At 70.6% G+C, this 92,425-nt stretch carries 85 protein-coding genes and 1 pseudogene; 42 read left to right on the top strand and 44 right to left on the bottom strand.

The genetic code is table 11. The features are described from left to right. The coding region (locus BAW75_RS22135; protein ID WP_208635289.1) for an L-serine ammonia-lyase, iron-sulfur-dependent, subunit alpha at window positions 1–257 on the top strand (257 nt) is incomplete at its 5' end. 39 nt (window positions 258–296) lie between these two features. Here BAW75_RS22135 and BAW75_RS22130 read toward each other — a convergent pair. The 8 genes from BAW75_RS22130 to BAW75_RS22095 form a co-directional block, all read right to left on the bottom strand. Next, on the bottom strand, window positions 297–1,682 hold the full coding sequence (locus BAW75_RS22130) for an FAD/NAD(P)-dependent oxidoreductase (RefSeq protein ID WP_104114769.1): 1,386 nt from the start codon (window positions 1,680–1,682) through the stop codon (window positions 297–299). Further along, window positions 1,679–1,933: a (2Fe-2S)-binding protein gene (locus BAW75_RS22125; protein WP_104114768.1), complete on the bottom strand. Its 255-nt coding sequence runs from the start codon at window positions 1,931–1,933 to the stop codon at window positions 1,679–1,681. The genes BAW75_RS22130 and BAW75_RS22125 overlap by 4 nt, the downstream gene beginning before the upstream one ends. Continuing rightward, entirely contained in the window at window positions 1,920–3,089 is a 1,170-nt protein-coding gene (locus BAW75_RS22120; protein ID WP_104114767.1) for an NAD(P)/FAD-dependent oxidoreductase, read from the bottom strand. Before BAW75_RS22120 ends, BAW75_RS22125 begins: the two co-directional genes overlap by 14 nt. After that, window positions 3,065–4,480 (bottom strand): aminopeptidase P family protein, encoded by a 1,416-nt coding sequence (locus tag BAW75_RS22115; protein ID WP_104114766.1) that lies wholly within the window; start codon window positions 4,478–4,480, stop codon window positions 3,065–3,067. Before BAW75_RS22115 ends, BAW75_RS22120 begins: the two co-directional genes overlap by 25 nt. After that, window positions 4,477–5,883, bottom strand: coding sequence for an aldehyde dehydrogenase family protein (locus BAW75_RS22110; protein WP_104114765.1), 1,407 nt, complete (start codon window positions 5,881–5,883; stop codon window positions 4,477–4,479). Before BAW75_RS22110 ends, BAW75_RS22115 begins: the two co-directional genes overlap by 4 nt. Continuing rightward, window positions 5,880–6,881, bottom strand: coding sequence for a proline racemase family protein (locus tag BAW75_RS22105; RefSeq protein WP_104114764.1), 1,002 nt, complete (start codon window positions 6,879–6,881; stop codon window positions 5,880–5,882). The genes BAW75_RS22110 and BAW75_RS22105 overlap by 4 nt, the downstream gene beginning before the upstream one ends. After that, complete coding sequence (locus BAW75_RS22100; RefSeq protein ID WP_104114763.1) at window positions 6,881–7,771, bottom strand: dihydrodipicolinate synthase family protein; 891 nt, start codon at window positions 7,769–7,771, stop codon at window positions 6,881–6,883. Before BAW75_RS22100 ends, BAW75_RS22105 begins: the two co-directional genes overlap by 1 nt. A 239-nt stretch (window positions 7,772–8,010) precedes the next feature. Next, window positions 8,011–8,718: a GntR family transcriptional regulator gene (locus tag BAW75_RS22095; RefSeq protein ID WP_083664649.1), complete on the bottom strand. Its 708-nt coding sequence runs from the start codon at window positions 8,716–8,718 to the stop codon at window positions 8,011–8,013. A gap of 578 nt (window positions 8,719–9,296) precedes the next feature. Between BAW75_RS22095 and BAW75_RS22090 the strand changes: the two genes are divergently transcribed. From BAW75_RS22090 to BAW75_RS22060, 7 genes are all read left to right on the top strand, one after another. Further along, entirely contained in the window at window positions 9,297–10,505 is a 1,209-nt protein-coding gene (locus BAW75_RS22090; RefSeq protein WP_104114762.1) for a helix-turn-helix domain-containing protein, read from the top strand. A 177-nt stretch (window positions 10,506–10,682) separates the two neighbouring features. Next, on the top strand, window positions 10,683–11,021 hold the full coding sequence (locus tag BAW75_RS33345) for a hypothetical protein (protein WP_104114761.1): 339 nt from the start codon (window positions 10,683–10,685) through the stop codon (window positions 11,019–11,021). After that, on the top strand, window positions 11,018–11,344 hold the full coding sequence (locus tag BAW75_RS33340; protein WP_104114760.1) for a hypothetical protein: 327 nt from the start codon (window positions 11,018–11,020) through the stop codon (window positions 11,342–11,344). The genes BAW75_RS33345 and BAW75_RS33340 overlap by 4 nt, the downstream gene beginning before the upstream one ends. Window positions 11,345–11,761: 417 nt before the next feature. Next, on the top strand, window positions 11,762–12,379 hold the full coding sequence (locus BAW75_RS22075) for a SipW-dependent-type signal peptide-containing protein (protein ID WP_043325414.1): 618 nt from the start codon (window positions 11,762–11,764) through the stop codon (window positions 12,377–12,379). Further along, the gene (locus BAW75_RS22070; protein WP_104114759.1) at window positions 12,380–13,021 is read left to right on the top strand and encodes a SipW-dependent-type signal peptide-containing protein; all 642 of its coding nucleotides are present in this window, start codon (window positions 12,380–12,382) and stop codon (window positions 13,019–13,021) included. It begins immediately after the preceding gene. 11 nt (window positions 13,022–13,032) lie between these two features. Beyond that, window positions 13,033–14,325 carry a signal peptidase I gene (locus BAW75_RS32640; RefSeq protein WP_104114758.1) on the top strand — a complete coding sequence of 431 codons (1,293 nt, stop codon included), beginning with the start codon at window positions 13,033–13,035 and terminating at the stop codon, window positions 14,323–14,325. 101 nt (window positions 14,326–14,426) lie between these two features. Continuing rightward, the gene (locus BAW75_RS22060) at window positions 14,427–14,810 is read left to right on the top strand and encodes a hypothetical protein (protein WP_043325412.1); all 384 of its coding nucleotides are present in this window, start codon (window positions 14,427–14,429) and stop codon (window positions 14,808–14,810) included. 40 nt (window positions 14,811–14,850) lie between these two features. Here the strand turns inward: BAW75_RS22060 and BAW75_RS22055 are convergent, their stop codons facing one another. Then, window positions 14,851–15,309: a dimethylsulfonioproprionate lyase family protein gene (locus BAW75_RS22055; RefSeq protein ID WP_146074885.1), complete on the bottom strand. Its 459-nt coding sequence runs from the start codon at window positions 15,307–15,309 to the stop codon at window positions 14,851–14,853. After that, window positions 15,306–16,094: a cupin domain-containing protein gene (locus tag BAW75_RS22050; RefSeq protein WP_043325411.1), complete on the bottom strand. Its 789-nt coding sequence runs from the start codon at window positions 16,092–16,094 to the stop codon at window positions 15,306–15,308. Before BAW75_RS22050 ends, BAW75_RS22055 begins: the two co-directional genes overlap by 4 nt. 292 nt (window positions 16,095–16,386) lie before the next feature. On the opposite strand from BAW75_RS22050, the gene hydA reads away from it, so the two are divergent. The 18 genes from hydA to BAW75_RS21960 all read left to right on the top strand — a co-directional run bounded on the left by hydA (window position 16,387) and on the right by BAW75_RS21960 (window position 35,648). After that, on the top strand, window positions 16,387–17,766 hold the full coding sequence (gene hydA / locus BAW75_RS22045) for a dihydropyrimidinase (RefSeq protein WP_104114756.1): 1,380 nt from the start codon (window positions 16,387–16,389) through the stop codon (window positions 17,764–17,766). A 145-nt stretch (window positions 17,767–17,911) separates the two neighbouring features. Next, the gene (locus BAW75_RS22040) at window positions 17,912–19,525 is read left to right on the top strand and encodes an ABC transporter substrate-binding protein (protein ID WP_083664652.1); all 1,614 of its coding nucleotides are present in this window, start codon (window positions 17,912–17,914) and stop codon (window positions 19,523–19,525) included. 134 nt (window positions 19,526–19,659) lie between these two features. Beyond that, window positions 19,660–21,720, top strand: a complete 2,061-nt coding sequence (locus BAW75_RS22035) for a hydantoinase/oxoprolinase family protein (RefSeq protein ID WP_208635288.1) — start codon at window positions 19,660–19,662, stop codon at window positions 21,718–21,720. Then, window positions 21,717–23,738 (top strand): hydantoinase B/oxoprolinase family protein, encoded by a 2,022-nt coding sequence (locus tag BAW75_RS22030; protein ID WP_104114754.1) that lies wholly within the window; start codon window positions 21,717–21,719, stop codon window positions 23,736–23,738. The genes BAW75_RS22035 and BAW75_RS22030 overlap by 4 nt, the downstream gene beginning before the upstream one ends. 90 nt (window positions 23,739–23,828) lie before the next feature. Then, window positions 23,829–24,128 carry an ethanolamine utilization microcompartment protein EutM gene (eutM, locus tag BAW75_RS22025; RefSeq protein WP_104114777.1) on the top strand — a complete coding sequence of 100 codons (300 nt, stop codon included), beginning with the start codon at window positions 23,829–23,831 and terminating at the stop codon, window positions 24,126–24,128. Between the two features lie 34 nt (window positions 24,129–24,162). After that, a complete protein-coding gene (locus BAW75_RS22020) occupies window positions 24,163–24,930 on the top strand; it encodes a hypothetical protein (protein WP_051611138.1) in 768 nt (255 codons plus the stop codon). Beyond that, entirely contained in the window at window positions 24,927–26,087 is a 1,161-nt protein-coding gene (locus BAW75_RS22015; RefSeq protein WP_051611136.1) for a class I SAM-dependent methyltransferase, read from the top strand. Before BAW75_RS22020 ends, BAW75_RS22015 begins: the two co-directional genes overlap by 4 nt. A gap of 1 nt (window position 26,088) precedes the next feature. Then, window positions 26,089–26,721: a hypothetical protein gene (locus BAW75_RS22010; protein WP_043325405.1), complete on the top strand. Its 633-nt coding sequence runs from the start codon at window positions 26,089–26,091 to the stop codon at window positions 26,719–26,721. A gap of 20 nt (window positions 26,722–26,741) precedes the next feature. After that, entirely contained in the window at window positions 26,742–27,029 is a 288-nt protein-coding gene (locus tag BAW75_RS22005; protein ID WP_043325403.1) for a EutN/CcmL family microcompartment protein, read from the top strand. Window position 27,030: 1 nt separating this feature from the next. After that, entirely contained in the window at window positions 27,031–27,552 is a 522-nt protein-coding gene (locus BAW75_RS33035) for a BMC domain-containing protein (RefSeq protein WP_244206217.1), read from the top strand. A gap of 1 nt (window position 27,553) precedes the next feature. Then, window positions 27,554–28,360, top strand: a complete 807-nt coding sequence (locus BAW75_RS21995; protein WP_051611133.1) for an alpha/beta fold hydrolase — start codon at window positions 27,554–27,556, stop codon at window positions 28,358–28,360. Continuing rightward, entirely contained in the window at window positions 28,357–29,778 is a 1,422-nt protein-coding gene (locus BAW75_RS21990) for an FAD-dependent oxidoreductase (protein WP_043325401.1), read from the top strand. Before BAW75_RS21995 ends, BAW75_RS21990 begins: the two co-directional genes overlap by 4 nt. A 155-nt stretch (window positions 29,779–29,933) precedes the next feature. After that, the gene (locus tag BAW75_RS21985) at window positions 29,934–31,145 is read left to right on the top strand and encodes a CaiB/BaiF CoA transferase family protein (protein WP_043330443.1); all 1,212 of its coding nucleotides are present in this window, start codon (window positions 29,934–29,936) and stop codon (window positions 31,143–31,145) included. Window positions 31,146–31,156: 11 nt separating this feature from the next. Then, window positions 31,157–31,792, top strand: a complete 636-nt coding sequence (locus BAW75_RS21980; RefSeq protein ID WP_043330441.1) for an isochorismatase family protein — start codon at window positions 31,157–31,159, stop codon at window positions 31,790–31,792. Then, complete coding sequence (locus tag BAW75_RS21975) at window positions 31,792–32,805, top strand: ABC transporter permease (RefSeq protein WP_043325400.1); 1,014 nt, start codon at window positions 31,792–31,794, stop codon at window positions 32,803–32,805. The genes BAW75_RS21980 and BAW75_RS21975 overlap by 1 nt, the downstream gene beginning before the upstream one ends. After that, the gene (locus tag BAW75_RS21970; protein ID WP_073827217.1) at window positions 32,798–33,664 is read left to right on the top strand and encodes an ABC transporter permease; all 867 of its coding nucleotides are present in this window, start codon (window positions 32,798–32,800) and stop codon (window positions 33,662–33,664) included. Before BAW75_RS21975 ends, BAW75_RS21970 begins: the two co-directional genes overlap by 8 nt. After that, the gene (locus BAW75_RS21965; protein ID WP_104114752.1) at window positions 33,661–34,692 is read left to right on the top strand and encodes an ABC transporter ATP-binding protein; all 1,032 of its coding nucleotides are present in this window, start codon (window positions 33,661–33,663) and stop codon (window positions 34,690–34,692) included. The genes BAW75_RS21970 and BAW75_RS21965 overlap by 4 nt, the downstream gene beginning before the upstream one ends. Then, on the top strand, window positions 34,689–35,648 hold the full coding sequence (locus tag BAW75_RS21960; RefSeq protein WP_043325397.1) for an ABC transporter ATP-binding protein: 960 nt from the start codon (window positions 34,689–34,691) through the stop codon (window positions 35,646–35,648). The genes BAW75_RS21965 and BAW75_RS21960 overlap by 4 nt, the downstream gene beginning before the upstream one ends. A gap of 80 nt (window positions 35,649–35,728) precedes the next feature. Here BAW75_RS21960 and BAW75_RS21955 read toward each other — a convergent pair whose 3' ends face one another. Then, the gene (locus tag BAW75_RS21955) at window positions 35,729–36,385 is read right to left on the bottom strand and encodes a GntR family transcriptional regulator (protein WP_043325395.1); all 657 of its coding nucleotides are present in this window, start codon (window positions 36,383–36,385) and stop codon (window positions 35,729–35,731) included. Between the two features lie 75 nt (window positions 36,386–36,460). On the opposite strand from BAW75_RS21955, the gene BAW75_RS21950 reads away from it, so the two are divergent. Next, complete coding sequence (locus BAW75_RS21950) at window positions 36,461–37,363, top strand: hydroxymethylglutaryl-CoA lyase (protein WP_043325392.1); 903 nt, start codon at window positions 36,461–36,463, stop codon at window positions 37,361–37,363. Between the two features lie 386 nt (window positions 37,364–37,749). Then, window positions 37,750–38,553, top strand: a pseudogene (locus tag BAW75_RS21945) (helix-turn-helix domain-containing protein). Here BAW75_RS21945 and BAW75_RS21940 read toward each other — a convergent pair. After that, entirely contained in the window at window positions 38,489–39,145 is a 657-nt protein-coding gene (locus BAW75_RS21940) for a response regulator (RefSeq protein WP_043325390.1), read from the bottom strand. The pseudogene BAW75_RS21945 and the gene BAW75_RS21940 overlap by 65 nt on opposite strands. Then, window positions 39,142–40,230, bottom strand: a complete 1,089-nt coding sequence (locus BAW75_RS21935; RefSeq protein WP_244206215.1) for a sensor histidine kinase — start codon at window positions 40,228–40,230, stop codon at window positions 39,142–39,144. The genes BAW75_RS21940 and BAW75_RS21935 overlap by 4 nt, the downstream gene beginning before the upstream one ends. 232 nt (window positions 40,231–40,462) lie before the next feature. On the opposite strand from BAW75_RS21935, the gene BAW75_RS21930 reads away from it, so the two are divergent. The 3 genes from BAW75_RS21930 (at window position 40,463) to BAW75_RS33245 (ending at window position 43,418) form a co-directional block, all read left to right on the top strand. Further along, window positions 40,463–40,939, top strand: a complete 477-nt coding sequence (locus BAW75_RS21930) for a DUF6326 family protein (protein WP_104114750.1) — start codon at window positions 40,463–40,465, stop codon at window positions 40,937–40,939. Between the two features lie 367 nt (window positions 40,940–41,306). Next, the gene (locus BAW75_RS21925; protein ID WP_146074883.1) at window positions 41,307–43,040 is read left to right on the top strand and encodes a hypothetical protein; all 1,734 of its coding nucleotides are present in this window, start codon (window positions 41,307–41,309) and stop codon (window positions 43,038–43,040) included. Window positions 43,041–43,286: 246 nt separating this feature from the next. Beyond that, on the top strand, window positions 43,287–43,418 hold the full coding sequence (locus BAW75_RS33245) for a hypothetical protein (protein WP_274477849.1): 132 nt from the start codon (window positions 43,287–43,289) through the stop codon (window positions 43,416–43,418). Between the two features lie 121 nt (window positions 43,419–43,539). Here the strand turns inward: BAW75_RS33245 and BAW75_RS21915 are convergent, their stop codons facing one another. The 4 genes from BAW75_RS21915 to BAW75_RS21900 form a co-directional block, all read right to left on the bottom strand. Next, the gene (locus BAW75_RS21915) at window positions 43,540–45,279 is read right to left on the bottom strand and encodes a PQQ-dependent sugar dehydrogenase (RefSeq protein ID WP_104114747.1); all 1,740 of its coding nucleotides are present in this window, start codon (window positions 45,277–45,279) and stop codon (window positions 43,540–43,542) included. A 27-nt stretch (window positions 45,280–45,306) separates the two neighbouring features. After that, window positions 45,307–46,368 (bottom strand): SMP-30/gluconolactonase/LRE family protein, encoded by a 1,062-nt coding sequence (locus tag BAW75_RS21910; RefSeq protein WP_104114776.1) that lies wholly within the window; start codon window positions 46,366–46,368, stop codon window positions 45,307–45,309. A 290-nt stretch (window positions 46,369–46,658) separates the two neighbouring features. Further along, window positions 46,659–47,300 carry an NAD(P)H:quinone oxidoreductase gene (gene wrbA, locus BAW75_RS21905; protein ID WP_104114746.1) on the bottom strand — a complete coding sequence of 214 codons (642 nt, stop codon included), beginning with the start codon at window positions 47,298–47,300 and terminating at the stop codon, window positions 46,659–46,661. 48 nt (window positions 47,301–47,348) lie between these two features. After that, a complete protein-coding gene (locus BAW75_RS21900; protein ID WP_244206214.1) occupies window positions 47,349–50,624 on the bottom strand; it encodes an AfsR/SARP family transcriptional regulator in 3,276 nt (1,091 codons plus the stop codon). A gap of 165 nt (window positions 50,625–50,789) precedes the next feature. On the opposite strand from BAW75_RS21900, the gene BAW75_RS21895 reads away from it, so the two are divergent. The 3 genes from BAW75_RS21895 (at window position 50,790) to BAW75_RS21885 (ending at window position 53,822) form a co-directional block, all read left to right on the top strand. Beyond that, window positions 50,790–52,013, top strand: coding sequence for an MFS transporter (locus BAW75_RS21895; protein WP_104114744.1), 1,224 nt, complete (start codon window positions 50,790–50,792; stop codon window positions 52,011–52,013). 129 nt (window positions 52,014–52,142) lie between these two features. Further along, window positions 52,143–52,988 carry a 4,5-DOPA-extradiol-dioxygenase gene (ygiD, locus tag BAW75_RS21890; protein WP_104114743.1) on the top strand — a complete coding sequence of 282 codons (846 nt, stop codon included), beginning with the start codon at window positions 52,143–52,145 and terminating at the stop codon, window positions 52,986–52,988. A 27-nt stretch (window positions 52,989–53,015) separates the two neighbouring features. Further along, window positions 53,016–53,822, top strand: coding sequence for an ABC transporter permease (locus tag BAW75_RS21885; protein ID WP_104114742.1), 807 nt, complete (start codon window positions 53,016–53,018; stop codon window positions 53,820–53,822). Between the two features lie 58 nt (window positions 53,823–53,880). Here BAW75_RS21885 and BAW75_RS21880 read toward each other — a convergent pair whose 3' ends face one another. Then, window positions 53,881–54,624, bottom strand: coding sequence for an alpha/beta fold hydrolase (locus BAW75_RS21880; RefSeq protein WP_104114741.1), 744 nt, complete (start codon window positions 54,622–54,624; stop codon window positions 53,881–53,883). Between the two features lie 58 nt (window positions 54,625–54,682). Here BAW75_RS21880 and BAW75_RS21875 point away from each other — a divergent pair, with 58 nt between their 5' ends. Further along, on the top strand, window positions 54,683–55,639 hold the full coding sequence (locus BAW75_RS21875; RefSeq protein WP_104114740.1) for a helix-turn-helix transcriptional regulator: 957 nt from the start codon (window positions 54,683–54,685) through the stop codon (window positions 55,637–55,639). Window positions 55,640–55,780: 141 nt separating this feature from the next. After that, the gene (locus BAW75_RS21870) at window positions 55,781–56,737 is read left to right on the top strand and encodes a LysR family transcriptional regulator (RefSeq protein WP_064447319.1); all 957 of its coding nucleotides are present in this window, start codon (window positions 55,781–55,783) and stop codon (window positions 56,735–56,737) included. Here the strand turns inward: BAW75_RS21870 and BAW75_RS21865 are convergent. The 8 genes from BAW75_RS21865 to BAW75_RS21830 are packed head-to-tail and all read right to left on the bottom strand — an operon-like array spanning window position 56,662 to window position 64,822. Continuing rightward, window positions 56,662–57,912: a vWA domain-containing protein gene (locus BAW75_RS21865; protein ID WP_244206213.1), complete on the bottom strand. Its 1,251-nt coding sequence runs from the start codon at window positions 57,910–57,912 to the stop codon at window positions 56,662–56,664. The genes BAW75_RS21870 and BAW75_RS21865 overlap by 76 nt on opposite strands. Window positions 57,913–57,919: 7 nt before the next feature. After that, complete coding sequence (locus BAW75_RS21860; RefSeq protein ID WP_244206212.1) at window positions 57,920–58,690, bottom strand: SRPBCC family protein; 771 nt, start codon at window positions 58,688–58,690, stop codon at window positions 57,920–57,922. Further along, complete coding sequence (locus BAW75_RS21855) at window positions 58,687–59,556, bottom strand: AAA family ATPase (RefSeq protein ID WP_104114739.1); 870 nt, start codon at window positions 59,554–59,556, stop codon at window positions 58,687–58,689. The genes BAW75_RS21860 and BAW75_RS21855 overlap by 4 nt, the downstream gene beginning before the upstream one ends. Continuing rightward, complete coding sequence (locus BAW75_RS21850; protein ID WP_244206211.1) at window positions 59,553–60,125, bottom strand: nucleotidyltransferase family protein; 573 nt, start codon at window positions 60,123–60,125, stop codon at window positions 59,553–59,555. Before BAW75_RS21850 ends, BAW75_RS21855 begins: the two co-directional genes overlap by 4 nt. A gap of 8 nt (window positions 60,126–60,133) precedes the next feature. Further along, on the bottom strand, window positions 60,134–61,000 hold the full coding sequence (locus BAW75_RS21845) for an XdhC family protein (protein WP_104114737.1): 867 nt from the start codon (window positions 60,998–61,000) through the stop codon (window positions 60,134–60,136). An 11-nt stretch (window positions 61,001–61,011) separates the two neighbouring features. After that, complete coding sequence (locus BAW75_RS21840) at window positions 61,012–63,402, bottom strand: aerobic carbon-monoxide dehydrogenase large subunit (protein ID WP_104114736.1); 2,391 nt, start codon at window positions 63,400–63,402, stop codon at window positions 61,012–61,014. Next, complete coding sequence (locus BAW75_RS21835; protein WP_043325358.1) at window positions 63,399–63,947, bottom strand: (2Fe-2S)-binding protein; 549 nt, start codon at window positions 63,945–63,947, stop codon at window positions 63,399–63,401. The genes BAW75_RS21840 and BAW75_RS21835 overlap by 4 nt, the downstream gene beginning before the upstream one ends. A 2-nt stretch (window positions 63,948–63,949) precedes the next feature. Then, window positions 63,950–64,822 (bottom strand): FAD binding domain-containing protein, encoded by an 873-nt coding sequence (locus BAW75_RS21830; RefSeq protein WP_069087908.1) that lies wholly within the window; start codon window positions 64,820–64,822, stop codon window positions 63,950–63,952. Between the two features lie 116 nt (window positions 64,823–64,938). Here BAW75_RS21830 and BAW75_RS21825 point away from each other — a divergent pair, with 116 nt between their 5' ends. Next, window positions 64,939–66,012: an XdhC family protein gene (locus tag BAW75_RS21825; RefSeq protein WP_104114735.1), complete on the top strand. Its 1,074-nt coding sequence runs from the start codon at window positions 64,939–64,941 to the stop codon at window positions 66,010–66,012. Here BAW75_RS21825 and BAW75_RS21820 read toward each other — a convergent pair. The 3 genes from BAW75_RS21820 to BAW75_RS21810 all read right to left on the bottom strand — a co-directional run bounded on the left by BAW75_RS21820 (window position 66,003) and on the right by BAW75_RS21810 (window position 69,132). Continuing rightward, window positions 66,003–67,136 (bottom strand): FUSC family protein, encoded by a 1,134-nt coding sequence (locus BAW75_RS21820; RefSeq protein ID WP_104114734.1) that lies wholly within the window; start codon window positions 67,134–67,136, stop codon window positions 66,003–66,005. The two genes, BAW75_RS21825 and BAW75_RS21820, sit on opposite strands and share 10 nt — an antisense overlap. Window positions 67,137–67,276: 140 nt before the next feature. After that, window positions 67,277–67,915: a response regulator gene (locus tag BAW75_RS21815; protein ID WP_104114733.1), complete on the bottom strand. Its 639-nt coding sequence runs from the start codon at window positions 67,913–67,915 to the stop codon at window positions 67,277–67,279. Then, on the bottom strand, window positions 67,912–69,132 hold the full coding sequence (locus tag BAW75_RS21810; RefSeq protein WP_104114732.1) for a sensor histidine kinase: 1,221 nt from the start codon (window positions 69,130–69,132) through the stop codon (window positions 67,912–67,914). Before BAW75_RS21810 ends, BAW75_RS21815 begins: the two co-directional genes overlap by 4 nt. Window positions 69,133–69,303: 171 nt before the next feature. Here BAW75_RS21810 and BAW75_RS21805 point away from each other — a divergent pair, with 171 nt between their 5' ends. From BAW75_RS21805 to BAW75_RS21790, 4 genes are all read left to right on the top strand, one after another. Next, on the top strand, window positions 69,304–70,395 hold the full coding sequence (locus BAW75_RS21805; protein WP_104114731.1) for an ABC transporter permease: 1,092 nt from the start codon (window positions 69,304–69,306) through the stop codon (window positions 70,393–70,395). Continuing rightward, window positions 70,392–71,075, top strand: a complete 684-nt coding sequence (locus BAW75_RS21800; RefSeq protein WP_104114730.1) for an ABC transporter ATP-binding protein — start codon at window positions 70,392–70,394, stop codon at window positions 71,073–71,075. Before BAW75_RS21805 ends, BAW75_RS21800 begins: the two co-directional genes overlap by 4 nt. Before the next feature lie 129 nt (window positions 71,076–71,204). After that, complete coding sequence (locus BAW75_RS21795) at window positions 71,205–71,954, top strand: ABC transporter ATP-binding protein (protein WP_104114729.1); 750 nt, start codon at window positions 71,205–71,207, stop codon at window positions 71,952–71,954. Beyond that, window positions 71,951–74,422, top strand: coding sequence for an ABC transporter permease (locus BAW75_RS21790; RefSeq protein ID WP_104114728.1), 2,472 nt, complete (start codon window positions 71,951–71,953; stop codon window positions 74,420–74,422). The genes BAW75_RS21795 and BAW75_RS21790 overlap by 4 nt, the downstream gene beginning before the upstream one ends. Before the next feature lie 42 nt (window positions 74,423–74,464). Here BAW75_RS21790 and BAW75_RS21785 read toward each other — a convergent pair whose 3' ends face one another. From BAW75_RS21785 to BAW75_RS32385, 5 genes are all read right to left on the bottom strand, one after another. Continuing rightward, a complete protein-coding gene (locus BAW75_RS21785) occupies window positions 74,465–75,247 on the bottom strand; it encodes an aminoglycoside adenylyltransferase domain-containing protein (RefSeq protein WP_104114774.1) in 783 nt (260 codons plus the stop codon). Window positions 75,248–75,313: 66 nt separating this feature from the next. After that, window positions 75,314–75,523, bottom strand: coding sequence for a hypothetical protein (locus BAW75_RS21780; protein ID WP_043325343.1), 210 nt, complete (start codon window positions 75,521–75,523; stop codon window positions 75,314–75,316). A 180-nt stretch (window positions 75,524–75,703) separates the two neighbouring features. Continuing rightward, window positions 75,704–77,014, bottom strand: a complete 1,311-nt coding sequence (locus BAW75_RS21775) for a nitroreductase family protein (RefSeq protein ID WP_104114727.1) — start codon at window positions 77,012–77,014, stop codon at window positions 75,704–75,706. Further along, a complete protein-coding gene (locus BAW75_RS21770; RefSeq protein ID WP_167435600.1) occupies window positions 77,011–78,261 on the bottom strand; it encodes an amidohydrolase family protein in 1,251 nt (416 codons plus the stop codon). Before BAW75_RS21770 ends, BAW75_RS21775 begins: the two co-directional genes overlap by 4 nt. Further along, complete coding sequence (locus tag BAW75_RS32385) at window positions 78,258–79,238, bottom strand: hypothetical protein (RefSeq protein WP_147265147.1); 981 nt, start codon at window positions 79,236–79,238, stop codon at window positions 78,258–78,260. Before BAW75_RS32385 ends, BAW75_RS21770 begins: the two co-directional genes overlap by 4 nt. Window positions 79,239–79,683: 445 nt before the next feature. Here BAW75_RS32385 and ileS point away from each other — a divergent pair, with 445 nt between their 5' ends. Then, the gene (gene ileS / locus BAW75_RS21765; protein WP_104114725.1) at window positions 79,684–82,803 is read left to right on the top strand and encodes an isoleucine--tRNA ligase; all 3,120 of its coding nucleotides are present in this window, start codon (window positions 79,684–79,686) and stop codon (window positions 82,801–82,803) included. Window positions 82,804–82,893: 90 nt separating this feature from the next. Here the strand turns inward: ileS and BAW75_RS21760 are convergent, their stop codons facing one another. The 10 genes from BAW75_RS21760 to BAW75_RS21720 all read right to left on the bottom strand — a co-directional run bounded on the left by BAW75_RS21760 (window position 82,894) and on the right by BAW75_RS21720 (window position 91,919). Then, window positions 82,894–83,379 (bottom strand): flavin reductase family protein, encoded by a 486-nt coding sequence (locus BAW75_RS21760; RefSeq protein WP_104114773.1) that lies wholly within the window; start codon window positions 83,377–83,379, stop codon window positions 82,894–82,896. 173 nt (window positions 83,380–83,552) lie between these two features. Next, on the bottom strand, window positions 83,553–83,822 hold the full coding sequence (locus BAW75_RS21755; RefSeq protein ID WP_069087898.1) for a phosphopantetheine-binding protein: 270 nt from the start codon (window positions 83,820–83,822) through the stop codon (window positions 83,553–83,555). 10 nt (window positions 83,823–83,832) lie between these two features. Then, window positions 83,833–85,404 (bottom strand): class I adenylate-forming enzyme family protein, encoded by a 1,572-nt coding sequence (locus BAW75_RS21750; protein WP_104114723.1) that lies wholly within the window; start codon window positions 85,402–85,404, stop codon window positions 83,833–83,835. Next, window positions 85,401–86,285 (bottom strand): hypothetical protein, encoded by an 885-nt coding sequence (locus BAW75_RS21745; protein ID WP_146074882.1) that lies wholly within the window; start codon window positions 86,283–86,285, stop codon window positions 85,401–85,403. The genes BAW75_RS21750 and BAW75_RS21745 overlap by 4 nt, the downstream gene beginning before the upstream one ends. Before the next feature lie 37 nt (window positions 86,286–86,322). Further along, the gene (locus BAW75_RS21740) at window positions 86,323–87,153 is read right to left on the bottom strand and encodes a hypothetical protein (RefSeq protein WP_146074881.1); all 831 of its coding nucleotides are present in this window, start codon (window positions 87,151–87,153) and stop codon (window positions 86,323–86,325) included. Next, window positions 87,134–88,312 (bottom strand): YcaO-like family protein, encoded by a 1,179-nt coding sequence (locus tag BAW75_RS21735; RefSeq protein WP_167435599.1) that lies wholly within the window; start codon window positions 88,310–88,312, stop codon window positions 87,134–87,136. The genes BAW75_RS21740 and BAW75_RS21735 overlap by 20 nt, the downstream gene beginning before the upstream one ends. Window positions 88,313–88,322: 10 nt before the next feature. Further along, a complete protein-coding gene (locus tag BAW75_RS21730) occupies window positions 88,323–89,252 on the bottom strand; it encodes a nitroreductase family protein (protein ID WP_064447342.1) in 930 nt (309 codons plus the stop codon). After that, window positions 89,252–90,406 carry a nitroreductase family protein gene (locus BAW75_RS21725; RefSeq protein ID WP_146074880.1) on the bottom strand — a complete coding sequence of 385 codons (1,155 nt, stop codon included), beginning with the start codon at window positions 90,404–90,406 and terminating at the stop codon, window positions 89,252–89,254. The genes BAW75_RS21730 and BAW75_RS21725 overlap by 1 nt, the downstream gene beginning before the upstream one ends. A gap of 155 nt (window positions 90,407–90,561) precedes the next feature. Continuing rightward, entirely contained in the window at window positions 90,562–90,732 is a 171-nt protein-coding gene (locus BAW75_RS32380) for a hypothetical protein (RefSeq protein ID WP_157539106.1), read from the bottom strand. A gap of 215 nt (window positions 90,733–90,947) precedes the next feature. Next, on the bottom strand, window positions 90,948–91,919 hold the full coding sequence (locus BAW75_RS21720) for a ParB/RepB/Spo0J family partition protein (RefSeq protein ID WP_104114718.1): 972 nt from the start codon (window positions 91,917–91,919) through the stop codon (window positions 90,948–90,950). Between the last annotated feature and the right edge of the window lie 506 nt (window positions 91,920–92,425).

The following is a 92,425-nucleotide window of genomic DNA, read 5'->3' as shown; positions in this document are numbered from 1 at the left end:
AGATCGGCATGGAGCACAACCTGGGGCTGACCTGCGATCCGGTGGGTGGCCTGGTGCAGATTCCGTGCATCGAGCGCAACGCGGTGGCGAGCATCAAGGCGATCACCGCGGCCCGGCTGGCGTTGCGGGGCGACGGGGTGCACCACGTGTCGCTGGACAAGGTCATCAAGACCATGCGGGAGACCGGCGCGGACATGAAGGTCAAGTACAAGGAGACCGCGCGGGGCGGCCTCGCCGTCAACGTCATCGAATGCTGAGGGCACCTCCGCGCCGGCCGTGATTCGCCGTGCGCGAGATCAGTCGTCGCCGGCGAGGTCGGCAAGCGTGATCGGCTGCATCAGCGTACGAGACGCATGTCCCTGAAGATCCACCGAACTCACCGGCCGTCCCGCTTCTCGGGCGGTGAGGCATGCTGTGGCGTAACCACATGTTCGCCCCTGGCACCAGCCCATGCCAGCGCGGGTCAACAGCTTCGTGCCCCGGGCATCGCCCGCGGACAGTTCACGCACCGCCTGCCGAACAGCGCCTGCCGACACCTCCTCGCACCGACAGACGAGCGTCTGGTCGTCACACAGGTCGGGCCAGAACGCCGGCACGGGATGAACCGCGTGCAGAGCCGCCGCGAAACGACGCAGTCGACGCCGGATCCGTAGCAGCCGGCTGCGCTCACCCGCACGCAGCGGCTCCGCACGACCGAGAGACCGGGCGATCGCGTCCCCGGCGAGGTGCCCTTCCACGAGCGCCAGCTTCGCCCCGCCGACGCCGGTCACCTCGCCCGCTGCATACACGCCCGGTACCGAGGTCGCTTGATCCGGCCCGATCCTCACCACGAGACTGCCGTCGCGGTCCATGAATGTCTCGCATCCCAGGGCGACAGCCACCTCCACCTGCGGGGTGAAACCGAAGCCGACGGCGAGACCGTCGCAGCCGACGTGTCTCTCGCTGCCGGGCACCACCGAGCCCAGCGGGCTGATCGCCGCCACCGTCACCCCGGTCAGCTGCTCGTCGCCGTGCGCGGCCACCACAGCCGTACGCCGCCGATACGGCACCCGACGGCGCAGCATGCGCCAGCCGTACCGGCCTGCCTCGGTCGACTTGCTCGCTGCGCCGAGAACCGCACCGACATGCCGTGCGTACCGGACAGGGTCGTTCGCCTCGTACACGCCGACCACCGTGGCGCCGGCGTCGGCCAAGCCGGTCGCGACCGGCAACAGAAACGGTCCGGTACCCCCGACGACGACGCGTCGCGCGAACACCACCCCTTGACCCTTCAGCAGGGCCTGAGCTCCACCTGCGGTGACCACTCCCGGCAGATCCCAACCTGGAAAAGGGACAACCCGGTCATGAGCTCCGGTGGCGATGACGAGTCGCCGGCCGTACACGACGGTGGAGTGCGTGTGGACGGCGAACTGCGGACCGACGTCGTCCGGGCGAGACTCGACGAACCACAGTGCCGCGTCGGGGTGGTGATGGAGCTGGTCGAACCGTGCGCGCAGACCGGCGAAGACCGCCCAGTCCGTGTGGCTGTGGGCATCCGCTCCGGATCGGTGCCGCCAGTACTGTCCGCCGGGACGCGGCCCGGCATCCAGGACGGCCACCCGGCAGCCGGCGTCGGCCGCCGTGACCGCCGCGGCCAGACCGGCCGGTCCTGCACCGATCACCACCAGGTCGTACGTGCTCATGTCCTCTCCCGCCGCTCGTCCTGAGGTTCGATCACGTCACCGCTGCGGGCGACCACCAGACAGGCCCGCTGCGACGGCACACCGTTGACCGTGACGAGACAGTCGAAGCACACGCCGATGCCGCAGAAGACCCCCCGGGGTCGCCCTTCGACGCGTGTGCTCCGCCAGGATCGGATCCCGGCGGCCAGAAGAGCCGCGGCTACGCTCTGCCGCCCGTCGTGAGGGATCGAGCGGCCGTCAAAGATGAACATGGTGACGCTCCGGTGCGAACGGTCGTAGATCTACATGCGGGCGGCGGTCGGTCAGCAGTGCCGCGATGGCGTGCCCGGTCGCCGGGGCGAGGCCGATACCGGCGCCCTCGTGGCCGGTGGCATGGTAGAGCCCCGGCACGTTCTTGTCCGCGCCGATGATCGGCAGGTGGTCCGGACTGTACGGCCGGAAACCCCGGTAGGCGCGGATCGCGGAGACGCCGGCCAGGATCGGGAACAGGCGTATCGCAGCCGCTGCGAGCCCTCTGAGCGCCGGCAGAGACATGGCCGGGTCGAAGCCGACATGCTCCCGGCTGGACCCGATCAGGATCGTGCCGGCGCGAGTCCCCTCCACCACCGGGGAGATCTCCAGCCCAGCGGTGCTGCGCTCGACGTTCGCAACGTAGCCGGCGGCGTAGACCTTGTGCCGCACGAGCTCTGGCAGCGGCTGGGTGACCAGGACGAAGCCACGTCGAGGCAGGATCGGCAGTTCGACGCCCGCCAACGCGGCGACTCTGCCAGCCCATACGCCGGCGGCGTTCACCACCCTGCTCGTTGGCAGCAGGCCATGATCAGTCCGCACAGCTCGAATCCCCCCGGTGCCGTCCCGGAGCAGGCCGACGACGCAGGTGCCGGTCAGTACCGTTGCCCGGGCCGCACGGAGCAGGTGTGCGGCGGCGAGCATGGGCTGGACCTGCATGTCCTGGGGATAGTGCACCGCACCGACGAGATGGGGGGACAGGTGCGGCTCGTAGCCGGGCAACTCATGCGAGGCGACGGCGTGCGCCTCGACGCCCGCAGCACGCTGGCGGTCCGCGAACGCCGCCAGCGTGTCGTGCTCTGTCGCCGAGGCCGCCACCACCAGTCCGCCCTTACGCTCCAGTTCGATCTGCGCATCGCCCACCGTCTCGCCCAGTTCGCGCCACAGCGCGACGGAATGAAGCGCCAGGCTGAGTTCCGGTCCGGGTGATTTGTCGGACAGGAGGATGTTGCCTTCGCCGGCCCCGGTGGTGCCGGACGCGACGCCCGCCCGGTCCACCACTGTCACCGTCAGGCCGGCCCGGGCGGCGTAGTAGGCGCAGGCGGCACCGGTCATCCCGGCGCCTATCACCACCACGTCGGCGCCGGCGTCGATCACGACGACACCCGGTGCATCCATGCCTCGATCTCGTCGGGACGTCGAGGTAGCCCGGAGGAGAGGACTCGACAGCCGTTGTCGGTGACGAGAACGTCCTCCTCGATCCGAATCCCGATTCCGCGCAGCTCAGCCGGAACCAACTCGTCGTCAGGCTGGAAGTAGAGGCCGGGCTCGACAGTGAGAACCTGGCCGGCAGCCAGCCGTCCGTGCAGGTAGCTGTCAGCGCGGGCAGCCGCGCAGTCGTGGACGTCCAGACCGAGCATGTGGCCTGATCCACACAGCGTCCACCGCCGGTAGAGCCCGGACTCCTCGGTCAAGGCGCGTTCCGGCGACACAGGCAGCACGCCCAGGTCGGCGAGGCCGTACGCCAGCACGGTCATCGCCGCCTGATGGAACGCACGCCAGTCGGCGCCCGGCTTGAGGCAGTCCAGAGCTGCGTCGTTCGCCTTCAGGCACAACTCGTAAAGATCGCGTTGCAGCGGACTGAACCGGCCGGACACCGGTAGAACACGAGTGATGTCTGCCGTGTAGAGCGACCTCGTCTCGGCACCGGCGTCGAGCAGCAGCAGGTCCCCGTCGCGGACCGCGCCGTCGTTGTCGATCCAGTGCAAGGTGGCGGCGTGCGCACCGGCGGCCACGATCGAGTGGTATCCGACGTCGTTGCCCTCCAGGCGGGCTCGCTGCCAGAACACCCCCTCCAGGTAACGCTCGGACGTACGCTTCGCCATCGGCAAGGCACGCACCATGTCCTCGAAACCGCGGGTGGTGATGGCTACCGCCTCTTCCAGCTGGCCGATCTCCCAGTCGTCCTTGACCAGCCGCATCTCATCCAGTACCGCGGCGAACTCCAGGTCGCCCGGCCCCGCGGCGTCGGCCGTCAGCCCATCCACGTGTACGTCGACTCCACGCAGCACGCGGGTCGGAACGCTCCGCCCGGACAGAACCGATTCCAGCTCGGCCAGATGACGGGTCGTCACAGCCAGCCGCCGACGGCTCTCTCCCAAGGTGGGCCGGCGTCCGGCCCACAGTTCCCCGTACATCCGGTCACGGAAGAACTCGGGCGTGCTCCGGTCGGATCGGGGGCGAAGATAGAGCATCTCCTCGCCGTCCGGCTCGATGACCAGGACCCCGTCTGAGGACTGGTCGCCGGTCAGCCAGACATAGGCAGAATGCGGGCGGAACCGATAGTGCTGGTCGTTGGAACGCCTCTTGAAGCTTCCGGCCGGGACGACGAGCCGTTCCCCGGAGAAACGGCCGTGCAGCTGTCTCCGGCGTGCCGCGGCCCAGCCGGCGACCTCGTCGACCTGTGTGACGTACTGCTCGCTGTCCGCCCACCCGGAGAGCATGAACTTCTCCAGCGCTGGGCTGACCGGCAGATCATGACTACCGGTGTGCAGGTCGACCCGTTTCATGCAGCCTCCTCGGCGGGGTTGGGTGGGGGAGTGCAGAGGGTGATGGTGCGCAACGAGGTGTAGAAGTCCAGTGCGGCTGTGCCCTGTTCTCGAGGGCCCTGGCTGGACGCCTTCTCACCGCCGAACGGCGCATGGAAATCGACTCCGGTAGTGGGCGTGTTAACCCGGATGAGACCGGTGTCGACGGCCCGGACCACCTCGAACAACCGGCCGATGTCGCGGCCGTGGACGGACGTCACCAGCCCGTACCGAACATGGTTGACCAGAGCGGCCGCGGCGGGCAGGTCCGGCACGGTGAAGATGCTGGCCAGCGGGCCGAACGTCTCCTCGCACGCGACCGGATGGCCGGGGTCGACCGAATCGAGCAGCACCGGCGCCACATAGAGGCCGTCACCCGGGGACGTGAGACGGGTGAGAACCCGGCCTCCTGCCGCGCGGGCTGCCGCGACGCCGTCGAGAACTCGACGGCGCGCGGCGTCGGTGATGACGGGACCGACTGCGACGCCGGCATCGGCCGGGTCGCCGACGCGTAGCCCCGCCACCGCGGCCACCAGGGCTTCGGTGAGCGCGGTGGCATCGCCCACCACGATGATCCGCCGGGTCGCGGTGCACTTCTGGCCCGCATATCCCATGGTGGCACCTGCCAGCATCGTGGCAGTGGTGGCCGGGTCGGCGTCCGGCAGCACGACCGCGGCGTTCTGTCCGCCCATCTCCGCCTGCACCGGCAGCCCGGCGCGAACGGCGGCGGCGGCGACACCCCTGCCGACCGTCGCGGAGCCGGTGAAGGACACTACGTCAGCCGCTTCGACGACGGCCTGTCCGGTGTCCGCACCTCCCGGCACGACATGGAGCAGATCGTCGGGCAGCAGCCCGTCGAACAGGCCCGCCACCAACTCGCCGCAAGCCAGCGCCTCGGGTGACGGCTTGAGCAGCACTCCGTTACCGGTGGCGAGGGCCGGTGCGGCCTTCCACAGGGGGATGGCCAGTGGAAAGTTCCACGGCGTGATCAGACCAGCCACGCCCCGCGGCCGACGTTCGGTGAACAGCAGTCCCGGCTGATTCGCCGGCAGCGTCGGCGCCAGCAGGTCGCCGATCGCCGCGAAGCAGGACTGTGCGTAGTAGTCGAGGATCGCAGCGGCCCGGCTGACCTCGGCGTTCGCCTCCACGACCGGCTTGCCCACCTCACGGACGATCAGGGCAGCCGCTTCACCGGCCCGGGCCCGCAGCCGGTCCGCCGCCCCGCTCAGGGCGGCGGCGCGGCCGGAGGGATCCCGACGGCGCCAGGCGTCCTGCGCGACACGGACCGAATCGGCGAGCTTCCGCACACGATCAGGAGTGACCGGGGCACGCTCCGCGACGACATCGTCCGGCTTCTGAGGAGAACGGCTCTGAATGAGACTCACAACATGAATCCCGCCGGGAAAGGGTCCTCGGGGTCGAGGAAGAACTGGGCGGTACCGGTAAGCCACGCCCGCCCGGTAACTGTCGGCACCACCGCGGGCCGACCGGCGACGGTGGTCGTATCGACCAGCCGACCGGAGAACCGGCTGCCGATGATGGACTCGTTGACGAATTCCTGTCCGAGGGGGAGCAACCCGCGGGCGTGCAGCTGCGCCATCCTCGCCGACGTGCCGGTGCCGCAAGGGGATCGGTCGAACCAGCCGGGATGGATGGCCATGGCGTGGCGTGACAACCGGGCGGTCGCCCCTTCCGCGGCCAGGTAGACATGGTGGCATCCGGAGATGTGCGGCTGTTCGGGGTGCACGGGCCGGGCGGTGTCGTTCACGCCTCTCATGACACTGAGGCCCACCTCCAGCAGCCGTTGTTTGTCCGTGCGATCCAGTCGCAGGCCCAGCTCCGGCAGGTCGACGATCGCATAGAAGTTGCCGCCGAACGCGAGGTCGTAACGGACGTGGCCGTAGCCGGGGACGTCGACCAGCGCGTCCTGTTCCACCAGGAAGGAAGGAACGTTCTGGATGGTGACAGCGGTGGCGCGGCCCTGCTCGACCTTGACAGACGCCACCACCAGTCCGGCCGGCGTATCGAGGCGGATCGTGGTCACCGGCTCGGTGACCGGCACCATCCCGGTCTCCGCCAGTACGGTAGCCACACCGATCGCACCGTGTCCGCACATCGGCAGGCACCCCGACACCTCGATGAAGACCACACCGACATCGGCGTCCGGGCGGGTGGGCGGCTGGAGGATCGCACCCGACATGGCGGAGTGCCCGCGCGGCTCGTACATCAGAAACGTGCGCAGGTCATCGCGGTGGTTCGTCAGGTACTCCCGACGTTGCGCCATGGTGTCGCCCGGCAGGAGCGGCGCGCCTCCGGTCACCACCCGGGTGGGCATTCCCTCCGTGTGGGAGTCGACGACGTGAATGAGGCGGCTACTGCGCATCAGCGGTGCCCTGCCGCGAGCAGCCGTTCGGTCGTGGTTCGGATGACCGCGGCGTCGGTGGAGGCCAGTGGCTGGCGCGGCTGGCGCGTGAAGCCGCCGGGACGACCGACTACATCCATGGAAAGCTTGATCGCCTGAACGAACTCAGTGCGCGAATCCCAACGGAGCAGCGGATGCAGTGCCCGGTAGAGGAGGACTGCCGTCCTGAGATCACCCGCCGTCGCGGCCTCGTAAAGGCGAACGCAGCTTGCCGGAATGGCGTTCTGGTAACCGCCAATCCATCCCACTGCGCCCGCGATCAGGAATTCGAGCGCGACGTCGTCCGCGCCGGCGAGGATGTCGAGACCAGGCGCCGTCTCGGCGATCTGGTACGCCCGGCGGGCGTCGCCGCTGAACTCCTTGACCGCGACGATCAAATTTTCGTCGTGTAGACGCCGCAGCAGGTCGGGTGTCAGGTCCACCCTCGTGTCCATCGGATTGTTGTAGGCGACGATCGGTAGACCTGCCTTCGCCACCTCGCGGTAGTGGGCCAGCACTGCTGCCTCGTCAGCGCGGTACGCCGTCGGTGGCAGCAACATGACGGCCGGGCAGCCTTCCTCCGCAGCCTGCTCGGCCCAGCGCCGTGCCTCGTCGGCACCGTAGGCCGAGACGCCTGGTATGACGGCGAACCCATCAGGGGCGGCTTGCACCGCCGTTCGCACCACCGAAGCCCGTTCCTCGCTGCTGAGCGCCTGGTATTCACCGAGGGAACCGTTGGGGACAACGCCATGACAGCCGTTGTCAGCGAGCCACCCGACATGTGCAGCGTAAGCACCGAAATCGATGCCCTGGTCGGCGTGGAACGGTAGAGCGGTCGCTACGAGAACCCCACGCCACGGCGCCATTTCCATGCGGCCTCCATCAGTAATATGTTACATAGCACCATAGTGGCTGCGCCCGCCCCGTCAAGAGGTGAATCGGCCCGGCCCTGGCGCGTTCGAGGTCAGTCGATGACGTGCTGAGGGCGTGACCGCATGCGATGACGGGCCGGCCGCTGCCGGCGAGCACAGTAGGTGTGGCCCCGAGGCGCCATGCTGGCGGCCGGGGGCGGCAGCCAGCATGGCGGACGTGCTAACAGAGCACGGTGGCCCTAGTCTTCACGACGGGCCGCCCAGATGCCCCGGACGTGCCGCAAGTGGTGTCGCATCAGGCCGACCACGGCCTCACGGTCACCCCCGGCGATGAGCTCGATCAACTCGAGATGCTCGTTCGCGGAGTCGACCAGACCTCCACTCTCCACCAGTGCGTCGAGACCGTACAAACGGGTGTGATTGCGCAGGTCGGCAACCGTCTCGACCAGCCGTTGATTCCCGGCGGCACGCAACAGTGTCAGGTGGAAGGCGTTGTCCGATTCGATGTACGCCACCAGGTCCCCACGTCCGGCAGCAGAAACGATGTTGTCCGCCAACCTCCGCAGTTCCCGCACCTGCGGTTCCGACAGTCTGCCCGTCTGGTCGGCCACCACCGGAATCTCGAGAAGCTCCCGAATCTGAGTGATCTCGTCCAGATCCCGCTCGCTGAGGGCCTTGACGCGGAATCCCTTGTTCTTGACGATCGAGACCAAGCCCTCCTTGGCCAGGTCGAGGATCGCTTCGCGAACCGGCGTGGGCGAGACGCCGAAGCGTCCGGCCAGCATCGGGACGGAGTACGTCGAATCCGGCCTCAAGCTGCCAGCCACGATAGCCGCGCGCAGGGCGTGCGCTACGTCCTCGCGTAGGCTCTGCCGACTCTGAAGCGGGTTCAGGTCCAGCGTCGATGCGGCAGCGCTCGCATCGCCAGCCCGCTGGTTGCCTTTCACAGTTGCATCCGCTCCGGTCCCGTCGAGCCAACCCTGAGAACAAGCCGCCCGGGGCCCGCCCTTCATCCCTGCTGACGGCGCCCCTGTCTCTGAGCGCCACCGTCAACTACCGCGCCGATCTCGGAGCCTACCCAGTGGGTATCGCCTCGACATCTACCGGGCGACAGCCGGTGGGTCGCAGCCTGTTATACGCGACGGCGTAGCCGGATCGATCAGCTCGCCGGAGGACCTTTGTCGTAGTCGAGGCGTTGTTGGGGCGATTGGCGGCGGGATGACGCGGGCGGGTTTCGGCGCTGGAGGAAGTACCGTTCGCCGGGCCCGGGGCACACCCGGGGCACAAGACGGCGTGAAGCCTCGCCGACCAGCGACCAACGATGTGAGGCCGCGACGTGGCGCGGCCAGCGCGTCGAGCAGACCAGCGCAGGTGAAGTGGACGTACGTCTAGGTGGAGCCATCACGAGGGCTCCGGGCAGCGTGCCGGTGTGTTCGGGGTTATGCGGCCGCACGCAGCTCGGTAGCGTTGGTGCCACGGCGGCTAAGCGGCCGGTGGCGCATCCCGCGCTATGAGGAGGTTCGGGATGGATTCCTTGCCGGAGTTGACCGGGCAGCGGTTGAAGGTCTACCGGGAGCGGTCCGGGAAGACTCGCGCGGTGCTGGGTGGGCTGGTGGGTCGCAGTGCCGAGTGGGTCAAGGCGGTGGAGACCGATCGGATTCTGCCGCCGCGCATTCACATGCTGGATCGCATCGCGCGTGCGCTCAAGGTCGACGTGTCTGCCCTGGCCGGCGAGTTGAGCGACCGGTCGGCTGTGGTGAACGGTCCGGAGCATCCGGCGCTGGCGTCGGTGCGGGACGCCGTGAACCGTGTCGTGCTCGCCGACGATGCTGAGCCGGAGTCGTTGGCCGGTTTGCGTGAGCGGCTTGCGGTGGCGTGGCGGGCGCGTCATCAGGCGTCGGATCACCGGACGGTGCTCGGTGGGCTGCTGCCGAGACTTCTGTACGACGTGCAGCGGGCCGCGTTGGTGTACGAGGGCGTTGAGCGTCGGCAGGCGCAGTCGCTGTTGGCGGAGACGTTCGGTTTGACGCAGATGTTCCTCGCGTACCAGCCGGCTGCCGAGTTGTTGTGGCGGGTCGCGGACCGGGCGATGGTGGCGGCGCAGGACTCCGGTGACCCGGAGGCGGTGGCCCTCGCGGCATGGTTCCTGTGTCAGGTGCATCGGGACGCCGGGGACTGGGACACGGCCATGGCGGTAACGCACGATGTCCTGTCGGCTCTGGAGCCGAGGGCGGCCGACGCGGGCACGAATCTGCTGGCGTTGTGGGGTGCGCTCAACTTCGAGGCCGCGTACACCGCCGCGCGTGCCGGCGAGGAGGGCCGGGCCTGGCGGTACTGGGATCGTGCAAACCTGGTGGCGCAGCGTCTGCCGGAAGTTTTCTATCAGCCGCAGACGTCGTTCTCCCGGGTCGTCATGGGCGCCCACGCGGTGACAGTGGCCGTGGAGTTGCAGAAGTCCGGTGAGGCGGTGCGGCAGGCGCGCCGCCACGACTCGGCGGCCATCCCGTCGAGACCGCGCCGGGCACGCCATCTCATCGAGGTGGCGCGGGCGCACTACGGCAAGGACGACAAGGAAGCGGCCGTGACGACGCTGCGGCAGGCGTACGAGTCGGCCCCGGAGACGATCCGCTTCAACGGGTACGCCCGCCAGATCACGTTGGACCTGCTCGACGGCCCACGCTCCACCCGTGATGACGCCCGTGACCTCGCGGTCAAGGTCGGGTTGCTCTCGTGATCCAGGGGTAGGAACCCTACCCATTTCGCTCCGCGACCGACCGTAGCGTCCTGCTCACGGGATGCGGCGGGCGGTGCGGGTATCGCCTGGTCGCCGCGTCCCCCTCAGATTCGGGGGCAGGAGACCGCCCTCGTTCGTGAGCGAGGGAGGGTCCGTGCGGCGCGTCTCGTATGACGAATACCTTTCTGCCACCGCGCTGACTCTTGCTCGCAGGCACCGGCCGGTGTGGTCGTGGCGGCTCTGGCGGCGCATCTGCCGCTGTGGGTCCGACCTGCCCTGCCGCGCCCGGCACCGGATACCGATCAATCGGGGCCACTGGCCACAGGAGGGCGAGCAGTGACCGGCGGGCAGGAACAGGCGATCCTCGCGGTACACATTCCAGGGCTCGACGGCATGTGTGCCGGGTGCCGGGCGTGGTGGGCGCGGCTGACTCCGTACCCCTGTTGGCAGGTGGAATGGGCGACCAGCCGGCAGGCGCGGGCGATCACGGCGCGCTTCCTGGAGGGTGTGCGGTGACGACCCACGGACCGGTCATGCCGGTCTGGAGCTGCGGCGGCTGCGACCTGCCCTGGCCCTGCCCAACCCGGAAGCGGGAGTTGTGCGCGGAGTATTCGGGCGCTCCGGTGTCGCTGGCACTCTACCTTGGTGCCTACCTCGTCCAGGCCACCGAGGACATGCCCTGGACGCCGGCCGGCGTGCTGCACCGTCGCTTCCTCGGCTGGACCAGGGAAAGCGGCCACCTCACGCCGGTAGTGCAGCAGGGAGGTGCAGCAACCGTGCCAGCCGAACCCGGTCGAGACGAGCCCTCACCAGGCCCCCTGACCTCGCGTCGAGCCTGATCCGGCCGGCCTTTCGCCCGCCGCCGACAGTTCACACCGAAGAGGGCACCGCGCCCGCCCGGAACTCCGAATCGAACTAGCGTCTCGGCTCAGCCATGAACCTCTATCCCTCAAGCTCTGGCCTCCACGCTACGAGGGGAACCGCAATGAGGTTCCGCCCGGAAGGCGGGGGCCAGGTGCGGCGCCGCGCACCGGGCCAACATGGCCCGGTTCGCCAGGTGATTTGGGCGCTTTCGCCCGCCTTGTCTGGTTTGAGATCTATCGTGTCCCTTGCGTGACAGCCCAGCCGGGTCATCCCGTTCGCACGGCGGTTCCACGACGGCACCAGCCGGCCGGACCGCCACCGCACGGCTGTCACCGGCCCCAGGCCAGCCCACAGCGTCGCACGAGGAGGACACGTTGTTTGGATCGACAAGATTGACATCGGGCGGATCGAGCAGCCCGGGAAGGCGTCGCAAGCTCAAGGCCGTCCTGGCCGGAGGGCTCGCCCTCGGCGTCGGCGCGACGATCTCCCTCGCCGCCTGGAACGACTCGGAGTACGCCACGGGGACGTTCACCGCCGGCTCCTTCAGCATCGAGGGCAGCACGGACGACACCACCTACGCGGAGCACTCCACGTCCGGCACGGCGGCGGCGCTGGCCTTCAGCACCGGCTTCGACAACATCAGCCCCGGCGACGTGGTCGCGGCACCGTTCGCCGTCCGCCTGACCGCAGCCACCACGTATGACGCGACCGTCACGGTGGCCTCGGCCACTCCCGACCTGCCCGCCTTCACCGGGCTCACCTACGGGATCGCGACCGTGCCGACCTTCGCGGACTGCAGCGCGACCCCCACGAGCCCGACCTGGATCGTGGCGCAGGGCACGGCGCTCGACTCGGTGGCCGGCGCGGTGCCGTTCAACCTGACGCAGGGCACTCCTCCCACGACGCCTGGCGCTCCGGCGTACCTGTGCTTCGTCGTGACGGCGGACGCCGCTCTGGTGCAGGGCTCGTCGGTCACGGAGACCTGGCAGCTCCTCGCCGAGTCCGTGTAGGTGGCAGCCGTGGTCAACCGCCGGGTGCCGGCCGGATCACCACGGCTCCTCCGGACCCGTGCCGTACTCGCTGCCGCCCTCGTCCTCGGCGTGGGCACGACGTCCACGCTCGCGGCGTGGACCGACAGCGGGTACGGCACCGGGTCGTTCACCGCAAGCGTCTTCGGTACCGAGTCGCAGACCGCGTCCAGTGCCTGGGCAAGCCACACTCCGGTGGGAAACGCCGCGACACTGGCGTTCAACGCGACCGCGATGTCCCCCACGGACTCGTCGTACGCCTGGATCGACATCCGCACGACCACGATGACGAATGTCGACGGTACGGTCGCGCTGACGAGCTCCTCGGACAGCTCCGGGGCCCTGCTTCCGGTGCTCGAATACCGCGCGGTACGCACCCCGGACACCGGTAGCGCCTGTTCCGCCACCGCCTTCACCGGTTCGCCGACGTGGATCGCCGGCCCCGGCTACCTGGACGTCACCTCGGTTCCCGGCTCACCGGTGTCGTCCGTCCTCACCACTCCCGACGGCGCGACGCCAGAGGTGCGGTTCTGCTTCGAGGTGCGGATCGAGGCCGGCGCAGACAACTCGTACCAGGGCACGAGCGCCACCGTCACCTGGGAATTCACCGCCACATCTACGTAAGGGTCCTGCACATGATGAGACGAGCACGTCGAGGGCGAGGCGTCATCGCCCGCGTCGGAGACCTGGCGCTGACCCTGCTCGCCGTCGGCGGGACGGTGTGCGTCGTCCTCGTTGCGCTGGCGTTCTTCTTCGACATCTCACTCATCCTGTTCAAGACCGGATCGATGAGCCCGACCATTCCCGCCGGGTCGCTGGCGGTGGTGCGTGAGATCCCCGCGTCCGAGGTCGAGGTGGGCGACGTGGTCACCGTCGACCGCACGCCGCTTCCACCGATCACCCACCGGGTCGTTCAGATCGCCGACGGTGGCGGGCCCACCCGCCTGCTCACCCTGCGCGGGGACGCGAACGACTCCAACGACTCCGCGCCGTACGCGGTGACCCGCGTACGGCTCGTCACCTGGTCGGTGCCCGGGCTCGGGTACACGGTGCGGGCCGTGTCGAACCCGTACGCGACCAGTGCGATCACGGTCGGGACCGCCGTGATCGTCACCTGGGCGTTCTGGCCGCGCGCCACGGAACCGCCGACCCGGCGGCGTACGGCGTGGCGCCGACGGCGAACAGGCCCTCCGACGCCTGACGAGGCGGGAACAGGTCCCGAGGCCGGCGCCCCGCCGGGCCGGACAGCGGCGCACGTCGAATCGACCGCCCGGCGGTTGTTCGTCATGGTGGCCGTGCTGCCGGGCGTCGCCGCCGCGGTCCTGGCCACGCCCGGTCAGGCACGGGCAGAACCGACTGAGGACGTCATCCGGGGCAGGTACCTCACCCTGATATCGATCCGCGACGAGGCCCGCATGACATCGATGACACCGAAGGAGCCGGTGCCGTGGCAGGTGGGCGTCACCGCGCACGCCCCGCACCCGGGCACGGTGACAATCACGCTGTCGGCGCTGGGCCCGCTCGTGGTCTCGCCGAACGGACTCCAGGTCATGGCCGCCGTCTGCGCCATCCGCTGGGTGAACGGCGCCTGTCCCGGCGGGCGGGGAGAGCAGGTTCTCGCCGAGGGCCCCGCCACCAGACTGGCCGAACGCCCGGTCCCCATCAGCACGATGCGCTCCGACGAACAGCGTTGGGTACTCGTCACCGCGAGCCTGCTCCCGAACTCCACGGCCGCGGGCTCGGCCGACCTGATCCTCACGGCGACCGGGCTCGGCGACAAGGCGGCGACAGGCGGCAAGGTCGACACGCTGCCACGCACCGGCACCGACCTGCGGACGCCGATGCTCGCCGGTGCGGGCGCCCTGCTCGTCGGCCTGCTGCTCGTGCGCACCACGCGCAGGAACCGGATCAGGCAGGAACAGCCGTGAGGCGCGTAGGGATCCCCGCTACGCCGAGCTGGCGACATAAGAGCCGCGCCCGGCGACGCCGGCTCGCGGGTGTCCTCGCCCTCTCGCTCTGGATTCATGTCATGGCGCTCGCACCTGCCCAGTCGACGCTGGCCGCCTGGAACGACACCGAGTACGGCAGCACTGCCCTCGCCGCCGGCACGGTCGACCCACCGACCGACCTGGCGTGCACGGCGGGCCAGCTCACCCCGCCCACCTTCACCTGGAACCTGCCCGCCGGTGGCCTGGCCCGCAGTGGCTTCACCTGGTCCCTGAGCGACGGCTTCTCCGGAGGCGGCACTCTCGGCCCCAACGACACCTCGATCGTCGTTCCCGGCGCGCTGCTGGCTGTCGGCACCGGCACCTTCACCCTGTACGCGAACGGCCCTGGCGGCTGGACGTCGGCGCCGGTCACCGGTTCGCTCGGCATGCTGACGGATGAGCTCTACTTCTGCAGCGTCCCTTAGTGGTGGACGTAGGCAGGGGGAGCCGATCCGCAGTCGGCGGCTACAGCCACCTGGTGCCGATCTCGTTGAGGTCCGGGGTGCTGAAGGAGTAGAGCAGCTCCATGGCGTGCCCGCCGCCGGTGGTGATGGCGTGGGCGACACCGGCGGGGATGTACATCGCGGTGCCCGGGCCCGCCTCGAATTCCTCGTCGGCCACTCGGAACAGCGCGGTGCCGGACAGCACGTAGTAGAACTCGGCCGAGTCGGCGTGCAGGTGCAGCGGGTGGGTCATCCCGGGCTCCATGCGGTAGACCCCATTGAGGAACTCGCAGTCCGGGTCGCCGGTGAGCTGCCGGTCGACGAGGCGATGCACCAGCCCTTCGTCGTCGGTGTTGTGGTTGAGGCTGGAGATCAGCTCGTAGGCGAGTTCGTCGCGGTGCACGACGAACGCCGGGCGTACGGCGCCCGCCCCGGCGTCCCCGGCGGCGATCCGGCGTCCACGGCCGGGCAATGCCGTCACCGCTCGGCGTCCACGCTTGTCGCCCCGAGGGGGATCTGTGGGCTGGTCAGCGGTCCGTGATGCTTGGACAGGCAAATGGCCTCCCAGCCGGTCACGACGCCGTGGATGACGCCCGGCTCCCAGCACAGGTACTCACCGGCACGGTAGACGTGCTCCGGGTCGGTGGCGCACCAGCCGCCGAGGAAGAAGATCTCCTCGGTGCTGTGGTGGAACTCCAACGCGGTCTTGGCGAAGTTGCGTGGCAGGACGAACAGGATGGTGTCCTTGCCGGTCTCCTCCACCTTGCGCAACCGGATGCACTGCGTGGGCACATCGAGGTCGCCGTGACTGCTGGTGTCGGTCACTCCCGCGAAAGCCTCCTGGACGGGTCGCCAGTTGGCCGGGTCGAACAGGTCGACGGTCTCTCCGAGCGGTTTCGACGGCGGGGGTCGTTCGTCAGTGCGGACCTCGAACGGCGAGTCCGTCCAGAAGATCAACGTGGCGCCTTCGGTCGAGGAGACCGGGCCGATCTCGGTGCCGGAGGGCAGGAAGAGGTAGTGCCCGCGCCGGCACTGGCGTCCGGCGATGCTCAGGTCGCCGTCGCGGACCAGGAGTTCGATGTCGGCGCTGTTCCAGTGCTCGGGCATCTGCCAGCCGGGTGGAACGTCGACGACGAGCGTCTGCGCGCCGGTCTCCGGGTCGGCGTTGATCTGCCGCACGAGTAGGCCGAAGGGCAGGCCCGATGCCCGCCACACCCGCTGGGGTACCTGTTCGATGGTGACCCGTCGCTTGCCGGAATGAGCCATGGCGACCTCCTTCAGGTTGCGCCAGACTGTATGTAATCTTGCCCAGCTCGTCTAGGGCGTCGTCGTGAATACTTGGGTCTGAGCAGCAAAGTCGGCCACCGCCGCTGACCTCATCGAGGCGTAATGTATGCAAAATGCCTAAGGCTGGCTTGCGGGCAGGAGTTGCCTCCCGGTGGTCGGCGTCGGGTCGGGGTTGAGTCGACTCCTTGTGCCGTCCCGTCGAGTTGTATACGGTCCACTGCCTAGCCCGCCTGTCACTCGCGTTTCCTCATCTGCAGCGAACGGGGAAGAGATGCCCCGAAGGTTTGGTCTTGTCGGAGGCACGGTGGTCGCCGAGGACGGTGTCCACCGCGCTGACGTGCTCGTTGACTCCGGCCGCATCGAAAGTGTCGGCCGGATTCCGCCATCGGCTGATGTCGAGAAGGTCGAGGCCCGAGGAAAGATCATCATTCCGGGTGGCGTCGATGTGCATACACATATGGATACGCCCTTCATGGGGACGGTCACCTCCGACGACCACGCCTCGGCCAGCCGGGCCGCTGCCGTCGGCGGCACCACGACGTATGTCGACTACGCCTTTCAGCGCGCCGGTGAGCGTCTGCCGGAGGTGCTGGCCCGGTGGGCCGGGCGGGCGAACGGTCGTTCCGCCATCGACTTCAGCTTCCACCTGGCTGTCACTTCGCCCTACCCGGGCATGGTGGCTGACATGGCGCTTGTGGTGGCCGACGGCGTGACCAGCTTCAAGGTGTTCATGGCCTACAAGGGGCTGGCCATGCTCGACGACGGAGAGCTCTTCTCCATCCTCACCGAGTCGTCCCGCCTGGGCGCCACACTCTGCGTGCACGCCGAGAACGGTCACGTCATCGACGTCCTCGCCGAGCGGCTGGTTCGGGCCGGCCGCACCGGACCGCTGGCGCACCTGCTGTCGCGGCCACCCGAGACCGAGGTGGAGGCGGTACGCCGCGCGATCGCGCTCGCCGACCTGGCCGACGCCCCGCTGTACTTCGTGCACCTGTCCACCGCCGGCGCGGTCGCCGCCGTGGCCGAGGCCCAGCGGGCCGGCCGCCCGGTCGCGGGCGAGACGTGCACCCACTACCTCCTGCTCGACGCCGACCTCTACCACCAGCCCGGGTTCGAGGCGGCCAAGTACGTCGTCAGCCCGCCGCTGCGCACCGCCGAGCACCGGGAGGCGCTCTGGCAAGGGCTGCGGGAAGGCATCCTCGGTGTCGTCAGCTCGGATCACTGCCCGTTCTGCATGTCCGGGCAGAAGAGCCTGGGAGCCGAGGACTTTCGCCGGATCCCGAACGGAGCGCCGGGCATCGAACACCGGGTTCCCCTGCTCTACGGCCACGGTGTACGCCCCGGGCGGCTGAGTCTGTCGCGCTTCGTCGAGGTGGCCTGCACCGAGCCGGCCCGCCGGTTCGGGCTGTACCCGACAAAAGGGGTCATCAGGCGGGGCGCCGACGCCGACCTGGTCGTGCTCGACCCTGAGGCGGCCTCCGTGGTGCTCGCCCGGACGATGACGCAGAACTGTGACTACACGCCGTTCGAGCGGTGGCACGTGCCCGGCCGGGTCGAAGCGGTTTATCTGCGCGGGGAGCTGATCGCCCAGCGTGGACGATTTGTCGGCCGGCAGGACGCCGGTCGGTTCCTGGCCCGTCGCCGGGCGTGAGTGTCGACGCGGCTGGCTGCGGGATCTGACTGCTCGGAGCCTTGACAGGGTCAAGTTTGTATACAAGCATCGCTCGTGTTAGTCGCCCTACCTGGGTTGTTGCGCTAGACCTATTCAAGCTTGCACACAATTTGGAGGTGTCGGCATGGGAATACGTTCCGTGCGGGTGCGAGCCGTGGCAGTGCTCGCCGTGGCGAGCGTGTCGCTCGCGGCCTGCGGCGCCGACGATGCGGGGAAGTCTGACGCCGGCACCGGCCAGGCGCTGACCATCGCCGCGCCCGGGGTGCTGTCGAGTCTCGACTCCGAGCGCTACCAGGGCTTCATCTCGATCGACCTGCTTCCCAACACCGCCGGGACCCTGGTGCGCTTCAAGAAGCCCGAGGCCGGCGCTACCAAACTTCAGACGCCGGACCAGATCGAGCCCGAGCTGGCCGAGTCCTGGACGCTTGACGACGGCGGCAGGAAGATGTCGTTCACGCTGCGCGAGGCCAAGAGCCAGTTCGGCAACCCGATCACCTCGCAAGACGTGAAGTGGTCGGTGGACCGGATGGTGAACAGCACCGGCGTGCCGATCGCCAAGATCCTGATGGGCGTCGGCGGCTGGGACACCGCCAACCCGATCACCGTCACGGACGACAAGAAGTTCACGATCAACGTCGCCAAGCCCAACGCGGTGAGCGTGTCGATCCTGAGCACCTTCTTCATGACCATCTACGACTCGGTGGAGGCCAAGAAGCACGCCACCGCCGACGATCCGTACGCCTACAAGTGGCTCGGGGAGAACACCGCCACCTTCGGCGCGTACCAGGTGCGCTCGTTCGACCCCGGCAAGGAGGTCCGGCTCACCGCCAACGAGAACTACTTCCGCGGGAAGCCCAAGGTCACCGACGTGGTGGTCCGCGCCGTCCCCGACACCTCCAACCGGCTCCAGCTGGCCCAGAGCGGGCAGGTCGACGTCGCCACCGCGATGACGTTCGACCAGCTCTCCTCGCTGGAGGAGAGCGACCAGGCCCGGCTGGAGCGTGTGCTCTACCCGAACATCGACGTGCTGGTGCCCAACCTCAAGGCCAAGCCCTTCGACGACAAGCGGGTCCGCGAGGCCATCTCCTACGCCGTCGACCGCAAGGCGATCGTCGACTCCGCGTACCAGGGCTACTCGGCGCCCTCGAACGACTTCATCCACGACGACTTCGGTGCCCCGGCGGCCAGCCAGCCCTTCGCCCAGAACCTCGACCGGGCCAAGCAACTGCTGGCCGAGGCCGGCCTGCCAAACGGCTTCCCGATGGAGTTGGCCTACAACGCGGCCAACGTCGGAGCGCACAGCGAGCAGGTCGCCGTCCTGCTGCGCTCGCAACTGGCCAAGGTGGGCATCCAGGTCAAGCTCAACAACGTCGCCTCCGGCGCGGACTTCGACACCGCCAAGCGTGAAGGCAAGCTGCAGAGCTGGCTGGCCACCAGCACCCCGCTGGTGCCCGACCCCGCCTACTACCTGCAGGTCTTCTACTCCACGGGTGGGCTGACCAACCTGCAGAACTACAGCTCGCCGACCCTCGACGACCTCTCCCGGAAGATCCTGGAAACCCAGCCGGGTCCCGACCGCGACGCGTTGATCAAGCAGGTCAACGACTTCCTGGTGGGTGACATGCCGGCCATCCCGCTGGTCGATTCCCAGAAGTACTACGTCTTCAAGAAGGGCGTGACCGGGTTCGTCAGCTATTCCCAGGGCCACGTCAACTATTACGACATCAGCGGCTCCTGACCTCGCCGGCGTCCCACCGGCGCGGTGATCCCCGGCCCCGGTGGGCAGCACCCCAGGGGCCGGGGACCACGCAGCGACGACGCAGAACGGCAACCCGAGAAGAGCCGGCACTCGAGAAAGCAGGATGTGCACTGATGTACCGCCTAGGAGTCGATGTCGGTGGCACGTTCACGGACGTTCTTCTGATCGAGGAGGCGACCGGGAAGACCCGACGGACCAAGGTGCCCTCGACGCCTCAGGACCAGTCCGTCGGCGTCATCGAGGGCGTAACCCGGGTGCTGACCGACGCCCGGGCCCGCGCCGCGGACGTCCGCCAGTTCCTGCACGGCACGACGGTGGCCACCAACGCCGTCCTGGAACGCCGGGGCGCCCGGGTGGGCCTGGTGGTGACCGTCGGCTACCGGCAGATCCTGCACATCGCCCGCTCGTTCGTTCCCGGCGGCCTGGGCGGCTGGATCGTCTGGGACCGGCCGGCCGAGATGGTCGCGCTCGAAGACGTCCGCGAGGTCCGGGGCCGCATGGACGCCCGAGGCGAGCAGGTCGAGCCCCTCGACGAGGCGGCCGTGCGGGCCGCGGTCCGCCAGCTGGTCGACCAGGGCGTGGACGCCCTCGCCATCGGCTTCGTCAACTCCTACGCCAACCCCGCCCACGAACAGCGGGCCGCCGAGATCGCCGCCGCCGAGGCCCCTGGTGTGCCGGTCTCCACCTCCGCCGGGGTCCTGCCCGAGCTCGGGGAGTACGAGCGGACCCTGACCACCGTCGCCAACGCCTACGTCCGCCCCGGCGTCAGCTCCTACCTGAGCAACCTCAGCGCGAAACTGGTCGCCGAGGGACTCCTGGGCGAGCGTCGCGTGCTGCGCTCCGACGGCGGACTGATGACCTTCGAGCGGGCCGAGGACATCCCGGTCAGTCTGCTGATGAGCGGACCCGCCGGCGGGGTCGCCGCCGCCGTGGCGCTGGGCCCGGCCGCCGGCCACCCGGACCTGCTCACCCTGGACATGGGGGGTACCTCCACCGACGTAGCGCTGATCGAGAACGGCACCCCGGCCATCCGGCGCGAGACGACCGTGGCCGACCTCGCCGTCCGCGCCCCGTCGATCGACGTACAGACCGTGGGCGCCGGCGGCGGCTCCATCGCCCACGTCCCCGAGCTGACCGGTGCGTTGCGGGTGGGCCCGGCCAGCGCGGGTGCCCTGCCCGGTCCGGCGACCTACGGACGCGGCGGCGAACTGCCCACCGTCACCGACGCCAACGTCGTGCTCGGCTACCTGCCGCACGCCCTGCTCGGCGGCGCCATGCCGCTGGACGTGGAGAAGGCCCGCACGGCGGTCGGCACCGTTGCGAGCAGGCTGGGGGTGTCGGTGGAGGCCGCCGCCGCCGCGATCATCGACATCGTCAACGAGAACATGCTCGGCGCGCTGCGGCTGGTCTCGGTGCAGCGCGGCTACGACCCCCGGCGCTTCGCGCTGTTCGGCTTCGGCGGCGCCGGCCCGTTGCACGTCAACGCGCTCGCCAAGCTTCTCGGCTCCTGGCCGGTGGTGATCCCGCAGTCGCCCGGGGTGCTCTGCGCCTACGGTGACGCTTCGACAGGTGTGCGGGCCGAGGCCAACCGGTCCCTGGTGCGCCCTCTCGACGACGTCGACGAGGAACTGCTGCGGCACGAGTTCACCGACCTCGCCGCCCAGATCGACACCGAGTTCGACCGGGCCGGGGTGCCAGGCGACGCCCGATCGGTGCGATACGAGGCCGATGTCCGCTACCACGGCCAGGGCTTCGAGGTCTCCGTCGAGGTCGACGCGGGCCGAGGCATGGCTGTGATCCCCGGCCTGCGCAGCGGCTTCGACGAGGCCCACCAGCGCCTGTTCGGCTTCGCACTGGATGAGCGGCACGAGATCGTCAACATCCGGGCGGTCGGGGTCTCCCACGCCGAACGGATCACCCCGGTCGAGATCGAATCCGGTGACCGCGACGCCGCGCAGGCGATCGTCGGCCGTCAGCAGGTCTACGTCGACGGCGGCTGGCAGGAGGCCACCCTCTACGACCGCACCGCACTGCGGGCCGGCAACGAGCTTTCCGGGCCGGCGATCGTGGTCGAGATGGATTCCACCAGCCTGGTCCTGCCGGGCTGTGTCGCGCGCGTCGACAGGCTGGGCAACCTGCTCATCCTGCCCGCCGAGCAGGGAGGGAAACGATGAGTGCGGTCATCGTCGAGACAGTACGCCCGGAGCGTGGCGTCGAGGTCGAGACCGCGGTGCTCGACATCGTCGAGAACGCGTTGCGTAACGCCCGTTTCGAGATGGACGCGGTGGTGATGCGTACCGCGATGTCACCGGGCATCCGCGAGCAGCACGACGCCTTCCCGTTGATCGCCGACCGGCGCGGACGCATGGTCGCCGGACAGTTCGGCTCCTTCATCGACGGCTTCCTCTCCGCATACGACGGCACGGTCGAGGAGGGCGACGTCTTCTTCACCTCCGACCCGTACGCCTGTGACGGCGCCATCAGCCACGCCAACGACTGGCTGGTGCTGCTGCCGATCTACTTCGAGAAGGCGCTGGTCGGCTGGGCGGCGATGTTCGGTCACATGAGCGACGTCGGCGGGAAGGTGCCCGGCAGCCTGCCCACCGACGCGGTGTCCATCCACGAGGAGGGCGTCATCGTCCCGCCGGTGAAGTTGTTCCGCGGCGGCACCCTCGACCAACAGCTCCTGGACACCGTGCTCAACCAGGTGCGCCTGCCGAGCTGGAACCGCGCCGACCTGAACGCGGTCCTGGCCTCCTGCCGCACCGCCGAGACCCGGGTCCGTGAGCTCTGCGAGCGCTTCGGCGCTGACACCTACCTGTCCACCCTGGAGCTGCTGCTGGAGCGCAACCGGCAGGCGATGGCGAAGCTGTTCCGCCAGGTCGTGCCCGAGCAGCCGGTCACCTTCGAGGACTTCGTCGACGACGACGGACGCGGCGAGGGACCGTTCCGCATCCGCTGCTCGCTGTGGCGCGAGGGCGACCGGGTGGTGCTGGACTTCACCGGTACCAGCGAGCAGGCCGAGGGGTCGATCAACTTCCTGCTCAACGAGAACGTCCTACGGATGTTCTTCGGGGTCTACACCATCATGGCCGTGGACCCGATGATCCTCTTCAACGACGGGTTCTACCCCCTGGTCGACGTCCGCATCCCCGAGGGCAGCCTGCTCAAGCCCCGGCGCCCGGCGGCCGTCTCCTGTCGTACCCACGCCCTGGGTCGGCTCTTCGACGTGCTCGCCGGACTGCTGGGGCAGTGCCAGCCGGACTTCCTCGCCGCCGCCGGGTTCTCCTCCAGCCCGCACCTGATGTACTCCGGCCTGGATCGGCACGGCAAGTGGTTCCAGCTCTACCAGATCGGTTTCGGCGGTGTGCCCGCCCGACCGGTCGGTGACGGGTTCGACGGGCACTCCATGTGGCCCTCGTTCACCAACGTGCCCAACGAGTACCTGGAGGCCTACTACCCGCTGCGTATCGAGTCCTACGAGACGGTCCCCGACTCCGGGGGCATCGGTAGGCACCGGGGCGGCAACGGCATCCGGGTCGGCTACCGGTTCCTGGAACCGGGTGAGGTCTCGATCCACGACGACAGATGGTTCACCAAACCCTGGGGCGTGCTCGGCGGCGAGCCCGGCGAACGCGGCACGAAGATCCTGGAACGCGCCGACGGCTCCCGGCAGGTGGTCCCGGCCAAGTGTGACCACGTCGCGGTCCGCCCCGGCGACCTGCTGCACTTCGTCACCTGGGGCGGCGGCGGTTGGGGCGACCCGCTCGAGCGCGACCCGGAGCAGGTCCGCCACGACGTCGAGCGGGGCCTGGTCACCGTCGACGGCGCCCGGCGCTACGGAGTGGTCCTGGTCGACGGCCGGGTCGATGCCGAGCGCACCCGGACCCGGCGCGCGGAACTCGCCGCCGGCCGAGGCGACCTGCCCCGCTTCAACCGGGGCGGCACGGTGGAGGAACTCCGGGCGCGCTGCCTCGCCGAGACCGGACTGACCCCACCCCGGGAACCGGCGGGCGCCGGGGCGCGGCCGGAGCCGGCGCCTCCCGGCCCACGGCCCGGTGCGACGCCGGCCCGCCATCGCGACGCCGGGCTCGCAGGCGGCAGCGACCGGCCCGCCCGCGCCCAGCGACCGGCACAGTCCCCGCTGGAGGCGCTCGTGCACCACATCGCTCGGCAGGTGACCGTGCGATGAGACCACCCCACTTCCAGACCACCACGGTCCTGGGCAACGGCGGGCACCCGCACGCCAACCAACTCGCAAAGGAGAACTGTCATGGCTGACCTGCAGATGTCCGCGCTGGGCATGATCGAGACCCGGGGCCTGGTCGCGGCGGTCGAGGCCGCCGACGCCATGGTCAAGGCCGCCACGGTCGTCCTGGTGGGCACCGAGTACATCGGCGGTGGCCTGGTCACCGTCGTCGTCCGTGGCGACGTCGGCGCGGTCAAGGCCGCCACCGACGCCGGTGCGGCCAGCGCCTCCCGGCTCGGTGAGGTCGTCTCGGTGCACGTCATCCCGCGCCCGCACAACGAGGTCGAGGCGATCCTGCCGACCGGTTCGAGTCGAGGCGGAACGAAGTCCTGACCGGAGCCCGCGTGCTCATCGAAGGAGCTGAGACATGAGTCGGGTGTGGACTGCAGTCGATATCGAAGACATCGCCCGGTCGGACGGACCGCGCGAAGTCCTGCTGGGCCCGGGCGACCTGATCTCCCCGCACGCCCAGGACATCGCCCAAGGGCTGGGCATCGACGTCCGGCGCGGGTCGGCGGCACCGGCGCCGGCCGCCCCCGCCGGGGCCGGCCCCGGCGGGGGCGAGCCCCAGGGCGGCTGCGACGACGCCGACGGCTGCTCGTGTGGCTGCGAGGCCGCGGAGGAGGCGGAGCGGACCATCCGTACCATCGCCGCCGCGGTCGTGTCGGCCAACCCCGACGCGGACGCCTCCACTGTCGCCACCGAGACGCTGCGGGCGCTCGGCGCCTACGGCGGGCCCGGGGTGGGCAGCCCCGAGCAGGCCCAACCGCTGCCCGGACAGTTGCTGCCCAAGAAGGCCAAGGGCGCCCGCCCTCAGTTCTTCGCTGAGCCGGGTATGGAGGCCCTGGTCTCGACGATGGTGACCCTCACCTCGGAGGTGTGGGTGCTGCGTGAGCGGGTGATGACCCTGGAACAACTGCTGGCCGACCGGCGGGTTGTGGAGGGGGGCGCGGTGGACGGCTTCACGCTCTCCGCCGAGGACGCCGAGACCAGGGACGCCGAGGCGGCGGCGTTCGTCGCCCGGGTGCTGCGGGTCTTCTACGAGTGGCGTGAGGAGATCGTGCGGGAGGAGACCCCGGAGTCCTACCGGGAGGTCATCCGGCGGGCCTTCGCACAGGTGGGGGAGGACAAGTGAAACAGCAGCAGCGACACGGCCTGTTGCCGACGGAGAACCACGACGAACTGGCCCGGGAGACGTTCGTCCGGGCCCTGAAGTCGCACATCTCCACCGAGGTGACCCCGGGGGTACGGGAGCTGTACGCGCACCGCGTCCTGCCCAGGTACCAGCAGGAGATGGGCGTCCCGCCCCGGGACCGGGAGACGGTCCGCCGGGCGATGGAGCCCGAGCCGTACTACCAGCTCTGGAGTTCGGTGCGGCGGGCGAGCCAGGACCTGCTCTGGAACGTGGTGGCCGACAGCATCGGCCGGCAACTGGACGACCTGCGGGCCAGGGCGGAACGGACCGGCCGTACCCTCGGCTCGCTGGAGCTGGATCCCGACTTCGTCCTGCCCTGGTATTTCTGGGGCATCGACATCCACGCCATGCCCGGCGGCTACCGGGGCGAGTACGTCCCCGGCGACGTCACCGCCGGGGCGCTCTACGACCGCGGCGTCTACGTCTACGCCATGGGCCAGATGGGCGAGCTCAACGACGACTACGGCCAGTCGGTGGTGAACAACTACCTCAAGACCGTGCACAAGGACTTCCGCCCCAGGCGGATCCTGGAGATCGGCTGCGGAGTCGGCAACTCCACGCTGCCCTACGTCGACGCCTATCCCGAGGCGGAGGTGCACGGCATCGACGTCGGTGCCGCTCTGTTGCGCTACGCCCACGGCCGGGCGGAGTCCCTGGGCCGCAAGGTGCACTTCGCGCAGCGCAACGGCGAGGACACGGGCTTCCCGTCGGGGCACTTCGACCTGGTCGTCTCGCACATCCTGCTGCACGAGATGCCGCCGGAGGCGGTCCGCGCCGTCCTGCGGGAATGCCACCGGCTGCTCGCCCCGGGCGGGATGATGATCCACGCGGATTTCCCGGGCTACGCCGGGTTGGACCCGCTGGTGCAGTTCCTCATCGACTGGGACACCTGGAACAACAACGAGCCGTTCTGGGGCCCGATGCGGGACATGGACCTGGTCCAGGCCGCCCGGGACGCCGGGTTCACCGGCGACTGCACCGAACTGTCCTGCAAGCGGGAGTGCGTCGAGGAGGTCTCCACCCCCACCGGCCGGGTGCTGCAGAGCGGTGAGCGGCGCAGCAGCGGCACCCTCGCGCTGCTCGTGGGCCGGCGCTGACATGGCCCACAACGATGTCGAGTTGCGTACCTTCGCGTTCGTCGACCGACTCCAACCGCAGATGGCCGCCCTGCTCGGCAGTGTGATGTCGGGTGACCCGGTGGTCGAGGGGATGTCCGAGCTCTACCTGGAGATCTCCCCGGGCAGCGACGTGTACGCCCTGGTCGACGCCGCCGTCAAGGCCACCGGGGTGCGCCCCGGCTCTCAGGTCGTCGAGCGGCAGTACGGCATGACCGAGTTGCACTCGATGTCGCAGGACGCGGTGCGCCAAGCCGGTCAGACCATCCTGGACCTGCTCGGGATCACCGAGGCCGACGCGCAGCCGGCGGAGCTGGTTTCGGCGAAGGTCGTCTCCAACATCGACGCCTACCAGGCGCAGCTGGTCAACCGTTCCCGCAAGGGCTCCCTGCTGGTGGCCGGCGAGTCGATGCTGGTGGTCGAGTGTCAGCCCGCCGCCTACATCTCCGCTGTCGGCAACGAGGTGGAGAAGTCCGCCAGTGTGAAGATCATCGACGTCCGGGGCGTGGGCCAGTTCGGCAGGTTGTGGATCTCCGGACTGCACTCGGAGGTGGAGGCGGCGCGCGACGCGGTCCGTCGAGCGTTCGAGACGAAGCCCTGGTCGCACCGACGCTAGAGAAACGAGGTGGTGTCGGCATGCGTGTCGCCCGCGTGATCGGCTCGGTGGTCAGCACCGTCAAGTCGGAGGCGCTGACCGGGGCCAAGCTGCTCGTCGTCGCGCCGCTGGGCGATGCGCCCGCCGGAGAGCCCTACGTCGCCGTCGACACCGTCGGCGCCGGCAGGGGAGAGGTCGTCCTGGTCGCCACGGGTGGCGCCGCGCGGCTGGCGCTGCGGCAACCCGGTCAGGCGCCCGTGGACTCCAGCATCGTCGCGATCGTCGACCGGCTGGAGACCGAGGCGTGGCTCAACTACGTGAAGGACTGACGTGGATCTGTGGGATGCGGGTGCGCTCGGCATGGTCGAGACACAAGGGCTGACCGCCTCGATCGTCGCCGTCGACGTGATGGGCAAGGCGGCCGAGGTACGGCTGATCGGCGTGCAACGCATCGGCGATGGAATTGTCACGGTCTCCCTCGTCGGCGACATGGCCTCGGTCACGTCTGCGGTGGAGAGCGCCCGGCAGGCCGTGGCTGCGATCGGCGGGACTGTCGTGACGACCGTGATCGGTCGACCGGCCGTGCCGACGGACCTGCTGCGTGAGCCCCGGACAGGCGGGGCGCCGAAGCCACCGGCCACCGCTCCACCGTCCGCCGCGGGCGGGGCCGAGTTGGAGCCCGGACCCGCCGCGGCGCCGCCCGCCGTGCCCGCCCGCCGATCGGCCGAAAAGGCCGGCGGGAGCCCCACCCGGCGCGCCGCGCGCTCGACCGCCCCGAAACGGCGTCCGCCCGCCGCCGGGCCGTACGAGCCACCACCCGAACCCACCGCCCCCCGAGCCCGAGGAAAGTGACATGCGCGGATACGTCGGCCCGCCCGGCGGGCAGATCCACTACCGCACCGCCGGCACCGGCGGGCCTGCCCTGGTGCTGTTCCACGAGTCGCCGCAGGCATCGAACGTCTTCGCCCCGGCCCTGCCCGCCCTCGGCCGCACACTGCGCGCCTTCGCCTTCGACACCCCCGGGTACGGGCTGTCCGACCCGCCCCGCGACCCACTGGAGATCCCCGGCTACGCCCGCCTGCTGCTCGACGCCGTCGACGCCCTCGGTATCACCGAGTTCGCCGTCGCCGGACAGCACACCGGAGCCTCGCTGGCCCTGGCGGTCGCCCAACTCGCCGGGCCGGACCGGGTCACTCACGCCATCCTGTCGGGGCTGGTGCTGGACCAGGCCGAGCGGGAGCGCCTCGGCGCCTCCTGGGCGCCGGACAAGCCGATCGACCCGGCCGGCCGGCACCTGCAGGATCTCTGGGCCCGCTACCTCGACATCTGGGAGGGGCCTCCGGAGTTGGTGAACCTCGCGGTGGCCAACATCGCCTCGGTCTTCGAACGGTACAACTGGGCGTACCGGGCCGCGTTCGCCTACGACCCGACCGAGCCGCTGCGCGCCCTGCCCTGCCCGGTGCTGCTGCTGACCGCCGCCCGGGACATGTTGGCCGACGGCGACGCGTTGGCGCAGGCAATCCGTCCGGACGCCGTCGCCGTGCGGCTGACCGACACCACCGGCCAGTTGCCCTGGCGGGTGCCCGAGGAGTTCGCCGCGGTGCTGTCGTCCTTCGTCACCACGGGCCGGCTGGTATCCGACCGGGCAAGCGCGCGATGAGCGGCGAGGTCGACCTGCTGGTGATCGGGGCCGGCACCGCCGGCCTGCCCTGCGCGATCGAGGCGGCGCGGGCCGGGCTCCGCGTCGAGCTGGTCGACGGGGGCACCGACATCGGTGGCACGCTGAGCGTCTCGGCCGGGCACATGAGCGCCGCGGGCACCCGTCGGCAGCGCCAGGCGGGTATCGACGACGACCCGGACCGGCACTACGCCGACGTACTGCGCATCGGTCATCACCGCGGCGACCCGGCGCTGATCCGGCTGGCGGTCGACGAGGCGGCCGGCGTCGTGGACTGGCTCGACGAGCATGGTTTCCCGTTCGCCCCGGGCACACCTGTGGTCTACCACGGGCACTCCCCGTACTCCCGGCCGCGGACCTACTGGGGGATCGGGCATGGTCGGTCGATCCGAGAGACGCTGCGTCCACTGCTGGACAAGCAGGTGGCCGCGGGCCGGGTCGCCCTGCGGCTGCGCTCGCGGGCCACCCGGCTGACCAGCGCCGCAGGCACGGTCACCGGCGCGCTCCTGGACACCCCCGAGGGCCCCCGCGAGGTCCGCGCCGGGGTCACGGTGCTGGCCTGCGGCGGGTACGGCGCCAACCCGGAGCTGTTCCGCGCGCTGACCCCGGGCGGCCCTCGGCTGGTGACCAACGCGGTGCCGACCTCCACCGGCGCCGCGATCGAGATGGCCAGGCCCCTGGGGGCCGAGGTCCGCTTCGCTGATCTGCACACGCCCCGGCTCGGCCTGCTCGAACGCCGCTCCCAGCCGGGGCGGGTGGACTTCTGGTCGGAGTTGGCGCACCTCGCACCGGTCGAGCGCCCGCCCCGGGAGATCTGGGTCAACGCGGCCGGGCAACGGTTCGTCGCCGAGGACCTCGACGACGTCACCGGACACGAGCGGGCCGTGCAGGAGCAGCCGGGGGGCGAGTTCTGGATCGTCTGCGACTCCGAAGCCCTGGCGGCGGGGCCGCCTCTGGTACCGGCCTGGGGGCACGAGCGGTTCCGGGTCGAGGCGCAGCGGGGGGACGTGGCCTGGGTCGCCGACGACCTTCCTGGCCTGGCCCGCCGGGCGGGCATCGACGCGCAAGGGCTGGTCGACACCGTGCGGTCCTACAACCTCGCGGTGCGGCAAGGGGTGGACCCGCTGGGCCGCCGGGCTCCCGCGCATCCCCTGGTCCGGCCGCCCTACTACGCGCTTCGCTCGGTGGCCGCGCTGCTGTGCAGCTTCGGCGGACTGGACGTGGACACCGAATTGCGGGTCCGGCGGCCCGGTGGCGCAATAGTGCCCGGGCTGCACGCCGTCGGTGAGGCCATCGGCATGGGGGCCACCAGTGGCGCGGCGTTCTGCGGGGGGATGGCGGTGACGCCGGCGCTGGCGTTCGGGCGGCTGCTCGGCCGTCGGCTGGGCGCACGGGCGTGACAGGCGTCGGGGCCGTCCGGGCCGCTTCTGTATGCAGGAACGTGGGAATGTGAGCGCGGTGGCGCGCGGCTGATCGGCCCAAACTGCTGTTGACAGCGAGTCCCGACTCCCTGTTGTATACAACGACCACTGAGTGGCTGCTATGAGAGGTGTTCATGTCTAGCGATCTGCACCATGAGGGACCGCTGCACGGCGTACGCGTGGTCGAGTTCGGCTCCCTGCTCGCGGGGCCGTTCTGCAGCCAACTCCTGGCCGACTTCGGCGCCGAGGTCATCAAGTGCGAACCCCCGCGCCAGGGCGACCCGATGCGCGAGTGGGGCCGGGAGAAGCCGTACGGCAAGTCGCTGTGGTGGCCGATCGTGGCGCGCAACAAGAAGTCCATCACCGTGGACCTGCGCACCCCCGAGGGCCAATCGGTGGCCCAGCGGCTGATCGCCCAGTGCGACGTGGTGGTGGAGAACTTCCGGCCCGGCACCATGCAGCGCTGGGGCCTGGGCTACGAGCAGATGTCCGAAACCAATCCCGGGCTGGTCATGGTCCAGGTCTCCGGCTTCGGTCAGAACGGTCCCTACTCCGCCCGCCCCGGCTACGGCTCCGTCGGCGAGGCCATGGGTGGCCTGCGCTACGTCGTCGGCGACCCGCAGACGCCGCCCAGCCGGGTCGGCATCAGCCTCGGCGACTCCCTGGCCGGCACCTTCGCCGCCCTGGGGGCCCTGCTCGCGCTGCGGGTCCGCGACCGCACCGGCCGGGGCCAGATGGTCGACTCGGCGATCTACGAGGCGGTGCTGGCGATGATGGAGTCGCTGCTGCCGGAGTACGCCCTGGCCGGTCACGTGCGCGAACGCACCGGTGCCATCCTGCCCAACATCGCCCCCTCCAACGTCTATCCCACACGCGACGACGGGCTGGTGCTCATCGCGGCCAACCAGGACACCGTCTTCCGGCGGCTGGCCGCAGCCATGGACATGGCCGAACTCGGCACCGACGAGCGCTTCGCCACGCACTCCGCCCGGGGCCGCCACCAGGTCGAACTGGACGCCATCATCGCGACCTGGTCGGCGCAGCACGACACCGAGCACCTGATGGCCACGATGGTCAAGCACGACGTCCCGGTCGGCCGGGTCTACCGCGCCCCGGAGATGCTGGAGGACGAGCACTTCGCCGCCCGGGAAGCCATCGTCCGGGTCGCCCACCCCGAGTTCGGCGAGTTCCCCATGCAGAACGTCGTACCGAGACTGTCGGCGACCCCGGGGCGGATCAAGTGGGCCGGGCCGCGGCTCGGGGAACACACCGACGAGGTGCTCACCGACATCGTCGGGTTGGAGTCCGCCGAGATCGACGCGCTGCGAACCAGCGGCGTCATCTAGGGGTGGACACGGTGGATGACCTCCAGGGCGACTACCGCAGGGCCGGCTTCGGCGGGGACCTGGGTCGCGGATCACGTCGAGCACTGCTCCTGGTCGACCTCGTCCGGGCCTACCTCGACCCGGCCTCACCGCTCTACGCCGGCGACACCGACCCACCGGCCCTGCGGGCCTGCGCCGCACTGCTCGACACCGCGCGCCGCCACGGCGTGCCGGTGATCCACACCCGGGTGGAACTGAGCCCGGGCGGGGCAGACGGTGGCCTCTTCGCCCGCAAGGTGCCCGCCCTGCGGGTCTTCGAACACGGCAGCGCGTTCGCCGACGCCCCGCCGAGCCTGGCCCCGGCGCCCGGCGAGACGGTGGTGACCAAGCAGTACGCCAGCGCCTTCTTCGGCACCAGCCTGGCCAGCACCCTGCGTGTCCTGGGGGTGGACGCCCTCGTCATCGGCGGCGCGTCGACCAGCGGCTGTGTCCGGGCCAGTGCGGTGGACGCCCTGCAGCACGGCTTCGTCCCCCTCGTCGTCGCCGAGGCATGCCTGGACCGCGACCCGCGACCGCACCAGGCCGCCCTGTTCGACCTCGGTGCCAAGTACGCCGAAGTGCTGGCTCTGGACGAAGCCACGGCGCTGCTCGGACCGGGAGGTTTGTGATGCGGGTCCTCGGCTACGCCCGACGGCGGGTGCTCTTCCTGCCCGTGGGGCTGCTCTCGGTCGTCGTGCTGGCCTTCCTCCTGGTCAACGCGTTGCCGGGCAACCCGGTCGGGGTCATCGCCGGGCCGGCCGCCGGCCCGGAGGAACTGGCCGAGATCGAGCGACGTCTCGGTCTGGACCGGCCACTGTGGGAGCGGTTCGTCGACTACCTCGGCGGCCTGGTCCGCGGCGACCTCGGATCGTCGTACTACACCGACCGGCCGATCCTGTCGGAGATCCTGCGCTTCGCCCCGGCCACCCTGGAGTTGGTGATCCTCTCGCTCATCGTGGCCGCGGTGCTCGGTGTGGGCCTGGGCACCCTGGGCGCGTACCACAAGGGCAGGCTGGCCGACCGGGGCTCCCGATTTGTGGTCACCACCTTCCAGTCGATCCCCGACTTCTTCCTCGCCCTCCTGTTGATCTACCTCTGCTTCTATCTCGCCGGGTGGGCTCCCGCCCCGGTCGGCCGGCTCGGTCTGATGGACGAGCCGCCGCCGGCGGTGACCGGGGCACTGCTGGTCGACTCGCTGATCGCCGGTGACATGACGGTGTTCCGTTCGGCGGTGGCGCACTCGATGCTGCCGGTGCTGACCCTGGGCATCTACTACTCGGCGTACTTCGCCCGCAGCACCTACGCCTCGCTGGTGCCCGCCCTGGAGTCCAAGCAGGTCGAATTCGCCCGGGCCTGCGGTCTGCCCGAGCGGACCGTGCTGGCCTACGCCTTCCGTCAGGCCCGCACCCCGATCCTCACCTACGGCGGCATCCTGCTGGCCGCTCTGCTCGGCGGTGCGGCGATCATCGAGACGATCTTCTCGTGGGGTGGCTTCGGGGAGTGGGCGATCGACTCCATCCTCCAGCTCGACATGCCGGCCGTGCAGGGCTTCATCCTCGCCGCCGGTCTGGGAACCCTGTTGGCCTTCACCGCACTGGACATCCTGGTCGCGGTGCTCGATCCGAGGGTGCGCTATGACTGAAACCTTGGCCGCCGATCCCACCACGGTCACCGCGCCGAAGGGTCGCAAGCCCCGCCGTGGTCGTCGCCGCCTGCGCCTGTGGGTGCCCAGCGGCATCCTCGCCGGCATGCTGGCGGCGGCCTACCTCGCGCCGCTGCCCTACGACCCGGCCGAGCCGCTGCCCGACACCCTTGCCGCACCCGACGGCGAGCACTGGATGGGCACCGACAAGTTCGGCATCGACGTCTTCAGCCGCCTGGTGGCCTCGGCCGGAGTGGACATCCCGCTGGCCCTCGCCGGCATGCTGATCTCGCTGGTGGTCGGCGTACTGCTCGGGCTGGCCGCCCTGCACCGAGGGCCGTGGGGAGAGCGCGTGGTCCGCGCGCTGGACGTCTTCCAGGCCTTCCCCCTGCTGGTCCTGGCCATCGCACTGGTCGCCCTGATGGGCAACAACATCGAGAACGTCGTGGTGGCCATCGCCATCATCAACGTCCCCCGGTTCGTCCGTCTGGTCCGCAGCGAAGGGCTGACCATCCGGGAGAGCCGCTACGTCGAGGCCGCCCACGCCATCGGCGCGACCGGGCCGCGGGTCATGTTCCGTCACGTGCTGCCGAACATGACCGGCATCATCCTGGCCCAGGCGTCGCTGGCGGTGGCCCACTCGATCGTGGTGATCGCCTCGCTGTCCTTCCTCGGCATCGGCATCAACGCCGCCGACGCCAGCTGGGGAGCGATGATCCAGACAGGAGCGCAGAACATGACGACCGGCCAGTGGTGGGTATCGGTCTTCCCCGGACTCGCCATCTTCCTGACCGTGCTCTGTTTCAACGCCATCAGCGACGAGCTGCAGGACTCCTTCGGACGGGCGAGGCAGCGATGAGCGCCCCCCGCCAGGCGCTGAGCCGCCCCACCAACACCGGCCAGGGCGCGGACCGGGAGCCCCGCCTGCTGGAGGTCAGCGGCCTCACCACACGCTTCGACACCCCCGACGGGCTGGTACACGCGGTCAACGGCGTCGACTTCCACGTCGACCGGGCCGAGATCGTCGGTGTGGTCGGCGAAAGCGGATGCGGCAAGTCGGTGACGATCCGGTCGATTCTCGGCCTGGTCCGTCCCCCGGGGCGGGTGGTCGAGGGCACCGCCCGATTCAACGGGGTCGACCTGCTCGGCCTGCGTGCGGCCGAACTGCGCCGGCTGCGCGGCGCCGAGATCGGCTTCATCGCGCAGAACCCGTTCAGCGCGCTGAATCCGGTGATGCGCATCCACCGGCAGTTCGCCAACATCCTCGCTGCGCACGGCATCCGCTCCGACGCCATCGCCCGGGACCGGGCCCGCGACGCGCTGGCCGACGTCGGCATCGCGGGCCCGGACCGGGTCCTCGACGGTTACGCCCACCAGCTCAGCGGCGGGATGGCCCAGCGCGTCGTCATCGCCATGGCCATGCTGCTCAACCCGGCCTTCGTCATCGCCGACGAGCCGACCACGGGCCTCGACCTGACCGTGCAACGGCAGATCCTCGACCTCATCCGGGGCCTGGTCCAGCAGCACGGCCGTTCGATGCTGCTGGTCACCCACGACCTCGGCGTGGTGGCCCAGTACTGCGACCGGGTGGTCGTGATGTATGCCGGCAAGGTGATCGAGCACGGCTCGGTCCGTGACGTGCTCACCAGCCCGCAGCACCCGTACACGCAGGCGCTGGTCCGGGCCGTTCCCCGGCCGGGCCATCCGTTGGTGCACCTCACCGGGAGGCTGCCGGATCTCGTCGACTATCCGGCCGGCTGCCCCTTCCAGGCCCGCTGCCCGCACGCCTTCGAGCCCTGCGGGCAGGTGTTCCCGGAGCCGACGACCTCTGCGTCGGGCCGGACGTACTGGTGTCACCTGTCGCAGGAGAGGGAGGCCGCTCGGTGAGCCTGCTGGAGCTGACCAACGTCAGCAAGGAGTTCTCCGTCGGCGGGACCACCACGGTCTACGCCCTCGACGACGTGTCGCTGACCGTGAACGCCGGCGAGACACTGGCCGTCATCGGCGAGAGCGGGTCGGGCAAGTCGACGTTGGGCCGGCTGGCCCTACGCCTGATCGAGCCGACCCGGGGTTCGGTGCACTTCCAGGGCACCGACATGCTCGCGCTGCCCGCAGCCGGACTGCGCCAGCTGCGCGCCAAGGCGCAGATCATCTTCCAGGAACCGTTCGAGTCGCTGAACCCGCGTATGCGGGTGGCCGACATCGTCGGCGAGCCACTCGCCATCCACCAGCCGAAGACCCCGGCGGCCGACCGCCGGAGCCGGGTCGCCAGGGTCATCGACCAGGTGGGGCTGGCACCCGAGATGGCCCGCCGATTTCCCGGTGAACTCAGCGGGGGACAGCAGCAACGGGTCGGCATCGCGCGGGCCATCGTCACCGAGCCCTCCCTGATCGTCCTCGACGAACCCACCTCCTCACTCGACCTGTCGGTCCGCGCCCAGATCCTGCAACTCCTGGCCGACCTGCAGACCGAACTCGGCATGGGGTATCTGTTCATCTCCCATGACATCCACACCGTTCGCTACGTCAGTGACCGGATCGCGGTCATGTACCGGGGGCGGGTGGTGGAGACCGGCCCGTCGGAGCGGGTGTTCGCCGACCCGCAGCACCCCTACACGCGCGCTCTGCTGGCCGCAGCGCTGCCCGTCGACCCCGACCAGGAGCTGCCGCCGGCCCGCCTGGTCGGCGACCCGGTGAGCCCGACGGAGAAGGTGAGCGGCTGCGTCCTCTACGGTCGGTGCCCGGTCGGCGAGGACCGGTGTGTACAAAACGAGGTGCGCCTGACCCCCTTCGACGCCGACCGCGCGGTGGCCTGCATCAAGCCGGGCGCACCCGGGAGCTGACCGGGCCCGGAGGCCCGTCCAGCCTCCGGGCCACCGGGCCCGGAGGCTGGATCGCGGTCGGAACGGCGCGCCCCGAGCGCTCAGAGATCCGGGTTGTCGGACATGGCGTCCAGCAGCACTCGCCGGGCGGCCAGCACGTGCGCGCGCATCGTGCTCGACGCCCATTCGGCGTCGCGGGCGCGGAGGGCTGCCACCAGGTCACGGTGGTGGGCCATGCTGCGGGCCAGCGCTTCCGGGGTGTAGAGGCGGAACGCCCGAACCACGAGCGGGACCTCCACCACCGCCGAGAGCAGGGAGGTCAGTCGAGGGCTGTCGGCAGCGCCGATGACCAGACCGTGCAGTTCGGCGTTGAGGTCGGCGATGTCGTCCAGATCCTGCGGGGTCATCCGCTGCGCCCGCTGATCCATCTCGTCGCAGAGCAGGCTCAGCCTCGGCAGGCAGTCGGCGTCGATGCGCTGGGCGGCCAGGGCCGCGCCGTAGCTCTCCAGCCGGGCCCGGATCTCGTAGGTGTCCTCCAGATCGCTGAGCGACCACTCGGCCACCCGGGCCCCCCGGTTGGGCTGGAAGACGACCAGGCCCTCGGCGGTGAGCCGGCGCAGGGCCTCCCGGATCGGGGTCCGACTCACCCCGAACTGCGAGGACAACTCCACCTCGCCCAGCCGCTCCCCCGGGCGGATGGATCCGTTCAGGATCGCGCTCCGCAACGCCTCGTAGGCGTCCTGCCCGGCATTGGTCACCCGTGCCTCCGTGGTCTGAAGCGATGTCGCGACCGGTACCTTGCCGACCGCCTGCCGCTCTGAGATTGTATACAGATGATGGTGCGTGTGGTGGAAGTGTCCCCCCGGGACGGGTTGCAGAACGAGTCCGAGGTCCTCCCGACAGCGAGCAAGATCGAGCTGATCCGGCGCTGCGTCGAGGCCGGAGCGCGGCGGGTCGAGGCGGTGTCGTTCGTCCGCGCCGACCGGGTGCCCCAGATGGCCGACGCGGAAGCCGTCATGGCCGAGGTGCCGCGCCGCAGCGACGTATCGTACATCGGTCTGGTGCTCAACCGACGCGGGCTCGACCGTGCCCTCGCCGCCGGGGTGGACGAGGTGAACTGCGTCGTGGTCGCCACCGAGACGTTCAGCCGGCGAAACCAGGGCGCCTCGGTCGACACCATGGTCCAGGCCTGGTCCGACATTGCCGCAGCCGCCCACGCCGCCGGCCGTCGGGCCAGCGTCACCGTCGCTGCGGCGTTCGGCTGCCCTTTCGAGGGCGACGTCGCCCCGTCGACGGTCGGTGAGCTCGTCGCCCGGCTCGCTGAGGGCGAGCCGGACGAGATCGCTCTGGCCGACACCATCGGTGTGGGAGTGCCCGCCCAGGTGCGGCACCTGGTGGCCGCAGCCGGCGCGGCCGCGCCGGGCGTACCGCTGCGCCTGCACCTGCATGACACCCGCAACACCGCAATCGCCAACGCTCTGGCTGCTGTCGAGGCCGGCGTGAGCGTGCTCGACGCGAGCGTCGGCGGCATCGGTGGCTGCCCCTTCGCCCCGGCGGCCACCGGCAACGTCGCCACGGAGGACCTGGTCTACGCCCTGCACCGCTCCGGCCACCAGACCGGCCTCGACCCGCGTGCGGTGATCGAGACGGCGGCCTGGATCGGTGACCGGCTCGGCAAGGCCAGCCTGCCGGGTGCCCTCGGCCGGGCCGGCTGGTTCCCGGACGAGCCGGCCTGAGGTCATCGGGACCGGCTGTGGGCCGGCCCGCCCTTCACTACTCGACGCGGTCGCCGGGCGAGCGCTGTTCCGCTGGAAGTTCGACCAGGTGGACGAGGTCTTCATCCCGGCGCAGGTGCCGCCCGCACCTGTCGCCGTCGATGCGATTACGGATGAAGCGACCACCCCGGCTGCCCACGGCGCCGGGGCGGAAAGTCAGCCGGGCCGAACCCCACGCCCCGCCCCGCGCGTCACACTGCGTCAGTGGGGTGAACCGGTGACGAGTCCGAGGTCGACCGGGGTAGGTCCAAGGCCACTTCACCGAGAAGTGAGGAGCATGGGAGATCCACGTGTGAAGAGTCTAGGTACCGTCGACGGGGTGGCGGCCGGCTGATTCGCCAGGCCCCTTGAGCCGGGAGCGGCGTGGCCTGTCGCTTCGGTCTCTCGGGCAACTCGCTCACCGGAGCAAGAGCCATATCCACAAGTTGGAGGCAGGGCTCGAAGCTCCGACGGTCGACACAGCCCGCCACCTGGACCGGATCCCTGACGCCGGGGGAGTGCTCGCTCGGCTGGTCGATGCGCCGATCGACCATGCGGTCGAGGCAGGCGAGTTGCGGGCGAGAGTCGCCGCCACTGATGTCAGCAACGCCCTGCTCGAACGGATCGAGCAGGGCGTCGACGACCTCGCCAGCTCCTATCCGACGATGGCCCCGGCGGATCTGTTGCCGTTGGCGCGACGACACCTCTCCTATGTGGTGCGGTTGCTGCACTGACGGGTAACAGTTGCTCAACAGCGTCGGCTGTTGGTTGCCGGCGGTTGGTTGGCGGTGCTGCGGGCCACGGTTCACATCGACCTGCGGCAGCGAAATGCTGCGGCTGCTCAGCTGCGAGCTGCTCGTGACCTTGATTGGCGGCGAACTTGCCGCAGGTGGCGCGGGCGGTACTGGCCGATCTGGATCCGCGCGGTGACGGGGGAGCGCGGCCTCGACCTCGGACTTGCTCTCGTCGCCGCCGGTCAGCCGGACGAAGCGGTTGCGCTCGGGGCGCAGGCCGTGGCATCCGGGCGAGTGGTGCCGTCGAACTGGTGCCGACAGCTCACACCGAAGCGGTCGGCGTTGGTTCCGCGACCCGGCCTGCGGGCGTCGGTCAGGTGCCGACGCGGCGTGTCTCGTAGGCCCACATCACGATCTCGACGCGGTTGCGGGCGTTGAGCTTGCGCATCAGGGCGGCGATGTGGGTCTTGACGGTGCTGAGGCTGATGGACAGCTCATCGCCGATCTCGCTGTTGGTCCGCCCGCGAGCGGCAGCAAGCAGGACCTGTTCCTCGCGAGCGGTCAGCGGCTCGACAGGCTCAGGTGGCACCGAGCGCGGGCGGCTGTTCGCGAAGGAGGACAGGAGCCTCGCGGTGATGTTCGGTGCGATCAGGGCGTCGCCCCGGGCCGCGGCATGGACGGCCTGGGTGAGCATCTCGGCGCCGGCGTCCTTGAGGAGGAAGCCGCGGGCGCCTGCCTTGAGCGCGCCGTAGACGTACTCGTCGAGGTCGAAGGTGGTGATGACGACGACGGCCAGAGGATCGGCGACGTCGGCCCCGGCGAGCCGGCGGGTGGCTTCGATCCCGTCGACCTCGGGCATGCGGATGTCCAGCAGGCACACATCGGGACGCAGCGAACGGGCCATGGAGATCGCCCGGCGGCCGTCGGCGGCGTCGCCGACGACGGCGATGCCCGGTTGGGCGTTCAGGATCATGCAGAGCCCTGCCCTGACGATGTCCTGGTCGTCAGCGACCAGCACGCGGATGGTCATGACGTGCGCGCTGTCCGAGGCAGCGAGGCGTCGACGCTCCAGCCGCCGTCCGCGGCAGGTCCCGCCCGGAGGGTGCCGCCGAGCAGGCTCGCCCGCTCGGCCATGCCGCGCAGCCCGTAGCCGGCGTGCGAAGAGCTGGTCGTGGTCGCCTCGCCGTCATCGCGTACCCGCAGGTGCACCTGGTCGCGGGATGCGGTGACGTCGACGGTGACTCCGGTGGCGCCGCGGGCGTGGCGGGTCGCGTTGGTGACCGCCTCGGCGGCGATCAGGTAGAGGGCGGTGCCGACTGCCGGCTCAACGGCCTCGGCGTCACCGGAGACCTGCACGCGGACGCCCAGCACCTCGCCGCCGGGACGAGTGAGTCGCTCGATGTCCGCCACGCCTCGCCGAGGGGTGAGATCGGCGTCCGTACCGTCGCGCAGCACGCCCACGAGGGCTCGCATCTCCCTGAGCGTCCGGGACGCCTCTTCCTCGATGGTGACCAGGGTGGCCAGCGCGCGCTCCGGATCTGCGGCGGCCAGCGCGCGACCTGCCTGCGCCTGGACGGCGATGGCCGAGACGTGATGGCCGACCGTGTCGTGCAGCTCGCGGGCGAGTTCGTTGCGCTGGTGGAGACGGACCTGCTCGACGTCGCGCTCGTGGCTTCTGGTGCGGTAGCGCACTGCCGCTCCGAGCGCGGCAGAGCACAGGAAGAAGCCGTAACCGGCGACCTTCTCCGCGGGTGAGGTCGACTCCGCGACGAGGGTGACGGGTAGCCAGATGAGGATGATGCCGAGTCCGAGGGCAGCCTCGCGACCTGCTCCCCAGCGCAGCAGGGCGTAGGGCAACACGAGCAGCCCTGCGATGCCCAGCAGGCCGGTGGCGTCGATGACCGCGATCCTCGCGATGTCGAAGAGGAGAACGGCTCCGAAGGCAACGGTTACCGCGGCCAGCGGTCGCGTGCGTCGATACAGCAGGCACGCCGCGACCACGACGCTGACACCGACCAGCAGCGGCGCCCATGCCCTGTCGTCGCGCAGCAGCATCTCGACGACCGAGATCACGACAAGAGCCGAGGACAGCGCCCAGTCCCGCCACAGACGCACCGGCGCACCTGTGGGGCGAGGCTCAGCCCAGATCCCAGCAAGCATGCTTCCCCCTTTTCCGAGAACGTAAGGGGGCCGCCCCTCGGGCGGATCAGCCGAAAGTACGGCGAGTTTCCCGCGCCCGGGGCCAGGACAGCCCGAGCCCGCAAGCGGATGTGACGCCCGCCGACGCTGGTCAGTGTGGAGACATCGAGTGAGCCGACCCGGCTGACGCCAGCAGACAGGAGACGTGATGACCAGAACCGACAGACGGGCCGGTGCGCTCCAGGAAGCGCACCTCCCGGTCCAGGCGAAGCTCGCCGCGGCCTGGGCCAGCTTCATGTTCCTCTACATCTACGTCGACTACCTCGCCCTGTACAAGCCCGGCTTCATCGACGACATCCTGGCCGGCGCCGTGCACGAGTTCGACACGGGCCCGACCTTCGTCGCCCTCGCGCTCACACTCATGGCCGTCCCGATCCTCATGATCCTGCTCTCCACGACGCTCCCCGCCCGTGTCAACCGCGCCACCAACCTCGTCGTGGCAACGCTCTACATCCCCGTCACGGCGTACAACGCGGACGGCGAGTCCTGGGCCTACCTCTACTTCTACGGCTTCTCCATCGGGCTCGAACTGCTGCTCCTGGCCTTCATCCTGCGCACCGCATGGACCTGGCCCCGGGCCGTTCGAGCCACCGCCGGCCGCGACCTCGCCCAGGCCCCGGCGTGACGCTCGAGGCAGGCCCCGTCGGCGGGGTCGGTTGCAGCTGCTCCGGCAGCAGCGACCGCGAGCAGCCGATTGCGTCGAATGTCGTTATATCTGTGTCTTCGCAGAACTTCATGGCATCCGCGAGACCGTATCGACCTTCTTCTTCTTTCCTCTGGCTCCTGGTAGAAGTGCGACATGCCCTCACGGCGTGTCACGTCACTGGCGGATGAGAGCGGATCGCGACGTGCTGGCTCGCCGCCGATGCACGGGTGTACCTCGCCGGGGCGGGCGGTGCCTCGGGTTTCATGATCGGTCGACTGCTGCTCGCGGTGCTCAGTGCGGGCACACAGCTGGTCACGGCAACTCGTCGTCCAGCACTGGAGGTGTGATGAGCGAACCTGCCGAGGTCGATCGCCTGCTCAGCGCCGCCGACGAGATCACCGCGCGGGCCGGTCTCGGCCCGGACACCCGGGCGGCCGTTGAGCGGGCGGTTGCCGCTGCCCGTGGTCTGGGCGATCCCGGGCGTCTGCTGCATGCTCTCGGCCGCGCCACTCTGAACCTCTCTCAGGAACGGCTCGCCGATGGCGGTGACGTCACTGATCTGCGGGAACAGGCCGAGGAGGTCATCGCGCTCGCCGGCGATCTGCTCTCCGATCCGGACTGGCATGCCGACGCTGTGGTCCGCACCGTGCAGGCGGGCCAGATCCTGGCCGGCATCGGGCTCGTCGATCGCGGGCGCGATGTCGTCGAACGGGTGTGGCGGTTGGTCGCGCCCCGGCCCGCCGACGGCCTCGACGCCCGCCGCGCTCGGACCGCGGCACTGACTGGGCTGGTCACCCTGAGACTCGAGACGGACCCATCCGTCCTGGGACCGTTGGCCGCCGAGATGGTCGACCTGCAGCGTGGGCTCGCCCGCGACACCGGCGAAGCGGCCGCCGTGATCGACCTGGCGGACGCCCTTGGAATCTTCGCGCGGGTCGCCAGCGCTCTGGGGCGGCCGGACCTGATGCGGGTGGCGCTGACTGAACAGTACTCACTGGAACAGATGTTCCAGGGTTCCGGAGCCCAGAAGCGACTAGAACGGACCGAGGCGTCGCTGGCGCAGCTGCAACAAGCCGCGCCGGAAAACCTGGTGGTGCCCGACTCGGGCGCATGGCGGGTCCGCCGCTCCTACCTGGATCTGCTGGCCCAGCCCGCACCATCCGGCGTTACCGCCGGCGGGTTCGCGGCTCGGCTGGCGGCGGAGTCGCGGGTGACCGGCCGTGCACCCGGCAACCGCCCGCCCGCTGACCCGTCGGTGATCGCCGATTGTGCCGCCCGACTCGATCAAGGTATCTCTCTGGCCGACGCGGATCAGATCATCGAAGCCGACCGCGTCCTCGCCGAGCTTGCCGACGAGTTGAGCCTGTACGACGGGGCGACGTCGGACCCGGCCCGGCGGGACGTCCGGCGCCTCTGGTCCGCAGCCCTCTACCAGCGGGCGATGCTCCGGCACCGGATCGGCCACTGCGACGACGCCTGGGACCTTGCCTGGCTGTCCGTGGTCGTTGCCGTCCGGCGGCACGAGGGCCTGCTACGCGGGACCACCACCGAGCGGGAGGCGTTGGCCGACGCGGTCACCCACATGGTCGACGCCGCCGTCGTCGCGGAAGCCACCGGACGTCACGAAGACCAGATCATGCTGCTGTCGGAGGTCATCGACCGCTGCGCGGACGCGGAGGCGGCCTACCCACGGCTGCGCCGAATCCTCGGCACGGCCCTGCACAATCTCGCCTCCGCGCTGCTCGAACGCCGGCAGACAGCGACGGCGGCGCCCCTGGCCGAACATGCCTACGCGATCCGTCATGAGCTGGCCGTGCTGGACCAGCGCGCAGCCTGGGAGTACGCGAACACACTGCTGCTCACCGCCGCGCTCGCCGTCGACCGTCAGGACTGGCGAATCGCCGTCGAACGTCTCAGCGCAGCTGGGCGGCTGCTGGTTGCCTTACGGACGTACCCGGAAGCGATGGCCGGATACGCAGGACAGCTCGCCATCGAGGTCACCACCCGGGCGCCCGAGCTGGTGGATCGGGCCCGTGCCGCCGGCACCTGGCCGTATCAGACTTGGACCCCTCAGGCGTAGCGCCGCCCGTTCGGCGTGAGACCTCGCCCACGCGTGGGACGCCAAGCTCCGTCCCAGTTTGGCGGGAGCCTCGGTAGGGAAGTTTCGCGGACACCTCGATGAAGGAGGGGGTATGGAGACGTCCGCTAGCGTCGGGCGCAGTTATCGACAGCCGACAAGGCCATGCGTGGCGGCGCCTGCTGCAGCGCCACCGCCGAGGGGGCGAGCCTAATGGCTCGCGTCGGTCGCTACGGGATCCCGAGGTTCGTGTGGTCCCTGATCTGGCTCGTCGTCTGCATCTTGATCGTCATCCTGTTGGCCCTGGTCATTCACCACTTCGGAGGCGCCTCTCTGTCGCTCAAGCTCGGCCACTTCTACCTGAACGTCGGCGTCACCTGACTTGCCACCTCGTCGACACTCCGGCGGCGGTCCGCTGCAGTACTGGCCCGGACCGCTCGGAGGGTGCCCGCGCGACGCGGGCACCCTCCGGGGCCGGCGGTGCCGGATTCCCGGCTCGCCCTCAGCTCGTGGGGCCGGACGCCGCCCCGCCGAGGGTCACCTTGAGGATCTTCTCGTTGCTGTTGTTCGGGGTGCTGTCCTTGTCCCCGCCGGTGCTCGTGGTCAGCCACAGGTTGCCGTCGAGGGTCGGTTCGACGGTGCGCAGCCGGAAGTACGTCCCGACGAAGTACTGCTGGACGTTGGTGAGCGTGTCGCCGCTGATCTCCGCACGGTACATCCGGTTGCCACGCAGGCAGGCGATGTAGAGCACGTCCCGGACGATCGCGATGCCGCTGCACGAGGCCTCGGCCACCGGGTACGTCCGGATCGGGGCCCTGAAGTCCGGGTTGGCGCAGTCGCCGGAGGTGCCTTCGCAGGCGGGCCAGCCGTAGTTGCCGCCCTTGACGATGATGTTGGTCTCGTCCATGACGTTGTTGCCGAACTCCTGCTCGAAGAGCCGGCCCTGGGAGTCGAAGGCGAGGCCCTGCGGGTTGCGGTGGCCGTAGCTCCACACGTGGTTGCCGAAGGGGTTGTCCGCCGGCACCGTGCCGTCGGGGTTGAGCCGCAGCACCTTGCCGCCGAGATTGTTGGTGTCCTGGGCCACGTCGGGGTTCTGTCCGTCGCCGGTGGCGGCGTAGAGCTTGCCGTCGGGGCCGAAGCGCAGCCGGCCGCCGTTGTGGTACTTGTTGCGCGGGATCCCGGTGACGAGCACCTGCCTGGTGCCGGTCTGCAGCGTGCCGTCGTAGCGGATGCGCACGATCCGGTTGTCGGTCGTGGTGGTGTGGTAGATGTACAGCCAGCGATCGGTGGTGAAGGTGGCCGAGACGGCCAGCCCGAGCACGCCGCCCTCGCCGCTGGTGCCGGCCACGTTCGGCACGGTGCCGATGCTGCGTTTGTCGGTGCCGTCCGGGTTCATGGCGACGATGTCGAACAGGTCGCGCCGGCCGTAGAGGACCGTGCCGTCGGGCAGTTGCACAAGGCCCCAGGGCAGGTCCTTCTCGGTGGTGGCCACCGTGGCGCCGCACACCGGGCTCGTGCACCCCGTGCCGGTGTGCGCGGTGACCGCGGCGCTCGTCCCCGAGACATTGCCCTGGGCGTCGCGGGCGGTCACCGTGTACCGGTAGTCGGTGTCGGGCGTCAGCCCGGTGTCGGTGAACGTGGTCGCCGGTGGGTTGCCGCCGGTGCCGGTGGTGGAGCCGACGGCCGTACCGTTGCGCAGGATCGTGTAGCCGGTGACCGCGACGTTGTCGGTGGAGGCCGACCAGGTGAGGGTCACGGCCGTGCCGTTCACCGTCGCGGCCAGGTTGGTCGGCGTGCTGGGCGGAGTCGTGTCCTGCTGGCAGAACGGCGGGGTGACCGAGAGCGTGGAGCTGGCCTGCGAGACGTTGCCGGCGGCGTCGCGGGCGTTGACGTACCAGCCCCAGGTGACACCCTGCACGACGCTGAGCGTGGCGGTCAGCGTCCGTCCCGAGACCGAGGTGACGAGCTGGCCGTCGTGGTAGATGTCGTAGAAGGCGACGCCGACGTTGTCCCGGGACGCGTACCAGGAAAGCGTGACGGACTGGCAGGTCAGCCGGCTGCTGCGCAGGCCGGTCGGCCGGGTGGGCGGGCTGGTGTCGGCGGCGAGCCGGGCCGCCGGCCGGCTGCCGGCCGCCGGCGCGGCCGCCGCGGCGTTTGCGGGTACGCCGGTCAGGACGGTGCCGGCGCAGATCAGCAGGGCGAGCGGTACGCGGTGCCGGAGCTGGTGAGGATTGGTCCGCACGGGTGCTTTCCTTCCCGGGGTTCTTGGTCAGTACGGGTAGCCGGGGACGTTGAGCCGGATGCTGTACAGGCCGGAGTCGTTCGTCCGGCCGGAGGTGATGTAGAGGGTCTGCCGGTCGGGTCCGCCGAACGCCACGTTCGTGGTGCCGGCGCCGCCGGAGCGGATCGTGCCGAGCTGCGCGCCTGAGGGCGAGTAGACGTGGATCAGCCCGTCCGAGCCGGAGGCCCAGTACACGTTGCCGGCGCAGTCGACGGTGACGCCGTCGGGACCGCCGAGGTAGTTGACGAAGACGCTGCGGGCGCCGGTGCTGCCGTCGGGCTGGACGACGTACTTGTAGATCTTGTTCTCGGAGTAGGCACCCACGTAGAGGGTGCCGCCGTCCGGCGAGAGCGCGATGCCGTTGGGTTGCCGCAGCCGGTCGTCCACCAGTGAAACCTGGCCGCCGGAGACGCGGAAGACACTGGTACGTCCGCTCATCTGGTCGGGTCGGTTGCCGCGCTGGAAGTTGGGGTCGGTGAAGTAGACGACGCCGTCGGAGCGGACCGTGACGTCGTTCGGTGAGTTGAACGCCCGGCCCTGGTAGTCGGCGGCGACGGTGCTGCGGGTCCGGTCGCTCAGCCGGTACGCGGAGACGTTCCGCTGGTCGTGGGTGGCGGCGATGATCTGCTGGGCGTCGGGGCTGAGTGCCAGGCCGTTGCTGCCGGAGTCGGCGATGAAGGTGTCGAAGGTCGAAGGCGGGGTGAACCGGCGGATCGTGGAGGGCTGCACGTTGTACGGCCCGGTGCCCGCGGCCATGTCGGACATCAGCAGGTAGCCGCCGTCGGCGATCCAGACCGGTCCTTCGAGGAACGAGAACCCGCCCTGGATCTTCGTCGCGGACACGGAGCCGGCCGGCAGCGGCGGGCCGTACCCGGTGCCGGCCGGGCAGACCCCGGGGGGCGCGCCGGGCGGCCCGGCGAGCGGGTAGGTGTGAACGTTCACATGAGCGGCGCGCCGAGGTGCCGGGGGCGCGGCGCCGGCGGGGCCTGGTGCGGTGGTGAGCGCGAGGCACAGGCCGGTGAGTGCGGCGATGGTTGGACGCCAGGTCATCGGGTACTCCAATCGGAGTCGGTGAATGCGAGGCCCGTGGCTGCCTGGACCGGCCCCGGCTGCCGACACCTGCTATCGATTAGTATCGATGTATTGGATGCAGCTTAGGCGAGGAAGCGGCGCCCCGCATCAGTTCCCCACGATCGCCTTCGGCGCATGCCCGAAAGGTGCCCGATGACGTGACCGGGTTGAGCGCGGACACCCCGTACACCTTCTGCCGATGTTCGACGTGACCCGCGCGTCTACTCACGATTCCGTCCCGGTGTCGTACTGCTCCTGCCGCCGGGCTCCTACCCGAGCTTGCTGCCCGCGCGGGCGGCGGCGAGAGCGGCTGCCATCCGGGTCAGGCGTGCGCCCTGGAAGCAGGCCGTCTCGAGGACAGCTCTGGCGTACTCGGGATCCCGGCTGGCGCGGCTCTCCACCTGGCTGACGCCGTACGGGTTTCCGCCGGCGACGTGAGCGGTGTCGTAGTTCAGGTAGCCCGTAGGCAGGATGATCGACCCCCAGTGGTGGAAGGTCTGGTAGAGGCTGAGCAGAGTCGCCTCCTGGCCGCCGTGCTCCTCGTAGCTGGCGGTGAAACCGGTCGCCGGCTTGTCGGCCAGTTCCTCCGCCTGCCATGGGCCGGTCGTGGTGTCGAGAAACTGGCGCAGCTGAGAGCAGATGTTCCCGAAACGGGTCGGCGTGCCGAAGGCGTACCCGTTGGCCCACCGGAGGTCGTCCAGGGTGGCGACCGGAATGTCGCCAGTGGCGTCGAGGTGGGCTCGCCACTGCGGCTTGGCATCAATGACGTGCTCCGGCGCCAACTCTGCCACCCGGCGCAGGCGGACCTCCGCGCCGGCGTCCGCGGCTCCGTCGACAAATGCCTGCGCGAGCCGGTGCACGGTGCCGGTGGCGGAGTAGTAGATGACGGCGATCCTGGCATCGGTATGCATGCTGCCTCCTGGGTCGGCTCGGTACTCGGTCAACCGTGCCGAGCAGGCTTACCGTTCGCTGACCACCCCCTTACCGACGCCGCTGAACGGCTGTTCGTCGAGGTCGAGCTGTGCGCCGCGGCTCATCTCGGCAGCGAGTTCGTCGCTGCCGAGCGCCTCCCGGAGGCGGGCGGTGATGCGCTGGACGTCGTGTTGCTCGCTGGGAGGCAGCGGCGCGCCGGCGGCCTCGCGCAGCGTCCGTGCCGCGGCGAGCAGCCGCGCGGCGGGCCGACTGTCACCGCCGAGGCTGATGGCCCCGGCCAGGCCCTCGAGAGCCAGGGCGACCGCCCGTTGATCACCGGTGGCGCGCGCCGCGTCGAGCGACTCACGGTGGTGGCGCTCGGCGAGGACAGCATCACCGCGGTGCTCCGCGATGAACCCCAACTCGGCCAGCGCGAGCGCGCAGCCCGGCAGGAAGCCGGCACGGCGGTTCCAGTCGAGCAGGTCCCGCTGCCGGGTCTCGGCGGCGTCGAGGTCGCCCCGCCGTCGCGCGATCATTGCCAGGCCCGTGCCGGCGAAGGCGACGGCGGAGGAGCTCGACTGTTCCTGGGCCACCTGTAGCGCGCGGTCGTGACTGACGACGGCCTCGTCGAGGTCGCCTCTCAAAATGGCGAGCCGGCCGATGCATGCCAGCTGCCGGGACACCGACGTCCACAGCCGCAGGTGTTCGGCGATGCGCAACGCCTCCCGGTAGCGCGTGGCGGCGCGATCGTAGTCGCCGTGGATCTCGGCCAGGGTTCCCAACAGGCTCGTCGGATGTACTTGGCCCCAGCGGTCGCCCAGTTGCTCGAACAGCGCCCGGCTGGTCTCGCAGTCACGCTGCGCCGCGGGCAGGTCGCTGCGGAGTACGAGCGCGAGGTCCGCTCGGATGGCGCAGGCGGCAGCGATGCCCCACCGGTCCCCGCCGGCGCGGAACGCCGCCAGCGCCGCGTCGACCAGGACGGCCGCCGCGCCCGGATCTCCGGAGCCGAGCATCATGGAGGCGAACAACCACTGCGCGAACGCCTTCTCCGGCCCCTCGTGGTCCTGGTAGCTCTCCAGGATCCGCTGCCGGGGAGCGGTCGGATCGCCGTCCCGGGTGGCGAGAGCGGTCAGCCACATCTCCGCATGCCGCCGCAGGCCGTCCGGTGCGACGTCGACCTCGCTCCTCGGGACGATGTCCAGCGCCGTTCGCAGTGACCGGCTCACCTCTCCGAACCGACCCCGGAGCAGGCGGTACCAGGACAACGAGGTGGCGAGCGCCAAGCCCACGCGGGCCTGACCGTCGGTGGCGGCGACGTCGAGTGCCGCCCGGAGGTTGGCGCTCTCGGCATCGAGCTCACGTAGCGCACGACTCTGATCGTGACCACGTAGCCGTCCGGCGGCCTGCTCGGCGAGACGGGCGAAACACGTGGCGTAACGGCGACGAGTCGCGGGCAGTTCGGCGGCGCTGTCGAGCTGTTCCAGACCGTAGGCAGCCACCGTCTCCGGCAGCCGAAAGCGTCGCGGACTCTCGCCGTGCCGCACCATGACCAGCGATCGGTCGATCAGGCGTGCCAGCACGTCGAGCACCTCGTCCGATGCCACCTGCCCGCCCCCGCACACCTGCTCGGCGGCGGCCAGGGTGGCGCCGTCGGCGAAGACCGCGAGCCGGCGCAGCACCGCGCGTTCGGGAGGTGACAGCAACTCCCAACTCCAGTCGATCACGGCGCGAAGCCCCTGCTGACGCGGGGGCGCGGTGCGCCGGCCGGATGACAGCAGCCGGAAGCGATCGTCGAGCCGTGCCGCCAGCTCGCCCGGGTCGAGAACGGCCAGACGGGACGCGGCCAGTTCCAGCGCCAGCGGTACGCCGTCGAGACGCCGGCAGATGACGGCAACCGCGTCCGTGTTCCGCTGATCGACGGTGAACCCTGGCTCGGTGGCGCGGGCGCGGGCCACGAAGAGCCGAACCGCCGGAGCCTCGGCGATCTGCCGCGCGCCGGCTCCGGGCTCCGGCAGGGCCAGCGGCGGCACCGGAAAGACGGCTTCGCCGGGGATCCCGAGCGGCTCGCGGCTCGTCGCCAGGATGCGCAGGTCGGCCACGGCGCCGAGAAGCTTCTCGGTCAGTCGAGCGACCGGCGCCACCACGTGCTCGCAGTTGTCGAGCAGCAACAGCATCCGCCGACCTCGCAGCGCGGCGACCAGCCGGTCCATCGGCTCGCGCGGTGGTCGATCACCGGGCAGGCCGGGCGGGCTGTCGTCCCGGATCTCGAGCGTCGCCGCCACCATGTCGACGATCTCGGTGCAGGTCGCGTGGTCGCCGCAGTACGGCTGGCCGGCCAGCTCGACGAGCCACACGCCAGCGGGGAACGTGTCAGCCAGCGCACGAGCGGCCTCGATCGCCAACCTGCTTTTTCCCACCCCACCCAGACCGGTCAGGGTCACCAGCCGCTCGTTCGTCAGCCGCTCCCGTACCGCCTCGACGGCCGCGTCGCGCCCGATCAGTCCGCCGTACGGACCGGGCGACAGAGGCGCCGGCAGGTTGGTTCGGGCCGGAGCCGACGCCGGTGCCGGCGGCTGGAGGGCGGGATCCTGGCGCAGGATCGCCCCGTGCAGCTCGACCAACTCTCTGCCGGGATCGACACCGAGTTCGTCGCGCGCCTGCCGACGGAACTGCTCGTAGGCGAACAGCGCCTCATGCTGCCGTCCCGAGCCGTACAGGGCGCGCAGGTGCGCGGCCCGTAGTCGCTCACGCCACGGGTGGCCTGCGACCAGGTCGGTCAGTTCCCCGGCGAGCAGGTGGTGCTGGCCAAGATCGAGCCGGGCCTCGGCCAGTTCCTCCAGCGCGGTCAGGCGCTGGTCGTTGAGCCGATCGACCGCCTGGCGGACGAATCGCTCGTCACTGAAGTCGGCGTACGGGGAACCGCGCCACAGCGACAGAGCCTCCGTCAACGTCGCCGCCCGCACAGCGGGCTCCCGCTGCGCGCCCGAACGTAGCAACAGAGCGGCGAAGCGACCGGCGTCGACCGATTCCGACGACGTCCGCAGCCGGTAGCCGGCCTCACCGGACTCGACCAGCGCACGGCCACCCGCCTCGCCCGCCTCCAGGGCACGCCGCAACTGCGACACCTTGGTCTGGAGCGCCCCGAGCGCGTTGCCCGGCGCCTCGTCACCCCAGAGATCTTCGATCAGCCGGTCGGCGGTCACCGGGCGCCCCTCATGAACCAGCAGGTCAGCCAGCAGACCACGCACTTTGAGGCCGGGCACGGCGACAGGTGTGCCGTCCGACGTCCACACCGCAACGTCGCCCAGCACTCCGAACCTCATCGCTTCACACTAGCCAGCCGGCTCTCCCGCCCCGCGAAGGTCCGCCGGCCGTCGATCTGCTCGGCGGGAAGCGACGCGGGGTCACCGACGCGTACGTCAGCCGGCCATCAGCCGACGGTAAGGAGCCCCGGGAAGGCTGAACCGAGCCGACACCGGAGGAACGACATGGATCAGCTACAGCGGCGCCCAGCCGCTCGCCGCGACAGGCAACTCGCACCGGGGCGGGTGGCCACACCCTGGCTCGCCCTGCTGGCCGGTCCGCTGTCGTTCGGGATTGCCGCACCGGCACTGCTGCTCGACGACCTGGCGCGCGCGACGGGTAGTGGGGAACAGGCCGCGGCCGCCGGTGTGACCGCCTTCGGCTGGGGGATCGCGTTGGGGACGCCGCTGTTGGCGGCGCTGCTCGCCCGTCGCGGCGTACGAGCGGCCCTGACCGTCGCGTCCGCGCTGGTGGCAGCGGGGACGCTCATCCTCGTGCTGATCCCGAGCGTGTCGGCGATGGTGGCCGGTGCGGCGGTGCAGGGACTGGGGTCTGCCGGCCTCACCGTGACCGCGATGAAACTGGCCGACTCGGCCCGGCAGATGGGCGTGGTCGCCGCGTCGCTGGCGGTCGTCGGGGCCACCGGTCCGCTGACCGGCGCACTGATCGCCGACCTCTCCTCGTGGCAGGCGGCGCTGGCGTTGCCGCTGCTGGCGGTGCTCGCCGTGCCCGCGACTCGCCGCGGCACCACCGCACCGGACGCGGCGCCGGCGCCGTTCGACTTCTTCGGGATGACCATCCTGGCCATGCTGGTCACCGCAGCCGTCCTCATTCCGCACCGGCCGCTGGTGGCCGGCCCGGCCACCGTCGTGCTGCTGCCTCTGCTGGTGGCCTGGACCAAGGTCCGCCCGGACGGCTTCCTGCCTGCTGCGGTGGCACGGAACGGCCGGTTCCTCGCGGCGTGCGCGCTGGCCTTCGCGCTGGGAGCGGGGAACTTCGCCCTGCTCTACGCCGCGCCGGACCTGCTGCGACAGCACGCGGGATGGGCAGGCACCCAGAGCGGGCTCGTGCTGCTGGCGCCGTACCTGATCGGCGGCATCTGCTCCGGGTTCCTGGTCGCGGCATCCGTGCGGGTGCCACGCCGCGTCGCGGTCGCCATGTTGCTCCTCACCGGCGCCGCCGCGCTGCTGCTGGCGACGGTCACCACCGCTGTACCGCTGCTGCTTGCGGCGATGACGCTCGGTTCCTTGGCCGCCGCGACCGGCCAAGGCGTACTCGCCCTGCACGCGGCCGGCGTCGTATCCGGCTCCCACCGGGCCGAAGCACTGGGTCTGTTCAACCTCGCCTACCTGCTCAGCGTCGCGATCGGACCAGCCATCGCCGTGGCGCTCTCCCATCCGACCGCCTGATCACCCCACGTTACGTCGCGGTCGGCACTATCGTGACATTCAGGTCCGGCAGGCCGCGCCGTACGAACCGGTCCTCCAGGGAGGGAAGTTCACGTGCCTTCAGACGTACATCCGGGCTCGGATGTCCTGATGCCCGCGGCGTTCCTGGGCCACGGCAACCCGATGAACGCCCTCGAGATCAACCGGTACACCTCCGCGTGGAGAGCCTTCGGCGCCGCGGTGCCGCGTCCCCGCGCGATCCTGGTGGTCAGCGCCCATTGGTACATCAACGCCACGGCCGTCACCGCGATGCCCCGGCCGAGGACCATCCACGACTTCTACGGGTTCCCGCAGGAGCTGTTCGAGGTGCAGTACCCGGCGCCGGGGCTGCCCGAGCTGGCTGAGGAGGTCAGCGACGTCGTCCATCCGACCTGGGTCGGGGCGGACGTCGACAGCTGGGGCATCGACCATGGCACCTGGTCGGTGCTGATGCACGCCTTTCCGGACGCGACGATTCCCGTCGTCCAGCTCAGCATCAACGCCGACAAGCCGATGGACTACCACCTTCAACTCGGCGCCCGGCTCGCTCCACTGCGTCGGCGCGGCGTGCTGATCGTGGCGAGCGGCAATGTCGTGCACAACCTGCGCGGCATGGACTGGACGCTGACCGACGACGGCTTCGACTGGGCGCGACGCTTCGACGAGGACGCCAAGGCCCGGATGTTGACCGATCCGGGCGAGTACGCGACCCTCGACGCCCACGGGGACTTCCGCCGTGCGGTACCGACACCGGATCACTTCATCCCGGCGTTGTATCTCGCCGGTCTGGCCGCCGCCATGGACACCCCCGACACCGAGGTCCTCGTCGACGGCTACGCCTACGGCTCATTGTCCATGACGGCCTACACCCTGGGCATGTCCTGTCCACCGGCTGCCGGCCGGGGCGGATCCCCGCAGCCACCGCCCGGGCTGCCACCGGACGGCTCCAACATCTGAGCAAGCGCCGGCTGGTCGAATGCTCCCATGGATCAAGGTGCAGTCGCGGTCGGTCCGGCGCTCGCCGCCGTACTCGTCGTTCTCGTGCTCGTCGCCGTGGCAACGGTGCGGGCCGGTCGGCTCGGCCACGCCCGTGGCATCGCTACGGCGGCGCTGCGCGCGGTGGTGCAGTTGTGCGCCGTGGCGCTGCTCATCACTGCCGTCCTACGGTCGTGGTGGGCCAGCGCCGGGTTCATCACGCTGATGATCCTGGTCGCGGCGGCGACCTCCGCGCGCCGGGTCAGCTCGCTTCGCCTCGGCTGGCCGGTGCTGGCGCCGATCGCGGCCGGCGCGCTCCCGGCCTGCGCCCTCGTCGTGGCCTCCGGCACGGTGCCGCTGACCGAGGTAGCGGTCGTTCCGATCGCCGGGATCCTCATCGGCGGGGCGATGACGGCCACCTCCCTGGCGGGCCGCCGCGCGTTGGACGAGCTTCGCGACCGCCATGGCGAGTACGAGGCGGCCCTGGCGTTGGGCCTCGTGCCGCGGGATGCGGCGCTGGAGATCTGCCGGCCCGGCGCGGGGCAGGCGCTGGTACCCGCGCTGGACCAGACACGCACCGTCGGCCTGGTCACGCTCCCCGGTGCCTTCGTCGGCGTGCTGCTCGGCGGCGGCACACCCGTCCAGGCCGGGGCGGCCCAGCTACTGGTCCTGGTCGCGCTCCTGGCCGTCGAGGCGATCGCTGTCGTGGTGACCGTCGAGCTGGTCGCCAACGGACTGCTTCGCCGACCGGGCCCTGCCGTCCAGGTACCGCTTCGACGTGTGGCCGCCTGGCCGGGAAAGAACCCGAAGACGTGATGGAGCAGCGACGCGGATCTGCGAAGCCATCTGGATGCTGTCGCCCGGGCACCGCGGGCTATGCCGTCGGCCTGGCTTCGTGCAGGATCCGGGCCAGCTCGGCCGGTCGGCTGAGCATCGGCCAGTGCCATGTCGGCAGTTCCTCGTACCGCCACGAATCGCCGGCCATGTGCCGGCACAGCGGCACGGTGGCGGCCATCTCGCGTGCCTGCTCGGCGGTGAAGCTCGACAGCACGCCGAGGCGGGGCAGCTTCTCCCACGCGCCGGTGAGCCGCACCGGGGTGGTGGCAGTCGCCCACGGCTGGGCCACCGACCGCTCATCGAGCAACGCGACGACCGATTCATCCACGTCTGCTGCGCTCGCCGCCAGCCCGGCCCACGGCGGGGGTGGCAGCCGCCAGCCGTCGCCGTGTTCGGCCACCATCGCCGCGTTGCGGTCACGCTCCGGGGGCGGGCTGAAGTCCTCGTTCGCCGCCCCGTCGGGCAGCGGGCCGGTGTCGACGAAGACCAGTTGGGCGATGCGGTCAGTCATGCGGTCGGCAACGGCGGTTGTCACGACCGCGCCGGCGTAGCTGTGCCCGACGAGCACCACGTCGTGCAGGTCCTCGTAGCGCAGCAGGTTGACCACGTCGGTGACGTGGACGTCGAGGTCGGTGTCCGGGCGGGCCAGGTGGGCGCGCTCGCCCAGGCCGGTCAGGCTCAGCGGGTACACCTCGTGGCCGTGCCCGCGCAGGGCGGCGGTGACCGGGCGCCAGGCCCATGCGCCGAGCCAGAACCCGGGAACCAGTACGAAGGTCGTCATGCCTGACACGCTACGATCAATACCGGACAGGTTCCGCCCGGATTGGAAGTGGGGATTCGTGACCCGGCCGACGGCGCGCGTACTGGCGTTGCTGGAGATCCTCCAGGCCGGCGGCGGCTTCACCGTCGCCGACCTGGCCGGTCGGCTGGGCGTCGACGAGCGCACGGTCCGCCGCTACGCCGCGCACCTCGCCGACCTGGGCATCCCGGTCGAGGCCCGGCGCGGCCGCTACGGCGGATACCGGCTCGCGCCCGGATACAAGCTGCCGCCACTCATGCTCACCGACGAGGAGGCGGTCGCCGTCATGCTCGGGCTCGTCGCCGCCCGCCGGGCCGGGCTGGTCACCGCCGAAGGCGCAGCCGCCGAGAGCGCGACCGCGAAGATCCGCCGGGTGCTGCCGGCGGTTCTCGCCCGGCGGATCGATTCGCTGCTGGAGACCGTGGACTTCACCGCGCGGGTCCGGAAGTCCGCCCCGCCCGGCATCGAGGTGCTGCTGGTGCCCGCGGAAGCGGCCCGGCATCAGCAACCGGTGGACATCACCTACACCACCTGGCGTGGCGAGGTCGGCGAGCGCCGGCTCGACCCGTACGGGCTGGTCTTCCACGCCGGCCGGTGGTACGTCACCGGCCACGACCACAACCGCCGGGCCGTACGGACGTTCCGGCTCGACCGCATCGGGACCGCCCGCCCCACCCCGGGCAGGTTCGACATCCCGGCCGGCTTCGATCCCACCACGCAGGTACTCACCGGGCTGGCAGCAGTGCCGTACGCGCACGACATCTCCGTGGTGCTGCACACCAGCCCGGAGCAGGCGCAGCGACGGATCCCGCCCTCGGTCGGCACGCTCACCGAGGTTCCCGGCGGAGTGCGCCTCACCGCCCGCGCGGAACGGCTCGACGGCGCGGCACAGATGCTCGCCGGGCTCGGCTGGTCGTTCACGATCGAGCGCCCGGACGAACTCAAGGACGAGATACGCGCCCTGGCCGCCCGGCTGCTCACCGACACCGACGCCTGATCGGGCACTCACCCCGCGTACCGGCCGGATCGCTCCGGGCGCGCTGTCCCTGGCGGCGAGGCAATCGGCGGGGAATGATCGGGGTACACCGCGGGCTGCCCGCAGCAGTCCACGGCGCAGCAGAAGGGCGGGTCGACGCCGATGACTCCGACGCAGCTACGGGCCTACGTCGCTGTTGTCCGGCTGGGATCCGTCAAGCAGGCCGCCGCGCAACTGGAGGTCTCCGAGTCGGCGGTCTCGCTGCTCATCGGCCAGCTCCGGCGGGAGTTCGGAGACCAGTTGTTCACCCGGACGGCGGCGGGGCTGGCCTTCACCCCCGGCGGGCTGCGGCTCGCCAGCCGCGCGGCCGAGATGCTGGGCCTGCAGGACCGTACGGTCCTGGAGGTCAGTTCGGCGGCACACGGCCGCCGGATGCTGCGGGTCGCCGCCTCCAGCGAGTTCGCCGAGTTCGCCGCGCCGAGACTGATCGAGCTGTTCGCCAGACGCGCCGCCGACCTCGACATCGAGCTGAGCGTCTGCGACCCCGGCTCCTTCGAGTCGCTGCTGCTGACCCGGGCCGCGGACGTCGCGATGGGGCCGCTGCCGCCGGTGGCTGATCCGGCGATCTCCGGCCGGCCGATGATGAACTACCGGCTGGTGACTGTCCTCGGCCCGGATCATCCGCTGGCCGGTGTGCCGGCGTCGCCGGGGCAGCTGCGTGACCAGACCTGGCTGCTCGGCCCTTCGGCCACCGACACCGTGGGCGCTGTCCCGGCGATGCTGCGCCGGCTCGGCGTACCCGAGGAGCGGCAGCAGATCTTCCAGAGCCACGCGGCGGCGCTGGGTGAGGCGCAGCGTGGCCGGGGGATCGCGCCCGCGCTGTCGTTCACCGTCGCGCCGGATCTCCGCAGCGGCCAACTCGTGGCGTTGTCCGGGCCGCACGCCAAGGCCGAGGCGGTGTGGCATTCGCTGGTGCTCGTCACCCCCGGCACACCGTCCGTGGCAGCGGAACTGTGCCGCTTCGCGTCGACGCCCCGGGCGATTCAGGCGATGATGCGCGGCGTGGGCGTCGCGGTGAACCGCTTCCGGCCCTCGGTGCACGTGACGCTCTGGAGCTGACCGGCGGCGTCCAGCAGGTCCCGGAACGTCGCGGCCGGCAGCAGCCGGTCACAGTAGGGCAGGGCCGCGGCCATGCCCGCCACCAGGGGAGCGAAGCCGGGGGCGCCGGCCCGTGGGTTCAGCCAGACGATCCGGTGGGCGCGGCGGCTCAGCCGTGCCATCACGGCGGCGAGTTCGTCCGGGGGGTCGCTGTCCCAGCCGTCCGAGCCGATCAGCACCACCGCCCCGCGAACCGCGTCGCCGTGCGGGGACGCGAGCAGTGCCCGCAGGTTCGTCGCGATGCGCGTACCCCCGAACCGGTCGGTCACGGCGGCGCCGGCGTGCGCGATCGCCGCGGACGCCGACGTGTGCCGCAGCGCGACGGTGAGCCGGGTGAGCGTCGTGGCGAAGGCGAACACCTCCGCGTCGGTGCTCACCGCGAAGGCCCGCAGCAGGTGCAGGTACGCGTGGGCCTGGGCCCGCATCGACTCGCTGAGGTCGCACAGCAGCACCACCCGGCGTGGTCGGCGTACCTGTCGCTCGCGGACGACCTCGACGGGCTCCCACGCGGTGCGACGGGCGCGGGCGATCGTCGGGCGCAGCGCGACCCACCGCCCGGCCGGACCGACGGCGTGCCGCCTGGTGCGCCGGGACGGCCAGCGGGCGACGGCCTCGCGCAAGGCGTCGCCGAGCAGCGCGAGCTGGGCGGCGTCGAGGTCCTCGAACGGCCGGTCGGCGAGCCCGGCGAGGGCGCTGGGTCGTCGCTCGGGCAGTCGCACCCCGGCGTCGGAGGGCTCCGCCTCGGCGACGGGCGTCGGCAACGTCGCCCACGGCAGCCCACCACCGTCGTCGGTGTCGTCGGTGTCGGCGGGCACCGGCAGGTGCACGTCGTCACGAGCGCCCGGCGGGGCCGCGGACCGGGTGAGCGGCAGCGGCGGCGCGTCGGCGAAGACAGCGGCGAAGACGCGGTCGAAGGCGGCGAGGTCGGCGTGCCGCCGCACGAAGCTGATCCGGGCGGCCCAGTAGAGCGCGGTCGTCTCCCCGGGGGTCCACACGCGGAGCGCCCGGACGAAGTCACCGGCCTCGGTGAGCCCGGCGGGTACGCCGGCCCGCCGCAACCGGTCGGCGAACGCCGTCGCGAACGCCGCGCGGTCGACGCCGCGCAGCAGACCGCCGCTCACCGGCGGGCGACCCACCAGGCGATCATCCCACCGACGACGACGATCCCGACGAGCACCGGCACGAGGCGCTTGACGACGGCCCCACCGGCGATGTCGAGCAGGTCCAGCGTCTCCGGTTCGGCGTCGGCGTCGGCATCCGGTCGACCGGTGGGCGCCGAGACGGCCACGGGGGTGCCGGCCACGGTGGTCCCGGACGGGGTGGCGTCCGCGTCGGCCGCGAGGGTACGGGGCAGGGCCGTGGAGGCGTCGGGCCCGGTCGCGGCGGACTGGCGCGGTCGGGCGTGGCGGCGACGGCCGGCGCGGGCTCGGACGCGTCAGGCGCGGTGGCCGCGTGCGGGTCGCCGGTCTCCTCTGCCGCCAGCCTCGCTTCGAGGTTGGCGACGAACTGGGCGAGCAGCTTGCCGGACACCTCCTTGATCATGCCGCTGCCGAACTGGGCCAGCCGCCCCGAGATCTTCAGATCGGTGTCCACGCTGACGACTGTGCGCTGACCGACCGGCCGCAGGTGGGCGGTGACCAGGGCGGACGCGTTCGCCGCGGACCGCCGGTCGCGGCCCTTCGCCTCGATCACCCCCCGGTACCGCTCCTCGTCCTTCTCGACGAAACGTGCGGTGCCGGCGAACTCGGAGACGACAGGGCCGACCTTGACCTTCACCGTGCCCTGGTGGACGTCGCCGTCGACGCCGGTCAACTGGGCGCCCGGCAGGCACGGCGCGACGCCCTCCAGGTCGGTGAGGATCGCCCACGCCTGCGCGATCGGAATGTCGACGGTGAACTCGTTGGTGATCTTCATGCCGGCCTCTCCTGGTGTGCGCCGAGCGCGGCGGCGACGGCGGCGCGGTCGTCGGGGGTCTTGGCGATGGTGCCGATGGTCCGGACGACGTCGTCGGCGGAGAGGTCGGCGGCGCCGAGCACTGACAGCGCGGCGACCCAGTCGATGGCCTCGGCCATGCCGGGCGCCTTGTCCAGGCCGAGGGCACGTACGTCGCCGACGAAGGCGGTCGCCGTGCGGATCAGCCCTTCGGTGGCGCCCGGCACGGCCCGCCGGACGATCTCGGTGGCCCGGTCCATCTGCGGAAAGTCGATCCAGTGGTACAGGCAGCGGCGGCGCAGCGCGTCGTGCAGGTCGCGACTGCGGTTGGAGGTGAGCACCACGACCGGCGGCGTGGTCGCGGTGAACGTGCCCAGCTCGGGGATGGTGATCCCGGACTCGCCGAGGAACTCGAACAGCAGCGCCTCGAACTCGTCGTCGGCCCGGTCGATCTCGTCGATCAGCAGCACCGGCGGGACCGGCCCCGGGTGGCGTACCGCCCGCAGGATCGGCCGTTCCTGCAGGAACTCCGCGGCGAACAGGTCGGCGTCGGTGAGCGAGGCGTGCCGGGCCTCGGCCAGCCGGATGGCGAGCAACTGCCGCTGGTAGTTCCATTCGTACAGCGCCTCGCCGGGCGTCAGGCCCTCGTAGCACTGCAGCCGGATCAGTGTCGTGTCCAGCGCCCGCGCCAGCGCCTTCGCCGCCGCGGTCTTGCCGACGCCGGGCTCACCCTCGAGCAGCAGCGGCTTGCCCAGCTCCAGCGCGAGGAAGACGGCCATCGCCATGCCGTCGTCGGCCAGGTAGCCGACGGCGTCGAGCCGGCGCCGCACGGCCAGGGGGTCCTTCACCGCGCCTCGCCCGAGAGCAACCGCCGGTAGTCCGCGCGGGTGTCCACGTCGATCGGCACCGGCCCGTCCACAGGTATCTCCGTGACCGGGTGCCGGCCGGAGTGCAGCAGCTTCCACACCGCCTTGTCGCCGTGCAGGACACGCAGCTCCGGCAGGACGTCACGGGCGAACCAGAACGGGTGTCCCAGGCCGTCGGCGTACCGGCACACCGCGAGCGGGGTGGTCGCCGCCGCGACCCGGCGTACGTCGGCGGCCCGTACGCCTGGTTGGTCGCCGAGCAGGAGCACGAGCCCGTCGGCGCGCGGGTTCACCGCCTGCGTCGCGGCGCGGACCGACGATCCGCAACCAGTGCTGAACTCGGCGTTCTCGACGACCTGGACCCCGGTCAGATCCACCCGATCGCGGATCAGGTCGGCGGCGCCGCCGAGGGTCACCAGCAACTGGTCGAAGGCGCACGAGCGGGCCAGGTCGAGGGTGGCGTCGAGCAGCGTCCGCCCGCGGTACGGCAGCAGCTGCTTGGCCTCGCCGAGGCGTACCGAGGCCCCGGCGGCCAGAACCAGGCCGGTCACGAACACGGCTACGCCGCCACGTGCCGGTCGAGGCAGCCGGGGCAGCAGAACCAGTGGTCGGTGCCGTCGATCCGCACGTGCGGGGTTTCCGGTCCGATCAGGACTGTCATCCCGCACACCGGGTCGACTGCTTGCTGGGGGAGCGCCGCGGGTGGTGCGGGGGAGGAGGCGAGGCCGTCCACCCGCAGCGCCCGCACCACCTCGGCCATGATCGACAGCGCGATCTCCTGTGGTGAGCGCGCCCCGATCTCCAGCCCGGCCGGGGTCCGGACCCGGGCGCGCTCCGCGTCGGACAGCGCCAGTTCGTCGAGCACCGCCGCCCCGCGCTTTCGGCTGGCGACCAGCGCGATGTGGCCCACGCCGGCGTCCAGGGCGGCGCGGATGGCGTCCTGCTCGCCCTTGCCGAGGCCGGCCACCACGACCGCTGTCGCGCCGGCGTAGTCGCCGGACGTGGCCACCTCGAAGTCGAGGAAGGCCGCCAGGGTGGCCACCGCCGCGCTGATCGGCGTGTCGCCCACCAGACCCAGCACGGGTACCGGTAGCACCGGGCGCAGGAAGATCTCCAGCGCCCCGCCCGAGTGGCACGGGTTGACCACGACCCGTGCCCCCGGCGTCTCGGGAAAGGCGGGCGTGCCGTCCGGCAGGACCCGCAGCAGCAGCGCCTTGCCGTCGCGGAGGGTGTCCAGGGCGGCCGCCCGCACCGAGTTCTCGGCGCACACCCCGCCGACGAAACCCTCGATGGTGCCGTCCGGCAGGATCACCGCGTCGTCGCCGGGCCGGGCCGACGTCGGGTCCTGCGCCCGGACCACCGTGGCGTGCACGAACGGCGCGCGCGAGACGGTCAGATCCTGCGTACGGCGGGCGATCGTCGTCATGGCCACCTCCCCTAGATCGGCGGGCGGGCGTTGCCGCGCATCGCGTCCCAGACGCGCGACGGCGTCAACGGCATGTCGGCATGCCGTACGCCGAAGGGTTCGAGCGCGTCGACGACCGCGTTGACGATCGCGGGCGGGGAGCCGACGGTGGCGGACTCGCCGACGCCCTTCGCACCGATCGGGTGGTGCGGCGACGGGGTGACGGTGAAGCCGGTCTCCCAGTCGGGCACCTCCAGCGCGGTGGGCAGCAGGTAGTCCATCAGCGACGCGCCGAGGCAGTTGCCGTCCTCGTCGAACGCGATCATCTCCATCAGGGCCATGCCGACCCCGTCGGCCAGCCCGCCGTGCACCTGCCCCTCGATGATCATGGGATTGATCCGGGTGCCGCAGTCGTCGACGGCGATGAAGCGCCGCACCTTGACCTGCGCGGTGCCGGGGTCGATGTCCACCACGCAGATGTACGCCCCGTGCGGATACGTCAGGTTCGACGGGTTGTAGCAGATCTGCGCCTCCAACCCGCCCTCGACGCCCTCGGGCAGGTCACCGGCGCCGTGGGCCCGCATCGCGATGTCCTGGATCGTCACGCTCTTACCCGGATCGCCCTTGACCCGGAAGGAACCCTTGTCCCACTCCAGGTCGGCGACCGAGACCTCCAGCATGCCGGAGGCGATGATCCGGGCCTTGTCGCGGACCTTGCGGGCCACCAGGGCCGCCGCGGCGCCGGAGACCGGGGTGGACCGGCTGCCGTACGTGCCGAGGCCGAACGGCGTGTTGTCGGTGTCGCCGTGCAGCACGTCGATGTCGTCCGGCGGAATGCCGATCTCCTCCGCGACGATCTGCGCGAACGTCGTCTCGTGCCCCTGACCCTGGGACTGCACGCTGAGCCGGACCACCGCCTTGCCGGTCGGGTGCACGCGCAACTCGCAACCGTCGGCCATGCCCAGGCCGAGGATGTCCATGTTCTTGCGCGGCCCGGCGCCGACGGCCTCGGTGAAGAACGCGATGCCGATGCCCATCAGCTCGCCCCGGGCCCGCTTCTCCTGCTGCTCGCGCCGCAGGTCGGCGTAGCCGGCCATCTCCATCGCCAGCCGCATCGTCGGCTCGTAGTCGCCGGAGTCGTACACCCAGCCGGTCTTCGTGGTGTACGGGAACTGCTCCGGCCGGATGAAGTTCTTCAGCCGCAGCTCGGCCGGGTCCATGCCCAGCTCGTCGGCGAGGCAGTCGACGATCCGCTCGACGAGGTAGACGGCCTCGGTGATGCGGAACGAACAGGCGTACGCCACGCCGCCGGGCGCCTTGTTCGTGAAGACCGCCGTCATCTTGCAGTACGCGGCCTCGATGTCGTAGCTGCCGGTGAAGACGCCGAAGAAACCGGCCGGGTACTTCACCGGCGCGGCGGTGCCGTTGAAGGCGCCGTGGTCGGCGAGGACGTTGGTGCGGATGGCCAGGATCCGGCCGTCACGGGTCGCCGCGATCTCACCACGCATGATGTAGTCGCGGGCGAAGCCGGTGCTGATCAGGTTCTCGAAGCGGTCCTCCATCCACTTCACCGGCTTCCCGGTGACGATCGAGGCGACGATCGCGCAGACGTACCCCGGATAGATCGGCACCTTGTTGCCGAAGCCACCGCCGATGTCCGGCGAGATCACCTGGATCTTGTGCTCGGGGATGCCCGCCACCAGGGCGTAGAGGGTGCGGTGCGCGTGCGGCGCCTGCGTGGTGGACCAGAGACGCAGCTTGCCCTCGACGGCGTCGAAGTCGGCGACCGCGCCGCACGTCTCCATCGGCGCCGGGTGCACCCGCGGATAGACCAGGTCCTGGCTGACCACGACGTCCGCCCGGGCGAACACCGCCGCGGTGGCCGCCTCGTCGCCGGTCTCCCAGTCGAAGCAGTGGTTGTCGGTCTTGCCCTCCAGGTCGTCGCGGATCACCGGGGCGTCCGGCTCCAGCGCGCGGCGGGCGTCGACGACCGGGTCGAGGACGTCGTACTCGACGTCGATCAGCTCCAGCGCGTCCCGCGCCGCGTACGGGTCCTCGGCGACGACGAACGCCACCTCCTGACCCTGGAAGCGCACCTTGTCGGTGGCGAGCACGGCCTGTACGTCGTTGGAGAGCGTCGGCATCCAGGCCAGACCCTGCTCGGCCAGCATCGCCCCGGTCACTACCGCCTTGACGCCGGGGGATGCCTCGGCGGCGCTCGTGTCGATGCTCAGGATCCGCGCGTGGGCCACCGGCGAGCGGAGGATGGCCAGGTGCAGCAGCCCGGGCAGCCGGACGTCGTCGACGAACCGGCCCCGGCCGCGCACGAAGCGCGGATCCTCCTTCCGCAGCATCCGGCCGTAGCCCACCGGCTTCTGGTCGTTGTCGTGGAAGGTGTCCACGCGCTCGTGCACAGTCGTCATACGACGCTCCCGGCGGGCCGGCCGGCGTTGTCGATCTCGCCGGCTTCGGGTGATTCGGTGGTCTCGGTGACCGCGGCGGCCGCGTTCGCCTCGTGCACGGCGGCCCAGCGCACCGAGCGCACGATGGTGGCGTAGCCGGTGCAGCGGCAGATCTGGCCGGAGATCGCTTCGCGGATCTCCGCCTCGGTCGGGTCCGGGTTGCGGTTGAGCAGCGCCCGAGCGGTCATCATCATGCCGGGCGTGCAGAAGCCGCACTGCAGGCCGTGGCACTGCATGAAGCCCTGCTGGACCGGGTCGAGCTCCGCGCCCTTGGCCAGGCCCTCGACGGTACGCACCTGGTGGCCGCCGGCCATCGCGGCCAGCACGGTGCACGACTTCACCGGTTCGCCGTCGAGCCAGACGACGCAGGTGCCGCAGTTGCTGGTGTCGCAGCCCGAGTGCGTGCCGGTCAGGCCCAGCACGTCGCGCAGGAAGTGCACAAGCAGCAGCCGGCCCTCGATCTCCCGGGTGACCTCGACGTCGTTGACGGTCATGGTGACCTGCATGCTCAGCTCCTCGCCCGTTCCACGGCCCGGCGCAGGGTCCGTCTGGTCAGCTCGTCGGCCAGGTGCCGCTTGTAGTCCGCGCTGCCCCGCTGATCGGTGGCCGGATCGCAGCTGCGCGCGGCGATCGCGCCGGCCTGCTCGAAGAGGCTCTCGCTGGGTGTCTGCCCACGCAGCGCCGCCGAGACCTCCGGGATACCTGTGGTGTTCGGGCCTACGGCGGCCAGCCCGACCCGGGCGTCGGAGATCACGTCGCCGTCGAGCCAGACCGCGGCGCCGGCCGAGACCACCGCCCAGTCGCCGGCCCGGCGTTCCACCTTCTCGTAGGCGCTGCCGCAGCCGGGCCGCACCGGCAGCCGGACCTCGACCAGGATCTCCCCGTCTCCGACGGCCGTCTCGTACGGCCCGACGTGGAACTCCTCCATGGACACCACCCGTTCGGCGCCGCCCGGCCCGCGGATCACGCAGCTCGCGCCCAGGGCGGTGCAGACCGCGGACAGGTCCTCCGACGGGTCCGCCTGGCACAGGGAGCCGCCCAGTGTGCCCCGGTTGCGCACGATCGGATCGGCGATCACCCGTTCGGCGTCGGCGAAGATCGGGAAGGCCGCCGTCAGGGTGGCGGACTCCAGCAGCTCCCGATGCCGGGTCAGCGCACCGATGCGTAGCTCGTCCGGGCCCGCCTCGATGTAGCCGAGCTCGTCATGGAGATCGTTGATGTCGATGAGATAGTCGAAACTGGCCAGCCGCAGCTTCATCATCGGCAGCAGGCTGTGCCCGCCGGCGATCAGCCGTGACGTGCTGCCCAGCCGTTCCATCAGGCTGATGGCGTGGTCCACACTGGTTGCTCGTTCGTACTCGAACGGGGCCGGCACCTGCATATCGCACCTCCGGAAGTCGTCAATGTGGTGCCGGTGCCCGCGGAAGTCAACGCCGACCTAAGCAAGTCCTTAGGTCGGCGTTGACGGTGCCGCGGCTGCTCACGGATCGTGCGGCAATGCGAGACATCGTCGACGGGTTGAGCGCGTGGCGTGCCGTTGGCGTCCGGTTCGCCGTCGCGACGGTGGTGCGGACCTGGAAGTCGGCGCCCAGACCGCCGGGCGCGGCCATGGCGGTCTGCGCCGACGGTGAGGTCGTCGGCAGCATCTCCGGAGGGTGCGTCGAGGGCGCGGTGTACGAGCTGTGCCGGGAGGCGATACGGACCGGACAGGTGCGCACCGAGACGTACGGCGTCGGCGACGACGACGCCTTCGAGGTGGGCCTGACCTGCGGCGGCACCATCGAGGTCCTGGTGCAGCCGGACGTCGTGCTGACCGAGCCCGACGCGGTGCTCGCCGCGATCCGCGCGGGTACGCCGGTGGCGACGGCGTCCGCCGGAATGGCCCAGATGGTGGTCTGGCCCGACCGGGTGGCCGGCACCCTCGGCGACGCCGACCTGGACCGCGCGGTGACGCAGCAGGCCGAGGGGATGCTGGCCCTCGGCACCACCGGAACCGTGCGACTCGGTACGCGCGGGCAGCAGCGGCACGACGAGGTGTCCGTGTTCGTGCAGTCGTACCTGCCGCCACCACGGATGATCGTGTTCGGCGCGATCGACTTCGCCGTCGCGGTGGCCCGGATCGGCCGCTTCCTCGGCTACCACGTCACGGTGTGCGACGCCCGGCCGGTGTTCGCCACCCGCAAGCGCTTCCCCGACGCCGACGACCTCGTCGTGCAGTGGCCGCACAAATACCTGGAGTCGACGGCCGTCGACGAGCGCACCGTGCTCTGCGTCCTCACCCACGACCCGAAGTTCGACGTCCCGCTGCTGGAGGTCGCCCTGCGCACCCGGGCCCGCTACATCGGCGCGATGGGCAGCCGCCGCACCCATACCGACCGGCTGCGCCGCCTGCGCGAGGCGGGCGTGGACGAGGCCGCCCTCGCCCGGCTCTCCTCACCGATCGGACTCGACCTGGGGGCGCGGACGCCGGAGGAGACCGCCGTGGCGATCGCCGCCGAGTTCGCCACGCTGGCCGCCGGAGGGTCCGGCCGGCGGCTGACGGACCTCGACACCCCGATCCATCAGCACTGAGCGGACCAGCGGCGAACGTGTCGCCCCCGGCTCAGGCCGAGCGCCTCGTCCACCCGGTCCAGCACCGTCACGTCGTCGTGGCCGACACCGCGCAGCAGGTCGATGGCGGTCGCCCGGATCTGCCCGACGATCATGGTGACCGGCAGCGGCGGATCGGTCCGCAGCAGGCCCGCGGCGATCCGCTCCGCCTCCAGCGCCGCCGCGTCGGCCCGCTGCGCGTGCCGGTCGGCGTCGGCGCCGGTGAGGTCGTGGGCCATGGCCTCACCGGCCGACCGTACGGCGGAGGTCAGCGCGCCGATCGCGGCGGCCAGCTCCGGCGGCGTGGCGGTGTGCCGGCGGGTCAGGGTCACGCCGGCCCGGGCCAGCACGCGGATGTTGCGGGCGGCGTAGTCGAGCTGCCGCAGCGTGGCCTCCACCTCGGCGAGCTTGCCCAGGTGCCGGCGGCGCAGTCCCAGCCGCAGCGTCTCGCCGGTGGCGAGCACGGCGGCCTGCATCTCGGCGACGCAGTCGTCCACCTGCCGCGACCGGTCCAGCGCGGCGCGGGCGGCGTCCTCGTCGCAGCCCTTCAGTGCCGCGTTGACCTGGTCGAGCAGGTCGGCCAGGTCGGTGTAGCTGCGCCGGGCCTGGGCCACCAGTGGTGCCAGCGGGTCACGGGCGGCCATCAGCTGGCTGGCGGCAAGCGCCACGGCGCCGCCGATGAGCGCGTCGACGAAGCGGAACGGCATCAGCGTCCCGTTCGGCGCGGAGACCACCACCAGGTACATCGCCGAGACGGTGGCCTGCACGACCAGGGCACGGCGGGCCCCGATCACCACGAGCGTCGTGGTGGTCAGCAGCAGCACCAGCAGGACCGTCTCGGTGCCCGGGCCCAGCGCGTACACCAGCAGCTCGGCGACGAGCACGGCGGCTGCCACGGCGAGCAGGATCTCGACGGTCTGCCGCAGCCGTCGCCCGCGGGACTCGCCGAGCACGACGAGCGCGGCGGTCGGCGCGAAGAACGGATCCGGGTGACGGATCACCACCGCCGCCACGATCCACGCGACCACAGCGGCGGCGGTCAGCTCGACCACTGTCATCCCGTCGCCGCGTAACCGCGCGACGGCGTCGCGTACCCAGCTCCGCACCGGTCGTACCCCTCTCGCCGGACAGGCCGGGACCCGGCCGCCGATTGATCTTCCGCGAGGAGGCCCACTACCCCGGCTGTGACCTGCTCAATCGCTGACGCCGGCAGCCGGCGCGGCCGACGACCCGCACCTGCCCGGGGTCAGCGGCGGATGAGGCCGAGTTCGGTGGCGGTGGCGACGGCGGCGGTACGCGACTCGACGCCGAGCTTGGCGTAGATGCGGGCCAGGTGGGACTTGACGGTGCCCTCGGTCAGGTGCAGGCGGGTGCCGATGCTGTGGTTCGACAGACCGTCGGCGACCAGGGCGAGGACCTCGGTCTCGCGTCGGGTCAGGGCGGTGCCCGGCGTACGCAGGCGGTTCATCAGCCGGTTCGCGACGGTGGGCGCCAGCGTGGTGCGTCCGGCGGCGGCGGTGCGGACGGCGGCGGCCAGGTCCTCGGGTGGGGCGTCCTTGAGGAGGTAGCCGGTGGCGCCCGCCTCGATGGCGGGCAGGGTGTCGGCGTCGGAGTCGTACGTGGTGACGATCAGCACGCGCGGCGCTTCCGGGCCGGCGGTGATCCGGGCGGTCGCCTCGGCGCCGCCCATGCCCTTGCCGAACTGCAGGTCCATCAGCACGACGTCGATGTCGCCCGCGGCGGCGCGGCTGACGGCCTCCTCGGCGGTGGCGGCTTCGGCCACGACGACCAGGTCGGGTTCGGTTTCCAGCACGGCGCGCAGTCCGGCCCGTACGACCGGGTGGTCGTCGGCCAGGAGGAGGCGGATGGGAACGTCGTCGGTCACGGTCGGCCCTCGGGCTCGGTCCTGGTGGTCGGGGCGAGGGGAAGCTCGGCGGTCAGGGCGGTGCCCCGGCCGGGCGCGGACGCGACGGCCAGGGTGCCGCCGAGGGCGGCCATGCGGGCGCGCATGGCCGCCAGGCCGAAGCCGCTGCCGTCGACGTCGGGAGCGGGCAGCTGTTCCGGGTCGAAGCCGCGCCCGTCGTCGACGACGTGCAGGGCGATGCGGTCGCCGAGATAGCTGAGGGTGACCTCGGCCGTGGTGGCCCGGGCGTGGCGGACCGTGTTCGCGACTGTGGACTGGGCGATACGCAGGAGCGCCACCTCGTGGGCGGTCGGCAGCGACACGGGGTCGCCGGTGAGGTGGAAGCGGGCGGTGAGGCGGTGGCGGGCGCTGGTGGTGCTGCACAGGCGTTCCAGGGCCCCGGCCAGGGTGGTGCCTTCCAGGGTGGGCGGGGTGAGCGCGGCGACGAAGCGGCGGGCCTCGGCGAGGTTGTCCACGGCGACCTGACGGGCCGCGTCGACGTGACCGGAGGCGGCGTCGGGCCGGCCGGGCAGGCCGCGCTCGGCGGCGCGCAGCAGCAGCTGGATGCTGGACAGGCCCTGGGCGAGGGTGTCGTGGATCTCGCGGGCCAGACGCTCGCGCTCGGCGAGTACGCCGGCGGTGTGCTCGGCCCGGGCCAGGTCGGCCCGGGTGGCGGTGAGTTCCTCGATCAGCTGCCGGCGCTGTTCGCTCTCCCGGTACAGGGCCTGGTACCCCCACACCACCCCGACGGCGACGGCGGCGCCGAGCGCGGGACCGATCACCGTGGCCGCGGTGAAGGAGCCGGTGTGGGCGCCGAACCCGGCGACGGCCGCCACGGCGGTGACGATCACGGCGGCCAGGCCGGCGCGGCGCGGCAACAGGTGGAGCTGGAGGAAGTACAGCGGGAACGCCACCCAGATCGCGTCGGGGGACAGGCCCAGCAACACCAACCACACGGCGCCGACGGCGGCCAGCCACCACGCGGCGGCCCGCCGCGAGCGCCGGATGCGGGGGAGGAGCGGCCCGACGGCGTACGCCAGGCCGCACGCCACCGCCACCGCCACGATCGATCCGGCGTGCGGCCGGTCGTCGGCCACCGCCCGGCCGGCGGCCAGGACGAGCAGGCCGATGATCAGCAGGTGCAGGCACCAGGCCAGGGCTCGGGTGGTCGAGGTCAGGGCAGGGGCAGCGGTGCTCACAGTGCGTCCCACGTTACCGACGCCGGCGCCCCGGGGGCCTCTATCGAAAGTTAGAACCCGGGCGTCGCCTTTCGGCCCGCGAAGTGCTGTCCCACGCCGGACGCGCACGCCGGCGCCGGCCGCGATCGTGGATGCATACCGTTACACCGCCCGAAAGGACAGGCCACTGCCGTGTTCGTCGCCTGGAGAGACCTGAAGTTCGCCAAGGGGCGCTTCGCCCTGATGGGGACCGTCATCGTGCTGATCACCCTGCTGGTCGGGCTGCTGTCCGGGCTGACGGCCGGACTGGGCCGGCAGAACATTTCCGCCATCACCGGCCTGCCCGCCGACAGGATCGCCTTCCAGGCACCCGGCGACGGCCAGGACGTGTCCTACTCCAACTCCACTGTCACCGAGCGGCAGTGGCAGCAGTGGGCCGAGGCCCCCGGCGTGACCGGCGCCGAACCGCTGGGCATCACCACGACCAGGGCCACCGCCGGAAACCGGAGCGTCGGGGTCTCCGCCTTCGGCGTCCGGCCCGGCTCCCGCCTGGCCCCCGACAGCGGCCGGATCGACGACCGCTCGGCGGTGCTGTCCACCAAGGCCGCCGACGACCTCGGTGTGCGGGCCGGCGACTCCGTCACCCTGGCCGGGCAGCAACTGACGGTGGCGGCCGTACGCGGCGACGCCTCCTTCAGCCACACCCCCGTGGTGTGGATCAGCCTGGACGTGTGGCAGAAGAGCGCGCCTCCCACCGGCACCGGTGACGGCAGCCAGACGGCCACCGTCGTCGCCCTCACCACCACCGCGGACGCCGACCTGGGAGCCACCGACCGGCAGGCGGGCACCAGGACGGTCTCCGTGGCCGACTCGCTGTCCGCGATCGGCTCCTACACCTCCGAGAACGGCTCCCTGCAGCTGATGCGCGGCTTCCTGTTCGCCATCTCCGCCCTCGTCATCGGTGCCTTCTTCACCGTCTGGACCATCCAGCGCAGCGGCGACGTCGCAGTACTCAAGGCACTCGGCGCCCCCACCGCCAACCTCCTCAAGGACGCCCTCGGACAGGCCGTCGTCCTGCTCACCGGCGGCACCCTGCTCGGCACCGGCATCGCCGCCGCGCTCGGCGCCCTCGTCGCCGGGTCCGCGGTGCCGTTCCTCCTCACCCCGGTGACCGTCCTCCTTCCCGCGGCCGTGATCGTCGTCCTCGGCGTCCTCGGCGCCGCTCTGGCCATCCGCCGCATCACCTCCGTCGACCCGCTGACCGCCCTGGGGAGCGCCCGATGAGCCTGAACCTGACCGACGTCACCCTCACCTACCCCGACGGCGAGGGCCGCCTGACCGCCCTCGACCGCGTCACCCTTGACGTACCCAAGGGCAGCCTGACCGCCGTGATCGGCCCCTCCGGCTCCGGCAAGTCCAGCCTCCTCGCGGTCGCCGCGACCCTCATCACCCCCGACTCCGGCACCGTCACCATCGACGGCACCCCCACCACCGGAATGACGCGGGGCGAACTCGCCGACCTGCGCCGCCACAAGATCGGCATCGTCTTCCAGCAGCCCAACCTGCTGCCCTCCCTCACCGCCGCCGAGCAACTCCAGGTGATGGCCCAGATCGACGGCCGTCCACCGGCCGGAGCCCGTACCCGCGCCGTGGAACTCCTCGACGCGGTCGGCCTCGCCGGTCAGGCCGACCGCCGGCCGCACCAGCTCTCCGGCGGGCAGCGCCAGCGCGTCAACATCGCCCGCGCCCTGATGAACGACCCCACAGTCCTGCTCGTCGACGAACCCACCAGCGCGCTCGACCACGAACGCGGCGCCGCCGTCATCGACCTGATCACCCGCCTCACCCACCAGCAGAGCACCGCCACCGTCCTGGTCACCCACGACCGCACGAACCTCACCGCCGTCGACCAGATCGCCGAGGTCCACGACGGCCGCCTCCACCTTCCGGCACCGGCCCGCTGAGATACGGGTCGGTGGTAGTGCCTGCTGTACCCGAACCGGGCAGCCCGCTGGATGGTCGCTGTTCCCCCAGCTCAATAGCGTTTCTGGTGCGCGCAGTTCCTGCCGAGCACACGGAGAGAGGCCACCAGAATGGGACAGACCGTCGAACCGGCGGTACGCGTCGAACAACTCACCCGCGTGTACGGCGCCGGCCGCAACCAGGTGACCGCGCTCGCGGGCGTCGACGTCGGCTTCGGCCGGGGAACCTTCACCGCGGTGATGGGACCCTCGGGCTCCGGCAAGAGCACGCTGCTGCAGATCGCGGCCGGGCTCGACCGCCCCACGAACGGCCGGGTGGTCGTCGGCGGCACCGACCTGTCCGGGCTGTCCGAGACGCGCCTGACCGAGCTGCGGCGTACCCGGATCGGGTTCGTCTTCCAGGCGTTCAACCTGATCGGCGCGCTCACCGTCGAGGAGAACATCGTGCTGCCCCTGCGTCTGGCCGGCGTCCGTCCGGACCGGGCCTGGCTGACCCACGTGGTCGAGCGGGTCGGCCTCGCCGACCGGCTGCACCACCGGCCGGCGGCGCTCTCCGGCGGCCAGCAGCAGCGGGTGGCGATCGCCCGGGCGCTGGCCACCCGCCCCGAGGTCATCTTCTCGGACGAGCCCACCGGCGCCCTCGACTCGCGGACCGCGACGGAGGTGCTGACGCTGTTGCGCGCGGTCGTGGACGAACACGGGCAGACGGTGGTGATGGTGACCCACGATCCGATCGCCGCGTCGTACGCGGACCGGGTCCTCGTACTGGCCGACGGCGCGATGGTCGCCGACCTCCCGCAGCTCGGCGCCGTCCGGATCGCCGAGCACCTGGCGTCGCTGGACGGGCGGGTCCTCCGATGACCGGCCTCGCCGCCCGCCTGCCGCGGCACCGCACCGGCCCCGCCGCCGCGACCCTGCTGGCCCTGATCGTCGGCGTGCTGATCCTGGTGGCGATGGGCACGCTCGTCGAATCGGGGCTGCGGTTCCGCCCGGAGCCGCGGCTCTGGGCGAGTGCCGACGTGGTCGTCGCCAACCGCACGATCAGCCACACGTTCCGGGAGTTCGACGGTGACACCACCACGAGCACCGTGGCGCTGCCCGAGGGCGGCACCGTGGACGCCGAGCTGGTGGACCGGATCCGCCGGGTGCCGGGCGTCGTGGCCGTCACCGGCGACGACCGGGTGCCGATCGGCTCACCCGCAGCCGTGGGACACGGCTGGGACACGTACGTCTTCACCGGTCGTCCCCTCGCCGCGGGCGCCGCGCCCCGGACCGACGACGAGGTGGTGGCCGACACCCGGCTCGGGGTGTCGCCCGGCGACCCCATCGAGCTGGTCGTCGGCGGAATCAACCGGTCGTACCGGGTGAGCGGAACCGCCGAGACCGGTACGGCGGCGGTGTTCTTCACCGACGCGCAGGCCGCGCGCCTGTCCGCCCACCCGGGCCGGGTGGACGCGATCGGCGTACGGATGGCGCCCGGCGCCGACCTCGGCGCGGTGCGCGAGATCGCGTCGGCGGCCGGCGCCACGACGTACCCCGGAAAGGACCGCGGGAAGGCCGAGCAGTCGGAGAACCTGGCCGCCCAGAGCCTGCTGGTCGGGGCCGGGGCGGCCTTCGGCGGGTACGTCGTCCTGTTGATCGTGTTCGTGGTGGCCGGCACCATCGGGCTGTCCGTCCGGCACCGTCGACGTGACCTGGCGTTGCTGCGCGCGGTCGCCGCCACGCCGGGGCAGGTGCGCCGCATGCTGGTCGCCGAGGCCGCGCTGCTCGCCCTGGCCGGCTCCGCGATCGGCGGCCCGGCCGGCCTGCTGGCGGCCCGCTGGGTGCACGGCGAACTGGTCGGGCGCGGGTTCGTGCCGGCCGGCTTCCCGATGGCGGGCGGTCTGTTCGCGGTGCCGGCCGCCATCGGTACGGCCGTCCTGGTGGCGGTGGTCGCCGCGCTGATCGCCGCGCGCCGGGTCACCGCCATCAAGCCGATCGAGGCGCTCGGCGAGATCGCCGTCGAGCCCCGGTGCAGCGGCCCGGCACGGATGATCGCCGGCGTGCTGACGCTGATGGCGGCCGGCAGCGCCGGGGCGTTCACGCTCGGCGGAGCCGGGTCGGCCGGGGCGCTGGCCGGCGCGGTCGGCATGCTCTACCTGTTCGTCATCGCGGTGGCGCTGCTCGCACCGATGATCAACGCCTACGCGGCACGCCTGCTCACCCCGGTGCTGCCGCGCATCTGGCGGGCCGGCGGCTACCTGGCCGCAGCCAACCTGCGGGCCAACGCGCAGGGCATGGCCACCGTCCTGACCGCCCTCGTGCTGTCCGTCGGGTTCGGCGGCTCGGTCTGGTTCCTGCAGGACAACCTGGAACGGCAGACCGCCACGCAGAGCAGCGCCGGAACGCTCGCCGAGCGGGTGCTCACCGCTCCGGGCGGACTGCCGGCGGACGCGGCCCGGGAGATCCGCGAGCTGGCCGGGGTGCAGGCTGCCACCGGGGTACGCCGCACCCAGGTCGTGGTGCGGGCGCTCGGCGGCATCGAGCCGGTCGGCGCGCAAGCGGTCGACCCGGAGGGCCTCACGTCGACGATGGACCTCACCGTGCGCAAGGGCGCCCTGGCCGAGCTGCGCGCCGGTACCGTCGCACTGTCCACGATGCAGGCGTCCTCGTCCGGCTGGGACGTCGGCGACAAGGCGGAACTCTGGCTGGGCGACGGCACCCCGGTCACGTTGGACGTGATCGCGATCTACGACCGTGGCCTCGGCTTCGGCGACGTCACAGTGGCCGCCGAGACGGTCGCCGGGCACACCGCGGCGAACACCGTCGACGAGGTGCTGGTCCGCGGCGGCCCGGACGCCGGCACCGCGTTGGCCACGTGGGCGGCGGCGCGGCCCGGCGCCGAGATTCTCGACGCCGCCACCCGTACGCGCCTGCTCAGCACCGATCTGGCGCTCGGCGCCTGGCTGAACCGGCTGCTGATCGGCGTGATGGTCGGGTACGCGGCGCTGGCGGCGGCCACCACGATGGTGATGGCGGCGCTGGCCCGCCGCCGCGAGCTGGCGTTGCTGCAACTCGTCGGGGTCACCCGCCGTCAGATCCGCGGGATGGTCCGGGCCGAACAGGCCGGGCTGCTCGGCACCGCGGTGCTGATCGGCGCGACGATCGCGGTGCTGACGCTGGCCGCGATCGTCAACGGACTGACCGGCAGCCCGATCCCGTACGTGCCGCCGCTCGGGTGGGCGGCGGTGCTCGGCGGTACGGCACTGCTGGCGCTGGTGAGCACGGTGTGGCCCGTCCGGCGGCTGCTCGGCGCTCCGCCGATCGACAACATCGGCCTGAAGGAGTAGGTCCATCGGGACGTGCGGCAGCCTGATCGTCAGGGCGTCGAACTACAGGTGTCCGCCGGATGCTTCCGCCTTGCGTTCCTCGGCCAGGACGGTGGCGCTGACCTCGTGCACGAACGCCCGGACCTCGTCGAACCGGCCGGGATCGCTGTCGTGGCCGGAGTCGTACCACCAGTCGCGCGCCCAGACGATCAGGTCCGCCCATCGCGGCAGGACGTCGGCGGTTTGCTCGGCGGCCTGCCGCTTGGACAGTTGCCGCCCGTCGCACAGGCGCTGGTAGGCGCGGCAGAGCGTGAGTACCGCGTACGACTGGGCTCCGGGTGGGGTCATGTCGAGCACCCAGTCCGGCCAGTCGCGCACGTGGTCCCGCAGGGCGGCGCGCACGAGGCCGGGTTCGACGGCGGGCAGCAGCTCGCCGGCCGGCGGTCCCAGCAGCGTACGGCCGTAGTCGTGCACGGCGGCCCAGGTCACGACGCGGTGTGTGGTGGCGGGCAGCAGGTGCAACGACTCCCCGGGACTGATCCGGGCGATCACGTGGTCCCGGCCGGGAACGAGGCGTACCGCGTCCAGTGACACGTATTCCACCTCGATCCGGCCGGCCCACAGCGGGTGCCGCCGGTCGAGGTCCGCGTGCAGTTCGGCGAGGACGCCGAGGAGCTCCTCGTCCGGGTCACTCGCGAGCACCGCGAGCAGGTCGAGGTCGCTGCGGTTCATGTCGAAGTCGCCTGCCACGAGCGACCCGTGCACGTACAGGCCGAGAAGGTCGTTTGTCAGCGTGCGGCGCCACGCCTCGCGGAGGTCGGAGAGAACCGTGTCGGGTGGGACCACCGGGTGATCCTGCACGGTGGTCGCCGCGGGGCCACCGATAAAACCGGCCCGCACCGCCGGTCGTGCCTACGTGCTCGGCGGGTTGCGGTGCCGCTCGGCGAGGCCCGACGCGATCTGCCGCTGTGCGTCGTGCCGGTGCTGGTCGGCGCCGGCCTGGCGAACCGCGGCCGGATCCTCGTCCGACGGGCGCCTCGTCCGGTCGCGGCGGGCGACGAAGACGACGAGCGCGAGCACCACCACCACGATCACCGCGAGCGACACCAGCATCGTTCTCATGCCATCGACGCTACGGCGTACGCGCCAGCCCCGCCGTGGTGACGGTCGGAGGGCTGCTCCGTTCGCCGCAGGACGGCAGGCTCACGTGTCGTGATCGATGACGTCGCGCAGGGAAGCCGGGCCGTTCCGCCGATGACCGACTCCCGGCCCGGCGAATGAACGCCTGGTCTTCCCGGGGCGTCATTCGCCGGCTCGTTCGGTCCCTTTTGGCCGCCCCAGCACTGCCTCACCGATGACGGCGCCGGTTCGGATGCCCTCTCCCAGTCCCGCGGTCGTCGCGAAACCTCCACCCATCGGGCAGAAGGACAGCCCTCGATCGGCGCTCACCAGGGCCATGGCCTGGAGCGCGGCACCTACCTCTTTCAACGCGGTCGCATAGACTATGGAGTCGTAGGAACGGGCGGGGCGGGCGTAGTCGAGCACGAACAGCACCATCGCCTGAATCGACGTGTGCGGGATGCCCGTCAATCGATGGGCGAGGCCCAGCCACCGGTCGATCGCCGGCGCGGGTCCTGACGCCGGCGCGAGTTCGTGGCTCACGGCGTCGTATTCATATGCCCCGCGTTCCAGGTCATGGGCCGAAGCCGCGATGACGACGGCGGACAGCCCCGACAGCGCCCCGCCGGTCGGCATCGAGCGCCACGCTCGCTCGCTCGCGACGGTACGCTCCAAGCGGCGAATCCGAAGTGACGCATCGAGGACGGCGCTGATCTCCGCGCTCCCGATGGGCGGACCGCCATGGTCGCGCAGCGATGACCTGGCGGAAATCGCCTCCTGGAGCGTCATGCCCTCCTGTGAGCGGTCGTCGTGGCCGAGAGCGATGCGCTCCGCTGTCATCGGGCGCCTGACCGGGTTGTCGATCTCCCAGTGAGTTGTTCCGATCTTGGCACCGTACAGCCCGAAGCTTGTGTCCAGGCGCGTCGCCCCGTGGAAGAGCGAATCGTGAAACTCCCACTCCTCCGAATGCTGGTTTCGCCCGGTGACCAACAGGCCGGCCCGGCTCAGCAGGTCGAGCAGTTCGCTCTCCGGGGCAGAGTCGACCTCGACATCCGCCCGTGCGATCAGACGTGCGGCGAACTCGACGGCCCATGTCGAGGTCAGGACGACGCGATCTGCCGAGTTCCCGCCGGCCAGTTCCGGCCCGTCGGGACCGAAGCGCATGTGGGCCGACGGAAGGGCGCGAACCGGCCGCACGTACGGCGACGGCGGGGAGTGGCGGACCCGGCGGGCGCCCGGTTCATGCCGCGCGAGTACGTGCTGTTCACGGACGACTTCTACGCCGAGGACGCCGCGGGCGTCGAGTTTGGCCAGCTCCTCGCCACCTCGCGAGGTGAGCTCCCGGGCGGACGACAGCCCGCCGACGGCCGCGACGATCTCCCTGCCGACCTCGGGCGGCATGCGGACGGTCATCCGGCGGCCGCTGTGGGTCAACGCGAGGCCGTCGGCGTCCGGTTCGATGCTCCACCCCGCTGCCGGGGCCCAGCGTCTCATGACGTCGACCCGATGGGCGGAAGGACTGTGCCCGGAGCGGAGGACACCGCCATTCCGTGTAGCCGCGACAGTGTGTCCAGGCGAACGAGACGCCCGGCCTGGATCACGGCTTCGACCTCTCTGTACGCGGATATGTCGACGAGCGGATTCGCGCGGAGCAGAACGACGTCTGCCACCGTGCCGTCGCTCAGGGAGCCCAGATCCGGACGACGGAGAGCCTCGGCTGCCCTGCACGTCGCCGCCGCGAGCGCTTCGTGCGGGGAGGCGCCCCAGTCAACCATGGCCTCCAGCTCGGACGGCAGGGAGTCGAAACCCACCCCGGCGGCTCCGGCGTCCGTCCCCGCGATGAGGGTGACGCCGGCCGCCAGAGCTCGCTCGAAGCTGCGTCGTGCCTCCGGGAGTTGACTGACGGCCATCTCCACCAGACTTTTGCCTCCCTGCCGGATCCAGAGCTGCGGCCGCCTCACTATCGATTGGAGCGCTACAGCGGTGGAGCAGAGGGCGGTGCCTTGTTTCGACATCGCACCGGCAGCGGCCTCCGATATCGCGAAGCCGTGCTCCAAGGTGTCGCAGCCGGCTTCCACGGCCGCGTCGATCGAACGCTCCGAGAAGTTCGCGTGTACGGCTACGGGGATGTCCAGCCAACGGGCCTCGGCGACCGCCTCCCTCAGTTCCTCCGGCCGGAGTTCCATCCGGCGCGCCGCGCTGCGCATCACCAGCTTGATCACATCCGCGCCGTCGGCGGCGTTTCGACGCACGAGCGCGCCGATGGATCCGGCGCCTTCGGACTCGACACCGAGCCAGCTTCCGTGCCCGCCGACTGCGGTGATGACCGGACCGGCGACGAACGGCCTGGCCCCGACGAACAAGTCCCGGGCCCAGGCGTTGCGGATGGAGTACCCGAGGTCACGCGGAGCACCCAGGTCGCGGACCGTCGTGATCCCACTGCGCAGCGCGGTCGCCAGATTCGCGACAGCCGTCAGCGTCATGGTGGTGGCCGAGATGTCCGACCAGCTCGACGCGGTCCGGCCATGAGGATCGCTGGTCGCGTGGACGTGCATGTCGATGAGCCCGGGAACGGCGAACAAACCGGTGCCGTCGAGGTGTGGGAGGTCGGCATCTGCGGTGGTGCGTGTGCTGACTGAACCGGAGATGATCGACAACGAGCCGAGGGTGGTGGTGCCGGAATCCGGATCGATGACGGTGCAGCCGGCAATGGTGAAATCCGCGGTCGGCGTGGCCGTCACGACGATCCTTCGGAGACGCGGGCAGCGCGCACTGCCTCCCCGTGCCATCCCCGCGCGCGCGACAGATTCACGGCCAGGTCCACCAGTTCGTCCGCCTCCCGGCCGCGGCCGGCCATGTGGTGCCAGCGCGCCAGCTCTGCCAGCGCGAGGATCCGGGCGCCCAGGTAGGCGTGCCGGCCGGTGCCCGTATCCACAGGCGACGTCATGGCGTCGGTCGCCTGACGGACGGCAGCGAGCAGCCATGACTCCGGGTCTGGAGCGATGCCCACCAGCGCCTCGAGCGCGTTCGCCTCGTCCTCGGGCACCTCGCGGGAAGCGGCTAGGGCGATTCCCGGCGCGAGGTAGGCGTAGACCGGCTCACGGTGGGCGCCGGTAAGCCGGACGTGGTCGAAGTATCGTCCTGTCGCTTGAAGGGCGGCGCGGGCCGAGTCGTGACGTGCGGCAGCGAACGCCTGGTGCGACAGGATGAAACCGAACTGGCGGAACGCCTTCGAGGCGAGTTCGGTGTCGCCGCCGTCGCGAACCTGACGGAGGAGATCTGTCGCGTGCTCGTACGAGGACCAGGCGCCCGCGACGTCACCGGATGCCAACTGGACGTATCCCATGTTGTGCCACGACTGGGCGGCAGCCATCAGATCTCCGGTGCCGAGGCGCACCTGGATCGCCTCGCGGAAGTCGTTCACGGGCGGATCGTCGTCGAAGTGGTGAAACCGCCATACGCCGATGGAGTGGCAACATTCGGCGAGAGCCGACAGGGCCTCCGAATCACGGAGAAGATGTCTCGCTGTCTCCGCCAGCTTGATTGCCTCCGCCCCTCTGCCCTGCTTCTCCACCGCCCACGCCGTGTTGAGCAGTGCTCGCCCCTCCCCGGCGACATTCGCGGAAGCGGCGCATTCCGAAGCGGTCCGGGAAAACCGTTCCTCTGCCTCGACGTAGCGAGCGGGATCGTCCAGACCTAGCTGAGCTGGCGTGAACAAGGGCGGTCACCTCGACGTCGTCGACTGATTGTTGAGATTGACGCCGATCGTAGCGTTCGGGTGGCTTGTTCACGAGGGTGTGCGACCTGTCGGCAGTTGATGCGCGCCGTGCCTGTGAGGCGCGTTCACCACCCACTTTCGCGTCCGTCATCCTCCTTGCCGCCGCCATCGGCCGAACGGCGCGATGGGCTACACTGGCCCGGAAAGGCGTCGATAGGGACGAGTACCACTGCACGCAGCCAGCAGAGACCCGGGGATGGTGGAAGCCCGGGGGTGTGCGCAGCGGGAAGATCACCCTGGAGCCGTCGGAAGAAAGGCGTCACGCCGAGTAGACCCGACCACAACTTAACGAGAGGGCCGCGCGCTGTGGCCAAGGAGGGTGGTACCGCGGGGCCCGGGCCTCGTCCCTCCACCGAAGTTCGGTAACCGCTTCGTTGGAGGATCCATGTACCGCGCTGTGCCCGCGCAGGCGAGCTTTCCCGATATCGATCACGGCATCCTCAAATTCTGGAGTGATCGTAAGGTCTTCGCCCTCAGCCTGGAAAGATCGCAGGGGCGGCCGGAATGGGTCTTCTACGAGGGGCCTCCAACGGCGAACGGCATGCCAGGGGCGCACCACATCGAAGCCAGAGTGTTCAAGGACGTCTTTCCCCGGTACAAGACGATGAAGGGCTTCCATGTCGCGCGGAAGGCCGGCTGGGACTGCCACGGACTTCCGGTGGAACTGGCTGTCGAGCGCGAACTCGGCTTTTCCGGTAAGCGCGACATCGAGGCCTTCGGCATCGCGGAGTTCAACGCCCGGTGCCGCGAGTCGGTGACCCGGCATACCGACGAGTTCGCCCGGCTGACCGAACGCATGGGCTACTGGGTCGATATGGACGACGCCTACCGGACGATGGACCCGGAATACATCGAGTCGGTGTGGTGGTCGCTGAAGCAGATCTTCGAAAAAGGGCTGCTCGTCGAGGACTTCCGCGTGGCGCCCTGGTGTCCTCGTTGCGGGACGGGGCTGTCCGATCACGAGCTCGCCCAGGGGTACGAGGTGGTCACCGACCCGTCGGTGTTCGTGCGGTTCCCACTCACCTCGGGCCCCCTGGCGGGCCAGGCTTCCCTGCTCGTGTGGACCACGACCCCATGGACGCTGGTCTCCAACGTCGCGGTCGCGGTCAATCCCGACGTCACCTACGTCGTAATGACCGACGGCCAGGAGCAGCTCGTTGTCGCGGAGGCGCTGGCGGGCAGCGCACTCGGTGAGGGATGGACCGTCGTCGGCGACTCCTTCAGTGGCAAGGACATGGAACGCTGGACCTACCGGCGGCCATTCGACCTGGTCCAGGTCGAGGACGCGAACTTCGTCATCCTCGGGACGTACGTGACGACCGAGGACGGCACCGGCCTGGTGCACCAGGCGCCGGCATTCGGCGCTGACGACCTCGCCGCGTGCCGTGCGTATGGTCTTCCGATGGTCAACCCCGTCCGTCCGGACGGCACGTTCCAGTCCGACCTCGCGCTCGTCGGCGGCACGTTCTTCAAGAGTGCCGACGCGGTCCTGGTGGCGGATCTCGCCGAGCGGGGACTGCTCTTCCGCGAGGAGGCGTACGAGCACAGCTACCCGCACTGCTGGCGTTGTCACACGGCGCTGTTGTACTACGCGCAGCCGTCCTGGTACATCCGCACCACTGCCATCCGGGAAGCGCTGCTGCGCGAGAACGAGGCGACGACCTGGCAGCCGCAGAACATCAAGTACGGCCGCTACGGGGACTGGCTGAACAACAACGTCGACTGGGCGTTGTCCCGCAGTCGGTACTGGGGCACGCCGTTGCCTATCTGGCGCTGCCCGGACAACCACCTGACCTGCGTCGGCTCGCTGGCCGAGCTGAGCGAGCTGGCCGGGACCGACCTGTCCGAGCTGGATCCCCACCGTCCCTATATCGATGACGTCACCTTCGACTGCCGATGCGGCGCCACCGCGCGCCGGGTGCCCGAAGTCATCGACGCGTGGTACGACTCGGGCTCGATGCCTTTCGCGCAATTCGGGTATCCGCACAAGAACGTCGAACTCTTCGAGAAGCGGTACCCGGCGAACTTCATCTCGGAGGCGATCGACCAGACCAGGGGATGGTTCTACACCCTCATGGCGGTGGGCACCCTCATCTTCGACAAGTCGGCCTACGAAACGGTCGTCTGCCTGGGCCACATCCTCGCCGAGGACGGCCGCAAGATGTCGAAACACCTGGGGAACATCCTCGAACCCATCCCGCTGATGGACGAGCACGGTGCCGACGCGGTGCGCTGGTTCATGGCTGCTGTCGGTTCCCCATGGTCGGCCCGGCGCGTCGGGCACAACACGCTTCAGGAAGTCGTCCGCAAGACTCTTCTGACCTACTGGAACACCGTGTCCTTCGGGGCGCTGTACGGCCGTGCCGCCGGCTGGTCGCCGTCGGCGGCAGATCCCGCGCCCCGTAGCCGCCCGCTGCTGGACCGATGGCTGTTGTCGGAGCTCAACAGCCTGGTACGCGACGTGGACGCCGCGATGGAGCGCTTCGACACCCACGAGGCCGGCCGGCTGCTGTCCACGTTCATCGACGATCTTTCCAACTGGTACGTTCGCCGCAGCCGCCGGCGTTTCTGGCACGGCGACCCGGCCGCCCTGGCCACGCTCCACGAGACGTTGTCCACCCTGACGCTCCTCCTCGCGCCGATCACACCGTTTGTGACCGAGCGGGTGTGGCAGGACCTGGTGGTTCCGGTCACGCCCGGTGCGGCGGAGTCCGTGCACCTCGCCGCATACCCCACCGGCGACCTGTCCCTGATCGACCCGGAACTGTCGGCGCAGATGCTTCTCGTGCGTCGGCTCGTCGAACTCGGCCGCTCCGCCCGCGCCGACTCCGGCATCAGGACGCGCCAGCCGCTGTCCCGCGCGGTCGTGTCCGCGGCAGGTTTCGCCGACCTGCCGGCGGAACTCCTCGCCGAGATCGCGTCGGAGCTCAATGTCGTCTCGGTGGCACCCATCACGGCCACCAGCGGTTCACTCGTGGACACGACGGTGAAGGCGAACTTCCGCCCCCTGGGCAAGAGGTTCGGCAAGGCGGTCCAAGGCGTCGCCGCGGCGATTATGGCGGCCGAGCCGACCGCCCTCGCCAACGCCCTCCGTACGAGAGGTGAGGCGACCGTCGACGTGGACGGTGAGGCGGTGGTCGTCACGGTGGACGAGGTCGTCATCACCGAGACTCCACGCGCCGGATGGGCGGTCGCCAACGACGCAGGTGCGACGGTGGCGCTGGATCTGGACATCACGCCGGAACTCCGCCTCGCCGGGATCGCGCGGGACGTGATCCGCCAGATCCAGGAGGCCCGCAAGTCCACCGGCCTGGAGGTCGCCGATCGCATCGAACTCCGCTACGAGGCGACCGCTGACACCCTGACGGCGTTGACGGAGCATCAGAAGCTGGTGGCCGACGAGGTGCTCGCGACGGACTTCACCCTCGGGCGGCCGACGTGGGCAGATGCGACGTCCTTCACCGACGAGACGCTCGGCCTGACGTTCTGGCTGCGTAAGGCATGAGGAGCGCCGGGGCCACGAGCACGCCGCCCGTTCGGCCGTGCGTCGTGGCCCCGGCCCTTCGTATCGGCCGGCGGTGGGCCGAGCGGCGGGTCAGCGAACCCTGTGGACGTCCGTGGCCAGAACACTGAACCGCCCGGTGTGGAACACCAGTGCGTCGGTGCGGTCGCCGTGGCCGATGTCCAGCACCGAGCCGAGGAATATGGAGTGGTCGCCGCCCTCGTACACGGCGGCGAGCTCGCACTCCACCCAGCCGAGGTTGCCCTCGATGATGGGGGAGCCGGTGTGCTCGCCGGGCCGGAAATCGACGGTACGGAACTCCCGCTCGTCGCGCGGCCGGCTGGGACTGGCGAAGTAGCGCGCCAGTTCTTCCTGTCCTGCGGCGAGGATCGACACCGCGAACATCCCGTTCGCCAGGATTGTGCTGTGCATTGCGGCGGACTGCTTCACGCACACCAACACCATCGCCGGGTCGAGCGAGACCGACGTGAACGCGTTGGCGGTCATGCCGTGCGGGAGTTCCCGCCCGGACGTCACCACCGTGACGCCCGTGGCGAACGCACCCATCACCGCCCGCATGTCGACGTGACGGTCACCGCCGCAGCGGTCGCGGGACACGGGCTTCTGCTTAGCGGCTGTCACCGTTCACCTCTTCCGTCAGCCACCGGGGCCGTCAGCACGTCGCGCATCATCCACAGCGCTCCCTTCCCCGTCAGGTGATTGGTCGGCGGCATGCGCGCACCGGCCTCGGCTCAGTCGCCGGAGCCGGCATCGATCGCCGACCGGGTGGAACTCCTCGCCACTATCTGCTCGGCGGTCGCTCGTATCGTCAGCCAGCCGACGTTCGCGGGGTCGTCGAAGCCGGCGTCGGGGAAGGTTCCTTCCAGCCGCGCCAACAGCTCCACTGCGAGGAGGGAGTCTCCACCCGCCGCGATGAAATCGTGGTCGACGTCCACCGCATCCGTCTCCAGCAGTTCCCGCCAGAATCCGCTAACTGTTTCGAGTACCTCAGACGAATCCACGTCGCTCTCCTCAGCGAAGCTCCGAAAGCGTGCCCTCGGCGCGCGCAATCGAATTCTTTAAATCGTTCTTCAGGATCTTGCCGTTCTCGGTCACGGGCATCGATCCGACAGCGAACACGCGGCGTGGTATCTGCTTCGGTGGTAGACGCTCGAGCAGGTGCACGCGAATGTCGTCCAGGCTCGTCCTTCCCGGCCGGAGCACCACGACCGCGGCGACGTACTCACCCAGCCGGGGATGCGGGAGTCCGAGCACGGCCGCGGCCTCGACCATCGGGTGCGAGAGGAGGGCGATCTCGACCGGGCGTGCCGAGAGCTTCTCCCCGCCGACGTTGAGGACGTCAGAGACGCGGTCGCTCAGATGCAGGTTGCCCTCCTCGTCGAGATGGCCGATGTCTCCGGTCGCCGTCCAGCCGTCCGGAAGGAAGGTTTTCGAGGGCACTGAGTCGTGCAGGTAGGAGCGGCGTCCGCGGAACCGCGGACAGGACATCTCCACGCGGCCGTGGACGCCCGGGCCGACGACGAGCCCCGTCTCCAGGCTCCTGATGCGGATCCGGGTGCCTCGTGCCGGTCTCCCGACGACATCGGGATCCGCGCCCGCTGACGGCATCTCCACCATCGCGGGCCAAGCCTCGGTGGTTCCGTACGCGTTGACCACCCGAACGGACGGCAGCATCCGGCGGATTCGTTCCACATGAGCCGGATTCAGCGGCGCCGAACCGCAGTGGATTACCTCCAGAGACGCGAGCATCTCACGTTGCGACGAGGTGAGCGTCGTGAGATGTGCCAGCATGGCAGGCGTCAGGAACAACAGGGTGACCTGACAGTCGGCGACCGCCTTGCACACGTCATTGGTGTTGAACTCCGGCAGCGCCGCGACCGCCCTGGTGATGGGATGCGTGAGCCCGGGCCCGTCGATGCCCTGGAACGGGGCGTACAACATCATGAGCGCGGCCGCCGTACCGATCGGGAAGGCGTGCAGGATCGGCGGGCCGATGCCGCCGTGAGCGGACGGCGGGCGGGCGTAGACCTCCGTGAAGAGCGCGTGCGGCGTCACGACCGCCTTGGGCAGGCCGGTCGTGCCGGACGTGTAGAGGATGTCGGCCGTCTGCTCGGGGCGGGTCGTCGCCGGCGGGGGAACCCGGTCCCCACAGCGCGGAGGCTCGACCGGAAGAACCTGATACGGATCGCCGCCCGGGCCGTTCCCCACCGGCGACGGGTCCGCAGCGATCCATGCGGAGATGCCGGCGTCCTGGGTGATGAAGTCGCGGACGGACGCCGGAGCTCCCGCCGAGACGGTGACAGTGACCGCGCCCAGCCGTTGCACCGCGAAGTAGGCGACGCACAGATCGATCCAGTGCCTGCGGTCGAACAGCAGACCGACACGCATGCCACTGGTGATCCCTGCCTCGGAAAGGCGCGCGGCCAGCGCCACCGAGTCGTGCAACCACTCCGCGAAGGTGAGACCACGCACGAACGGTTCGACCAGCGCGAGGCGGTCGGGAACCTCCCCGGCTACGCGCTCGAGCAGCCCGAACGTCCCCGTGCAACGGTCCGTCGCGCCGCCTGCCCCTCTCGTCGTCACGGTGCCACCCGGGTCGCGACGTATCGGTGGTCGGCGCCCACCTCGTCCGCGACGTAGGCAGCCGCGAGGTGATGGACGAACGGCTGGAGGCCGAGCGCTGACAGAAGAGCGGGGTCGGTGAAGCCCGTGCGGGTGGTCGAGCTGACGCCCTTCGCGCGAAGAGCGCGAGCGACTTCCGCGCTCAGCCGTCCGCCGTCGACGAGGAAGCCGCGGAACGCCTTTTCGTGGCGATAGCGTCTCCGGTAGGCGGCGAGATCGCCGAAGACCCCGATGGCGAGGGGAGCCAGGACGTCAAGTCGCGGATCCGCCGCGGCGTCCATGGACGCCAGGCGGACTCCTGAACCGTACGAGGCGGGGTCGGCCACAGTGACCAGGACGCGACCGTCCACGCGCGACACGATCAGTAGCCCGTGGGCCGCTCCGTAGCTGTAGAGCAGCTCGGCCGGGTGCACCGCCTCGCGCAACCGCCGGCGATTGGCGCGCACCCGGGTGAGAGCGGTCCAGACCACCGCCGCCCACGGTTCGGGAATCTGCTCCCGGCGACCCTCGGGGACCGCCGGCTCGCGCAGGGCATCGAGGTCGTCTTGCGAGAACAGCCGCAGCGCCGATGCCCGGAGGCCACCAGTCGAATCCGCTCCGTCGCGAAAATGATCGATTCCGCTCCAGGCGTGGTAGCGGCGCACCGGCCCCCACGACGTGCCGTCGGCACCTTCGCGTTCGACCAGGAGACCGAGGCGGATCAACTGCTGTACGGCCGGGTCATCGAACTCCTCGGCGACGACCTGGTGCAGAAGCCGCTCGACGCGGCCCGCGCCCAGGCGCCACGACCGGCCCAGCGCCGGTGCGCTGATCCGGATGGTGTCGGAGCCCTCGTTCTCCATGGTCGTTCCCGCAGCCCACGTGTATGCGGCTCCCATGTCACAGCCCTGCCCAGCAGACAGCACCGACAGCCAACTGTCTGCCGGAGTCCAGCCCGACGACGTCATGGAACCCGGCGAGCACCGCATAGTTGCCGCGCGTCGCCCATCCCAGGTCCGAGCCGTACCCTTCGAGCTCGCCTATCGCGAGTCCTCCGATCCAGAGTTGCTCCATGTACTCGTCGGCAGCGTCCCGCTCGGCGTCGACGGACACTGATACGACGACCGATGCGCCGACGTCGAACTCCGCCCGGCCGTACGCGACCGGAAGAAGGGAGGACAACTCCTCGCCGAGGTCGTGCCGGCTTCTCGGGATCAGCAGGGTCCCGTCCGGGCTGTACCACCCGGGACCCAGTTCGCCGGCGTCGACAACCGCGACGTGGAACCCGACCCCCTTCGCCGCATACCGCCGGCGGCACCGACCCACCGCGCCGAAGAGTTCTGCGGGCGACAGACGTGCCCCGCTCACGACAGGCGGGTAGTGCTCGACCACCGCTCCCATGTTCGACGGGTCGGGAAGCGCCTCGGGCATCGACAGCGTGCGCGGCGACGAGCCGTTCCTCATCGCGTCGCTGACGAGGTCGAAGGCGGCGCCCCATCCGTGCTGCTGCCACGGTGCCCGATCACTGCCGGACGTGGGATATGACCGCCACCCACCCGACTCGAAGACGACGACGGCCTGATCGGTCGGCAGCACCGGCCGGCCTCCGCCATGCCGCGACGCGCCAGGCACCCCGCCGCCGGTGAACGGCGCGTCGGCGATCTGGCGCTCCTCGACGACCGGGGGCACCGGTTCCGCCGGAGTTCCTGGACTAGACAAACGGATGGTCATTGTTCACCCCGCCACCCGAGCGACGGAGGAACGCCTCTACCTCGGACGGGAAGCGCGGAGCGTAAAGCAGCGGGAACGGATTGATCTGGAGATGGAGCAGGGCAGGGACCACCGCGCGAGCGACCACGGCGCCGGCGGCCCATGCCGGGGTGATGTCGCTGTACGCCCAGCGGAACCCCTCTGCGGAGATGGCATCGCCGATCTCGGTCCAGGTACGTCCGCCCGAGGTCGGGCCCTGGGCTTCAGCCACCTGGTCGACGAAGTAGTCGCCCAGGTGGGCGCGCCCGTGCCTCGCCCACCACAGCGCCCGGGTGTTGATGCCCACCGGCCGCTCCTCGGGGTCTCCCCGGCGGAGCAGACGCCAGCCGAGGTGAAAGATGTGCACCGCTTCGATCGCCGCTGAGCGGATCGCATCCGCCGCGTCCGCATGGGCGGCCGACCCGAAGGCCACCTCCGGCAGTCCGTCGCGGGTGCCGACGATGGCGGCCAGCGCGACCTGCAATCCGAAATGGCTGCCGGGCAGCAGCCCGACGACCACGTCAGCCGCACCGCCGAGAATTTCCGCGATGTCGTGAACGGAGTACCGGTCGTCGCCGGGACGGACTCGGGCCGCGCGGCGCCCGGAGTAGACGGCCGCCGCAACGGCGTGCCGTTCCACGACCTCAGTGAGCGCGCGGGTGAGGGCCGTGTCCCAGTCGACCCCGCAGGCGGCGCCGATCGAGGTCATCGGTTTGACGCGGGTCGGATCCGAGTCGTGGACCCGCATCCGCTCGACGTCGGCGGGTACGAACACCTCGCCGTCCGGAGACTGCATCGTCACCCAGGTGTTCTGGGAGTGCGCGTTCCATGCGAACGGGCGGAGCAGCGGCTCTTGCGAGCACTGTTCCGGGCTGAAGGTCGCCCGGTCGTCGAGACGGATGGCCTTCGAGCCGAGCTCGTTCGCGGACGCACGCACAGGTGCGAGGGCTGGCTCGTGCAGCGCGGCGCGCTCGACAGCCTCACCCAGTGCTCTCTCGTCCGCCCGTGCGGGGTCAAGATCCCACGCGACGCCGAGCACGTCGTCGTCCGCCTCGACGACAGAGCCGAAGAGCCCGTCGAAAGGACTCGTGAATCGGACGCATTTCCAATCATCGCGGACGACCGCAGCGGTGAGTGCCATTTTTTGTGGGTCAGCCTTTCCTGCTGGTCTTCCGACCGAAGGTGATGGTGTAGACCGGTGCCTCGTCATCCGAGAGCCCGAGCAACTCCGCCAGCACGTTGTCGTTTGTCGCCGGGGTGATCAGCGCGCCGCAGTCGTACGACTCCGCCGCGATGATGAATTTCTGCGCGACTCGACCTACCTCGACGTACAGTTCGCGCAAGGCCCTCTCGTAGGGGAACATTTCCTGGCGGCGGGGGAAGTCGACGATCAGCACGATCGTGGCGCTTGCCGTCATGGGTGCCTGCATGCCGCACATCAGATCGGCCATCTCCTGGCGGAAGCTGCCGGAGGTCAGCTGATCGGCTCGCTCGCCGGCGAGGTCGAGAGCCCAGATGCCCGAATCGACGCCGTTGATCGCGTACACGACGGCGGCCATACGCACGCCTGCCAGCGAGCCGGACGGCTCGAAGGGTGCCATGAGCGCGGAGAAGCAGCGGAAGATGGCGGCGACGGTCTCCCGCGACAAGGGCTCCGGCTCGAATTGGCGGGCCGTGCGTCGTCGTACCAGCAGTTCACCGACGCTGACCCCGCCGGTGCCGGCCGTAGTGCCTTCTTCTGCCCAGTTCCACTGCGGCGTCGACGTCGCTGGACGCGTCGGCTGAGCCTGACTGCCGCGGGCCGGATACCGGGCCTCCCGCCTGCTCTCCGAGATCTGCTCGGACCAGTTGAAGTAGTCGAGGCTCGGACGCCACCCGTTCGTGACCCAATCGGTCGAGATCGAATCGAGGTCGTCCGACGGAGACAGTTCGCGGGCCCCGACCTCGGGGGCGTCCGACACGAGTTTCCGGGCGAGTTCGGCGGCGTCGAAGCGGACCGACTGCGCCGACTGGGAGTCTTCGAGAACGGCGGCGTCACGGTCGGGTCGGATGACGAGGAGTGGCGACCATGTCGTGGACATCAATCCCGGCTTTCTGCAGGCTGATCGGCTGCGTGTACGAGAGTCGCTGCGATTGTCGCCTCGACGCGGTGGTCGGTGCCGAGCGCGTCCGCGACCTTTTTGCCGTCGAGGTGCTGGGCATGCCGGACCGCCCAACCGTTCGCGCGGCTCAGGTACTCGGCAGTACCCATGAGGTGGCCCACATCCATGTGCACCGTCCGGAAGGTCCTTGGTTCCCGGTAGCGGTAGCGGTTCCGGGCGAAATAGGAGTTGAAGAATATGAGTGCGTAGGGGCGGTTGTCGTCGGCGATACCCGACAGGTCCGCCAGGTCGCGTGACGAGGCGTCGAGGTGATCCATGCGGTCCAGCGCACCGTCGACGGTCGCGACTTGGTAGACACCGTCGTCGATCCCGCCGACGGCATGCGTGACGACGGAGAACTCCGTCGGATGGCGACTACCGCCGGAAGGGCTCGTCTTCCGCAGCAGGTTGGCCGATTCCGCGAACGGCATCCTGGCCTGACGAATCGGTCGGGTCAGCAGGGAGAGCAGCGACGCAAGGCGGTCGTAGTCCAGCGGCTGCGCCGCTACCGCAAGGTTCGTCGCCGCCGAAGCGGTCGCGGGGAACAACTCCGGGGCGGGGTCCGGCAGTGCGTACACCTTCTCCTGGTCGTGCAGCCGGGGCCGGGCCCGATCGACGTCGGGTTGCTGCGCGTTGTACGCGACCATCCGGCGTACGTCCTCCGCGGAGTTGCCGTCAGCCTCGTAGAACTCGAAGGGGTATCCGTAAGTACGCGCGTGATAGCGGGAGGCGGCCCGCCATCCATTCTCGGCCCACGACTCCAGCCACCGCCGCGTCTTGATCGCCTCGGCGTCGTCATCGCGCACCAGGTACTCGTGGGCGACCAGCCACTCGGCGATCAGCTCCGCCCTGCGCACAGAGCCGATCGCCGCCATGATCGGCTCCGACAGGGAATAGATGGTTCCCGGAGCGAAGGCGGCAACGAGCAGACCCGCAGCCGACGCGGGAACCTTGTGTCCGTTCAACCTGTCGTCTCGGCTGATGAGCCACAGGTCACTGGCCGCCGGCTCGATGCGCACAAGAGGGTGCGCGCGATACGTTGCGGAACGGGCGTCGGTGCCGTTTTCTGCGGCAGCCTCAGCTAGCGTCTCCAAAGCAGGGTCCTATCTCTTGTACGCTCCGACCGGTTGACTTTCTGGACAACCTGAATGATTGACATCCTGTCGGCGTTCCCGGATACGGCTGCCCGATGACAGGAAAGCGCGTGCTAACCGGCCGAAAGACGGCCGGTTAGCACGCGACAGTTGGATCACAGGGACGTGAAGCCGCCGGTGCAGCCGCCCTGGATGAGGGCCGTCGAGAAGAGGTCGACCTCCTCGAAGAGACCCTCGATGTTGTCGATGGACGATTCCTCGGCGGTCTCGTTGAGGGAGACCTCTGCGTTTTGCGCGGACATTTCCTGCGCGGTGGTTGTCATCATGCAAAAAGCATTACAGGGCTATTTAGCTATGTCAATGAGTGCAGCTGCGGCGGGCGGAGTCCTGGCTCTTCCGGACATATTTGCGCCTCGACGTCGACGCGACGAGCGAGCGTCCGGCCACCGCCCGGCGCCGGGCGGTGGCCGAAGAAGTGCCAAGGCTGAGGTGCGGTGGGGCGGACGATCGCAGCGTGTGGACGGTCGGTGGGTTTGGCCGCTCAACCCACCTCGGTCTGGACGCGGATCGCCGCTCGCGCGGAGAGTTGCTCCCACTGCTGCGACAGTCCGCGACTGAGGCGGGCCACCAGCGGGAGGCAGTGCGGTGGAAGAGCGTTGATGATGTCGTGGTCGGAGACCAGGCTGAGTTGTTGATGCAGCATGCGCAGCAGGGTGCGCCCGGCCTCGGTGTAGCGCACGGACGGATCCTTGGCGAGGTTCTCCAGCGCCAACGCGGTGACGTCCCGGCTCGGCTCGGGCGCGCCGGGCGCCTCCTTGACCGCGGACAGTGCCCGTGCCGGCGACGGTGAACCCGCCGCACCTTCGTTCTGTTTGCGGCGTATGGTGCGGACCGTGTTCGGTGAGACGCCGGCCAACCGGGCGATTTCCCGCAGCGAAGCATCAGGTCGTTCGGTCAGGAGCGCGACGACAGCTTTCCGGCCGGCGTCGGCGTCTGTCGGCCGGACCCGTCCGTCCCGGCCGGTCCGCTCGGCCGGCATCGGCTGGCCGCTGCGCTGCCTCAATGTGCTGATCGTCTTGGCCGACAGCCCGGTGGCGCGGCCGAGTGACCGGTCCGACCAATGCGCGAACATCTCCAGCAGACGTTCGGCCGCCGCCCGGCGGTCGGCCAGGGTCAGCGGCAGGCCGTGCTTGATGTTGCTCGTGACGCTGCGCAGGAAGGCCATCTGGTCGTCGTCGTCGAGCATCAGCGCGTGAATCGAGTCCGCACCACGGAGCAGTGCCGCCTGCAGACGATGCATCCCGTCGATGACGCGCATGGTGCTGCGCTGCACCAGGATCGGCGGGTGCTGGAGTTCGGACTGGGCCAACAGCTGTACGTGCGTCTCGTCGACCCCGTGCCGGCGGGGGCCCTGACCGGGCAGGAGCGACCGGATCGGTACCGATACGGCCTCCTGCTGGCTTCCTTCGGTCCAGCTCTCCACAACCTGCAGCGGATCGTTGGCGTCGATCAACCTGTCCTCCCCGTGAACAGCTGCTGATGCCTCGCTGACCGGCTCTTCGTGGGCTCAGTCGTCGCCTCTCGTGAGTGGAACCGGTCCGATAAATCAGAGAACAACTTGTCGGAAATTTCGGGCTCCGGTGATGCCGCTGGTAATGGGCCGATCCTGAGTGCTCTGGCGGCCCGCGGCATGTGCAACTGTAGCTTCTGACCGCTTGCACAGGTGCCCCGTGGCACCCGGAAATTTCTCGGATTCAATGCGTCGACGCTCTTTTCCCTGCTTGGCGGTCGGTCTCGCTGTGGTGTAGGGCAGGGGGTCACCTACGCGGTCGCGGGTGGCATGCCGTGCGACCCGGTGTCGCGTGCGCAGCTGCGGAACCGCATCACTGCCGCGCCGGGATTCTCGGTGCCTTTCCGTAACTTCCGGGAGTGAGAGGGCCATGGCGACCTGGGCGCCGCCTACCGGTTCGAGAGCGACTGCGGCCTGCTGTCGTCGCGTGCCCGGGCACCCGGGCCGCG

This window comes from Micromonospora chalcea (assembly GCF_002926165.1).
Taxonomy (GTDB): Bacteria; Actinomycetota; Actinomycetes; order Mycobacteriales; family Micromonosporaceae; genus Micromonospora; species Micromonospora chalcea.
This window is presented reverse-complemented; position numbering and strand designations above follow the sequence as displayed.

Excerpts from the sequence above, each read along its gene's own strand:
- BAW75_RS22130 (WP_104114769.1), bottom strand. The coding sequence starts at position 1,682 with ATGAGCACGTACGACCTGGTGGTGATCGGTGCAGGACCGGCCGGTCTG.
- BAW75_RS22125 (WP_104114768.1), bottom strand. The coding sequence starts at position 1,933 with ATGTTCATCTTTGACGGCCGCTCGATCCCTCACGACGGGCGGCAGAGC.
- BAW75_RS22120 (WP_104114767.1), bottom strand. The coding sequence starts at position 3,089 with ATGGATGCACCGGGTGTCGTCGTGATCGACGCCGGCGCCGACGTGGTG.
- BAW75_RS22115 (WP_104114766.1), bottom strand. The coding sequence starts at position 4,480 with ATGAAACGGGTCGACCTGCACACCGGTAGTCATGATCTGCCGGTCAGC.
- BAW75_RS22105 (WP_104114764.1), bottom strand. The coding sequence starts at position 6,881 with ATGCGCAGTAGCCGCCTCATTCACGTCGTCGACTCCCACACGGAGGGA.
- BAW75_RS22100 (WP_104114763.1), bottom strand. The coding sequence starts at position 7,771 with ATGGAAATGGCGCCGTGGCGTGGGGTTCTCGTAGCGACCGCTCTACCG.
- BAW75_RS22090 (WP_104114762.1), top strand. The coding sequence starts at position 9,297 with ATGGATTCCTTGCCGGAGTTGACCGGGCAGCGGTTGAAGGTCTACCGG.
- BAW75_RS32640 (WP_104114758.1), top strand. The coding sequence starts at position 13,033 with ATGATGAGACGAGCACGTCGAGGGCGAGGCGTCATCGCCCGCGTCGGA.
- BAW75_RS22060 (WP_043325412.1), top strand. The coding sequence starts at position 14,427 with ATGGCGCTCGCACCTGCCCAGTCGACGCTGGCCGCCTGGAACGACACC.
- BAW75_RS22050 (WP_043325411.1), bottom strand. The coding sequence starts at position 16,094 with ATGGCTCATTCCGGCAAGCGACGGGTCACCATCGAACAGGTACCCCAG.
- hydA (WP_104114756.1), top strand. The coding sequence starts at position 16,387 with ATGCCCCGAAGGTTTGGTCTTGTCGGAGGCACGGTGGTCGCCGAGGAC.
- BAW75_RS22040 (WP_083664652.1), top strand. The coding sequence starts at position 17,912 with ATGGGAATACGTTCCGTGCGGGTGCGAGCCGTGGCAGTGCTCGCCGTG.
- BAW75_RS22035 (WP_208635288.1), top strand. The coding sequence starts at position 19,660 with ATGTACCGCCTAGGAGTCGATGTCGGTGGCACGTTCACGGACGTTCTT.
- BAW75_RS22030 (WP_104114754.1), top strand. The coding sequence starts at position 21,717 with ATGAGTGCGGTCATCGTCGAGACAGTACGCCCGGAGCGTGGCGTCGAG.
- BAW75_RS22020 (WP_051611138.1), top strand. The coding sequence starts at position 24,163 with ATGAGTCGGGTGTGGACTGCAGTCGATATCGAAGACATCGCCCGGTCG.
- BAW75_RS22010 (WP_043325405.1), top strand. The coding sequence starts at position 26,089 with ATGGCCCACAACGATGTCGAGTTGCGTACCTTCGCGTTCGTCGACCGA.
- BAW75_RS22005 (WP_043325403.1), top strand. The coding sequence starts at position 26,742 with ATGCGTGTCGCCCGCGTGATCGGCTCGGTGGTCAGCACCGTCAAGTCG.
- BAW75_RS21995 (WP_051611133.1), top strand. The coding sequence starts at position 27,554 with ATGCGCGGATACGTCGGCCCGCCCGGCGGGCAGATCCACTACCGCACC.
- BAW75_RS21990 (WP_043325401.1), top strand. The coding sequence starts at position 28,357 with ATGAGCGGCGAGGTCGACCTGCTGGTGATCGGGGCCGGCACCGCCGGC.
- BAW75_RS21985 (WP_043330443.1), top strand. The coding sequence starts at position 29,934 with ATGTCTAGCGATCTGCACCATGAGGGACCGCTGCACGGCGTACGCGTG.
- BAW75_RS21975 (WP_043325400.1), top strand. The coding sequence starts at position 31,792 with ATGCGGGTCCTCGGCTACGCCCGACGGCGGGTGCTCTTCCTGCCCGTG.
- BAW75_RS21970 (WP_073827217.1), top strand. The coding sequence starts at position 32,798 with ATGACTGAAACCTTGGCCGCCGATCCCACCACGGTCACCGCGCCGAAG.
- BAW75_RS21965 (WP_104114752.1), top strand. The coding sequence starts at position 33,661 with ATGAGCGCCCCCCGCCAGGCGCTGAGCCGCCCCACCAACACCGGCCAG.
- BAW75_RS21950 (WP_043325392.1), top strand. The coding sequence starts at position 36,461 with ATGATGGTGCGTGTGGTGGAAGTGTCCCCCCGGGACGGGTTGCAGAAC.
- BAW75_RS21940 (WP_043325390.1), bottom strand. The coding sequence starts at position 39,145 with ATGACCATCCGCGTGCTGGTCGCTGACGACCAGGACATCGTCAGGGCA.
- BAW75_RS21930 (WP_104114750.1), top strand. The coding sequence starts at position 40,463 with ATGACCAGAACCGACAGACGGGCCGGTGCGCTCCAGGAAGCGCACCTC.
- BAW75_RS21925 (WP_146074883.1), top strand. The coding sequence starts at position 41,307 with ATGAGCGAACCTGCCGAGGTCGATCGCCTGCTCAGCGCCGCCGACGAG.
- BAW75_RS21910 (WP_104114776.1), bottom strand. The coding sequence starts at position 46,368 with ATGACCTGGCGTCCAACCATCGCCGCACTCACCGGCCTGTGCCTCGCG.
- wrbA (WP_104114746.1), bottom strand. The coding sequence starts at position 47,300 with ATGCATACCGATGCCAGGATCGCCGTCATCTACTACTCCGCCACCGGC.
- BAW75_RS21900 (WP_244206214.1), bottom strand. The coding sequence starts at position 50,624 with ATGAGGTTCGGAGTGCTGGGCGACGTTGCGGTGTGGACGTCGGACGGC.
- BAW75_RS21895 (WP_104114744.1), top strand. The coding sequence starts at position 50,790 with ATGGATCAGCTACAGCGGCGCCCAGCCGCTCGCCGCGACAGGCAACTC.
- ygiD (WP_104114743.1), top strand. The coding sequence starts at position 52,143 with ATGCCCGCGGCGTTCCTGGGCCACGGCAACCCGATGAACGCCCTCGAG.
- BAW75_RS21885 (WP_104114742.1), top strand. The coding sequence starts at position 53,016 with ATGGATCAAGGTGCAGTCGCGGTCGGTCCGGCGCTCGCCGCCGTACTC.
- BAW75_RS21880 (WP_104114741.1), bottom strand. The coding sequence starts at position 54,624 with ATGACGACCTTCGTACTGGTTCCCGGGTTCTGGCTCGGCGCATGGGCC.
- BAW75_RS21870 (WP_064447319.1), top strand. The coding sequence starts at position 55,781 with ATGACTCCGACGCAGCTACGGGCCTACGTCGCTGTTGTCCGGCTGGGA.
- BAW75_RS21860 (WP_244206212.1), bottom strand. The coding sequence starts at position 58,690 with ATGAAGATCACCAACGAGTTCACCGTCGACATTCCGATCGCGCAGGCG.
- BAW75_RS21845 (WP_104114737.1), bottom strand. The coding sequence starts at position 61,000 with ATGACGACGATCGCCCGCCGTACGCAGGATCTGACCGTCTCGCGCGCG.
- BAW75_RS21840 (WP_104114736.1), bottom strand. The coding sequence starts at position 63,402 with ATGACGACTGTGCACGAGCGCGTGGACACCTTCCACGACAACGACCAG.
- BAW75_RS21835 (WP_043325358.1), bottom strand. The coding sequence starts at position 63,947 with ATGCAGGTCACCATGACCGTCAACGACGTCGAGGTCACCCGGGAGATC.
- BAW75_RS21830 (WP_069087908.1), bottom strand. The coding sequence starts at position 64,822 with ATGCAGGTGCCGGCCCCGTTCGAGTACGAACGAGCAACCAGTGTGGAC.
- BAW75_RS21825 (WP_104114735.1), top strand. The coding sequence starts at position 64,939 with ATGCGAGACATCGTCGACGGGTTGAGCGCGTGGCGTGCCGTTGGCGTC.
- BAW75_RS21800 (WP_104114730.1), top strand. The coding sequence starts at position 70,392 with ATGAGCCTGAACCTGACCGACGTCACCCTCACCTACCCCGACGGCGAG.
- BAW75_RS21795 (WP_104114729.1), top strand. The coding sequence starts at position 71,205 with ATGGGACAGACCGTCGAACCGGCGGTACGCGTCGAACAACTCACCCGC.
- BAW75_RS21790 (WP_104114728.1), top strand. The coding sequence starts at position 71,951 with ATGACCGGCCTCGCCGCCCGCCTGCCGCGGCACCGCACCGGCCCCGCC.
- BAW75_RS21780 (WP_043325343.1), bottom strand. The coding sequence starts at position 75,523 with ATGAGAACGATGCTGGTGTCGCTCGCGGTGATCGTGGTGGTGGTGCTC.
- BAW75_RS21775 (WP_104114727.1), bottom strand. The coding sequence starts at position 77,014 with ATGAGACGCTGGGCCCCGGCAGCGGGGTGGAGCATCGAACCGGACGCC.
- ileS (WP_104114725.1), top strand. The coding sequence starts at position 79,684 with ATGTACCGCGCTGTGCCCGCGCAGGCGAGCTTTCCCGATATCGATCAC.
- BAW75_RS21760 (WP_104114773.1), bottom strand. The coding sequence starts at position 83,379 with ATGCGGGCGGTGATGGGTGCGTTCGCCACGGGCGTCACGGTGGTGACG.
- BAW75_RS21745 (WP_146074882.1), bottom strand. The coding sequence starts at position 86,285 with ATGGAGAACGAGGGCTCCGACACCATCCGGATCAGCGCACCGGCGCTG.
- BAW75_RS21740 (WP_146074881.1), bottom strand. The coding sequence starts at position 87,153 with ATGACCATCCGTTTGTCTAGTCCAGGAACTCCGGCGGAACCGGTGCCC.
- BAW75_RS21735 (WP_167435599.1), bottom strand. The coding sequence starts at position 88,312 with ATGGCACTCACCGCTGCGGTCGTCCGCGATGATTGGAAATGCGTCCGA.
- BAW75_RS21730 (WP_064447342.1), bottom strand. The coding sequence starts at position 89,252 with ATGTCCACGACATGGTCGCCACTCCTCGTCATCCGACCCGACCGTGAC.
- BAW75_RS32380 (WP_157539106.1), bottom strand. The coding sequence starts at position 90,732 with ATGATGACAACCACCGCGCAGGAAATGTCCGCGCAAAACGCAGAGGTC.